Annotated in this window: 105 protein-coding genes and 1 pseudogene (2 of these 106 cut by a window edge); 43 read left to right on the top strand and 63 right to left on the bottom strand. The window is 59.3% G+C overall.

Annotation, left to right across the window (positions count from 1 at the left end):
- Positions 1-638, top strand: partial view of a cation:proton antiporter gene (locus M5B44_RS19520; protein ID WP_248740212.1) — the end only. Its footprint begins 1075 nt before the window's first position; the window shows 638 of its 1713 coding nt (coding positions 1076-1713); its start codon lies beyond the left edge, outside the window; its stop codon occupies positions 636-638.
- On the opposite strand, the gene M5B44_RS19515 is transcribed toward M5B44_RS19520, so the two are convergent.
- Entirely contained in the window at positions 635-1843 is a 1209-nt protein-coding gene (locus tag M5B44_RS19515; protein WP_248740211.1) for an ammonium transporter, read from the bottom strand. The two genes, M5B44_RS19520 and M5B44_RS19515, sit on opposite strands and share 4 nt — an antisense overlap.
- 316 nt (positions 1844-2159) lie before the next feature.
- Between M5B44_RS19515 and M5B44_RS19510 the strand changes: the two genes are divergently transcribed.
- From M5B44_RS19510 to M5B44_RS19475, 8 genes are all read left to right on the top strand, one after another.
- Entirely contained in the window at positions 2160-2474 is a 315-nt protein-coding gene (locus M5B44_RS19510; protein WP_085710739.1) for a DUF883 family protein, read from the top strand.
- A gap of 2 nt (positions 2475-2476) precedes the next feature.
- A complete protein-coding gene (locus tag M5B44_RS19505; RefSeq protein WP_065257074.1) occupies positions 2477-2863 on the top strand; it encodes a phage holin family protein in 387 nt (128 codons plus the stop codon).
- Positions 2860-3198: a hypothetical protein gene (locus tag M5B44_RS19500; protein WP_248740210.1), complete on the top strand. Its 339-nt coding sequence runs from the start codon at positions 2860-2862 to the stop codon at positions 3196-3198. Before M5B44_RS19505 ends, M5B44_RS19500 begins: the two co-directional genes overlap by 4 nt.
- Before the next feature lie 124 nt (positions 3199-3322).
- On the top strand, positions 3323-4486 hold the full coding sequence (locus tag M5B44_RS19495) for an EAL domain-containing protein (RefSeq protein WP_248740209.1): 1164 nt from the start codon (positions 3323-3325) through the stop codon (positions 4484-4486).
- A 68-nt stretch (positions 4487-4554) separates the two neighbouring features.
- Entirely contained in the window at positions 4555-5883 is a 1329-nt protein-coding gene (locus M5B44_RS19490; RefSeq protein ID WP_248740208.1) for a deoxyguanosinetriphosphate triphosphohydrolase, read from the top strand.
- Positions 5884-6241: 358 nt separating this feature from the next.
- Entirely contained in the window at positions 6242-6868 is a 627-nt protein-coding gene (locus M5B44_RS19485) for a response regulator transcription factor (RefSeq protein WP_119429618.1), read from the top strand.
- A gap of 8 nt (positions 6869-6876) precedes the next feature.
- Positions 6877-10536, top strand: coding sequence for a transporter substrate-binding domain-containing protein (locus tag M5B44_RS19480; RefSeq protein ID WP_248740207.1), 3660 nt, complete (start codon positions 6877-6879; stop codon positions 10534-10536).
- Between the two features lie 48 nt (positions 10537-10584).
- A complete protein-coding gene (locus tag M5B44_RS19475) occupies positions 10585-13530 on the top strand; it encodes an HD domain-containing phosphohydrolase (RefSeq protein ID WP_248740206.1) in 2946 nt (981 codons plus the stop codon).
- Here the strand turns inward: M5B44_RS19475 and M5B44_RS19470 are convergent, their stop codons facing one another.
- Positions 13531-14013, bottom strand: a complete 483-nt coding sequence (locus M5B44_RS19470; protein WP_248740205.1) for a GAF domain-containing protein — start codon at positions 14011-14013, stop codon at positions 13531-13533.
- Positions 14010-14900, bottom strand: coding sequence for an ATP-binding protein (locus M5B44_RS19465; protein WP_248740204.1), 891 nt, complete (start codon positions 14898-14900; stop codon positions 14010-14012). The genes M5B44_RS19470 and M5B44_RS19465 overlap by 4 nt, the downstream gene beginning before the upstream one ends.
- Before the next feature lie 166 nt (positions 14901-15066).
- Here M5B44_RS19465 and M5B44_RS19460 point away from each other — a divergent pair, with 166 nt between their 5' ends.
- Positions 15067-17388, top strand: coding sequence for a response regulator (locus M5B44_RS19460; RefSeq protein WP_248740203.1), 2322 nt, complete (start codon positions 15067-15069; stop codon positions 17386-17388).
- On the opposite strand, the gene M5B44_RS19455 is transcribed toward M5B44_RS19460, so the two are convergent.
- The 3 genes from M5B44_RS19455 to msrB all read right to left on the bottom strand — a co-directional run bounded on the left by M5B44_RS19455 (position 17372) and on the right by msrB (position 18812).
- Positions 17372-17833: a MarR family winged helix-turn-helix transcriptional regulator gene (locus M5B44_RS19455; RefSeq protein ID WP_248740202.1), complete on the bottom strand. Its 462-nt coding sequence runs from the start codon at positions 17831-17833 to the stop codon at positions 17372-17374. The two genes, M5B44_RS19460 and M5B44_RS19455, sit on opposite strands and share 17 nt — an antisense overlap.
- Positions 17830-18315 carry a glutathione peroxidase gene (locus M5B44_RS19450; RefSeq protein ID WP_085730592.1) on the bottom strand — a complete coding sequence of 162 codons (486 nt, stop codon included), beginning with the start codon at positions 18313-18315 and terminating at the stop codon, positions 17830-17832. The genes M5B44_RS19455 and M5B44_RS19450 overlap by 4 nt, the downstream gene beginning before the upstream one ends.
- A gap of 101 nt (positions 18316-18416) precedes the next feature.
- Complete coding sequence (msrB, locus tag M5B44_RS19445; protein WP_248740201.1) at positions 18417-18812, bottom strand: peptide-methionine (R)-S-oxide reductase MsrB; 396 nt, start codon at positions 18810-18812, stop codon at positions 18417-18419.
- Between the two features lie 225 nt (positions 18813-19037).
- On the opposite strand from msrB, the gene M5B44_RS19440 reads away from it, so the two are divergent.
- Together M5B44_RS19440 and htpX are read left to right on the top strand one after the other, a co-directional pair.
- Positions 19038-20249, top strand: a complete 1212-nt coding sequence (locus M5B44_RS19440; RefSeq protein ID WP_085710751.1) for a pyridoxal phosphate-dependent aminotransferase — start codon at positions 19038-19040, stop codon at positions 20247-20249.
- A 303-nt stretch (positions 20250-20552) separates the two neighbouring features.
- Positions 20553-21440: a protease HtpX gene (gene htpX, locus M5B44_RS19435; RefSeq protein ID WP_085710752.1), complete on the top strand. Its 888-nt coding sequence runs from the start codon at positions 20553-20555 to the stop codon at positions 21438-21440.
- Between the two features lie 54 nt (positions 21441-21494).
- On the opposite strand, the gene M5B44_RS19430 is transcribed toward htpX, so the two are convergent.
- Positions 21495-22151 (bottom strand): thiopurine S-methyltransferase, encoded by a 657-nt coding sequence (locus M5B44_RS19430; protein ID WP_248740200.1) that lies wholly within the window; start codon positions 22149-22151, stop codon positions 21495-21497.
- A 102-nt stretch (positions 22152-22253) separates the two neighbouring features.
- Between M5B44_RS19430 and M5B44_RS19425 the strand changes: the two genes are divergently transcribed.
- A complete protein-coding gene (locus tag M5B44_RS19425; protein ID WP_248740199.1) occupies positions 22254-23030 on the top strand; it encodes a DODA-type extradiol aromatic ring-opening family dioxygenase in 777 nt (258 codons plus the stop codon).
- Positions 23031-23120: 90 nt separating this feature from the next.
- On the opposite strand, the gene M5B44_RS19420 is transcribed toward M5B44_RS19425, so the two are convergent.
- Positions 23121-24794 carry a DEAD/DEAH box helicase gene (locus tag M5B44_RS19420; RefSeq protein WP_007955707.1) on the bottom strand — a complete coding sequence of 558 codons (1674 nt, stop codon included), beginning with the start codon at positions 24792-24794 and terminating at the stop codon, positions 23121-23123.
- Between the two features lie 422 nt (positions 24795-25216).
- On the opposite strand from M5B44_RS19420, the gene M5B44_RS19415 reads away from it, so the two are divergent.
- A complete protein-coding gene (locus M5B44_RS19415) occupies positions 25217-26008 on the top strand; it encodes a crotonase/enoyl-CoA hydratase family protein (RefSeq protein ID WP_248740198.1) in 792 nt (263 codons plus the stop codon).
- A gap of 3 nt (positions 26009-26011) precedes the next feature.
- Here M5B44_RS19415 and M5B44_RS19410 read toward each other — a convergent pair whose 3' ends face one another.
- Positions 26012-26767 (bottom strand): spermidine synthase, encoded by a 756-nt coding sequence (locus M5B44_RS19410; RefSeq protein ID WP_248740197.1) that lies wholly within the window; start codon positions 26765-26767, stop codon positions 26012-26014.
- 150 nt (positions 26768-26917) lie between these two features.
- Here M5B44_RS19410 and M5B44_RS19405 point away from each other — a divergent pair, with 150 nt between their 5' ends.
- Complete coding sequence (locus M5B44_RS19405; protein WP_085710757.1) at positions 26918-28264, top strand: class II 3-deoxy-7-phosphoheptulonate synthase; 1347 nt, start codon at positions 26918-26920, stop codon at positions 28262-28264.
- Here M5B44_RS19405 and M5B44_RS19400 read toward each other — a convergent pair.
- Both M5B44_RS19400 and M5B44_RS19395 read right to left on the bottom strand, forming a co-directional pair.
- Positions 28261-29508, bottom strand: coding sequence for a winged helix-turn-helix domain-containing protein (locus M5B44_RS19400; protein WP_248740196.1), 1248 nt, complete (start codon positions 29506-29508; stop codon positions 28261-28263). The genes M5B44_RS19405 and M5B44_RS19400 overlap by 4 nt on opposite strands.
- Positions 29509-29572: 64 nt before the next feature.
- Positions 29573-29788 (bottom strand): DUF1127 domain-containing protein, encoded by a 216-nt coding sequence (locus tag M5B44_RS19395; RefSeq protein WP_114884556.1) that lies wholly within the window; start codon positions 29786-29788, stop codon positions 29573-29575.
- A 97-nt stretch (positions 29789-29885) separates the two neighbouring features.
- Here M5B44_RS19395 and M5B44_RS19390 point away from each other — a divergent pair, with 97 nt between their 5' ends.
- Complete coding sequence (locus M5B44_RS19390; RefSeq protein WP_248740262.1) at positions 29886-30740, top strand: LysR substrate-binding domain-containing protein; 855 nt, start codon at positions 29886-29888, stop codon at positions 30738-30740.
- Here M5B44_RS19390 and M5B44_RS19385 read toward each other — a convergent pair.
- Positions 30730-31479: a sulfite exporter TauE/SafE family protein gene (locus M5B44_RS19385; protein ID WP_167443783.1), complete on the bottom strand. Its 750-nt coding sequence runs from the start codon at positions 31477-31479 to the stop codon at positions 30730-30732. The two genes, M5B44_RS19390 and M5B44_RS19385, sit on opposite strands and share 11 nt — an antisense overlap.
- 112 nt (positions 31480-31591) lie before the next feature.
- Between M5B44_RS19385 and M5B44_RS19380 the strand changes: the two genes are divergently transcribed.
- The 3 genes from M5B44_RS19380 to M5B44_RS19370 all read left to right on the top strand — a co-directional run bounded on the left by M5B44_RS19380 (position 31592) and on the right by M5B44_RS19370 (position 33794).
- On the top strand, positions 31592-32548 hold the full coding sequence (locus tag M5B44_RS19380) for a LysR family transcriptional regulator (RefSeq protein ID WP_248740195.1): 957 nt from the start codon (positions 31592-31594) through the stop codon (positions 32546-32548).
- An 83-nt stretch (positions 32549-32631) separates the two neighbouring features.
- Positions 32632-33096, top strand: coding sequence for a MarR family winged helix-turn-helix transcriptional regulator (locus M5B44_RS19375; RefSeq protein WP_248740194.1), 465 nt, complete (start codon positions 32632-32634; stop codon positions 33094-33096).
- 278 nt (positions 33097-33374) lie between these two features.
- The gene (locus M5B44_RS19370) at positions 33375-33794 is read left to right on the top strand and encodes an organic hydroperoxide resistance protein (RefSeq protein WP_085710763.1); all 420 of its coding nucleotides are present in this window, start codon (positions 33375-33377) and stop codon (positions 33792-33794) included.
- 78 nt (positions 33795-33872) lie between these two features.
- Here M5B44_RS19370 and M5B44_RS19365 read toward each other — a convergent pair whose 3' ends face one another.
- Positions 33873-34442, bottom strand: coding sequence for an elongation factor P (locus M5B44_RS19365; RefSeq protein ID WP_003226785.1), 570 nt, complete (start codon positions 34440-34442; stop codon positions 33873-33875).
- A 48-nt stretch (positions 34443-34490) separates the two neighbouring features.
- Complete coding sequence (gene earP, locus M5B44_RS19360; protein WP_248740193.1) at positions 34491-35633, bottom strand: elongation factor P maturation arginine rhamnosyltransferase EarP; 1143 nt, start codon at positions 35631-35633, stop codon at positions 34491-34493.
- Between the two features lie 124 nt (positions 35634-35757).
- Here earP and M5B44_RS19355 point away from each other — a divergent pair, with 124 nt between their 5' ends.
- Together M5B44_RS19355 and M5B44_RS19350 are read left to right on the top strand one after the other, a co-directional pair.
- Entirely contained in the window at positions 35758-36165 is a 408-nt protein-coding gene (locus M5B44_RS19355) for a hypothetical protein (protein ID WP_248740192.1), read from the top strand.
- A 2-nt stretch (positions 36166-36167) separates the two neighbouring features.
- A pseudogene (locus M5B44_RS19350) lies at positions 36168-36649 on the top strand (transcription elongation factor GreAB).
- A gap of 8 nt (positions 36650-36657) precedes the next feature.
- Here the strand turns inward: M5B44_RS19350 and cysB are convergent.
- From cysB to M5B44_RS19325, 5 genes are all read right to left on the bottom strand, one after another.
- Positions 36658-37632 (bottom strand): HTH-type transcriptional regulator CysB, encoded by a 975-nt coding sequence (cysB, locus tag M5B44_RS19345; RefSeq protein ID WP_007955684.1) that lies wholly within the window; start codon positions 37630-37632, stop codon positions 36658-36660.
- 113 nt (positions 37633-37745) lie between these two features.
- The gene (locus tag M5B44_RS19340) at positions 37746-38249 is read right to left on the bottom strand and encodes a universal stress protein (protein WP_085710767.1); all 504 of its coding nucleotides are present in this window, start codon (positions 38247-38249) and stop codon (positions 37746-37748) included.
- Between the two features lie 98 nt (positions 38250-38347).
- On the bottom strand, positions 38348-39253 hold the full coding sequence (locus tag M5B44_RS19335; protein WP_085730576.1) for a 5'-nucleotidase: 906 nt from the start codon (positions 39251-39253) through the stop codon (positions 38348-38350).
- Positions 39254-39284: 31 nt separating this feature from the next.
- A complete protein-coding gene (locus M5B44_RS19330; RefSeq protein WP_248740191.1) occupies positions 39285-40241 on the bottom strand; it encodes a putative 2-dehydropantoate 2-reductase in 957 nt (318 codons plus the stop codon).
- Positions 40241-40627, bottom strand: coding sequence for a thioredoxin family protein (locus M5B44_RS19325; RefSeq protein ID WP_134827669.1), 387 nt, complete (start codon positions 40625-40627; stop codon positions 40241-40243). Before M5B44_RS19325 ends, M5B44_RS19330 begins: the two co-directional genes overlap by 1 nt.
- Here M5B44_RS19325 and M5B44_RS19320 point away from each other — a divergent pair.
- Positions 40626-41069 carry a PilZ domain-containing protein gene (locus tag M5B44_RS19320; RefSeq protein ID WP_085710771.1) on the top strand — a complete coding sequence of 148 codons (444 nt, stop codon included), beginning with the start codon at positions 40626-40628 and terminating at the stop codon, positions 41067-41069. The two genes, M5B44_RS19325 and M5B44_RS19320, sit on opposite strands and share 2 nt — an antisense overlap.
- Before the next feature lie 129 nt (positions 41070-41198).
- Entirely contained in the window at positions 41199-42275 is a 1077-nt protein-coding gene (locus tag M5B44_RS19315; protein ID WP_248740190.1) for a 3-deoxy-7-phosphoheptulonate synthase, read from the top strand.
- Positions 42276-42345: 70 nt separating this feature from the next.
- On the opposite strand, the gene M5B44_RS19310 is transcribed toward M5B44_RS19315, so the two are convergent.
- Positions 42346-42627, bottom strand: a complete 282-nt coding sequence (locus M5B44_RS19310; protein WP_007955658.1) for a GNAT family N-acetyltransferase — start codon at positions 42625-42627, stop codon at positions 42346-42348.
- A gap of 637 nt (positions 42628-43264) precedes the next feature.
- On the opposite strand from M5B44_RS19310, the gene oprI reads away from it, so the two are divergent.
- The gene (gene oprI / locus M5B44_RS19305) at positions 43265-43516 is read left to right on the top strand and encodes an outer membrane lipoprotei OprI (RefSeq protein ID WP_003183784.1); all 252 of its coding nucleotides are present in this window, start codon (positions 43265-43267) and stop codon (positions 43514-43516) included.
- A gap of 123 nt (positions 43517-43639) precedes the next feature.
- Here the strand turns inward: oprI and M5B44_RS19300 are convergent, their stop codons facing one another.
- From M5B44_RS19300 to M5B44_RS19290, 3 genes are all read right to left on the bottom strand, one after another.
- Positions 43640-44611 carry a L,D-transpeptidase family protein gene (locus tag M5B44_RS19300; RefSeq protein WP_085710772.1) on the bottom strand — a complete coding sequence of 324 codons (972 nt, stop codon included), beginning with the start codon at positions 44609-44611 and terminating at the stop codon, positions 43640-43642.
- A gap of 150 nt (positions 44612-44761) precedes the next feature.
- Positions 44762-45055 (bottom strand): hypothetical protein, encoded by a 294-nt coding sequence (locus M5B44_RS19295; protein ID WP_007908575.1) that lies wholly within the window; start codon positions 45053-45055, stop codon positions 44762-44764.
- Between the two features lie 57 nt (positions 45056-45112).
- On the bottom strand, positions 45113-45718 hold the full coding sequence (locus tag M5B44_RS19290) for an arylesterase (protein WP_085710773.1): 606 nt from the start codon (positions 45716-45718) through the stop codon (positions 45113-45115).
- Between the two features lie 10 nt (positions 45719-45728).
- Between M5B44_RS19290 and M5B44_RS19285 the strand changes: the two genes are divergently transcribed.
- From M5B44_RS19285 to greB, 3 genes are read left to right on the top strand one after another with little or no spacing between them, the layout of a single operon-like run.
- Positions 45729-46412, top strand: coding sequence for an ABC transporter ATP-binding protein (locus tag M5B44_RS19285; protein ID WP_085710774.1), 684 nt, complete (start codon positions 45729-45731; stop codon positions 46410-46412).
- Complete coding sequence (locus M5B44_RS19280) at positions 46412-48916, top strand: ABC transporter permease (RefSeq protein WP_248740189.1); 2505 nt, start codon at positions 46412-46414, stop codon at positions 48914-48916. The genes M5B44_RS19285 and M5B44_RS19280 overlap by 1 nt, the downstream gene beginning before the upstream one ends.
- A 34-nt stretch (positions 48917-48950) precedes the next feature.
- Positions 48951-49448 (top strand): transcription elongation factor GreB, encoded by a 498-nt coding sequence (greB, locus tag M5B44_RS19275; protein WP_003226818.1) that lies wholly within the window; start codon positions 48951-48953, stop codon positions 49446-49448.
- 3 nt (positions 49449-49451) lie between these two features.
- On the opposite strand, the gene M5B44_RS19270 is transcribed toward greB, so the two are convergent.
- The 3 genes from M5B44_RS19270 to M5B44_RS19260 all read right to left on the bottom strand — a co-directional run bounded on the left by M5B44_RS19270 (position 49452) and on the right by M5B44_RS19260 (position 51973).
- A complete protein-coding gene (locus M5B44_RS19270) occupies positions 49452-49760 on the bottom strand; it encodes a class I SAM-dependent methyltransferase (protein WP_114884582.1) in 309 nt (102 codons plus the stop codon).
- Between the two features lie 250 nt (positions 49761-50010).
- Entirely contained in the window at positions 50011-50445 is a 435-nt protein-coding gene (locus tag M5B44_RS19265) for a DoxX family protein (protein WP_085710777.1), read from the bottom strand.
- Positions 50446-50551: 106 nt separating this feature from the next.
- Positions 50552-51973 carry a transglycosylase SLT domain-containing protein gene (locus M5B44_RS19260; RefSeq protein ID WP_119429643.1) on the bottom strand — a complete coding sequence of 474 codons (1422 nt, stop codon included), beginning with the start codon at positions 51971-51973 and terminating at the stop codon, positions 50552-50554.
- A 237-nt stretch (positions 51974-52210) separates the two neighbouring features.
- Between M5B44_RS19260 and M5B44_RS19255 the strand changes: the two genes are divergently transcribed.
- The 3 genes from M5B44_RS19255 to M5B44_RS19245 all read left to right on the top strand — a co-directional run bounded on the left by M5B44_RS19255 (position 52211) and on the right by M5B44_RS19245 (position 55117).
- Positions 52211-53017: a TatD family hydrolase gene (locus M5B44_RS19255; protein ID WP_248740188.1), complete on the top strand. Its 807-nt coding sequence runs from the start codon at positions 52211-52213 to the stop codon at positions 53015-53017.
- Between the two features lie 108 nt (positions 53018-53125).
- A complete protein-coding gene (locus M5B44_RS19250; protein WP_248740187.1) occupies positions 53126-54607 on the top strand; it encodes a methyl-accepting chemotaxis protein in 1482 nt (493 codons plus the stop codon).
- 144 nt (positions 54608-54751) lie between these two features.
- Positions 54752-55117 (top strand): Mpo1-like protein, encoded by a 366-nt coding sequence (locus tag M5B44_RS19245; RefSeq protein WP_119429646.1) that lies wholly within the window; start codon positions 54752-54754, stop codon positions 55115-55117.
- A 1-nt stretch (position 55118) separates the two neighbouring features.
- Here the strand turns inward: M5B44_RS19245 and M5B44_RS19240 are convergent, their stop codons facing one another.
- The 3 genes from M5B44_RS19240 to M5B44_RS19230 form a co-directional block, all read right to left on the bottom strand.
- A complete protein-coding gene (locus M5B44_RS19240; protein ID WP_248740186.1) occupies positions 55119-55913 on the bottom strand; it encodes an acyl-CoA thioesterase in 795 nt (264 codons plus the stop codon).
- Positions 55914-56034: 121 nt separating this feature from the next.
- Positions 56035-56802 carry a CHAD domain-containing protein gene (locus M5B44_RS19235; protein WP_248740185.1) on the bottom strand — a complete coding sequence of 256 codons (768 nt, stop codon included), beginning with the start codon at positions 56800-56802 and terminating at the stop codon, positions 56035-56037.
- Between the two features lie 77 nt (positions 56803-56879).
- Positions 56880-57158: a hypothetical protein gene (locus M5B44_RS19230; protein WP_007963692.1), complete on the bottom strand. Its 279-nt coding sequence runs from the start codon at positions 57156-57158 to the stop codon at positions 56880-56882.
- A gap of 218 nt (positions 57159-57376) precedes the next feature.
- Between M5B44_RS19230 and M5B44_RS19225 the strand changes: the two genes are divergently transcribed.
- Positions 57377-58414, top strand: a complete 1038-nt coding sequence (locus M5B44_RS19225) for a patatin-like phospholipase family protein (protein ID WP_085710784.1) — start codon at positions 57377-57379, stop codon at positions 58412-58414.
- On the opposite strand, the gene M5B44_RS19220 is transcribed toward M5B44_RS19225, so the two are convergent.
- The 6 genes from M5B44_RS19220 to kdpF are packed head-to-tail and all read right to left on the bottom strand — an operon-like array spanning position 58411 to position 66310.
- Positions 58411-59109, bottom strand: coding sequence for a response regulator (locus M5B44_RS19220; RefSeq protein WP_192552147.1), 699 nt, complete (start codon positions 59107-59109; stop codon positions 58411-58413). The genes M5B44_RS19225 and M5B44_RS19220 overlap by 4 nt on opposite strands.
- Positions 59110-59157: 48 nt before the next feature.
- Positions 59158-61809 (bottom strand): sensor histidine kinase, encoded by a 2652-nt coding sequence (locus M5B44_RS19215; protein WP_248740184.1) that lies wholly within the window; start codon positions 61807-61809, stop codon positions 59158-59160.
- A 28-nt stretch (positions 61810-61837) separates the two neighbouring features.
- The gene (kdpC, locus tag M5B44_RS19210; RefSeq protein WP_114884604.1) at positions 61838-62383 is read right to left on the bottom strand and encodes a potassium-transporting ATPase subunit KdpC; all 546 of its coding nucleotides are present in this window, start codon (positions 62381-62383) and stop codon (positions 61838-61840) included.
- A 57-nt stretch (positions 62384-62440) separates the two neighbouring features.
- The gene (gene kdpB / locus M5B44_RS19205) at positions 62441-64507 is read right to left on the bottom strand and encodes a potassium-transporting ATPase subunit KdpB (RefSeq protein ID WP_248740183.1); all 2067 of its coding nucleotides are present in this window, start codon (positions 64505-64507) and stop codon (positions 62441-62443) included.
- Positions 64508-64517: 10 nt separating this feature from the next.
- Entirely contained in the window at positions 64518-66212 is a 1695-nt protein-coding gene (gene kdpA / locus M5B44_RS19200) for a potassium-transporting ATPase subunit KdpA (RefSeq protein WP_192552151.1), read from the bottom strand.
- A gap of 8 nt (positions 66213-66220) precedes the next feature.
- The gene (kdpF, locus tag M5B44_RS19195; protein ID WP_248740182.1) at positions 66221-66310 is read right to left on the bottom strand and encodes a K(+)-transporting ATPase subunit F; all 90 of its coding nucleotides are present in this window, start codon (positions 66308-66310) and stop codon (positions 66221-66223) included.
- Between the two features lie 302 nt (positions 66311-66612).
- Between kdpF and eat the strand changes: the two genes are divergently transcribed.
- The 3 genes from eat to M5B44_RS19180 all read left to right on the top strand — a co-directional run bounded on the left by eat (position 66613) and on the right by M5B44_RS19180 (position 68957).
- The gene (eat, locus tag M5B44_RS19190; protein WP_248740181.1) at positions 66613-67977 is read left to right on the top strand and encodes an ethanolamine permease; all 1365 of its coding nucleotides are present in this window, start codon (positions 66613-66615) and stop codon (positions 67975-67977) included.
- A 118-nt stretch (positions 67978-68095) separates the two neighbouring features.
- Positions 68096-68263 carry a DUF2897 family protein gene (locus M5B44_RS19185; RefSeq protein ID WP_065257130.1) on the top strand — a complete coding sequence of 56 codons (168 nt, stop codon included), beginning with the start codon at positions 68096-68098 and terminating at the stop codon, positions 68261-68263.
- 136 nt (positions 68264-68399) lie between these two features.
- On the top strand, positions 68400-68957 hold the full coding sequence (locus M5B44_RS19180) for a TetR/AcrR family transcriptional regulator (RefSeq protein WP_248740180.1): 558 nt from the start codon (positions 68400-68402) through the stop codon (positions 68955-68957).
- On the opposite strand, the gene fabF is transcribed toward M5B44_RS19180, so the two are convergent.
- The 5 genes from fabF to M5B44_RS19155 all read right to left on the bottom strand — a co-directional run bounded on the left by fabF (position 68954) and on the right by M5B44_RS19155 (position 76577).
- Positions 68954-70228 (bottom strand): beta-ketoacyl-ACP synthase II, encoded by a 1275-nt coding sequence (gene fabF / locus M5B44_RS19175; protein ID WP_248740179.1) that lies wholly within the window; start codon positions 70226-70228, stop codon positions 68954-68956. The genes M5B44_RS19180 and fabF overlap by 4 nt on opposite strands.
- Positions 70229-70253: 25 nt before the next feature.
- Positions 70254-71048 (bottom strand): SDR family NAD(P)-dependent oxidoreductase, encoded by a 795-nt coding sequence (locus tag M5B44_RS19170; protein WP_248740178.1) that lies wholly within the window; start codon positions 71046-71048, stop codon positions 70254-70256.
- 213 nt (positions 71049-71261) lie between these two features.
- Positions 71262-71597, bottom strand: a complete 336-nt coding sequence (locus M5B44_RS19165; protein ID WP_248740177.1) for a ComEA family DNA-binding protein — start codon at positions 71595-71597, stop codon at positions 71262-71264.
- A gap of 111 nt (positions 71598-71708) precedes the next feature.
- Positions 71709-73703: a polysaccharide biosynthesis protein gene (locus M5B44_RS19160; protein WP_248740176.1), complete on the bottom strand. Its 1995-nt coding sequence runs from the start codon at positions 73701-73703 to the stop codon at positions 71709-71711.
- 294 nt (positions 73704-73997) lie between these two features.
- The gene (locus M5B44_RS19155; protein ID WP_248740175.1) at positions 73998-76577 is read right to left on the bottom strand and encodes a hypothetical protein; all 2580 of its coding nucleotides are present in this window, start codon (positions 76575-76577) and stop codon (positions 73998-74000) included.
- Between the two features lie 298 nt (positions 76578-76875).
- Here M5B44_RS19155 and M5B44_RS19150 point away from each other — a divergent pair, with 298 nt between their 5' ends.
- Genes M5B44_RS19150 through M5B44_RS19135 form a run of 4 tightly spaced genes read left to right on the top strand, consistent with a single transcriptional unit; the run spans position 76876 to position 80266 of the window.
- Positions 76876-77985 carry a DegT/DnrJ/EryC1/StrS family aminotransferase gene (locus M5B44_RS19150; protein WP_248740174.1) on the top strand — a complete coding sequence of 370 codons (1110 nt, stop codon included), beginning with the start codon at positions 76876-76878 and terminating at the stop codon, positions 77983-77985.
- Between the two features lies 1 nt (position 77986).
- On the top strand, positions 77987-78922 hold the full coding sequence (locus M5B44_RS19145; RefSeq protein WP_134827691.1) for a glycosyltransferase family 2 protein: 936 nt from the start codon (positions 77987-77989) through the stop codon (positions 78920-78922).
- Positions 78919-79869 carry a WxcM-like domain-containing protein gene (locus M5B44_RS19140; protein WP_248740173.1) on the top strand — a complete coding sequence of 317 codons (951 nt, stop codon included), beginning with the start codon at positions 78919-78921 and terminating at the stop codon, positions 79867-79869. Before M5B44_RS19145 ends, M5B44_RS19140 begins: the two co-directional genes overlap by 4 nt.
- A 1-nt stretch (position 79870) precedes the next feature.
- Positions 79871-80266, top strand: coding sequence for a GtrA family protein (locus M5B44_RS19135; RefSeq protein WP_225739916.1), 396 nt, complete (start codon positions 79871-79873; stop codon positions 80264-80266).
- Between the two features lie 206 nt (positions 80267-80472).
- Here the strand turns inward: M5B44_RS19135 and M5B44_RS19130 are convergent, their stop codons facing one another.
- From M5B44_RS19130 to mtnA, 21 genes are all read right to left on the bottom strand, one after another.
- Positions 80473-83991, bottom strand: coding sequence for a glycosyltransferase (locus tag M5B44_RS19130; RefSeq protein ID WP_248740172.1), 3519 nt, complete (start codon positions 83989-83991; stop codon positions 80473-80475).
- Positions 83984-85336 (bottom strand): ABC transporter ATP-binding protein, encoded by a 1353-nt coding sequence (locus M5B44_RS19125; RefSeq protein WP_134827695.1) that lies wholly within the window; start codon positions 85334-85336, stop codon positions 83984-83986. Before M5B44_RS19125 ends, M5B44_RS19130 begins: the two co-directional genes overlap by 8 nt.
- Positions 85326-86144, bottom strand: a complete 819-nt coding sequence (locus tag M5B44_RS19120; RefSeq protein ID WP_134827696.1) for an ABC transporter permease — start codon at positions 86142-86144, stop codon at positions 85326-85328. Before M5B44_RS19120 ends, M5B44_RS19125 begins: the two co-directional genes overlap by 11 nt.
- A gap of 75 nt (positions 86145-86219) precedes the next feature.
- Complete coding sequence (locus tag M5B44_RS19115) at positions 86220-87317, bottom strand: acyltransferase family protein (RefSeq protein WP_248740171.1); 1098 nt, start codon at positions 87315-87317, stop codon at positions 86220-86222.
- 283 nt (positions 87318-87600) lie between these two features.
- A complete protein-coding gene (locus M5B44_RS19110) occupies positions 87601-88623 on the bottom strand; it encodes an MraY family glycosyltransferase (protein ID WP_248740170.1) in 1023 nt (340 codons plus the stop codon).
- A complete protein-coding gene (locus M5B44_RS19105; RefSeq protein ID WP_248740169.1) occupies positions 88620-89582 on the bottom strand; it encodes a UDP-glucose 4-epimerase family protein in 963 nt (320 codons plus the stop codon). The genes M5B44_RS19110 and M5B44_RS19105 overlap by 4 nt, the downstream gene beginning before the upstream one ends.
- Positions 89579-90502, bottom strand: coding sequence for a glycosyltransferase (locus M5B44_RS19100; protein WP_248740168.1), 924 nt, complete (start codon positions 90500-90502; stop codon positions 89579-89581). Before M5B44_RS19100 ends, M5B44_RS19105 begins: the two co-directional genes overlap by 4 nt.
- Before the next feature lie 52 nt (positions 90503-90554).
- Positions 90555-91445, bottom strand: coding sequence for a glucose-1-phosphate thymidylyltransferase RfbA (rfbA, locus tag M5B44_RS19095; protein ID WP_248740167.1), 891 nt, complete (start codon positions 91443-91445; stop codon positions 90555-90557).
- Positions 91442-92335, bottom strand: a complete 894-nt coding sequence (gene rfbD / locus M5B44_RS19090; protein WP_248740166.1) for a dTDP-4-dehydrorhamnose reductase — start codon at positions 92333-92335, stop codon at positions 91442-91444. Before rfbD ends, rfbA begins: the two co-directional genes overlap by 4 nt.
- Complete coding sequence (rfbB, locus tag M5B44_RS19085; RefSeq protein WP_248740165.1) at positions 92332-93408, bottom strand: dTDP-glucose 4,6-dehydratase; 1077 nt, start codon at positions 93406-93408, stop codon at positions 92332-92334. Before rfbB ends, rfbD begins: the two co-directional genes overlap by 4 nt.
- Before the next feature lie 221 nt (positions 93409-93629).
- Positions 93630-93869 (bottom strand): lipopolysaccharide assembly protein LapA domain-containing protein, encoded by a 240-nt coding sequence (locus M5B44_RS19080; RefSeq protein WP_248740164.1) that lies wholly within the window; start codon positions 93867-93869, stop codon positions 93630-93632.
- Positions 93870-93899: 30 nt separating this feature from the next.
- A complete protein-coding gene (gene ihfB / locus M5B44_RS19075; protein WP_003189779.1) occupies positions 93900-94196 on the bottom strand; it encodes an integration host factor subunit beta in 297 nt (98 codons plus the stop codon).
- Positions 94197-94348: 152 nt separating this feature from the next.
- Positions 94349-94627, bottom strand: coding sequence for a hypothetical protein (locus M5B44_RS19070; protein WP_134827705.1), 279 nt, complete (start codon positions 94625-94627; stop codon positions 94349-94351).
- A 206-nt stretch (positions 94628-94833) separates the two neighbouring features.
- Positions 94834-96519, bottom strand: a complete 1686-nt coding sequence (gene rpsA / locus M5B44_RS19065; RefSeq protein ID WP_007950918.1) for a 30S ribosomal protein S1 — start codon at positions 96517-96519, stop codon at positions 94834-94836.
- Between the two features lie 120 nt (positions 96520-96639).
- On the bottom strand, positions 96640-97329 hold the full coding sequence (gene cmk / locus M5B44_RS19060) for a (d)CMP kinase (RefSeq protein WP_007950916.1): 690 nt from the start codon (positions 97327-97329) through the stop codon (positions 96640-96642).
- Entirely contained in the window at positions 97326-99533 is a 2208-nt protein-coding gene (locus M5B44_RS19055) for a bifunctional prephenate dehydrogenase/3-phosphoshikimate 1-carboxyvinyltransferase (RefSeq protein ID WP_248740261.1), read from the bottom strand. The genes cmk and M5B44_RS19055 overlap by 4 nt, the downstream gene beginning before the upstream one ends.
- Before the next feature lie 28 nt (positions 99534-99561).
- On the bottom strand, positions 99562-100674 hold the full coding sequence (gene hisC / locus M5B44_RS19050; protein WP_248740163.1) for a histidinol-phosphate transaminase: 1113 nt from the start codon (positions 100672-100674) through the stop codon (positions 99562-99564).
- A 13-nt stretch (positions 100675-100687) separates the two neighbouring features.
- Positions 100688-101782: a prephenate dehydratase gene (gene pheA / locus M5B44_RS19045; RefSeq protein ID WP_007950913.1), complete on the bottom strand. Its 1095-nt coding sequence runs from the start codon at positions 101780-101782 to the stop codon at positions 100688-100690.
- Positions 101782-102867 (bottom strand): 3-phosphoserine/phosphohydroxythreonine transaminase, encoded by a 1086-nt coding sequence (gene serC, locus M5B44_RS19040; RefSeq protein WP_248740162.1) that lies wholly within the window; start codon positions 102865-102867, stop codon positions 101782-101784. The genes pheA and serC overlap by 1 nt, the downstream gene beginning before the upstream one ends.
- A 64-nt stretch (positions 102868-102931) precedes the next feature.
- Entirely contained in the window at positions 102932-105715 is a 2784-nt protein-coding gene (gene gyrA, locus M5B44_RS19035) for a DNA gyrase subunit A (RefSeq protein ID WP_248740161.1), read from the bottom strand.
- Between the two features lie 412 nt (positions 105716-106127).
- Positions 106128-107204 carry an S-methyl-5-thioribose-1-phosphate isomerase gene (gene mtnA / locus M5B44_RS19030; protein WP_114884665.1) on the bottom strand — a complete coding sequence of 359 codons (1077 nt, stop codon included), beginning with the start codon at positions 107202-107204 and terminating at the stop codon, positions 106128-106130.
- 108 nt (positions 107205-107312) lie between these two features.
- Here mtnA and M5B44_RS19025 point away from each other — a divergent pair, with 108 nt between their 5' ends.
- From M5B44_RS19025 to M5B44_RS19005, 5 genes are all read left to right on the top strand, one after another.
- Positions 107313-108647 carry a TRZ/ATZ family hydrolase gene (locus tag M5B44_RS19025; RefSeq protein ID WP_248740160.1) on the top strand — a complete coding sequence of 445 codons (1335 nt, stop codon included), beginning with the start codon at positions 107313-107315 and terminating at the stop codon, positions 108645-108647.
- A 57-nt stretch (positions 108648-108704) separates the two neighbouring features.
- Positions 108705-109403, top strand: a complete 699-nt coding sequence (gene ubiG, locus M5B44_RS19020) for a bifunctional 2-polyprenyl-6-hydroxyphenol methylase/3-demethylubiquinol 3-O-methyltransferase UbiG (protein ID WP_007950906.1) — start codon at positions 108705-108707, stop codon at positions 109401-109403.
- Positions 109404-109407: 4 nt separating this feature from the next.
- Positions 109408-110079 carry an N-acetylmuramic acid 6-phosphate phosphatase MupP gene (mupP, locus tag M5B44_RS19015; protein ID WP_248740159.1) on the top strand — a complete coding sequence of 224 codons (672 nt, stop codon included), beginning with the start codon at positions 109408-109410 and terminating at the stop codon, positions 110077-110079.
- Between the two features lie 67 nt (positions 110080-110146).
- Positions 110147-110887 (top strand): YciK family oxidoreductase, encoded by a 741-nt coding sequence (locus M5B44_RS19010; protein WP_085710824.1) that lies wholly within the window; start codon positions 110147-110149, stop codon positions 110885-110887.
- Positions 110888-111250: 363 nt separating this feature from the next.
- Positions 111251-112177 carry a GGDEF domain-containing protein gene (locus M5B44_RS19005; protein WP_085710825.1) on the top strand — a complete coding sequence of 309 codons (927 nt, stop codon included), beginning with the start codon at positions 111251-111253 and terminating at the stop codon, positions 112175-112177.
- 62 nt (positions 112178-112239) lie between these two features.
- Here M5B44_RS19005 and M5B44_RS19000 read toward each other — a convergent pair whose 3' ends face one another.
- Entirely contained in the window at positions 112240-113001 is a 762-nt protein-coding gene (locus M5B44_RS19000) for an iron-containing redox enzyme family protein (protein WP_263860234.1), read from the bottom strand.
- A 79-nt stretch (positions 113002-113080) separates the two neighbouring features.
- Positions 113081-115343, bottom strand: partial view of an EAL domain-containing protein gene (locus tag M5B44_RS18995; protein WP_248740158.1) — the 3' portion only. The gene runs 200 nt beyond the window's last position; the window shows 2263 of its 2463 coding nt (coding positions 201-2463); its start codon lies off the right edge, out of view — the gene reads right to left on this strand; it ends in the stop codon at positions 113081-113083.

Here is a 115343-nt window from a genome sequence, read left to right as displayed (position 1 = left end):
CGACGTTCTGCTCGATGCTGCTGACGCCGCTGATGTTGCGCGCAGCCCCCCGCATCGCCGCCACCCTGCACCGCAAACCCAATCAGGAAGCGCAGATCGAGGAAATCAGCGCCCTCAATGCCGGCCTCGATCAGCATGTGGTGATCTGCGGCTACGGGCGTGTCGGTCAGTCGATCGGACGTTTCATGCGCAACGCCGGGCAACCTTACATTGCCCTGGACAACGACCCCGTACGTATTCAGGAAGCAGCCACCGTCGAACGCGACGTGCATTACGGCGACTCTGCGCGTGGCGACCTGCTGACTGCGGTCGGTTTGCTGCGCGCAAGGCTGCTGGTGATTGCCGTGGATAAAAGCGATGTGGCGTTGCGGGTGCTCAAGGAGGCCCGGCGACTCAACCCGAAAGTGCCGATTCTGGTGCGCACCCGCGACGACAGCCAGTGGGCCGAACTGAAAGCCGCCGGCGCCAGCGAAGTGGTGCCGGAGCTGTTGGAATCAAGCCTGATGCTCGCGTCCCATGCCTTGATTCTGCTCGGTCTGCCGGCACACCAGGTGCAGGAAAAAGTCGATCGGGTGCGTATCGACCGCTATCGCCTGCTGCATGGCTTCTACCCGGGTGCCGAAGATGAAGAGACTTAGTCCTGGCTCACCGCGCCGATCTTGTGCAACGACAGGTCCGCACCGTAATACTCCTGTTCCTGACTCAGGCGCAGACCATGCAGGGCCTTGATCAAGCCGTAGACGGCAAATCCGCCGGCCAGGGCCACCCCAACGCCCAACACCGTACCGATCAACTGGCTGATCAGGCTGACACCACCCAGCCCGCCCAACGCGGTCGAGCCGAAGATCCCGCAGGCGATGCCGCCCCATACGCCACACAAGCCGTGCAGCGGCCAGACACCCAGCACGTCGTCGATCCGCCATTTGACCTGCGCCGCCGTGAAGCACCAGACAAACAGGGCGCCCGCAATCGCACCAGTCGCCAGCGCGCCCACCGGATGCATCAGGTCGGAGCCGGCACACACCGCCACCAGACCGGCCAAGGGACCGTTGTGCAGAAAGCCCGGGTCATTGCGCCCGACGATCAACGCCGCCACCGTACCGCCCACCATCGCCATCAACGAATTGACCGCCACAAGGCCACTGACGCCCTGCAGGGTTTGCGCACTCATCACGTTGAAGCCGAACCAGCCGACGATCAGGATCCACGAGCCCAGCGCCAGAAACGGAATGCTCGACGGTGCGAATGCCACCAGCCGGCCATCGCGGTAGCGGCCGTTGCGCGGGCCCAGCAACAGCACCGCTGCCAGCGCCAGCCAGCCGCCCATGGCGTGAACCACCACGGAGCCGGCGAAATCATGGAAGGAGGCGCCGAATTGCGCGGCCAGCCAGGCTTGCAGACCATAGTTGCCGTTCCAGATCATCCCCTCGAAAAACGGATAGATGAACGCCACGATCAGCGCCGTCGCGCACAGCTGCGGAACGAACCGCGCCCGCTCGGCAATGCCGCCGGAAATGATCGCCGGGATCGCCGCCGCAAAGGTCAGCAGGAAGAAAAACTTCACCAGCCCGTAACCATGATCGGCACTGAGCACCGCCGCCGGTTGCAGAAACGTCACCCCGTAGGAAATCCAATAGCCTATAAAGAAATAGGCCAGCGTCGACACCGCGAAGTCGCTGAGAATCTTCGACAGAGCGTTGACCTGATTCTTCTGGCGAACCGTTCCGACCTCCAGAAAGGCGAAACCGGCGTGCATGGCCAGCACCATGACCGCACCGATCAGAATGAACAACGTGTTGGAACTATGAACGAGCGTATCCACAGCGCTTTGCAGATTTTCCATGAAGAGGCAGACCCAAGGCTGAAAAAGGCACCAAAGCGGTTCATGCAGACATTTCATGCACCAAGTTGCGACCATACAGTCACAAGCCCGAGGGGGCGGCGAACCGCTTTGGCGCACGAGGTCGATGTCCTGAGCTGAACCCGTGTCATCCGGGCTATGATTTCCCGGCTTCGCGCCCGGCAACAGAGCACTGCTGCCGGAGGACGCACCACGACACAGCAAAAGATGTACCAGTCATTTGTACTGAACCTTCACGCAAGGCTCATACTCGAAAGTTTCAGAAGCCGCTTCAGACCGCCACTTACGGAGATTCCCAATGGCCAGCACCAAGGCAAAGACTGCTCAAGAAATCCTGATGAACGACTTCCAGACCCTGGTCAGCGATACCGAACGGTTGCTGGAACACACCGCCACGCTGGCCGGTGACCAGGCTGATGAATTGCGCGAACAGATCCACGAAAGTCTGCTGCGCGCGCGGGAAACCCTGAAGCTGACCGAAGACACTCTGCGCGAGCGCGGCCAGGCTGCGGTCACCGCCACCGAAGATTATGTGTCGGCCAACCCGTGGCAATCGGTGGGTATCGCGGCGGGCGTGGGCTTTCTGATCGGCCTGCTGGCCACGCGGCGCTGATCATGTCGATCGGTGAATCCGGCCCGACTGCGGGCACTGCCTCTTCCACGCGGCGCCTGGGTGCAGCCGTCCTCGGTCTTTTGCACAGTCACGTCGAGTTGTTCGGCATCGAGTTGCAGGAGCAGAAAGCACGCACCGTCAGCCTGTTGCTGTTCGCCGGCCTGGCGCTGGTGTTTGCACTGCTGTTGCTGGTCGGCCTGTCGACCCTCGTCCTGATCGTGTTCTGGGACACCTATCGGCTCGCCGCCATCATCGGCCTGTGCGTGTTCTACACCCTGGCCGCGATCTTCTGCGGGCTGCGCCTGAAGGCGGCAATCTTCGATGAATCCTCGCCCTTCCACGGCACCCTGGAAGAACTGGCCAACGACCGGGAGCGCCTGCTGCCATGAGCCTGCCTGAACTTCCGCGCAACAGCTCGCGCCAGGAAATGCGCAAGGCCCTGATCCGCCTGCGCATGGAAATGCATCGTCAGGAAATCCGCCACGAAACCGGCCAGGTGCTGCAGCCCTTGCAACGCATGCGCGGCATGACGCAAAACCTGCAGGAAGGTTTCGGCATCAAACATGCGCCGTTGTGGGGCGTGGCCGCCGTGACGCTGCTGGGGTTCCTGACCGGCAAAGGAGCGAAAAGCGGTGGCATCGGCGGCCTGAGCCGGTTGATCCGCCTCGGTACCAGCCTCGCGCCGCTGATCAAACTGGTCATGCAGAACTCGGGCAAACGCTGAGTTCCACATCTGGCTGCATTCTTGCACTGCTGGCGGGATTGAATCTCTTCATCCGGAGATTCAATCCCGCTCGCCTATCCGGCCGGCAGGATCCCACCAGAACAACAATGACCAAGGAGGCCCCGTGATCGACGGGCAACCGCTCGCCTGCTTTCAGCCTTTCATCGATACCGCTACCGGACGCATTGCAGGCGTCGAGGCTCTGGGTCGATTGCGCCAGGCGCAAGGGCAACTGACATCGGTCGGGCCGCTGTTCGCCGACCCACGAACGCCCGCTACCGCCTTGCGCCGCCTCGACCGGCAGATTCGTGACAATGCGCTGAGCCGATTTCACGAAGCGCCGCCGGACTGGTTTCTCAGCCTGAACATGTCACCGCGCTGGATCAGCCGTCTGCGCGCCGACCAGGCGCTACCCAGCCTGAAACAACTCGCCCGGCGTGGCGTCGACCCGCAGCGGATTGTCTTCGAGATCACCGAACTGGGCGGCAACAGTCAGCGTCTGTCCGAAGTCGTCGCACGCTATCGTGATGCCGGCGCACGGATCGCCATCGACGATTTCGGCGCCGGCTATTCACAGCTGGATCGCGTGCTGGCCTTGCAGCCGGACATCCTCAAGCTTGACATGCGCCTGTTTCAGGCCGCCGCGCTCGGCGGGCCCAGCAGCGATGTGGTCAAGGCACTGGCGCAGATGGCCGAAAGGACTGGTTGCTGGATTATCGCCGAAGGCGTGGAGACCGAAGCACAACTGAATTTTGCACTGGAATGCGGCTCACGCTATGTACAGGGTTTTCTGTTCGCCCGGGCGCAGGAGGCTTTCTTTGCGACGGATGCTTTCGTCCAGCGCTTCGCTGAACTTCGCCAGGCCTATGTGAAGCAGAAACTCGCCGAGCGCGGCAAGTTGATGTCCATGCGCCAACAGCTCGGCGAATTGATGTCGATTCTGCAGAGCTGGGCTCAAACCCGCGCGCCGCTCAGTGCCTTGCCGCAACTGGACGCCTTTCCGTGGTTGCTGCGGTTTTATCAGTGCGACCGTCAGGGCACGCAACTGACGCCGAACCTGGAATGGCGGCAAAGCGGCTGGGTCGCCGACAACCGCTACCTGGGCCATAACTGGTCGTGGCGCCCCTACTTCTACCATCTGCTGGCCGAAGGCTGGGAAGAACGCCGGTTGACGCTTTCCAACACCTACCGCGATGCCACCAGCAACCAGTACTGCCTGACCGCCGGGCAGTTCTTCGACAATGGCGAGCGCCTGCTGTTGATCGACATTGACGCCGCCGGGCTGTAGTTGCGCTTGCAGACACTCGCCCGAACCGGGAAGCTAGGGCACCAGTCACCCGACGGAGAGAATCAGCCTTGGATTGGCAAACCCTGCTCAACCGCGAACGTCTCGGCAAGCCGCTGCACAGCCCGCAGGAACTCGGCCGCAGCCCGTTCCACAAAGACCATGACCGCATCATTTTCTCTGGCGCCTTCCGCCGCCTGGGCCGCAAGACCCAGGTGCATCCCGTGTCGAGCAACGACCACATCCACACGCGCCTGACCCACTCGCTGGAAGTCAGTTGCGTCGGCCGGTCGCTGGGCATGCGAGTGGGCGAAACGCTGCGTCGCGCCCTGCCCGAGTGGTGCGAGCCAAGCGATCTGGGCATGGTCGTGCAGTCCGCCTGCCTGGCCCATGACATCGGCAATCCGCCCTTCGGCCATTCCGGCGAAGACGCCATCCGCCATTGGTTCCAGCAGGCCGCCGGACGCGGCTGGCTGGATGCGATGAGTGACGCCGAACGCGGTGACTTCCTGAACTTCGAGGGCAATGCCCAGGGTTTCCGGGTTCTCACGCAGCTGGAATATCACCAGTTCGACGGCGGCACCCGGTTGACCTACGCGACCCTCGGCACCTACCTCAAGTACCCGTGGACCGCGCGCCACGCCGACTCTCTGGGTTACAAGAAACACAAGTTCGGCTGCTATCAGAGCGAGTTGCCATTGCTGGAGCAGATCGCCCACAAACTCGGCCTGCCGCAACTCGAAGAACAGCGCTGGGCGCGTCATCCGCTGGTTTACCTGATGGAGGCTGCGGATGACATCTGCTACGCGCTGATCGATCTGGAAGATGGCCTGGAGATGGACCTGCTGGACTATCCCGAGGTCGAGTCGCTGCTGCTGGGTCTGGTCGGCGACGATCTGCCAGAAACCTACCGACAGCTGGGCCCTCAGGATTCGCGCCGGCGCAAACTGGCGATCCTTCGGGGCAAGGCCATCGAACACCTGACCAACGCCGCCGCCCGGGCCTTTGTCGAACAACAGGATGCGCTCTTGGCGGGAACGCTGCACGGGGACCTTGTGGAGCACATGCACGGCCCGGCCAAACGTTGTGTGCTGAATGCCAAGGACATTGCCCGCAAGAAAATCTTTCAGGACAAGCGCAAGACCCTGCATGAGATCGGCGCCTACACGACGCTGGAGATTCTGCTCAACGCGTTCTGCGGTGCGGCCCTCGAACAACACAACGGGCGTACACCGTCGTTCAAGAGCCGCAGAATCCTCGACTTGCTGGGCAACAATGCGCCGGACCCTCAAGGCCCGTTGCACGCATCGTTCCTGCGCATGATCGACTTCATCGCAGGCATGACCGACAGCTATGCCAGCGACATGGCCCTGGAAATGACAGGGCGCTCCAGCCATTGATACTTCGTCGCCCGCCCGGTCAGGCATTGACCGGGCGGGCGACTGGTGGATATTCCAATCCTTTCCTTATATCCCTGTTCGACGCTCGCGACGTATCGCCAACAAAAAACTGAAACTCATTGATGACTGACAAACATTAAACAAACAGGTTTTTCAGTCACGCCCGCCCCCTCCATCGAACAAGTTCAACTCGCGAAGCCAGCCGCTACCTACGTCAAAACTAGTTCACACGTAGTCCCATTCCTCTTTATTTGTAGGACTGATCCTAGATTGCCACCGAGGTCCTGTCGGCTCATGCGACCGCTCTTTCATCTGAGCTAAGGTGCGCCCTTTATTAGTGTTCGCATGGGACTTTGTTATGAACTCCGTTTTTATTGTCGACGATCACCCGGTTATTCGTCTTGCCGTTCGAATGCTATTGGAACATGAAGGTTACAAGGTCGTCGGTGAAACCGATAACGGGGTCGATGCCATGCAAATGGTTCGTGAATGCGCCCCCGACCTGATCATTCTCGACATCAGTATTCCAAAGCTGGACGGCCTGGAAGTCCTTGCCCGTTTCAACGCCATGAGTTCCCCGTTCAAGACGCTGGTCCTGACCGCACAGTGCCCGACGCTGTTCGGCATTCGCTGCATGCAGTCCGGCGCATCGGGTTATGTCTGCAAACAGGAAGACCTCAGCGAACTGGTCAGTGCCATCAAGGCGGTCCTTTCCGGATACAACTATTTCCCCAGCCAGGCCCTGAACCCTGTTCGCAATGACGATGTGCGCTACGCAGAACTGGAACTTTTCAAATCCGTCAACGACCGGGAATTGATGGTATTGCAACTATTCGCCCAAGGCCGAACAAACAAGGAAATTGCCAAAGGCATGTTCCTCAGCAACAAGACCGTCAGTACTTATAAAAAACGTCTGATGCAGAAACTCAAAGCCAGATCCCTTGTAGAACTTATTGAAATGGCCAAACGCAACGCACTCGTGTGAGAGACGACATGCCCAGTCGCTTGAAAAACTGCCTGATTGTATTGAGTGCATGCCTTGGGTTGAGTGCTCATGTAACAGCCGCCCCCGTCATCTCGCAAGACCTGGCCCTGCTCAGTCGTTCGACCGACAAGTTGCTGCCAGTCTCGCTTGAACATTCACAACGGGACTGGTTGCACAATCGCAATGAGTTGGTTCTGGGCACATCGGCTCCCGACTATCCACCCTTTGACATGACGGCCAGCGGCCGCGATTACGAAGGGTTCACGGCCGATTACGCCGGACTGATCGGTCAGGCAACCCGCCTGCCGGTCAGGGTCAAGCGCTTTGCCACACGAGACGCGGCGATCCGGGCATTGGTCGACGGCAGCATCGACATGCTTGGCACGTCCAACGGTCTGGAGGCGGAAAACGTCAACATCGTACTGTCCAGCCCTTACGCCATCGATCAACCGGTACTGGTCACCCGTACGGGTGAAACCCGGTCTCTGAGCGAAGGTCTGGCCGGATTGCGGCTGAGCATGCTGTATCACTATCTGCCGCTGGACGAAGTCAAGGCGCTGTATCCCAAAGCCCTCATCACCTCCTATCCGTCTTACCAGAATGCCATCAACGCCGTTGCCTTCGATCAGGCGGACGTATTTCTCGGCGACACCATTTCCACCCACTACATGATCAGCAAGGGGTATCTGAACAACATCCGCATGGCCAATTTCGGCAAGCACGAAGCCCACGGTTTCAGCTTTGCCGTGCGTCGCGACAATCCTCAACTGCTGGGTATCATCGATAACGTGCTCAAGGCTGTCCCCGGCAGCGAGCGGGAAACCATCGCCAAACGCTGGAGTGCCGGCAGCGATACCTTGCTGACCGACCAGAAACTGCAACTGACCCACCGCGAAGAACAGTGGCTGAAGAAACACCCGGTGGTGAGCGTGGTCGTCAACGAGGCCTTTGCCCCCCTGAGCTTCTTTGACACCGATGGTAACTTTCGCGGCATCAGCGCCGACCTGCTGGAACTCATTCGGTTGCGAACCGGCCTGCGCTTCGAAATCCGCCGCAGCCGCAGCGACGTCGAGATGATCAAGCAGATCGAGAACCATCAGGCCGACCTGATCGCCGCCCTGCTGCCGACCGCCCAACGCGAGGAAACCCTGAAGTTCAGCCGCCCCTACCTTGAAAACTCCTATGTCCTGCTGACCCGCAAGGCTGCCGACAGTCCGACCCACCTGGGTCAGCTCAAGCGCAAGCGCCTGGCCATCGCCCAGGGCAATCCGATGATCGAGTACCTGCGCAACGAGTTTCCACTCATCCAGTTGATCGAGACCCCGGACACTTTCAGTGCCGTGGCATTGCTCGACGAGGGTCTGGTCGAAGGCGCCGTGAACTCGCTGGTGATCGCCAACTACTTCATCGCTTCGCACATCTTCGAACACCCCTTGCAGATCACGACCACCATCGGCACCCGGCAAGCCGCCTTTTCCCTGGCAACCGCCAGAGACAACACCGAACTGGGCTCGATCATCGACAAGACCCTGATGAGCATATCGCCCGAAGAACTGGGCATCATCAATGGTCGATGGAGGGGCTATTCAAGCCTTTCGCAAGGCACCTGGCACCAATACCGGCGTCTGTTCTATCAGGTGATCGGGGCGGCCGGTCTGCTGTTGCTGCTGTCGATGCTCTGGAATGCCTATATGCGTCGCCAGATCAAACAGCGCCAGGCCGCCGAACGCGCCTTGAACGATCAACTGGAGTTCATGCGCTCGCTGGTCAACGGCACGCCTCATCCGATCTATGTGCGTGATCGACAAGGGTTGCTGCAAAGCTGCAACGACAGTTACCTCGAAGCCTTCAAGGCCAGACGCGAAGACGTCATCGGCAAGAATGTGATGGAAGGTGCTCTGAGCAACGCCTTCGAAGCCAGGGCCTTTCAGGCCGACTACCAGCGGGTCGTGAACGAGGGCAGACCGCTGGTGCTCGACCGGCCGTTGCATATCGGCAACCGGCGCATGACGATCTATCACTGGATCCTGCCATACCGCGACTCCAGCGGTGATGTTCAGGGAATCATCGGCGGCTGGATCGATATCAGTGAACGTCATGAGCTGCTCGACGAGCTTCGTGCCGCCAAGGAGCAGGCCGATGATGCCAACCGTGCCAAGAGTACTTTCCTGGCGACCATGAGCCACGAAATCCGTACGCCGATGAACGCGGTCATCGGCATGCTCGAACTGACACTCAAGCGCATGGACAAAGTGCATCCGGACCGATCCAGCATCGAAACCGCCTACAGCTCGGCCAAGGATCTGCTGGGTCTGATCGGTGACATTCTGGATATTGCCCGGATCGAATCCGGGCGCCTGAGCCTGAGCCCCGAACGGGTCAATCTCATCGATACCATCGCCTCGGTGGTCCGGATCTTCGACGGCCTGGCCCGGCAAAAACGGCTGGCACTGGTGGTGAACGTCTCCCCGCCCGAACTGAACATCGACGTACATCTGGATCCCTTGCGTTTCAAACAGGTGCTGTCGAACCTGATCAGCAATGCCATCAAATTCACCGAAAAAGGCCAGATCAGGATCTCGCTGGAACTGCTGGACAGCGATGTTCCCGCTTGCTCGAAGGTTCAACTGACGGTTCAGGACAGCGGCATCGGTATTACTGCCGAAGATCAGCAGCGGCTGTTCGAACCTTTCACCCAGGCCAGCCATGGCAGGAACCGGGCAATCAGCGGTACAGGACTGGGGCTGGTCATCAGCCGCAGCCTGTGCGAAATGATGGGAGGGCAACTGCAATTGAGCAGCCAGCCCGGAGTCGGCACACAAGTGAGGGTGTCGCTACCACTGGCGATCATGCCCGCTGAGGTGAAAAGCCGGAAACACGAACCACAGATCCAGACCGCCCTCACGCCCCTCAACGTTCTGGTGGTCGACGATCACCCGGCCAATCGCCTGCTGATGTGCCAGCAACTCGAGTTCCTGGGACACCGTTTCAGCATTGCCGAAGAAGGCCAGAGCGCACTGGAACAATGGAAAAACGGCGCATTCGATCTGGTCATCGCCGATTGCAACATGCCCGTCATGAACGGCTATGAACTGACCCGCGCGATCCGGCGCCACGAAGAACTTACGCAACGCCCGACCTGCACCGTGCTGGGGTTTACCGCCAATGCCCAACCGGAAGAGGTGCTTCGCTGCAAGCAGGCCGGCATGAACGAGTGCCTGTTCAAACCACTGAGCCTGAGTGCCTTGAGCCAATGGGTCGACAGTGTCCGGCCAATCCTCGATGCACCTGTGTTCCATACCTCTGCGTTCAACCTGCAGGGGCTTTATGCGCTGACCGGAGGGAACCCCGCTCAGACCAGGCGACTGTTGACCGAACTTCTGAAAAGCAGCCGGAATGACCGCCGGGATCTACAAGCCTTGTCCCCCGACCGGGATCACCTGGCGCTGGCCGAGATGGCGCACAAGATCAAAGGCGCTGCACGCATTGCCCAGGCATCACGCCTGATCAACAGTTGCGACGCACTCGAACAGGCTTGCCTGCAAGCTTTGCCGGTGGAGGAGATCGAACGCCGGTGCAAGGCGAGCAACTTCGCCATTCTCGAACTGGAGAAGGCGTTGGAGCAGCAACTGACGTTGACCGACCACAGCAGAATGACCGGGCCTTAACTATGCTTGGACGCTGAGCAGTGTGTTTATCAACTCGGAGAGTCCGCAATGCCCAGCCCACTGCGCCCGGATCAACGCCGGTTCCCCCTGCACGTGCACATCAGCGTCATGTTCACCTTTCTGTTGTTGCTCACCGGGGTCGTGCTGGGACTGTTCAACTACCGGCAGACCACACAGATCATTCTATCGAGCAGCGAAAAACTGTTCGAGCGCATCGAGCAGGATGTGCGCGTCGATCTGCAATCAACCTATGCGCCGATCCGGCACTTGCTGAGCCTGCTCGCGGACAACCCCGGGACTCAGGCCTCCGCCCTTGAACAACGCCTGACCCTGCTCAAACCGTTCAGCCAGTCACTGGCAGACAATCCTGATCTGGCCTCGTTGTATCTGGGTTACGACAACGGTGATTTCTTCATGGTGCGGCCGTTGCGCACCGCCTCACTGAAAACCTTGCTAAAGGCGCCGGATGCAGCGGCCTATCAGGTCTGGAGCATCGAGCATGACGCCAATGGCGGCGTCAGATCACAGTCGCTGTTCTTCGATCGGGCGTTGTCGGCGGTCGGTCGTCAGGACAATCCGGACGATGCCTACGACCCGCGCAGCCGGGGCTGGTACATCGGCGCACAAAAACAGAACGAGCAGATCACCACCGAACCCTACGTGTTCTTTTCCACCCACAATGTCGGCACCACCCTCGCCCGACGCAGCGGTGAGCATGCAGTGATCGCTGCCGACCTGACCCTCGACGCGCTGTCGGCGACCCTGACCAAACACGTGGTGACGCCAGCGACAGAAATCGTCCTCTTCGACGCCGAAGGCAACGCCGTAGCGTACCCCGACAGCAGCCGGCTGATCGTCGATGACCGTACCGCGCGTCTGGCCAAGGCAGCCGACCTGAGCCCGAGCCTGCATGCCCTGCTGTCTGCCGATCATCAGGGCAAACGCCTGAATGCTGACGGGCGCCGCTGGATCGTCGCCCGCAGCAGCCTGCAGGAAGGTGGTCCGAAAGGTTTGCAGATGGCCTTGCTGGTGCCGGAAGACGAGTTGCTGGTCGATGCCTATCGCATGCGCTGGCAAGGTGCATTGATCACCCTCGCCACCCTGCTGTTATGCCTGCCGCTGGGCTGGTTGATCTCGCGGATTCTGGTCAAGCCGCTGCATGCACTGGTCAAGGAAGCCGACGCCATCCGCAGCTTCGATTTCAACTTTCCCCTGACCCGTCGCTCGCCGGTGCTGGAGGTCGATCAGTTGAGCCTGTCGATGGCGCGTATGAAGGACACTCTGGCCAGCTTCTTTCGCATCACCGACAGTCTGACCGCCGAAACCCGCTTCGCCCCGCTGCTGCAACGGGTGTTGTTCGAAACGGTGCAGATTGCCCAGGCTCAGGCGGGGCTGATCTACCTGCGGGAAAGTGATGGCAACCGCATGGAACCTTACGGGCTGGTAGTCGACGGCACTTCCCGGCCGCTGGCAGCGTTCGATATTCAAGGCCACGACCTTGATACCGCACAGGGTCCGGCCTGGTTCGAGCAACTGGCGCAGGCCGACAACGTGGTCAGCAACCTCGGTTTCGAAGAGGCCGCGGACCTGCAAAAGGTCCTGCTGGCCATGGACACGCCGCGCGTCCACCTGATCGGGATCCGCCTGCACAACCAACACAACGAAACAATCGGCCTGCTGGTGTTGCTGATCAATGACAGCGGCACCCCGGCCGACCTTGAAAAGCTGCGACCCGACCGCATCGCGTTCCTGCAAGCGGTGTCCGGCGCGGCGGCGGTGAGCATCGAAAGCCAGCGCCTGCAAGCCCGGCAGAAACAGCTGCTCGACGCGTTCATTCAACTGCTCGCAGGCGCCATCGATGCCAAGAGCCCTTACACCGGCGGGCATTGCCAACGTGTGCCGGAACTGACCCTGATGCTCGCTCACGCAGCGGCGGCGAGCGAAGCCCCGGCCTTCAGCGACTACCAGCCCAGTGAGGATGAATGGGAAGCCTTGCACATCGCTGCGTGGCTGCACGACTGCGGCAAGGTCACGACGCCGGAATACGTCGTCGACAAAGCCACCAAACTGGAAACCCTGAACGATCGCATTCACGAAATCCGTACCCGCTTCGAAGTGCTCAAGCGCGATGCCTGGATCAGCTACTGGCAAGCTCTGGCATCGGGTGGGGACGAACGACAACTGGCCAGCCTGCGCGACACGACGCTGGCGTCTCTGGATGATGATTTCAGTTTCGTCGCCCGCTGCAACCTGGGTAGTGAGGCCATGGCCGACACCGACCTTCAGCGTCTTGAAGGCATTGCGCAGCGCACCTGGACACGCACGCTGGATGATCGGCTGGGCGTGTCCTGGGAAGAAAACCGACGCCAGGCACGAACGCCGGCGCCGACCCTGCCCGTCAGGGAAAAGTTACTGTCCGACAAGCCCGAACACCTGCTCGAACGCGCCGACAGCGAGCTGATTCCGGAGGACAACCCATGGGGGTTCAAACTCGATGTCCCGCGCTACAAGTACAACCGCGGCGAGCTGTACAACCTGAGTATTCCTCGCGGCACGCTGACCCGAGAAGAGCGCTACATCATCAATCACCACATGGTGCAGACGATCCTGATGCTCAGCCATCTGCCCTTCCCCGGGCATCTGAACAACGTGGCGGAAATCGCCGGCGGCCATCACGAAAAAATGGACGGCACCGGTTACCCGAAACGCTTGAAACGCGAGGAAATGAGTCTGCCGGCACGAATGATGGCGATTGCCGACATCTTTGAAGCGTTGACCGCCGCCGACCGCCCGTACAAAAAGGCCAAGACCCTCAGCGAGGCGCTGGGAATCATGGCCACCATGTGTCGCGAGGCACATATCGATGCCGAGCTGTTCGGCCTGTTCATCCGCGAAGGCCTTTACCTGCAATACGCCAGTCGGTTCCTCGAACCGCAACAGATCGATGCGGTCGATCCCGCCAGCGTGCTGCGCAAGGCGGGCCTGGCAGCGTGATCAGCAGTCGGTCAGGCGCAGGAAAATCGCTGCCAGTCGTTCGATACCAACCTGGTCGTCTGCGCCGAAACGCGAAAGCTTCGGGCTGTCGAGGTCGAGCACACCGATCAGGCGACCGTCCTTGACCAACGGCACCACCAGTTCGCTGTTCGACGCGCTGTCACAGGCGATGTGGCCGGGGAACGCGTGAACGTCTTCGACGCGTTGTGTCTGCAGACTGGCCGCCGCCGCGCCACACACACCGCGACCGAACGGAATGCGCACGCAGGCGATCTGGCCCTGGAAAGGGCCGAGCACCAGCTCTTCATTTCGATTGAGGTAAAAACCGGCCCAGTTCAGGTCATCGAGCTGGTTGAACAGGAACGCCGAAAACTGTGCGGCGTTGGCGATGAAATCGCGCTCGTCCGCCAGCAGCGACTCCAGTTGTGCAGCCAACATGCCATAGCCTTCGAGGCCCTGGCCGCTCTGTTGCAAATCAATCATGCCTTGTGCTCCAGCAATTTCAGTCCCACCCAGTAACGGGCGAATTGGTACGCGCAACGTCCGTTGCGGTTGCCACGGCCGGTCGCCCAGCGCACGGCGAGAATGTCCAGTTGTTCGTCGCGCTGCCAGCTCAGTCCGGCCTTGGCGGCCAGTTGCCCGATCCAGTGTTCGACGACATTGAGGAAATGTTCCTGTGTAAACGGATAGAACGACAGCCAAAGGCCGAAGCGATCCGACAGGGCGATCTTGTCTTCCACCGCTTCGCTTGGATGCAGCTCGCCGTCGACGCGCTTCCAGTTTTCGTTGTCGCTTTCCTTTTCCGGCACCAGATGGCGACGGTTGGAGGTGGCGTACAGCAACACGTTGTCCGGTGCCTGCTCCAGCGAGCCGTCCAGCACGCTCTTCAACACGCGGTAATCGCCTTCGCCGGATTCGAACGACAGGTCATCGCAGAACAGCACGAAACGCTGCGACAGCTTGGCGATCTGCTCCACCACCCGTGGCAGGTCGGCCAGGTGATCGCGCTCGATCTCGATCAGGCGCAGGCCGGCCTTGGCGTGCTCGGCCAGCAACGCCCGCACCAGCGAGGATTTACCGGTACCGCGTGAACCCCAGAGCAGCGCATGGTTGGCCGGCATGCCGTCGAGGAACTGTTGGGTATTTCGGCCCAGTTGCTCCAGTTGCCGATCGACACCGATCAGGTCCGACAGACGCATGTCGAGGCTGACTTCCAGCGGCAGCAGATAGCCGCTGCGACCATCGCGCTGCCAGCGTGCAGCCAGGCAAGTGCCCCAGTCGATGACCGGGCGTGGCGCCGGCAGCAGCGGTTCGATCCGCGCCAGAACCGACTCGGCGCGCTCAAGAAAAGCATTCAATCGGGAATCCACGTCTTCTCCTCGGGCTGGTTCACAGTAATGATGGCGATACAGCGACGACCGATAGCGTTCGACACCCGGCCCGGCCCTTGTTACAAGGCGATTCGGGAACCACGGTATCCGTACATGATCGACTATGCTTGAGCAGCGAAGGGAAACGTAAGTGGTTCAACACCCCATGGATATCAAATTCACCCACCGGCTGTCTTACAAACAAGCCAGGCTTACCGTGCTGGTCGGGTTCATTCTGGGCACGCTGCTCAGTCTGCTGCAAATCGGCATCGATTATGCCAGTGAAGACGCCTCCATCAACCGTGAAATCCTGTCTTTGCTGGAAATCAGCCATAACCCGGCCTCGCGCATCGCCTACAACATCGATGCCGAGCTGGCCCAGGAACTCACGCTGGGCCTGCTGCGCTCACCGGCCATCGTTTCCGCGCAACTGACCGACAACAATCAGACGGTGCTGGCCAGCGTCAAACGCCCGGAACTGCAAAGCGGCTATCGGTTGATCAGCGACTTTCTGTTCGGCGCCAAACGCGAGTTCGAAGACCGGCTCTATCTCGACCACTTGCCCAACGAATCCCTCGGTACGTTAAGCCTGGAAGTGGACACCTATGCCTTCGGCAGCCGCTTCCTGCGCCGGGCCGAAATCACGCTGCTCAACGGGTTCGCCCGTAGCCTGATCCTGACCGGCATTCTGCTGGCGCTGTTCTACGTGATGCTGACCAAACCACTGGTGCGGGTGATCCGTGAACTCAGCGGACGCGATCCGCGCAGCGCCGAACCGACCACCCTGGAATGCCCGGGCGGACACGCCAACGACGAGATCGGCGTGCTGGTGAAGGTCGCCAACCAGCAGTTCGAAAACATCGCCACGGAAATCCAGCAACGGCGCACCGCGGAAAACCGCCTTACTGACTACCTCGCTCAACTCGAAGATATCGTGTCGGCACGCACCGCCGAACTGAAGGCCATCAACGCCCGCCTCAGCCAGTCCAACGAGGAGCTGGAGGTCGCCCGCAGCACCGCACTGGACATGGCCGAGGCGCGCTCGGCGTTCCTTGCCAACATGAGCCACGAGATACGTACTCCGCTCAACGGCCTGCTGGGCATGATCGCGCTGTCCCTCGACGGCCCGCTCAATGGCGAACAACAGCAGCAACTGTCGATTGCCCACGACTCGGGCAAGGTGCTGGTGGAGTTGCTCAACGATATTCTTGATCTGTCGAAATTCGATGCCGGGCAACTGGAGCTTGAGCACATCCCCTTCGACCTCGGTTCGCTCGTCGAAGACACCGCCAACCTGCTGTCACAGAATGCGGCGCCAAGCGTCGAACTGACGTGTCTGATCGATCCGCACTTCCCGGCGCTGGTACTCGGCGACCCGACCCGCGTCAGGCAGATTGTCAGCAACCTGTTGTCCAACGCCTTGAAGTTCACCCGCTTCGGCCGGGTCGATGTGCGCTTGTCGACCTGGAAGGACGGCGTGCGCATCGAAGTCTGCGATACCGGCATCGGCATTGCCCAGGAAGCCCAGGTGAAGATTTTCCAGCCATTCACCCAGGCCGGGGCCGGTATCACTCGCCAGTACGGCGGCACCGGACTGGGCCTGGCGCTGACCTACAACCTGTGCGAAGCCATGGAGGGACGCCTGACGATCAGTTCCGAAGTCGGTTTCGGCAGCCAGTTCTGTGCCGAACTGCCGCTGCCCTGCCACACCCGTGCGGTCATTCCGGCACAACTGCATGGCAGTGTGCTTGCCATCACTACGGCGGCCAGCGGCCTGTCAGAGCTGCTGAGCAGTCTGTTGCCGGTCTGGGGCCTGTCGTACGAGCAGCGCACGATTGAAGCGTCACTGCTCGGCCCGTCACCGGACATCATCATCACGGATTGCCCTGAATGCCTGTTCGGCCTGCGGCCGACCATGACCGCACCGATTCTGCTGGTAACAGCCTACGGCAGTTTCCTGCCGGGCGAAGAGGCCGCCGCCCTCGCCCCGCTGCAACAGCAGGCTCGCCCCCTGGCACGCAACGCGCTGTATCAGAATCTGCGCAGAACCCTGCAACCGGATATCACCACCATCGACCGCGGGCGGCTTGAAAGCTTGCCTTCACAGCGTCGCGGTCGGGTGTTGCTGGTGGAAGACAACCCGGTCAACCAACTGGTGGCCAAGGGCATGCTCAGTAAACTTGGTTGCGAAGTGGTAGTGGCGGCCCATGGCGCAGAAGCACTGGATCAACTGGAACACCATGAATTCGATCTGGTGCTGATGGACTGCAACATGCCGGTGATGGACGGTTACGAAGCGAGCCGGCAGATCCGGCAGAGCGGTCGCTGGCCGCATTTGCCGATCGTGGCGTTGACGGCCAACGCCATGTCCGAGGAGCGTGAGCGCTGCCGGGCGGCGGGCATGAGCGATTACCTGGCCAAGCCCTTCCGCCGCGAAGAACTGGCCGCGCTGCTGGATCAGTGGATACCGACTACGACAGCGCTTTGATTTGCCCCAGCAGATGATCAAGGCCGGTGCGCAGCTCGTTGAGCCGATCCAGGTCCACGCCGCTGTCACACAACAGGCGATCCTTCAACGGCCCGACCTGCTCGCGCAGCGCCTGCCCCTGAGACGTGAGGCTCAGGTGAACCTCACGCTCGTCCCGCGCCGAACGTTGGCGCTGCACCAGTTGCAGTTGCTCCAGACGCTTGAGCAGCGGCGTCAGCGTCCCTGAATCCAGTGCCAGACGCTCGCCCAGTGCCTTGACCGTCGGTTGTTCCGGCGCCGCTTCCTGCCATTCCCACAACACCAGCATCGCCAGATATTGCGGGTAGGTCAGGCCGAGCTGATCGAGCATCGGCTTGTAGGCACGGATCACCGCCCGGGACGCGGCGTACAGCTTGAAGCACAACTGACTGTCGAGCTTCAGCGCATCGGTTGACAGCTCGTTCATTTGAGCAGGGCTTCGATCTCGCGGCTCAGATCCTGCGGCTTGGTGGCCGGGGCGAAGCGCTTGACCAACTGGCCGTCCTTGCCGATCAGGAATTTGGTGAAGTTCCACTTGATGCCCTGGGAGCCCAGAACACCCGGTGCGCGTTTCTTCAATTGCACGAACAGCGGATGGGCGCCGTTACCGTTGACTTCGATCTTCTTGAACAGCGGGAAGCTGACGCCGTAATTGAGCTCGCAGAATTCGCTGATCGCCCCCTCGTTGCCGGGTTCCTGCTTGCCGAACTGGTTGCACGGGAAGCCCAACACCACCAGACCCTGATCCTTGTAAGTCTGCCAAAGCTCCTCAAGGCCCTTGTATTGCGGGGTGAAACCGCACTTGCTGGCAGTGTTGACCACCAGCACCGCCTTGCCGGCGAAATCGGCCAGGGTCTTTTGCTCACCCTTGATGGTGGTGCACGGGATGGTCAGCAGGTTATCGCTCATGGTGCGCACTCCGGGAAGTTGAGAAGCTGCAAAAATAGCGAGCAATTGAATTGTGTGCAATTTAATTATCCGAAAGGCGATCCGAAGATCGCCCGCATCGGTTATTCGCGCGGCACCAGGTCCAGGCACACCGAGTTGATGCAGTAACGCAGACCGGTCGGCAGCGGGCCGTCGGGAAATACGTGGCCGAGGTGCGCGTCGCAACGGGCGCATTTCACTTCGGTGCGGATCATGCCGTGGCTGGTGTCGCGGATTTCGGTCATCGCGCTCTCGCCGATCGGCGCGTAGAAGCTTGGCCAGCCGCAACCGGAGTCGAATTTGGTCTTGGAATCGAACAGCGGCTCATTGCAGCAGACGCAGTGATAGACACCGTCGGTCTTGGTGGCGTTGTACTTGCCGGAGAACGGTCGCTCGGTAGCACTGAGACGACACACGTTGTATTGCTCCGGGTCGAGCATCGCGCGCCATTCTTCCAGGGTCTTTTCTATCTTTTCCATCATCACACCTCAGCGGCTGAAAAAGCCCGATCTGTACCTTTTCCACGGATCGGGCGGCACGTATGATTGCGCCTCGTCACACGCCAGTCTGGCAGCGGGATCCTGCGCATTCAAACGGATTGTTGGAAACCGCCGCTCAAGACGTTTGCCTGTGTGAAGACGCAGGATTCCCAGCACGGTTGTCCATTCGCCGCCTGGATCGTTCATTTTCGGGATCACATCGCCATGCAGTTCAGCAAATCGAACAAGCTCGCCAACGTCTGCTACGACATTCGCGGCCCGGTGCTCAAGCACGCCAAACGCCTGGAAGAGGAAGGCCATCGCATCCTCAAGCTGAACATCGGCAACCCGGCGCCCTTTGGTTTCGAAGCGCCGGACGAAATTCTCCAGGATGTGATCCGCAACCTGCCGACCGCCCAGGGCTACAGTGACTCCAAAGGCCTGTTCAGCGCGCGCAAGGCCGTGATGCAGTACTACCAGCAGAAGCAGGTCGAAGGTGTCGGCATCGAAGACATCTACCTGGGCAACGGTGTGTCCGAGCTGATCGTGATGTCGTTGCAGGCTCTGCTCAACAACGGCGACGAAGTGCTGGTCCCGGCACCTGACTATCCGCTGTGGACCGCCGCCGTGAGCCTGGCCGGCGGTAACGCGGTGCACTACCTGTGCGACGAAGGCGCCGACTGGTTCCCGGATCTGGCCGACATGAAGGCCAAAATCACCCCGAACACCAAGGCCATGGTGATCATCAACCCGAACAACCCGACCGGCGCGGTGTATTCGAAGGAAGTGTTGCTGGGCATGCTGGAACTGGCCCGTCAGCACAACCTGGTGGTGTTCTCCGACGAGATCTACGACAAGATTCTTTACGACGACGCCGTGCACATCTGCACCGCTTCGCTGGCTCCGGACCTGCTGTGCCTGACCTTCAACGGTCTGTCGAAGTCGTATCGCGTGGCGGGTTTCCGTTCCGGCTGGATCGCCATTTCCGGGCCGAAACACAACGCCCACAGCTACATCGAAGGCATCGACATGCTGGCCAACATGCGCCTGTGTGCCAACGTGCCGAGCCAGCACGCGATCCAGACCGCCCTCGGCGGCTATCAGAGCATCAACGACCTGGTGCTGCCGCAAGGTCGCCTGCTGGAGCAGCGCAACCGCACCTGGGAATTGCTCAACGACATTCCTGGCGTAAGCTGCGTGAAGCCGATGGGCGCGCTGTATGCGTTCCCGAAGATCGACCCGAAAATCTGCCCGATCCACAACGACGAGAAATTCGTCCTCGACCTGCTGTTGTCCGAAAAGCTGCTGGTGGTTCAGGGCACGGCCTTCAACTGGCCATGGCCGGATCACTTCCGCGTCGTGACCCTGCCCCGTGTCGATGACCTGGACATGGCCATCGGGCGCATCGGCAACTTCCTCAAGTCCTACCGCCAGTAACCGGCGATCTGTGCGCAACGAGCCTTTCGTTGCGCACTGTCTGATTCAGCAACACTTCTGCTCTGCCCCTCCTCCAGCACCTTCTACACTTGCGACTCATACAAATCATGCGCGCCCGACGCAATGAGACCGGGTGGCCCGTGCCTGTCATCCATACCGGGTTCGGCAGTGGGAAATCTCCCATGCCCGGCGAATCCGATGTAGGACACAGTTTGAAATAGTCACTCGGTTGAATCACCCGGTGCCGCGCCTTATATACCCCGCAGTACGCTACATCTTTAGCTTGAGGAGATTTCTACAACCATGATGCGCATCCTGCTGTTTTTGGCCACTAACCTGGCGGTCGTGCTGATAGCCAGCATCACCCTGAGCCTGTTTGGCTTCAACGGGTTCATGGCGGCCAACGGGGTTGACCTCAACCTCAGTCAGCTGCTGGTCTTCTGTGCCGTCTTTGGTTTCGCCGGTTCGCTGTTCTCGCTGTTCATCTCCAAGTGGATGGCGAAGATGAGCACGAGCACCCAGATCATTACCCAGCCGCGCACCCGTCACGAACAATGGCTGATGCAAACCGTCGAGCAACTGTCCCGCGAAGCCGGGATCAAGATGCCCGAAGTCGGGATTTTCCCGGCCTACGAAGCGAACGCGTTCGCCACCGGCTGGAACAAGAACGACGCACTGGTCGCGGTGAGCCAGGGCTTGCTCGAGCGCTTCAAGGAAGACGAAGTGAGGGCCGTTCTGGCCCACGAGATCGGCCACGTGGCCAACGGTGACATGGTCACCCTGGCGCTGATCCAGGGCGTGGTGAACACCTTCGTGATGTTCTTCGCGCGGATCATCGGCAACTTCGTCGACAAGGTGATCTTCAAGAATGAAGAAGGCCAGGGTACGGCCTACTACATCGCAACCATTTTCGCCGAGCTGGTGCTGGGCATTCTGGCCAGCGCGATCGTGATGTGGTTCTCGCGCAAACGCGAGTTCCGAGCCGACGATGCCGGTGCCCGCCTGGCCGGTACGGGCGCGATGATCAACGCATTGCAACGCCTGCGTGCCGAACAGGGTCTGCCGGTGCACATGCCTGATACCCTGAACGCCTTCGGCATCAACGGTGGCATCAAACAGGGACTGGCCCGTATGTTCATGAGCCACCCGCCGCTGGAAGAGCGTATCGACGCCCTGCGTCGTCGCGGCTGATCAGCCCGGCTACAAACAAAAGGCCCGCAGTGATGCGGGCCTTTTTTGTGCCTGTTACTGAGCGCTCAGGCGGTACACCCGCTCTTCCAGCCGCGTCACTCCTGCCTGCAGGAACTTCCCGCTTTCGCTCAAGATATCCTGCTCTTGCAGCGACTGCACCGCCCAGTCGCCACCGAACAGCTGCTGCACCTCGGCATCTGTCACCGCAAACGGCGGCCCGGGCATCTGAGCCTGATCATAATCCAGCGTGATCAGCAAACCACGCAGACCCGTCGGCAGGATGCTCAACAAATGCGCCGAATAGCGCTCTCGCATCGGCGCCGGCAAGGCGATCAGCGCGGCCCGGTCATACAGCGCCGTGCAATCAGCCACATCGCTCGCGGACAAGGCAAAGAAATCCCCGCACCACAACTCGATTGCCCCGGCCCGATAAACCTTGAAGCCGCCCTCTTCGCTGATTTGCGGCTGTAGTTGCTGATCGCGGAAGAACTCCTCGACAGCCTTCTCGGACAGTTCGACACCGAGAACCCGAAGCCCCTGACCGGCCAACCACAGCAAATCCAGGCTTTTCCCGCACAACGGCACCAGCACCCGCGACTGCGCCGGGATGGCCAGATCGGGCCAATGCCGCTGCAAATAAGGATTCACCGCAGGCTGATGAAAGCCAATCTGGTTCGATTCCCACTTCTTGTGCCAAAACTCCGGCTGCATGCTTCCTCCTAAGAATTCGATCAAAAAGCGTTAAAACTTATATTGGAATTAGATCAATGAACTGACTGAAGATGAACCATCTTAACGCTCAGGAACCCTTCCATGTTTCCCAGCCTGTTTATCTCTCACGGCTCGCCCATGCTGGCGCTGGAGCCCGGTGCCAGCGGCCCGGCCCTGGCGCGTCTGGCTGCCGAACTGCCACGCCCGAAAGCCATTGTCATCGTTTCCGCCCATTGGGAGAGCCATGAGCTGCTGGTCAGCAGCCATCCGCAACCGGAAACCTGGCATGATTTCGGCGGATTCCCCCGTGCGCTGTTTGAAGTGCAGTACCCGGCACCGGGCAATCCGCAACTGGCCCGCGAGGTCGCCGACTTGCTGACCGCCAACAACCTGCCTGCACGCCTCGACCCGCAACGCCCCTTCGACCATGGCGTATGGGTGCCACTGTCGCTGATGTATCCGCAGGCCGACATCCCGGTGGTTCAGGTGTCCCTGCCCAGCCGTGGCGGCCCGACGTTGCAGACCCGCGTTGGCCAGGCGCTGGCCAGCTTGCGCGAACAGGGCATTCTGCTGATCGGCTCCGGCAGCATCACCCATAACCTGCGGGAACTGGACTGGCACGCCGGCCCGGAAAGCGTCGAGCCGTGGGCCCGGGATTTCCGCGACTGGATAATCGACAAACTGGCGGCCAATGATGAAGCCGCCTTGCACGATTATCGCCAGCAAGCGCCGAACGCCGTTCGTAGCCATCCAAGTGACGAACACCTGCTTCCGCTGTACTTCGCCCGCGGCGCCGGCGGCGCCGGCGGCGAGTTCAGCATTGCGCACCAAGGATTCACCATGGGGGCGCTGGGCATGGACATCTACCGCTTCGGCTGACCAATTCGTTCCCATCTCAAATCGCAGACATAAAAAATCCCCGAACCAGTCGGGGATTTTTTATGTTCGATCAATCAGCCCGGGGGCGGATCAATCTTCGCGGTAGCGACGCAGTTTCAGCTGCTTGCCGGCAACGCGAGTGTCCTTCAGTTTGGTCAGGAGTTTGTCCAGACCATCTTCCGGCAGCTCGACGAGGCTGAAGCTGTCACGCACCTGGATGCGACCGATGGCTTCACGTGCCAGGCCACCTTCGTTGAGGATGGCGCCCAGCAGGTTTTTCGCCGCAATACCGTCACGCGCGCCCAGCGCGGTACGGCAACGGGCACGGCCTTCGCCCAGCGGCATCGGCGCACGACGCTCGCGATCACCACGGTCCGGACGATCACCGGAACGCTCAGGACGGTCGCCACGTGGAGCGCTGTTCGGCACCAGTGGACGTTCCTTCTCGATCGCTGCCAGGTTCAGCGCCTGACCATTGGTGGCCTTGCGCAGCAGAGCGGCAGCCAGAGCACGCGGGGTGCAACCGATATCGGCGGTCAGGCGATCCAGCAGATCACCGTGAGTCGATTCGGCGTCAGCCACCAGCGGCGACAGGCTGTTGGTCAGTTTCTTGATGCGGGCATCGAGAACGGCCTGGGCGTCCGGCAGACGCACTTCGGCAACTTTCTGACCGGTCACACGCTCGATCACCTGCAGCATGCGGCGCTCACGTGGAGTCACCAGCAGCAGCGCGCGGCCTTCGCGACCGGCACGGCCGGTACGGCCGATACGGTGCACGTAGGATTCCGGATCGTACGGCATGTCCACGTTGAATACGTGGGTGATGCGCGGTACGTCCAGACCACGGGCGGCAACGTCGGTCGCCACAACGATGTCCAGACGGCCATCTTTCAGCGAGTCGATCACGCGCTCACGCTGGTTCTGGGCGATGTCGCCATTCAACGCTGCGGCTTTGTAGCCTTTGGCGTCGAGGGCGCTGGCCAGATCCAGGGTCGCTTGCTTGGTGCGCACGAACATGATCAGAGCGTCGAAGTCTTCCACTTCCAGCAAGCTGAGAACGGCAGAAGTCTTCTGGTCAGCGTGAACCAACAGGTGAGCCTGTTCGATCGCGGTAACGGTCTGGGTCTTGCTCTGGATCTTCACGTGCTTTGGATCGCGCAGGTGACGCTCGGCGATGGCACGGATCGATTGCGGCAGGGTCGCCGAGAACAATACGGTCTGACGGGTTTCCGGCATGGCCTTGAAGATGACTTCGAGGTCGTCCATGAAGCCCAGTTTGAGCATTTCGTCTGCTTCGTCGAGAACCAGGTGGTTCACGGTCTGCAGCACTTTTTCGTCGCGACGCAGGTGGTCGCACAGACGGCCCGGAGTGGCGACAACGATCTGTGCGCCATTACGGATTGCTTTCAATTGTGGGCCCATCGGCGCGCCGCCGTAGACAGCCACAACAGTTACGCCCGGCATTTGCTTGGCGTAGGTTTCGAAAGCGGTTGCAACTTGTAGCGCCAACTCACGAGTTGGGGCCAGGATCAGAGCTTGCGGCTCGCGCTTGGACGGATCAATGCGGTGCAGGATAGGCAGGGCAAAGGCAGCGGTTTTACCGGTACCGGTTTGCGCCTGACCAATCATATCGTGACCGGCGAGGATGATCGGGATCGACTGCTGCTGAATGGCCGAAGGCTCTTCATAGCCGGTAGCGACTACTGCAGCGACAATATTGGGATGAAGTTCAAGAGCGGCGAAGCCGCCGATTTCCTGGGTCATGGGTCTGCCTCTAAGTGCATCCGCAAAGACCCATGCTCCAAAGCTGCACATGCCGTGTTGAGACTCAAGAGTCGCCCTGGCAGCTTTGTCGGCGGGGATTTGCGAAAACGAATGAATGAAAAAGAATCGTCAAGGAAGAGCCCGCAGTGCGGACGTGCAGCCGAAGCTGACTTCGGGGAATTGCGCTACCTAAACGCGGCCCGGTTAAAGGCCGGCGCGCACTATACCGGAATTTGCCCAAAAAGGGAGCTTTTTTTATCGGTGAAATACAGTTGTCACCGCTGTGTAACGGGGTTTTGCGGATAATCGGGCAAAGGTCTATTTTTCAAAGACCCCGGCCCTGCGGGGGATGGCGCTTAAACGATTCACCGACGTGCGGCATCTGGTCGCTGCACCCTTTCTTCCCGTCCGAGGAAACACCCATGAATCAGCCCTGCCCCGGCCGCGTCAGCCGTGCGCGCCACGGTCACGTCCATTTGATTGGTCTGGACCGTGCAGCCAAGCGCAATGCCTTCGACCTCGACCTGCTCAACGACCTGGCCCTGGCCTACGGCGAATTCGAGGCCGACAGCGACGCGCGGGTGGCCGTGGTGTTCGGGCATGGCGAGCATTTCACCGCCGGACTTGATCTGGTCAACGCCAGTTCCGCCCTCGCCCAAGGCTGGAAGGTGCCGACCGGCGGCTGCGACCCTTGGGGCGTCTTCGTCGGACCGCGAGTCAGTAAACCGGTGATCGTCGCCGCGCAGGGTTATTGCCTGACCATCGGCATCGAGCTGATGCTCGCCGCCGACATCAACCTGTGCGCCAGCAACACCCGGTTCGCCCAGATGGAAGTGCAGCGCGGGATCTTTCCGTTCGGCGGTGCAACGTTGCGCTTTCATCAAATCGCCGGCTGGGGCAATGCCATGCGCTGGCTGCTGACCGGCGACGAGTTCGATGCCCATGAGGCATTACGTCTGGGGCTGGTGCAGGAAGTCATGGCCAGTGAAGATTTGCTGCCGCGCGCCATCGAGCTGGCGGAACGGATTGCCCGACAGGCGCCATTGGGTGTGCAGGCGACGTTGATGTCGGCGCGCCAGGCGCGATATGAAGGTGAGACTGCAGCGGCGCAGAGTTTGCCGCCGCTGGTGAAAAAGTTGCTGGCAACCGAGGATGCCAGGGAAGGTGTGCGTTCACTGGTAGAACGCAGACCTGGCGACTTCAAAGGCGTTTAAGACTCAAGTCGCCGGACGGATGGAGTTGATCAACGACTGCAACGAGTACCCCAGCTTCGGCGCCAGCGCTTCAGCTCGCGCGGTAAGCGCCTGCATGTCCAGCACCTGATCGAGATCCGCCGGCACGATCAGAATCACGTTGCCCTCCTTCACCGGCAGCTCCCAGTAATGCCGGTGATAGAGCCCGCGCAACAACGCCGCCCCGAGAGGTTTGCCGTCATCGGTGGCCCACTGGTTGATCACCAGCCAGCCACCGGGATTCAGACGTTTCTGACAGTCACCGAGGAAATTCCACGCAAGGTGCGCGGCGCCCGGGCCGACATCGGTGTAGAGGTCGACGAAGATCAGGTCCGCCTGTTCGGCCGTCGGCAGCAGTTCAATTGCATCGCCAACGCGGATGTACAGACGCGGATCGTCATCCAGCCCGAGGTATTCGATAGCCAGACGCGGCACGTCCGGGCGCAGCTCGATGGCTTCGACATCTTCCAGCGGCAGGAACTTGAGGCAGGCCTGGGTCAGCGTGCCGGCGCCAAGGCCGAGAAACAATGCGCTCTCCGGTTGCTCATGGCACAGCGCGCCGATCAGCATCGCCCGGGTGTAGTCGTACTCCAGCCAGCTCGGGTCGGCGGTAAACACGCAGCTTTGCTCGATGGCATCGCCGAACTCCAGAAAGCGGTAGTCGGCCACTTCCAGCACGCGAATCACGCCGAACTCATCCTGTACCTCGGCGAGCAACAGCTCGACGCGCTCCTCAGTCATTTCGTCTCCTGGTGGTCACCGGGCGCGGTGACGCGATGGCACCGCTATGGTTCCGTGGCAAAGCGGCGATTGTCGGCGATGCGGCGGGAGCAGGTCACGCACTAATTGCTGCTAACATGGCCGTCCGTGCGTAGAACCTTAGAGACCGTGATGAGCCAACCCTGGAGCCCTGACAGCTGGCGCGCCTTGCCGATCCAGCAACAACCCCGATACCCCGACGCCGCGCACCTGCGCCAGGTCGAGCAGACACTGGCCAGTTATCCGCCGCTGGTGTTTGCCGGCGAAGCGCGGGAGCTGCGTCGTCAGTTTGCCGAAGTCACCCAGGGCCGGGCGTTTCTGCTGCAAGGCGGCGACTGCGCGGAAAGCTTCGCCGAGTTCTCCGCCGCGAAGATCCGCGACACCTTTAAAGTGTTGCTGCAAATGGCGATCGTCATGACCTTCGCCGCCGGCTGCCCAGTGGTCAAAGTCGGGCGCATGGCCGGCCAGTTCGCCAAGCCGCGTTCGGCAAACGACGAGACCATCGACGGCGTGACCCTGCCGGCCTACCGGGGCGACATCGTCAACGGCATCGGTTTCGACTCGGCCAGCCGCGTACCGGATCCGGAGCGTCTGCTGCAGTCCTATCACCAGTCCACCGCGACCCTCAACCTGCTGCGCGCCTTCGCTCAGGGCGGTTTTGCCGACCTGCATCAGGTGCACAAGTGGAACCTCGATTTCATCGCCAACTCGGCGCTGGCGGAGAAGTACAGCCACCTCGCCGACCGCATCGATGAAACCCTGGCGTTCATGCGCGCCTGCGGCATGGACAGCTCGCCGCAACTGCGCGAGACCAGTTTCTTCACGGCCCACGAAGCGCTGCTGCTGAACTACGAAGAAGCCTTCGTGCGCCGCGACAGCCTGACCAACGATTACTACGATTGCTCGGCGCACATGCTGTGGATCGGCGACCGTACCCGTCAGCTCGACGGCGCCCACGTCGAGTTCCTCCGCGGGGTGAACAACCCGATCGGGGTGAAAGTCGGCCCGAGCATGAACCCCGACGACCTGATCCGCCTGATCGACGTGCTCAACCCGGACAACGATCCGGGCCGCCTCAACCTGATCGCGCGGATGGGCGCGAACAAGGTCGGCGATCACCTGCCGGCGCTGATCCGCGCGGTGCAGCGCGAAGGCAAGCAGGTGCTGTGGAGTTCCGACCCGATGCACGGCAACACCATCAAGGCCAGCAGCGGCTACAAGACCCGCGACTTCGCGCAGATCCTTGGCGAGGTGAAACAGTTCTTCCAGGTTCACGAAGCGGAAGGCAGCTACGCCGGCGGCATCCACATCGAGATGACCGGGCAGAACGTCACCGAATGCATCGGTGGCGCGCGGCCGATTACTGAAGATGGTTTGTCGGATCGCTATCACACCCATTGCGACCCACGGATGAACGCCGATCAGTCGCTGGAACTGGCGTTTCTGATTGCCGAGACGCTGAAACAGGTCAAACGCTAAATCGCGATGACGTTGGCTCGGTCGTTTTCGACTTGAGCCAACGTCACCCGCAACCGGTCGGCACTTTCCCGCTGACAATTGAGTTGCACCTGTTCAAGCCCCAGCCAATCCGCCATCCGCCGCAGGTTCAGCGCCAAGGCCAGCATCCCCGCCTCGTCCAGACCCGTTTCCTCCTCGTGCACCGCATGCACTGCCAGGCGCCCCGCCGCCCGCTCGGCGCGCAGATCGACCCGCGCAGCAATCCGTTCGTTGTGCAGGAACGGCAGCACGTAATAGCCGTAAACGCGTTTGTCCTGCGGCGTGTAAATCTCCAGCCGATAGCGGAAATCGAACAGCCGCTCGGTGCGACTGCGCTCCCAGATCAGTGAGTCAAACGGAGACAGCAGCGCACTGGCTTCGACTTTTCGCGGGATTTTCGACTCGGGCAGGCAGTAAGCGATCTGGCGCCAACCGGCGACTTCACAGGTCAGCAGTTGCCCGTCCTCGACCAGTTCGGCCAGACGCGGGCGGGCATCGGAAGGGTTCAGCCGGAAGTAATCGCGCAGGTCTTTTTCCGTGCCCACGCCCAGAGCTTCGGCCGCGTGCCGCAGCAAACCGCGCTGCGCCTCGGCCTCATCGGGCAATGGTTGTTGCAGCACGGAGGTTGGAATCACTCGTTCCGGCAGGTCATACAGCCTTTCGAAGCCCCGCCGCCCGGCCACGGTCACTTCACCAGCCGCAAACAACCATTCCAGCGCGTGTTTTTCCGCGCTCCAGTCCCACCACGGCCCGGCCTTTTCCTCGCGGGTCGACAGACTGCCGGCACCGAGTGCGCCCTGCTCTTCGACCGACGCCAGCACCCGGCGAATGGTGTCCTGTTGCTCACGGCCGAAACGCGCCAGTTGCTGATAGATATCTTCACCGCGCTTGGCTCGCTGCATGCGCCAGCCCATCAGCGGATACATCGACAGCGGCAGCAGCGACGCTTCATGCCCCCAGTATTCGAACAGCGAACGACGTCGCCCCGAACTCCAGGCAGCCTGGTCGAGCAAGTCAGCAGAATAGGAACCGAGACGGGAAAACAGCGGCAGGTAGTGCGAGCGCACCACGGCATTGACGGAGTCGATCTGCAACAGGCCGAGGCGTTCGATCAGCCGGTTGACGTGCAGGGCTTTGACAGCCGGCGGCTGGCGCCCGTGAAACCCTTGGGCAGCCAGTGCCAGACGTCGAGCCTGTTTAAGGGAAAAGGACAATGTCGCGGGCATGTGTACCTCCATCTCTGCTCGCAACCTACCTCACCTGAAAGTGTTTTGTGTAGCGATGGCCTCATCATTTATGCATCGGATCGTCCCAGAACGGCCGAATCGCTTCATGTTCGACATCGGCACGGCTGACCCCGATGTCCTTCAACGCCTCGTCGCTCAGACTGGCGAGCAGCTCGCGTTCACGGTGAAGTTCGTACCAGCGGCTAAACTTGTGCAACAGATCGGAAACGATATGGCCGGAAAATTTTTCTTCGCCTGCATACTCTCTTTGACCTTTCATCGTGTTGCCTCCTTTTTGGGATGGCTCAAGTCTCGCGCCGGGGCTACGATCAATCCAACGAATGTTTCTGATGGCAAGCATCACGGAGATTCATCAATTGTCGGCGTACCCCAGTATCGATACCGATGTACTGCGCACCTTTGTCGCGATTGCCGATCAGGGCGGTTTCACCCGCGCCGGCGAAATGGTCAACCGCACCCAATCAGCGGTGAGCATGCAGATGAAGCGTCTGGAAGAGGATGTGTTGCAGCGCCAGTTGTTCGAGCGCGATGGGCGTCAGGTGCGCCTCACCGCTGAAGGTCAGGTGTTGCTCGGTTATGCGCGGCGCATCCTGAAATTGCACAGCGAAGTGTTCAACACTCTGCGCGAACCGCACATGGTCGGCACGGTACGGATCGGCACGCCGGACGATTACGTGATGCGCTTTCTGCCGGGGATCCTGTCGCGCTTCGCGCAGTTCTATCCGCTGATCCAGATCGAAGTACATTGCGAATCGACCAAACAGTTGCTGCAGCGCACGGATCTGGATCTGTCGATCGTCACCCGCGAGCCGGGCAATGAGATTGGCCAATTGCTGCGCAAGGAGCGTTTTGTCTGGGCCGAGGCGCAGAATTTCAGCGCCCACGAGCAGACGCCGTTGCCGCTGGCGATGTTCAACAGTGATTGCTTCTGTCGCATGTGGGCCTGCAATGCGCTGGACGCCATGGGCCGTGAATACCGGATCGCCTACAACAGCACCAGTCTTTCAGCCTTGATGGCGGTGGTGAGCGCGGGTCTGGCGATCACCGCGCAACTGGAAAGCCTGATCACCCCGGACCTGCGGATTCTCGGAGCCGCCGAGGATCTGCCGCTGTTGCCGGAGGCCAGCATCATGCTGATCCGCAACCTGAACAATCCGTCGCCGATCACCGAGTGTCTGGCCGAGCACATCGTCGAAGGCTTCAAACTTTAAAGGCGAGCATCACCGCACACAGCACCAGGAACCCGCAGAACAGCCCACGCAGGAGTTTTTCCGGCATCGCGTGGGCAACCTTCACGCCCCAACTGATGCTGGCCAGACCGCCGAGGGCCAGCGGCAGGCCGATCATCCAGTCCACTTCGTGATGCACCGCGTACGTCACCAGTGTGACACCGGTGCTCGGCAATGCCAGCGCCAGCGACAGGCCTTGAGCGACCACCTGGGTCGTGCCGAACAGGCTCGTGAGCACCGGCGTCGCCACCACTGCCCCACCGACACCGAACAGACCGCCCATGGTGCCGGACGCCGCGCCCAGCACGCCCAGCCACGGCCATGAATAACGCATCTCGGACGTCGCCGCCGGACGCGCGCCGAACATGCGCACCAGGTTGTAGGCCGACAACGCCACGAGGAACGCGACAAAACCGATGCGCATGGTTTGCGCGTCGATGCCCACGGCCCAGATCGAGCCGATCCACGCGAAACAGAACCCCATGACCGCCAGCGGCAACGCATGCCTGAGTTCGATGCGGTTGCGCTGGTGATAACGCCACAGCGCCAGCATCACGTTCGGCACCACCATCACCAGCGCCGTGCCCTGAGCAATCTGCTGATCGAGGCCGAACCACACACCCAGCAGCGGAATGGCAATCAAGCCGCCACCGATGCCGAATATCCCACCCAGGGTGCCAAGGGCGGCGCCAAACAACAGGTACAGCAAAAACTCGATCACAGCAGAATTCCTCATACGTCAGGCGACCCATCCTACGCAGTCGACGCTGGCACGGAAACGCACAGCAACGCACAATGGCTGTGCCAAATTCGCATAGGCTGCCAGCCGAATCATGAATCCCAATCAATTGACCGAACAACTCGGGCTGTTTCTTGATGTGCTGGAGAGTGGCAGTTTTTCCGCCGCCTCACGCCGACATCCGCTGACGCCTTCGGCCGTCGCCCGGCGCATCGACAGTCTGGAAAGCGCTGTCGGCAGCCAGTTGTTCATCCGCAGCACGCATGCGGTGCGCGCCACGCCGGCCGGCCTGGCGTTTGCCGAACGGGCGCGGCGAATCGTTGCCGAGCTGCAGCTGGCCCGCGCCGAAGCGGTTTCACTGAGCAGCGCGCCGGAAGGCTTGATTCGTGTGGATGCGCCGGCGGCGTTCGGACGGCGGCATCTGGCACCGGTGATTGCCGATTTTCTGGTGCTGTATCCGGGGCTGGACGTGCAACTGCATCTGATCGACAGCTTTGTCGACATGGATGGCTCGAACCTGGGCAAAGTCGATCTGGTGTTGCGCGCCGGGCAAATGGCAGACACCCGAATGGTCGCCACGCCGCTGGCGAGCATGGTGCGCATCGCCTGCGCCAGTCCCGACTACCTCAAGCGTCGGGGCGTGCCGAGCGAGCCCGCTCAATTGGGCGAACACGACGGCCTCGATTGGGACGGCCTCGCCCCGCCCTTCGCCTGGCGATTCGAACAGGACGGGCAGATGCAATTGCACCGCCCGGCACGAATCCGCATGAGCGCCAACAACGCCGAGGCCTTGGTCTGCGGTGCGCTCGCGGGACTCGGGATCGCGCATCTGCCGACCTGGCTGGCCAGCGAATATCTGTTGCGTGGCGAGTTGCTTCCGCTGTTCTGTGAAAACGGCCTGCCGAAACCCGAGAGCACCGGCATCTACGCGCTGCGGCTGGAACAACAGGCCAGCTCCCGCAGCCGCCTGCTGCTGGAATACCTCAAGACTCGTTTCAGCCCCGTGCCACCGTGGGATCTGGCGCTGCAACGAGAACTTGGCCGGCACTGACCGATTCACCACCGGGCACAATTGTCTGGCGCATTAAAGATTCGAGCGCTAGATTCATCTGCATCACCGCTCAAGGCACCGACATGACCACCGACCGCAACACCACCGACCACTGCGAAGAACTGCTGCTCGACAATCAGGCCTGCTTCGCCCTGCATTCCACTTCGCTGATGATGACCAAGGTCTACAAGCCTTTGCTGCAAGCGCTCGGCCTGACCTATCCGCAGTATCTGGCGATGATGGTGCTGTGGGAGAAGGATGGTCTGACCGTCGGAGAAATCAGCACACGCCTGCTGACCGACCCGGGTTCGCTGACCCCGCTGCTCAAGCGTCTGGAAGTTGAAGGACTCTTGAGCCGGACCCGCAGCCGCGAGGATGAACGGGTGGTGATCGTTGAACTGACTGCACAGGGACACGCGCTGAAAGACAAGGCTCGAACCGTTCCGCCATGCATCCTGGGCGCCAGTGGCTTCACGCTGGAACGCCTGCAAAACCTGCAATCCGAGTTGCAGGCGTTGCGTGGTCATCTGCAGGACAGCCTGATTTAAGCGTCCCTTCCCTGCAGGAGCAGCCTCGCACCTGCAGGGAAATCGCATTTTTCTCTGACTTAGCCCTCCCCCGAAAATTTTTTTCTCTCGTTCTTCTATAAAAAAACCTTTCATATCAAAAGCTTGAGATCTCATCCCGAGCTGCTCCACGTCTCGCTTCTGTGCTTTCGCAAAAATTTATCTTGCGCACCAAATATTAGCGAAGTACATTTACTTCGCACCTAGTTAGCGCGCAAACAATTAGCGCAACAAAAAACACATTCGACGAGGCTCACACCATGCAAACTCTCTACACCGCAATCGCAACTTCCACCGGCGGCCGTGACGGTCGTGCGATCTCCAGCGACAACATCCTCGACGTCAAACTGGCCACTCCGAAAGAGCTTGGCGGTGCCGGCGGCGCGGCCACCAACCCTGAGCAACTGTTCGCTGCCGGCTACTCGGCCTGCTTCATCGGCGCCCTGAAATTCGTCGCCAGCCAGACCAAACGCAAAATCCCGGACGACGCGTCGATCACCGCTCACGTCGGCATCGGTCAGATTCCCGGTGGTTTCGGTCTGGACATCGACCTGCACATCGCCCTGCCGGGCCTGGAACAAGCTGACGCACAAAGCCTGGTCGACGCCGCCCACCAGGTCTGCCCGTACTCCAATGCCACCCGCGGCAATGTCGATGTACGCCTGCACGTGACCGTGTAACTGCCCGGCAGCAAAAATCGCAGGCACAAAAAAGCCCGACTCAATGGTCGGGCTTTTTCTTTCCGCAAAAAGCAGTGCTTATTTGGCACGGCCTTTGTAGGAACCGCCTTCGCGGGTATCGATCTCGATCATATCGCCGATTTCGATGAAGTCAGCAACCGACAGCTCGGTACCGTTCTTCAGTTTGGCAGGCTTCATCACCTTGCCGGAAGTGTCACCGCGAGCGGAACCTTCGGTGTAGTCAACCTGACGCACGATGGTGGTCGGCAGCTCTACGGAAACCAGACGCTCTTCGAAGAACACGGCTTCGCAAACGTCGGTCATGCCTTCTTCAACGAAAGGCAGAACGCTTTCGATGTCTTCGGCGTTCAGTTCGTACATGGTGTAGTCGGTGGTGTCCATGAACGTGTAGGTGTCGCCGCTGATGAAGGACAGGGTCGCTTCTTTGCGGTCGAGGATCACGTCGTCCAGCTTGTCGTCCGCACCGTAAACGGTTTCGGTCTTGTAACCGGTCAGCAGGTTCTTCAGCTTGGTCTTCATGATCGCGCTGTTACGGCCCGATTTGGTGAATTCAGCTTTCTGAACCAGCCAAGGATCGTTGTCGATACGGATCACGGTACCGGGTTTGAGTTCTTTACCAGTTTTCATTGCGAATATCCGAATTTGGATGGGATTTACAAAAATCTAGGCCGCGTATCATATCCAATTTCGGTAAAACTGTACCAGCGCCGTCGCAAGATCGGCCTGCAAGGCCTGTTCCAGACACCATGCTTCAGCATTTTCCTGCAGTTCGGGCCAGTATTTACGGGCCTCAAGCCAGTGCTGACCGATAGGCTGCCCGGCACTCCAGGCCCGCCACAGACCGTTCATCGCCTCGGCAGCGGCGGGCGAAAGGCCTTTTCCGTAGAGCGCGAGGAAGGCATCGAGCTTGTCCAGATGGATATCTTCATCCTGCTGATAGATGTGCCATAGCATCGGACGACCGGCCCACTGCGCACGGACAAACGAGTCCTCGCCGCGCACCGCGTTGAAATCGCAACACCACAGCAGTTGATCGTATTGATCCTGCCGGACGAACGGCAGCACCTGTACGGTGAGCGCCTGACGCACATTGAAGTCGCCCACCGCCAGCGACTCGACTCCGAGCCAGCGCGCGACATCACCGAGAATCCGCCCTTCCGGCACCAGCAGATGAGTCGGTATCGAATCAGCGGCGAGCACATCCAGCCAACTGGCAAGCCCGGCATTCTCGTAGGCAAACAGCGAAATCAGCTGCGCACCGGGTGCAGGAACGACCCCCAGGGCTTGCAGGAATTGTCGCTGCGACTCGGGATCCTGCTGAAACCGCCGACGCCGATCCAGCAGTCCGCTTTCACGCAACAGTCCGCCAGTGCCGGCCTGGAACCCCGGGAAGAAAAAGATCTTCTGCACGGACTTGTACTTCACCGAAGGCAGACCGTGGCAGCCAACCACCCAGTCTTCAGCGCTGAGATAGTCGAGGTTCATCCACAGTGGCGGTTTTTCTCGCTCGGCCATGGCGTCCATGTAGGTGCTAGGCAACTGACAGGCGAACGCGGCGATCACCACGTCGGCGGCGTCCGTTTCCGGCCATTCTGTCGGCCAGTGCCGGACTTCAACGCCCTGCTGCCATTGCGCATCGAGATGGATATCGAGTTCCGGGCAAATACGCTCGAACGCACGCAGATCATCGACCCACAGCCGCACCGCCAGCGCATGCTCGGCCGCCAGTTGCCGGGCCAGACGCCAGGTCACGCCGATGTCGCCATAGTTGTCGACCACGGTGCAAAAGATGTCCCAGCGGGTTTTCGGTTGCGGCATTCAAGACTCCCGTTGGCAAAAGCGCCGATTGTCCGCATAAATGTCCGCGTGCAGAAGAGCCGACGACAATTAATCTTCGTGCGACAATCGCCACTTGCCCGCAATCATCCGCCAGGAGGCAGCCATGCCCTACCGCCCCAACACGCGTCGTCCCTTGCCTGTCCAGCTTAGCGTGCTGCAATTGACCGGCAGCATTGCCCTGGGTCTGTGGCTGGGTTTCCTGGCCATTGCGCTGACATGCTGGCTCGCTTCGATGCTGTTCAGCCGTCAATTGCAACCGGTGGCGGATGCCGTGCAACAACTGAGCAAGCCTGCGGCAGTCGCCCAGCCACAATCAGAACCCGAGCCGCAAAACCGCCTGTTCGAGCAGTACGAAGAAAACCTGCGCAAGAACGAACAGCAGGATCGCCTGGATCAGGCCCGCAGCAGCACGCGCAACCAGTCGAACCCGAAATGCCAGTTCTGGCTCCAGCAGGATCAGACCGCTCCGAGCGAAAAGAGCCGCGCCAACGTCCTGCAATTCTGCGATTGATCATGAACAAGCACGCCGTCCACCAACTGATTCTCGACAAACTGCGCGTCGACCTCGATATCGCCGAACGCGCGGCACAAACCGCTTACGAAACCGCGACTCACGAAGAGAACATTGCCGAAAAAAGTACGATACCCTGGGGCTCGAGGCGTCGTACCTGGCGGCCGGGCAAGCGAAACGGGTCGAGGAGATCCGCCAGTCACTGGCGGTCTGCCAGAACCTGACGCTGCGGGCCTATGACGATCGACGCGGGATTGAAATCGGCGCCCTGCTCGGTCTGGAAGACGAAAAGGGTCGCGAGCAATGGCTGTTTCTGGCGCCGGATGCGGCGGGTCTGAAAGTCGACGTGGTCGGTCAGCCGGTCACCGTCATCACCCCACGCTCGCCGCTGGGCAAAGGCCTGCTGGGCAAGTTCGAGGGTGACGAGGTGGAGATTCTGGTGGCGGGCACCCGGCAACAGTTCGCTGTCACCGAGGTGCTGTAGACAGGGGCTTAGTGAACCGGCAGTTCGACGCCTTCGAACAGTTCTTCCAGTTCCTGCTTGTTGTGGCACTGAATGGCCTTGGCCATGACTTCGCGGGTCAGGTGCGGCGCGAATTTCTCGATGAAGTCGCACATGAAGCCACGCAGGAAAGTCCCGCGACGGAAACCGATCTTGGTCACGCTGGACTCGAACAGCTCGCTGGCATCGAGCACCACCAGGTCGTTGTCGAGTTTGGTATCGACGGCCATTTTGGCCACGATGCCGACACCCAGCCCCAGGCGAACGTAGGTTTTGATCACGTCGGCGTCGGCGGCGGTGAACACCACTTTCGGCGTCAGGCCGCGATGGCTGAAAGCTTCGTCGAGTTTCGAACGGCCGGTGAAACCGAATACGTAAGTCACGATCGGGTATTCGGCCAGTGCTTCGAGAGTCAGCTTCGGCAACTTGGTCAGCGGGTGGCCCTGAGGCACAACCACGCAGCGGTTCCAGCGGTAGCACGGCATCATCACCAGATCGCCGAACAGTTCCAGCGCCTCGGTGGCAATGGCGAAATCCACGGTGCCGTCAGCGGCCATTTCGGCGATCTGCATAGGCGAGCCCTGATGCATGTGCAGCGCCACGTCCGGGTATTGCTTGATGAAATTGCTGATCACCGGCGGCAGCGCATAACGTGCCTGGGTGTGCGTGGTGGCGATCGACAGGGTGCCTTTTTTCTCGTTGGAGAATTCCTGGGCGATCTGCTTGATGCTTTCGACCTTGCGCAGAATCTCACCGGCGGTGGTGATGATGCGCTCGCCGGCCGGCGTGACGCGGGTCAGGTGCTTGCCACTGCGGGCGAACACTTCGACGCCCAGTTCGTCTTCCAGCAGACGGATTTGCTTACTGATGCCCGGTTGCGAGGTGTAGAGACTTTGGGCTGTAGCGGAAACGTTGAGGTCGTGGTGCGCCACTTCCCAGATGTAGCGCAATTGTTGAAGCTTCATATGAATCCCTCAAAGCAGGTAGACGCCACGGGCATCAGCGACGGTATATAACTATATTAATGGTTTGAAGAATAAATCTAGAACTTTTTTATCAAAACGCCATTATTCCCGTCTCAGCGATCCTCCCGACGCCGACGCTCCACCAGCGGCACCATGTAAACCGGCACCTTGGACAATTGCAGCAATCGCGTCGCCGTGCGCCCCAACGGTGTTTCCGCCCCGACCCCGTGGCTGTGACTTCCTACGATCAGCAAATCGACGGAGAGTTTCTGTACCTGGTCGAGAATCACCTGCGACGGATCGCCCTGCAGCACCCGCACCGCACGGATCCGCAGCAGATCCTGCTCGCCCTCGTCCCCCAGCTCTTCGCGAAAACTGTCGAGCACCCGTTGCTCGATATTGGCGATGACGGTTTTCAGACCCTGACTGTGAAATTCGTTCAACGCCTGTTCGTCGAGATAGCTCTGCAACACCGACTCGGCAAACAACCCCATGGGCTCCACCGCGTGCACCACATACAAGTCGGCATTGAATGTTCGCGCCATCGCCAGGGCATGCTGCATCACTAACGGTGCGTACAGACCGAGGTCAGTGGCATACAGCATCGAACGAATCATATGACCTCCTCGCAAGCCAACATGGCGGAGATTTGATTCAGCTTAGCAGTGCCTTGGCGAGTACGACGTGCGACGCAACGTCTTGAACCACGAGGGCTTTAGACCGCCGGTTCGTTGCTGATGCCGTGGGGGACATGGCCGGTGGCAACCACCTCCCGGGCCAGCTCGCAGTGACCGGCCTGATCGTCGAAAAACACGTCCGCAGCGAACGCTTCGAGGAATGCCGACTTGGTCAGGCCGCCCAAAAACAGCGACTCGTCCAGACGGATGTCCCACTCGCGCAAGGTACGGATCACCCGTTCGTGAGCCGGCGCCGAACGCGCGGTGACCAGTGCCGTGCGGATCGGGCAGTTATCGTCCGGGAACTCACGCTGCAACAGATTGAGCGCTGCGAGAAAGCCCTTGAACGGCCCGCCGCGCAACGGCTCGCGAGCGGATTCACGCTCCTTGGCCTGAAAGGCTTCGAGGCCTCCGGACTGATAGACCCGCTCCGACTCGTCGGAAAACAGCACCGCGTCACCGTCGAAGGCGATGCGCAATTCATCGCTGGCCGCACGACTGGCGCCACCGGAAAGAATGGTGGCCGCCGCAAAGCCGTTGTCCAGCGCCGAGCGCACGTCTTCAGCGTGAGTGGAAAGAAACAGGTCGCAACCGAACGCCTTGAGATAAGGATAAGGACTGCGCCCGCCGACAAACGCTGCGCGGGAAATCGCCAGGCCGTAATGATCGATCGAGTTGAACACCCGCAGGCCGGTGTCAGCACTGTTGCGCGACACCAGAATCACCTCGACCCGGGCACGGCCAAGGCGACTGTTGAGGTTGAGCAGTTTTTCCACCAGCGGAAAGGCATCGCCCGGCGCGAGGATTTCGTCTTCGTGCTCGATCTGATATTGCCGATAGGCTTCGACGCCGCTCGACAGGTAGACCTTGTGACTCTCGCTCAGATCGAACAAGGCACGGGACGAAATCGCCAGCACCAGTTTGTCATCGATGTTCTTGGCCATGCCTTCCCCCAGATCCCCTCAAAGAATCGACTCAGGTGTTACGCCGGTCGATGAAACGCAAATGGCGATACAGCGCCTCGATTCGCGGCAGCTCGCAACCTGCCGCTTTTGCCGCCGCCAAAGGTCGAGCATAGATGGCGTCCAGTTCCAGCGGTCGCTTGTGCAGAAAATCGTGGTACATGCTCGGCCAATAGTCGGGCATTTTCTCGGTCATCATGAACAGGTATTCGGCGTAACCGGGCGGCATGTCATGGCCACAGGCCTTGGCGCCCTGCACCACTTCGGCCATCAGCGCCTGGATCTGAGCGCGGCTGTCGGCATCGGCCATCAGCGGCGTGGTACTCGCCCCGAGCAACACCGAAAGACCATTGTAGGGAATGTTCCAGACCAGTTTCTGCCAGCGCGCCTGGTGCAGGTTCGGCATGGCCTGGGAGTCGATGCCGGCGGCGCGGAACAGCCCGACGCCCTCCTCGACAATCGCCATGCGCGCCGCATCATCGGCTGACGGACCGCTGTGATAACCGACGTTCACCGCCCCGAGCGCCTGATGGGTGATGTGGCCCGGACCTTCCCGGTGAACGCAGATCAGGCACAGGCCGCCCAGCAAGTGCAGGGAATCGGGCAACAACGCCCGCAGGCTGTCTTCGACGTCGAGGCCGTTCTGCAGCACCAGCACTTTCGCGTCGGGTTTCGCCGCCTGAATAATCGACGGCGCCAGGCCAGCGTTGCTGGTGGTCTTGGCGCCGACCAGCAACCAGTCACAGGGCGGCATGTCTTCAGCCGATGAGTAAGCCTGCACCGGGTTCAGCATCAACGCGCCGTGAACCGCACTGTCGACCTGCAAGCCACGTTCGGCGACGGCGGAAAACTCGCTGCGCAGTAAAAAGTGCACATCGAATCCGGCCCGGGCCAGCATCAAGCCGTAGAAACCTCCGATTGCGCCGGTGCCGATAATCCCTACCACCGGCTTCTTGACGACTGCCCCCATCACGGCAACTCCTCTGCAATTCGACCCAGCGCCTGCGCCACGGCTGCGTTGAGCTCAGCGGCATTCAGGCGCGTGTGTACTGCCCCAAAGAACTCGCCGTCGCGCACCACGAACAGCGCCGGCAAATGAAAGACCTGATAACGCTCGACCAGACCACCATTGTCGCCGGCGTCGATCCAGCACAGGCGATCGACTGCCAGATCCAGCCCCGGCAACACCTCGCGGGCATAACGGCAACTGGCGCAGCCGACACTGGTGAAGATCACCAGCGAAACGCCGCTCATCGCCAGCAGCCGTTGGTCGGCGTCGAAATCGGTCAGTTCGGATTCGAACACTATACTGGGGGAAACAATGTCAGATGGCCGACACAGGGAGTCTGTGCTCATGGGACGGTTTATTCCTCATCCGGATGATGTGCCCGTCGAATTAACGTTGCTCAAACCTGAGTGCATTTCGCGGCAACAGCTGCACACTATCAGCCTCGGCGGCATCGCTTGCAATTACCACCGCGCCTGGCGCCATGGCACCGCGCTGCAGGTGCGCATGCCGACGCTCAATGCCGACATCTGTTATCCGGGCTATGTGGCCTGGTGCCTGCGACGCAAGAAAGGTTATCTGGTGGGCATCGCCTTCACCGACGAGCAGACCCTGTTCAGCGCCCGAATGGGTGAGCAGGTGTGTCAGATCGAACGCTATTGCCGACTCAACGACGCCCACGACGACCTCCAGGATATTCAGGCCCTGGCCCTGCAATGGGTCGAACAACACGCCGACGAGTTCTCCCACGACACCGTTCGCAAGGCTTTTGCGCAGCCAGTACTGGACTGAACAGTGACTTGCCCATTGTCGACAGGCGCCTGACGCGCTAAGGTTCGGCTCCCCGACGCGCTTAAATCTGCTGTGCTCCGCCGCGCGGGGATCGCTGGCGGCCGGCACCCGTGACCTGACGAGTAAACGATGGCTGATTTACCGATCAACGACCTGAACGTCGCTTCCAACGAGACCCTGATCACTCCCGATCAGCTCAAGCGTGATATCCCTCTGAGCGACGCTGCCCTGCGCACCGTCACCAAGGGTCGCGAAGTCATCCGCAATATTCTCGATGGCACCGACCACCGTCTGTTCGTGGTCATCGGGCCTTGCTCGATCCACGACATCAAGGCTGCCCACGAGTACGCCGAGCGCCTGAAGGTGCTGGCGGCGGAAGTGTCGGACACCTTGTATCTGGTCATGCGCGTGTACTTCGAAAAACCGCGGACCACCGTCGGCTGGAAAGGCCTGATCAACGACCCGTACCTGGATGACTCGTTCAAGATCCAGGACGGTCTGCACATCGGTCGCCAGTTGCTGCTGGACCTGGCCGAGAAAGGCCTGCCGACCGCGACCGAAGCCCTCGACCCGATCTCCCCGCAGTACCTGCAGGATCTGATCAGCTGGTCGGCCATCGGCGCCCGCACCACCGAATCCCAGACCCACCGCGAAATGGCTTCCGGCCTGTCCTCGGCGGTCGGTTTCAAGAACGGCACCGACGGCGGCCTGACCGTGGCGATCAACGCCTTGCAGTCGGTTTCCAGCCCGCACCGTTTCCTGGGCATCAACCAGGAAGGTGGCGTGTCGATCGTCACCACCAAGGGCAACGCCTACGGTCACGTGGTACTGCGCGGCGGCAACGGCAAGCCGAACTATGATTCGGTCAGCGTCGCCCTGTGCGAACAAGCGCTGAACAAGGCGAAGATCAAGCCGAACATCATGGTCGATTGCAGCCACGCCAACTCCAACAAGGATCCGGCCCTGCAACCGCTGGTGATGGAGAACGTCGCCAACCAGATCCTCGAAGGCAACCAGTCGATCATCGGCCTGATGGTCGAGAGTCACCTGAACTGGGGCTGCCAGGCGATTCCGAAAGATCTCGCCGATCTGCAATACGGCGTCTCGATCACCGATGCCTGCATCGACTGGTCGACCACCGAAAACACCTTGCGCAGCATGCACGCCAAGCTCAAGGATGTGCTGCCGAAACGTCAGCGCGGCTGACAGCCGTTTCGCAGGCATAAAAAAACGCCGGGCATTGCCCGGCGTTTTTGTGTGTGCGGTGTGAGGTCAGTCAGATCTTGGCGGTGCGCCGCTGATGACGCTCCATGTAGCGCTCCACGTAGGAGCACGACGGGATGACCGTATAGCCCATTTCATCGGCGTACTGCAGTGCCCGCTCGGTCAGGGCTGCCGCGATGCCTCGGCCACGCAATGCGTTGGGCACGAAGGTGCGGTAGATATCCAGGGTCTGTTTCCCCAGATCCATATAGGTCAGGTAGGCACGATGACCGTCCACATTGGTCTCGAACTGATGACCAGCCTGGTCATGGTGGATGGACAACGCCTCGCTCATCACTACTCCTCGCGGGTCTCGAATGCTGACCCCTACCTTACCGATGTTTTCCCGGCGAAGGAACATCTACGCCACCCCGTGCCTGATGGACACCGAGAAGAACCGCACCGATCTCGCGCAACCCGAGCACGTATCAAATAGTAGGCACCAATGACGAAAATGCTCAAGGCGCACTCGTCATCAGGCTGATTGACGGGGCAGTTCCGGTGGACTCAGGACCGGTTCGGGAGAACCTTGTCCCGAACCGAAAGGCTGAACATCGCCGGATGTTGAGACTTAAGACGTGCCTGATTTTTTAAAGTCACCTGAACATGGACAAAGATAGGTGAGACGCTGCACAAAAACGCAACAAAAGTGTGGACGAATCCATATAGACAGACTCTAGCCACTACCTGCAAAACAGCACCCGACAACGGGAACTTTTTCTCAATAACTCACTCACGACGGGCCTTACAGCTGAATATTTTTTATACAGCCCGGTTAAAAGTTGCTCGAAAAAGAATCAACGCCTACAATTTTTTTTGCTTCTTGCCTTACGTCAGTTTACTTACTACAAGTAATGGGTAGTATGTACGCCGGCTATTTCCTCAATCGGAGGAGACAGCCACTTAATTGAAAGTCCTTGAAGGGGAACACGATGAACAACGTTCTGAAATTCTCTGCTCTGGCTCTGGCCGCAGTTCTGGCTACCGGTTGCAGCAGCGCATCGAAAGAAACCGAAGCACGTCTGACCGCTACTGAAGACGCAGCTGCTCGCTCCCAGGCTCGTGCAGACGAAGCTTACCGTAAAGCTGATGAAGCTCTGGCTGCTGCTCAAAAAGCACAACAGACTGCTGACGAAGCTAACGAGCGTGCTCTGCGCATGCTGGAAAAAGCTAGCCGCAAGTAATAGTCCTTCGGGATTGTTATCAAGCCGACCCGTTTTTCGGGTCGGCTTTTTTTTGCCTGAAATTTTCTTCATGCAATAAAAAACCCGCCGGTGCTCACGCATCGGCGGGTTCTGTTTTCCGGCTTACTGTTGCAGGTCGATCGGTGCGCTGGAAACGATCGGCGCCGAGGTGTTCGGTGTGCCGATTTCAGTTGGCAGGCCATCTTCCGCCGCCACCACATCACGCACCACATCCCAGTTCATGCGCAGGTTGTTGGTGATGTCTTCACGCTTGAGCATCGCGTTGATCACGGCAGTGTGCTTGTCGACCACCGACGGGTTGCCCTTGTCGTCGATCGGCGTGTGCGCTTCCAGGTAGATCTTGCCGCCACTGCGACCGAACTTGTACGCGTCGTTGAGGATTCGTACCGAAGTCCCCACCGGCACCATGCTGGCCATTTCCAGCACGTTGTTGTTGAACATGCGGAAGCAGCCGTGGCTGGTGCGCATGCCGATACCGAATTTCTTGTTCGAACCGTGGATCAGGTAACCCGGCGTGCCCAGAGTGAACTTGAACGGCCCCAGCGGGTTGTCCGGGCCGGCCGGCACTACGTTCGGCAGCGGATCGCCATCGGCGGCGTGTTCGGCCTTGATCGAGGCTGGCGGTGTCCAGGTCGGATTCGGCGTCTTGGCGGTGATCGTGGTGTGGGCGATTGGCGAGCCCCAGCCTTCGCGACCGATACCCAGCGGGAAGGTGTACACCACGTTCCGGCCTTTCGGGTAGTAGTAGAGGCGGTACTCGGCAAGGTTGATCACGATGCCTTCACGCGGACCCGGCGGCAGGATGAAACGGGTCGGCAGGACCACTTCGGTGCCGGCGCCCGGCAGCCAGGCATCGACGCCCGGGTTGGCCGCGACCATTTCCGAATAACCCAGATCGTAGGTGGTGCCCAGATCGGCAAAGGTGTCTTCGTATTTGGCCTTGATCACCTGCACCTGGCCGATGATGTCTTCACCAGGTGGTGGCAGGGGAAACTCCAGGGCGGCAACGGGGCCGGCCACACACAGGGCGGCAAGAGACAGGCAGCGGGTGACGGCAGGGAAACGCGGCAACATCCGGAGAATCCTTCGCAAGATCGACAAGGGTATAAGAACGCGATTGTACACCGCGCCCAGGGAATTCGGGGAGATGCGCCGATGGGCTGGCAGCAGTCTTCATAATTGAAGCTGCCGCCAGCCCGGGGCGCGTTCTGCAGATGCGTGTGCTTATAGCTCGAAACGCAGCTCGGGCCAGATCGGCGAGGTACCGCGCTTCTGCGATTCGAGAATCGCCCGGCACAGCGAGCACAGGCGCTGATCCTGGAACACCCGACGATCCACGCTGGACCAGCGCGGTTGCGCCGGCAGCAGACTGCCGCAAAGGGTCCGGTCAGCCGAGCCACCGAGCTCCAGTTGACGGGTCACCAGATGCACCCGCACTTCCTGGCAGGCGAACAGATCCAGCTGTTCGTCAGGCTCGATCAGTTGGTAGGCAAACAGGGACCAGGCAGAACGCGACATCGGGGGCTCCATTTAGGGGGGCGCCACATTAGCCGAAAGCCTGCCGCTAGAAAAGCCTCATAACAGCGGTTTTAGCGTCGGCCAGACATTTTCCAACAACTTGCCCTGAGCCCCGGCAGCCGGGTGCAGACCATCGGCCTGCATCAAGTCCGGGTGCCCGCCCACGCCCTCGAGGAAAAACGGCACCAGCGGGATCTTTTTCTCCTCGGCCAGCTTGCCGTAGACCTCGGCAAAGGCATCGGTGTAGCGCTTGCCGTAATTGGGCGGCAGTTGCATGCCGAGCAGCAGCACCCTGGCACCGCTTTGACGGGAGCTGTCGATCATCGAAGCAAGATTTTGTTGCAATTGCGTCGGCGGCATTCCGCGCAGGCCGTCGTTGCCGCCCAACTCGAGGATCACCAGCTCCGGCTTGTGCTCTGCAAGCAGCGCGGGCAGCCGCGCCTGGCCTCCGGCACTGGTGTCGCCGCTGATGGAGGCATTGACCACTTTATCGTCAAAACCTTCGGACTTGAGCCGCTGCTCGAGCAACGACACCCACCCCAACCGGGTATCCAGTCCGAAACCGGCGCTGATACTATCGCCAACGATCAGGACTGTACCCGCCGCTGCGTTCTGGGCCATGCACATCAAGGCCAGGCCAGCACTCAAAAACCACACACGCATCGGATTCTCCATGGGCGCAAGCATTCTCACCGCGAAGAACCTTAGCAAAGTGGTTCCCAGCGCGGAAGGTGAACTGACCATCCTGCACGAACTCAGCCTGGAACTGAACAAGGGCGACAGCCTGGCCATCGTTGGCGCATCCGGCTCCGGCAAATCCACCCTGCTCGGCCTGCTCGCCGGCCTCGATCTGCCGAGCAGCGGCGAAGTCGTTCTCGCCGGCCAGTCCCTGAGCAATCTCGACGAAGACCAGCGCGCGCGCATCCGTGCCGAACATGTGGGTTTCGTGTTTCAGTCGTTCCAGCTGCTCGACAGTCTCAACGCCCTGGAAAACGTGATGCTGCCGCTGGAACTCGACGGCCGCAAAGACGCCCGCGGGCGCGCCACGGAATTGCTGCAACGGGTTGGCCTCGGCCAGCGCCTGACGCACTCACCGCGCCAGCTCTCCGGTGGTGAGCAACAGCGGGTGGCGATTGCCCGTGCCTTTGCCGCCGAGCCGGATGTGCTGTTCGCCGACGAACCCACCGGCAACCTCGACAGCCACACCGGCGAGCGCATCAGCGACCTGCTATTCGAACTGAACAAGGAACGCGGCACCACCCTGGTGCTGGTGACCCACGACGAACGCCTGGCCCATCGCTGCCGGCGCCTGATCCGACTTGAAGCCGGCCTGCTGGTCGCCCCCCTGGAGCCTTGATGGCACGTCTGCCGCTGTTGCGCCTGTTCAGCCTTGCCCTGCGCCAGCTCCTGCGCGATGCCCGCGCCGGGGAGTTGCGGGTGCTGTTCTTCGCCTTGCTGGTGGCCGTGGCGGCAAGTACCGCCATTGGCTACTTCGGCGCCCGCCTGAATGGCGCAATGACGTTGCGCGCCACCGAGTTTCTCGGCGCGGATCTGGTGCTCGAAGGCAGCTCCCCCGCACGACCGGAACAAATCAGGAGCGGCACCGAGCTGCGCCTCGACCATGCGCAGATCGTTGAGTTTTCCAGCGTCATCGCCACCGACAACGGCATTCAGCTGTCGAGCATCAAGGCCGTCGACCGTGCCTATCCGCTGCGTGGTGAGCTGAAAAGTGCCCCGGCACCGTTTGCTGCCGAAGCGTCGGGCGGCGAACCGCAGCCGGGCGAAGCCTGGGTCGAATCGCGCCTGCTCACGGCGCTGGACCTGAAGATCGGCGACAGCATCGACGTCGGCATGAAGACACTGAAACTGACAAGGGTGCTGACGTACGAGCCTGATCGCGCCGGCAACTTCTACAGCCTGACGCCACGGGTGCTGATCAATCTCGACGACCTCGCCGCGACCGGCGTGGTCCAGCCCGGCAGCCGGGTGAGCTATCGCGAACTGTGGCGCGGCGAACCCAACGCACTGGAAACCTATCGCCAGCTGATCAAACCGGGGCTTGCCGCCAACCAGCGGATTCAGGATGCCCGCGACGGCAACCGGCAGATTGGCGGCGCACTGGGCAAGGCCGAGCGCTATCTGAACATGGCCAGTCTGGTCGCCGTGCTGTTGGCCGGCGTGGCCGTGGCGCTGTCGGCGAATCGCTTCGCCAGCCGCCGCTTCGATGCCAGCGCGCTGTTGCGCTGCCTGGGTTTGTCGCGCCGGGAAACCATGGTCCTGTTCAGCCTGCAACTGGCAGTGCTCGGACTGTTCGCCAGCCTCAGCGGCGCCCTGCTTGGCTGGCTGGCTCAATTGGGATTGTTTGCGCTGCTGCACGACCTGCTACCGACCGATGTACCGCCGGGAGGCTTGTTGCCGGCGTTGGCGGGGATCGGTACCGGGCTGGTGGCGCTGGCCGGTTTTGCCTTGCCGCCGCTCGCCGCCCTCGGCCGTGTACCGCCGCTACGGGTTTTGCGCCGCGACATGCTGCCGATTCCGTCGAGCACCTGGATGGTCTACGGCGCAGCACTCGGCGCGCTCGGCCTGATCATGTGGCGCCTGAGCCTGGATCTGCTGCTGACGTTTGCCTTGCTCGGCGGTGGCGTGGTCGCCGCGCTGGTGCTCGGTGGTTTGCTGTTGCTGCTGCTCAACAGCCTGCGTCGCCTGCTAGCTCGCGCCTCCCTGCCGTGGCGCCTCGGCCTGGGCCAGTTGCTGCGTCACCCGCTGGCGGCGGCCGGACAGTCCCTGGCATTCGGCCTGATCCTGCTGTCCATGGCGCTGATTGCACTGTTGCGCGGTGAATTGCTCGACACCTGGCAAAACCAGCTGCCGAAAAATGCTCCCAACTATTTCGCCCTGAACATCCTGCCGGCGGACAAACAGGCCTTCACCGATCACCTGATCAATGTCTCGGCCCAGGCTGCGCCGTTGTACCCGGTGGTGCCGGGACGGCTGATCAGCATCAACGGCGAAGCGGTGCAACAGATCGTCAGCAAAGACTCGGCCGGCGACCGGGCGATCCAGCGCGATTTGAGCCTGACCTGGGCTGCCGACTTGCCGGCGGGCAACAAGATCACCGCAGGTTCGTGGTGGAGTGGACAACCCTCGGACGAGGTTCCCGGCGTCTCTGTGGAAGGCAAGGTCGCCGAAAGCCTCAAGCTCAAACTCGGCGATCACCTGGTGTTTACCGTTGGCGGAGTGAACCGCGAAGCGAAAGTCACCAGCCTGCGGGAGATCAACTGGGACAACTTCCAGCCGAACTTCTTCATGATCTTCCAGCCCGGAACGTTGAAAGATCTGCCGGCGACCTACCTCACCAGCTTCTATCTGGCGCCCGGTCACGACCAGCAGATCGTCGAGCTGTCGCGGACATTCCCGGCGGTGACCATCCTGCAGGTCGAAGCCTTGCTCGAACAACTGCGCAGCATCCTCGCCCAGGTCACCCTGGCGGTAGAGTACGTGTTGTTGTTTGTGTTGGCGGCCGGGATGGCGGTGCTGTTTTCCGGGTTGCAGGCGACGCTGGATGAACGTATTCGCCAAGGCGCACTGTTGCGTGCGCTGGGGGCGGAACGGCAGTTGCTGGTCAAGGCGCGGCGAATCGAGTTCGGCTTGCTCGGCGCGGTCAGCGGGTTGCTGGCGGCCATCGGTTCGGAAGTGGTGAGCCTGGTGTTGTATCGCTTCGCGTTCGACCTGCCCTGGCACCCGCATCCATGGTTGCTGGTGCTGCCGTTGATCGGTGCGGCCCTGATCGGTGGCGCCGGCGTGTTCGGCACCCGTCGGGCCCTGAATGCGAGCCCGCTGACAGTGCTGCGCGAGGGTTGATAGACTCCAGCCCTCAACACCACAAGAAGTTGCCATGAGCCGTTATCGCCCTCCCCGCACCGCTGGCACCGCGCTGATCACCCCCGAAGGTGAAGCGCGGATGCGCGCCGAATTCCATGAGTTGTGGCACGTACGCCGTCCGCAGGTGACGCAGTCAGTCAGCGAAGCGGCGGCTCAGGGCGATCGATCGGAGAATGCCGAGTACACCTACGGCAAGAAGATGCTGCGCGAGATCGACAGCCGCGTGCGCTTTCTTACCAAACGCCTCGAGGCGCTGAAAGTGGTCAGCGAAAAACCGAGCGATCCGAACAAGGTCTACTTCGGCGCCTGGGTGACCATCGAGGATGAGGACGGCAAACAGTCGCGCTACCGCATCGTCGGCCCGGACGAGCTGGATCTGAAACTGGGCCTGATCAGCATCGACTCGCCGCTGGCACGGGCCTTGATCGGCAAGGCGCTGGACGCCGAAGTGAGGGTCCAGACGCCAACCGGCGAGCAATTCGTTTACATCGTGGCGATCGACTATCCCTGACACTCAGCGCCGGGCAATCAGCCCTTGGCGGGCAACGCGGGTCAGTTGACGGATCATTTCCGGAGCGTCTTCAGCGCTGGGCGACTGGATCACCGCCAGGTCGAAACTGTCATCGGCAAAACGCGCCAGCGACTCGCCATCTTCAACGAACTGGATCAGGAATGCGGCAGGACCGCCGCTGCGACGTGGCCAGCCATCGAGATAACGCAACAGCGTCGGCTGGTGTTTGCCGCCAAGCAGGATTTTTGGGTTGCGCTGGGTGATATGCGCCGTGATCGGCGCGGGACGTGCTGGAGGGCGAAGTGCATTCATCGTGTCGTGTCTCTGCCTCAAAAGTCTGCATGGCAGGTGAGAGGCAACACCGAACCAGCGCTTTAGCGGTATTTCGAAGCCCTGTTCCGGCTTCTGACGGCAACTGAAGAATAGTCACCTGGCGCCCCGCAAGTAGCTGTTTAAATCGGCGCATGAGCGGCATCCTAGAGAACGTGACCAGCGAGTGTCAAGAATCAGCCGCAACAAAAAAGGCCCGCACAATGCGGGCCTTTTGCTTGAGCCAGAGCGGTCAACCGGCAATGGCGCGGTCTACCGAAAGTTTGCCGGCGCCTTCGATCATTACCGCGAGGCTGCCACCGAGCAGAGCCAGGGCGAACTCGTAACCGTTGTTGGCCATGAACAGACCGTTGCTGATGTGCACGGTGAAGATCGCCACCAGCGACAGGAAGGTCAGCCCCAGTGCCGCCGGGCGAACCAGCAGACCGATGATCAATGCCAGACCGGCGAAGAATTCAGTACCGCCCGCCAGGGTCGCCATCAGGTAACCAGGCGTCAGGCCGATGCTTTCCATGTATTGCGCGGTGCCGGCCAGGCCGTAGCCACCAAACAGGCCGAAGAGTTTTTGCGAGCCGTGGGCGGCGAAGATCACGCCGACAGCAATGCGCAGAATGGTCAGACCGTAGCCAGCGCGGGTGAACAGGACCTTGTTGATCAGAGAGCTCATGTTTGTATTCCTTGTTGGAGAAGTGCTTGTTGGTTGGCCGCCATATTAATCAGTTAAATTTATGTTAAAAGCGCAAATATTCCGCCATAACAATCAATTTATTTGATCATTTGCGTGAGACAACTTTCTGTCCCCGGGGCTCCAACGACTCACGCTCCCGGTCGAACGCCAAGTAATACTTGTTCACACTATTAACATAGCTGACGGCGCCCATCCCCACCTGCTCCATGGCAATGCGTTCGACCTGGAAGAACCACTGGTTCGGGTTAAGCCCGCGGCGCCGGGCTTCGGCACGCATGCCCTGCACACGTTCCGGGCCGATGTTGTAGGCGGCCAGGGTGAACGCCATGCGCTCGCGCTCGTTGAGCTTGGGGCTATTGAAGAACTTGCGACGGATCATCGCCAGGTACTTGGCCCCGGCCTGCACATTCGCATCGAGATTCTGGATGTTGTTGACACCGACCCGCTGCGCGGCGGACGGCGTGATCTGCATCAGCCCGGTCGGGCCACCGCCACCGCGCGCACTGGGTTGCAGCGCCGATTCCTTGAACGCCAGCGCGGCCAGGTTAAGCCAGTCCATGTTCTGCGCTTCGGCATGCTTTTGCAGGGTCGGACGCAGTTTTTCCAGGCGCTGGCGGTCAGCCTTGGCCAATGGATAGTGGACTTGATAGAGACGACGGTAGATCCGCAGAAACGCGGCGTCTTCGTTCGACGGCGTCTTGTAGCCGGTCAGGAAGCGGTCGATGCTCGCCCGCAGCATCGCGGCATCGCGCCGCACGAACCAGTATTCCTCGCCCGGTTCGCTGATCATCAGCTGCCGGTCGAAACGCAGCTTGGGCAAGATCTTGCCCCAGCGCTCGGCAATCGGTTGCTCGACGATGGTCAGGTGGAAGATGCCGCCCTGGACCATTTCCAGCACATCCTCGACGGCCAACGTGGGATCGACCCATTCGATCTTGATCGGCGCCAGTTTGTGCAGCGCCAGTTTCTGGTTGAGCTGACTGACCGCCTCCCCCGCCGCACTGCCGGTGGGCAACGCCAGGGTTTTGCCGGCCAGTTGCTCGACCTTGGTGTAGCGCTTCTCGCCCTTGATGCCGACCAGCACCAGCGGCACATTGCTGGCGATCGGCTCGCTGCTGGCGACCGCATGACCCGGTTGCAGGTCGAGCAATTCGCCCGGGGCCACCAGATCGCCTTCGCCACGCTGTAGCGCGCCGAGCAATTGATCCTTGGCTTTGGGAATGATCTTGAGGGTGATTTCCTGGCCGTCGCGGGCGTGGCCATTGAGGTACTGCTCGAAGGCGCGCAAACGGTGATATTCGACGCCGATGGTCTGCCCCTGGACTTCGCCGGAGCTGTTGCGGCTCTGGTTGACCAATACGCGCAGCACGCGACTGTTGCGAATCTCGGTCAGGTCGCGGACCTTGGCGGCCGGCACGGCTTGCAGCGGCCCGGGCAGGCGCGCAACCGCCGTCATCGGCAGCAGCAACGAACCACACAGCAGGAGCAAAACCGAGGGACGAACCATCCACTCTCCGGAAAGAATACGGGGCGTTTTTTGCCGCTGAACGGTCGCAAAACACCGACGAAAACAGAGCGCCTGAAGCGCTGATAAAGTGCGAGAGACTGGCACAGTGATGGCAATTCTGCCAACCCGTGTTGCCTCGCGGCCTCAACAGACAGCCATAAGCCGTTGTAGTTCTTGGCTTTTCTTTTAAATCTACCGCTCTGATATGCTTTCCGGCCTTCGGCCCGAGGTAGCACCATGCAACTCATCGATATCGGCGTCAACCTGACCAACCCCAGTTTCGCCGACAAACACCAGGCCGTGCTCGACCGCGCCTACGCTGCCGGGGTCTGCCAACTGGTGCTGACCGGCACCAGCGTCGAGGGCAGCGAACAGGCGCTGGAACTGTGCCGGCAACTGGATCCGGACGGCCAGCGACTGTTCGCCACTGCCGGTATCCATCCACATTCGGCCAGTGACTGGAACGCTGACAGCGCACGGCGTCTGCGCAGTCTGCTGAAAGAATCGAACGTGGTAGCGGTGGGTGAATGCGGGCTGGATTTCAACCGCGATTTCTCCCCGCGCCCGCAGCAGGAAAAAGTCCTCGAAGAACACTTGGCCCTGGCCGTGGAACTGCAACTGCCGGTGTTCCTGCACGAACGTGACGCGAGCCAGCGCCTGCTGGAAATCCTCCGTGACTTCCGCGATCAATTGCCTGCCGCCGTGGTGCATTGCTTCACCGGCGAGCAGAAAGCGCTGTTCAGCTACCTCGATCTGGACCTGCACATCGGCATCACCGGCTGGATCTGCGATGAGCGTCGCGGCACCCATTTGCATCCGCTGGTGAAGGAGATCAAACGCGGTCGCCTGATGCTGGAAAGCGATGCGCCGTATCTGCTGCCGCGCACACTGCGACCGAAGCCGAAGAATGGGCGCAACGAGCCGGCGTATCTGACCGAAGTGCTGCGTGAAGTAGCGTTGCATCGGGGCGAAACCGATGAAGATCTGGCGGCCCACACAACTGCGTGCGCCCGAGCTTTCTACGGTTTACCCACCCTGCCCTGACCGAGGCAGATGCATCACTTGTTGACGCATATCAAGATCCGGACACCTGCGTAGCGGCACAATGCTGGCACCTTGCCAAAACTGTTTCCGCTATCAGAGAAGACCTCCATGGGTGCCTGGCTTAGCAATATCTCGCTGAAATACAAATTCTGGGCGGTCAACGCGGTCGCCTTTGTCACCACCCTGTTGTTGGTGCTGTACGCGGTACAGCTCGAACAACAGGCCCGCAGCCATGCCGCGCAATCCTCCGCACAGGCCCAGACGCAGTTGCTCAAGGCCTGGCCGGCCGGACAGGCGCTACCCAAATCCGATCAAGTGCTGACGTTCAAACGCGGTGAAGCGCCGCGCCTCAACGATCAGCCGCTGCTGGAGATCACCGACAGCAACGGCTGGATCGAGATCAGTCATCTGCCGTTGTTCGGAGAAAACCCGCTGCTCGGCGCCGAAGTATTCAGCCGTGCCGATGGCCAGCAGGTCGCCGTGATCGCCTACGCCCCCAGCCTCAGCCAGGTGTTCAGCGAACGCTTCGCCAACTACGCGGTGGCGGTGTTTATCCTGATGCTGGCAATGCTCGGTGCCTCGCAGCTGCTGATCCGCTTCCTGCTCAGCCAGCTCAACACGCTCAAGGATGTAATGCTGCACGTGGAGAAAACCGGCGACCTTTCGGCGCGGGTGCCGCTGGCCTGCAAGGACGAAGTCGGTCAGATGGCCAATGCCTTCAACGCGATGCAGGCCGGCTACCAGCGCGTGGTCACCACCGTGGCCAACACCGCACGACAACTGGACGTCGGTGCTGCGCGGCTGGCATCGAGCATGAACGAGGTGCGCCACGGCATGCTCGGCCAGCAGAGCGAAACCGATCAGGCGGCCACGGCGATCAACGAGATGACCGCTACCGTCTACCACATCGCCCAGCACGCCGGCGCCACTCGTGATCTGTCACAGACCGCCGATGGCCTGGCTGGCAGCGGTCAGCAAGTCGTCACCCGCGTTCAGCATTCGATCGCCGGCCTGTCCAGCGGCGTGCAACAGACCGCCGAAATGATCCAGCGCCTGGCCGAGGACAGCCAGAAGATCAACGGCGTGGTCAGCGTGATTCACAGCATCGCCGAGCAGACCAATCTGCTGGCCCTCAATGCTGCCATCGAAGCGGCCCGCGCCGGGGAAATGGGTCGCGGGTTCGCGGTGGTCGCCGACGAAGTGCGCAACCTCGCCAAACGCGTGCAGACTTCCACCGATGAAATCACCACCATGGTCTCGGCGTTGCAGGCTGGAACCCGCGATGCGGTGGATTTCATGCAGGAGAGTTCGTACAAGGCCGACGACTGCGTGCAGCAGGCGCAAGAGGCCGGCGAAGCGCTGGCGGAAATCACCGGCGCGGTGGCGCAGATGCGCGAAAGCAACACGCAGATTGCGGTAGCGGCGGAACAGCAGAGCCAGGTGGCCGAAGAGATGAACCGCGCGGTGGTGAGCATTCGTGATGTGACCGAGAACACCGTGCAGCAGACCGTGGAATCGGCGACCACCAGCAATGAGCTGGCGACGCTGGCCGGTGAGCTCAACAAGGCAATTGGTCAGTTGAAACTTTGAAGGACTGCTGGTGATGGCGTCAGACCGGGAACATCGAATCCGGCGATGACGCCTATCGCGGCAATAGCCAACCTTGATTCGCCGCCCTCCCTGCTCGGGCCTATTCTTCAACCATGAACCAAACATGGAATGAGGAGCAGCAACATGGGCAAACGTCACCCCAACCTTCCCGCCTGGCAATGGCGCGCGTACCCGGCCAATCACCAGCACCCGACCAATCTGGTGCTGCACCTGATCGCCGTGCCGCTGTTCATCGTCGCGTTTCTGTTGATCGTCTCGGGCGTGTTCAGTCTGAGTCTGGCCAGCGTAGCCATCGGTGTGATCGGGATCGTCGCGGCGCTGGGTCTGCAGCGCCACGGCCACAGCCTGGAGGCGCAAGCCTCCGAGCCGTTCAGTGATCGCAAAGACGCGGTATCGCGCCTGCTGGTCGAGCAGTTTCTGACCTTCCCGCGCTTTCTGCTCAGTGGCGGCTGGTATCGCGCCTGGCGTGAACGCCACCGCCGGCATTGAGTCAGGCGAAGATCGTCACCGTCTGCCGGCTCATGGCGATCAGCTCGCCTTGCGCACTCCACAGCTTGGCGGCGACATGACCATAACCGTCGGCGGCGTACTCGATGTCCGCCAGATACTGGCACCAGTCCAGCGTGCTCAAATCGTGTAAAGGCTGAACGAATTCGATGGTCCAGGTCAGCGTGCTGCCCGGTGCCGGCTTCTTCAGATACGGCAACAATGCAGGCGGCCAGGCATCAACCAGCGCCAACAGGTGCGCCTCATTGACCGGCTCTTCCTTCACATCCCCACGCAAGCGCACCCAGCCGCCCATCAGCCGCGATTGAATGCCGGTAAACGGCATGCCGCCAACACTCCAGCGCATGGCCAGATGACGCATGAACTCCGGGGTCACGCCTTTGATGTACGGCAGCTCCTGGCAGTCGTCCCAGTGTTTCATCTCAGGTGCCGGATAGGCTGCAACCGCCACTTCCGAAGGACGCGAAGCACCGAAGCTGCCTTGCACCATCGTCACCACCTGGCCGTTCTGCACGGCGCGTCCCAGCACCTGAATGACCGCTTTGCCTTCGCGCAACACCTCGACCTCGAAGCTCACCGGCACTTCAGGCTCGACCGGCCCGACGAAGGTAATCGCCAGCGAACGCACCGGCCGCTCGGCTGGCACCCGCGTGCGCATCACTTCAAATTGCAGCGCGGCAACCAACCCGCCAAAACTGGCCCGACCCTGGCCCCACTCGGCCGGAATGATGACCTCCGGTTGACGGCGGACAGCATCGATCAGATCGCAGAAGCGCATGGAAACCTCGGACACAAAAAAGGGAATGACCGGATCTTAACCAGCGCGGCAGAGCGGCGCAGCGTCCATTCCGGTCAAAGAGACTGACAGATAAGACAGCCGCGCCGTGCCGTAGAGGGATTCAGGATTTGAAGCAGGCGGCACTTAGTTTTTCCAGCACCCGGTCAGCCTTGCTTTCAGCCTTGATCATGGTGGCCTGCCAGGTGGCGACGCAGGGTTGCAGATCCGCTTCCTGTTCGGCCTTTGCCAGCCATTGCCAGCAATCGTGCCAGTCACCCAGTGCGCCCTGTGCGGACTTCAGGCGAGCCAGCGCCGCTTTCGGCAGGCGATCAAGTTCGGGATAAGCCTCGATACCGTAGCGCACACGCTTGATCAGCAGGCGCAGACGATGGCGGTCGTGGGCCGGATCGTGCAGTGCCACGTCGAGGTTCTTCCATTGTTTGCCCAGGCGTTTTTCGATGCGTTTGTCCAGATCATCGAGCAGTCCCTGGCGCTGGGACGCCCGCAGGAAACGCGGAAACGCATCGAGGATCATCAGCAGCGAAGCCACTTCCGCACTGGCCGCCAATGCCGGATAAGCCTCGGCCATCTGCGCCATGCGCCGCTGCGCGGCTTCAGGCTGACCATGTTCGAGCAGGTACGCCGCCAGCACCTCGCGGTCGCGCCATGGCGTGGTCACTTGCCCGACACCGGCCGCCGCGACTTCCAGTTGCTCGACACCGGGCAAACCTCGCAATGGCCGCAACAGACTGCGCAAGCGGCGCACGGTGGTTCGCAGATCATGCAGCGCCTCAGGGTCGGTCCGGGCGGTCAAACGTGCCTGACAGGCCAGCAGCCTGACTTCCAGGCTCAGGACATGAGCCACCAACCGGTCGACCAACGCAGACATTATTTGCTCCTGAATTCAATGGCGCTGCATGAGTGTGTACCTGCGCAAGGCACTTGCACTTGCGCTACGTCAGCAGCTTAGCGCCCGGCGCGGGATTCGCGAATGTAGAAACGCGCCTTCTCGGCTTTGTTGCTGCAACCTTCGAAACCTTCGAATTGCTGTTGGGTCTTGGCCGCCGTCAGCAACGACAGGGCTTTGGAGTAGCTGACCGTGCCGGCAAAACCCTCGGCCTTGGCCAGATCCAGCTCATGCCATGCCGCATCGAGCTGGCTGCCGCAGCTGTCGCGGTAGGCCGTCTTGCCGGCGCAACCGGCCAATGCCAGGGCAATCAAGGGCACACAGATCCAGGCTTTCATCACTTACACCTCAAAGATAGGTCAACAGTCGTGCAATTAAGACGTTGGGGCGGTGAAAAAGTGCCTTGTGCCCCGTGAATCCACCGCACGGCAAAAGATAACGCCAGCGGGTCATGAAGTATCGAAATAACGACGCCAGCGCCACCCCGAACGACCCTGACGATTGTAGCCCGGCCCTCGATGGGTGCATTGTGGAAACCTGTCGGGGAGGAAGTCTGATGAAAAAGCGTGTCGCACTGGTGCTGGGCTCCGGTGGCGCCCGGGGCTATGCCCATATCGGGGTCATCGAGGAGATCGAACGGCGTGGTTACGACATCGCCTGCATTGCCGGTTGTTCGATGGGGGCTGTGGTCGGCGGAATCTACGCGGCCGGCAAACTCGACGAGTACCGACGCTGGATCGAAGGCCTGGATTACCTCGATGTGCTGCGGCTGGTGGACGTGAGTTTCCGCCTCGGCGCGATCCGTGGCGAAAAGGTCTTCGGCCAGATCCGCAAGATCGTCGGCGAGATCAACATCGAAGAGCTGCGCATCCCCTACACGGCGGTCGCCGCCGATCTCACCAACCAGCAGGAAATCTGGTTTCAGGAAGGCTGCCTGCATCAGGCGATGCGCGCCTCGGCGGCGATTCCCAGCCTGTTCACCCCCGTGATGCAGGGCAACCGGATGCTGGTGGACGGCGGCATTCTCAATCCATTGCCGATCGTGCCGGTGGTGTCGAGCCACTGCGATCTGATCATCGCGGTCAATCTCAACTCGACCAACCAGCGCCATTACAAATTGCCGGTGATCCAACGCCCTGCCGCGTTTCGTAGCCGCTTCGACAATCTGATCAGTTCACTCGGTTCGAAGATGCCGTTCCGCCGCACACAAGCCGAGCAACTGCTGCGACTGGAACAGGAAGCGCTGCGTGCCGAGGCCGCCGAGATCAATCCATGGGTCGAAGGTGCGGAGCCCGAAACCCAGCAACCGGCTGCCGCCCCCGAACGCGACGGTGCGCCGAAATCCGCCACCGGTTCGTTCATCGTCGACAACGTCGGGCCGGCGTCGTTGCTGGATCTGATCAACCAGAGTTTCGAGGTGATGCAGACCTCGCTGGCGCAGTACAAGATCGCCGGGTATCCGCCGGACATCCTGATCAACGTGCCGAAGCGGGTCTGCCGGTTTTTCGAGTTCTACAAGGCGCCGGAGCTGATCGCACTGGGCCGGGAGATCGCCCGGGACACTCTCGACCGTTATGAGAGCGAACAGAGCTAAACGCTGTTCTCGTTCAACAATCGATAGCCGACACCGGCCTCGGTCACGATGAATCGTGGCCGGGTCGGATCGTCCGCCAGTTTCTGCCGCAGATGACCGACGACGATCCGCAGGTAATGACTGTCCTCGGTGTGGGTCGGTCCCCAGATGTCCTTGAGCAGTTGCTGCTGGGTAATCACCCGCCCCGGATGCCGCGCCAGTTGCGCCAGCACCGCGTATTCCTTGCGGGTCAGGGCGACTTCGACGCCGTCGAGCAGCACCCGGCGATAGGCCAGATCCACCGTCAGCGGGCCAAACGCCAACGCCGCTTGCTGCGCTTCACCGGTCGGCGCCTGACGCAACAATGCTCGCACCCGGGCGAGAAACTCCTGAATGCCGAACGGCTTGGTCACGTAGTCGTTGGCACCGCCATCCAGCGCCTGGACTTTCTGTCCTTCGCTGGCCCGCACCGACAGCACCAGCACTGGCGCCGTGGCCCACTCGCGAAACTCGCGCAGCACTTGCTGGCCGTCCATGTCCGGCAGGCCGAGGTCGAGCACCAGCAGGTCGGGCTTGTTCAGCGCCGCCTGGGCCAGGCCTTCGGCGCCGGTGCCGGCCTCCAGCACTTTGTAGCCTTGCGAGGCGAGGCTGATGCGCAGGAACTTGCGGATCTGCGGTTCATCGTCGATGACCAAAATGGTCGCGGTCTGAGTCATGAGTTCACATCAACACAAAAGATTGGCAAGAGAGTAGCGCAGGCGGATTCAGGCTTCACCGTCCATCCCCGGTTGCGTCTGCAAAGGCAGGTGCAGGGTGATGCAGGTGCCGTGTCCGTCGATGCCGTCGCCGACGCTGATCCGCCCGCCATGGGCGCCGACCATGCCCTGACAGATCGCCAGCCCCAGGCCGGTGCCCTGCCCGCCACGATCACCCCGGGCGGCGGTGTAGAACATGTCGAAAATCTTCGCTCGCTCATCGACCGGAATCCCCGGCCCTTCATCGCTGACCGAGAAAAACACCTCACTGTCATCCACCCCGGCGCGCAGTTGCAGACGGCCGTGGGACGGCGAGAATCGTGCGGCGTTTTCCAGCACATTCACCAGCGCCTGTTCGATCAACGCGGCATGGACGAACAGCAGCGGCAACTCGGCCGGCACATCGGTGCTCACCTGTAACGACGACAACACCGCGCGCAGACGATTGAGCGCACTGCCGACGATATCTGCCGGCGACACCCAGTCCCGCGCCAGTTTCAACGCACCATGCCCGAGACGGGTCATGTCCAGCAGGTTCTGGATATAACGGTCGAGACGCTCGGCTTCATCGCGGGTACCTTCGAGCAATTCGCGGCGATCTTCCAGCGGGATCGCTTCGCCGAGGGCCAGCAGGCTGTCGATGCTGCCGCGCATCGAGGTCAGCGGCGTGCGCAAGTCGTGCGACACCGACGCCAGCAAGGCACTGCGCAGTTGTTCGGTTTCACCGTGCAGGCGCGCGGCTTCCAGATCATCGGCCAGTTGCGCCCGGGCCAGCGCCTGAGCCAGCGGCTGGCTCAGGGCGGTCAGCAAGCGGCGGCGTTGGCCACTCAATGTCTGACCTTCTTTGGCACACACACCGAGCAGTGCGAGCGGCCCGTCTTCCACCGACAGCGGCCACCACCACCAACGCCCGAACGGCAAGGTGCCGGTGCCCATGCCCGCCGGTTGATCGTGTTGCCAGGCCCAGTCGGCGGCGGCGCGTTCGGACTCAGTAAACTGCAACGGCCCGCCGGTCTCGACTTTCCAGCCGCCCTGCCCGTCGCGGTTGAGCAGGCACAATTGCAGATCGCTCCAGCCATTGAGGTGCTGTGCGGCGGCGCTGACCACAGCCTGACGATCGGTGGCGGCGGTGAGTTTGCGCGACAGGTCGAGCAGCTCGGTGGTCTCTTCCTGGGTATCGCGCAACGCCTGCAATTGCCGCCGCTGACGCGCCGCCAGATTGCCGGTGAGCGCCGCCATCAGCAGGAAGAACAGCAAGGTCAGCACGTCTTCTTCGCGCTGGATGGCGAAGGAAAAATTCGGCGGAATGAACAGAAAGTCGTAGGTCAGGAACGACAGCGCCGCACAGGCCAGCGACGGCCCCAGGCTACTGCGCACCGCTACCAGCAACACTGCCGCGAGGAACACCAGCGAGATGTTCGGCAACGGCAATACGCTGGACACCGCCCACGCCAGCGCGCTGGCCAGAATGGTCGCCACCAGCGCCAACGCATAGTCGAACCAGACCAGCGTCGGCGCCGTCCGCAGGCGTGGCGCGTGCTGCTCGTGATCGCTGTCCAGCACGTTGATTTCCAGGCCGTGGGACTGACGCAACAGACGCGCCGCCAGTCCACCGCCGAACAGCCGTCGACGCAGGCTCGGCCTTGACTGGCCGACCAGCACCAGACTGGCCCGGCGCTCGGTTGCATGCTGAATCAGGGTCTTCGCCACTTCGCCGGCCCGCAACAGCACCACTTCACCGCCGAGGCGTTCGGCCAGTTGCTGCGCGCCTTGCAGGCGCAGGCGCGATTGCTCATCGCGCACGCTGCCGTTGTCGACGTGCACCAGGCTCCACGGCAAATGCCGGCGTTGGGCCACACGACTGGCATGGCGCACCAATCGTTCGGCATCGGCATTGCCATCGACGCCGACCAGCAGGCGACCGCGAACTGCCGGTGCGGCCTGACCGAGCTTGCGATAGCCCTGCGCCAGATCGTTGTCGACCTGCGCAGCAGCGGTCTGCATCGCCAGTTCACGCAACGCGGTGAGGTTGGTCTGGGTGAAAAACGCATCGATCGCGGCCCGGGCCTGCTCCGGCACATAGACCTTGCCTTCGCGCAGGCGCTCGAGCAGTTCCCGGGGTGGCAGGTCGATCAGCAGCAGTTCGTAGGCTTCCTGCAGCACCCAGTCCGGCAGGGTTTCGCGCACCTGCACGCCGGTGATGCCGCGCACCTGATCGTTGAGGCTTTCCAGATGCTGGACGTTGACCGTGGTGTACACGTCGATGCCGGCGGCGAGCAGTTCCTGAATGTCCTGCCAGCGTTTGGCGTGGCGACTGCCGGGGGCGTTGCTGTGGGCGAGTTCGTCGACCAGCACCAGTTTCGGTTTTGCTGCGAGCAGGCCGTCGAGGTCCATTTCCTCCAGCGTCACGCCACGGTATTCAGAACGCACCAGCGGCAATTGCGGCAGGCCGCCGAGCAGCGCTTCGGTTTCGGCGCGGCCGTGGGTTTCGACCACACCGGCGATGACTTTCACGCCCTGACGCAGCTGGCTGTGGGCGGCCTGCAACATAGCGAAGGTCTTGCCCACGCCCGGCGCGGCGCCGAGAAAAACCTTGAGCCGGCCGCGTCCGTCGCGGGGCAGTTCTGCTAACAGCGCGTCGGCGCGGCCGGAGTCACTCATGCTTGAAGCTCTCTTCCTGAAGGATTCATTACAGCTTTTCCAGCGCCATGTTCAACGCCAGCACATTCACCACCGGCGGGCCCACCAGCGGCTGTTCGATGTGCGCGTCGAGCAACTGCTGCAAAGTCGCCACCGGCAAGTTGCGTGCATGGGCGACACGCGCCAGTTGATAGGCAATCGCGGCCGGTGGCAAGTGCGGATCGAGACCGCTGCCGGACGTAGTCAGCAGCGCCAGCGGCACCGGGCCCTGACCGGGCACCAGCAGCTTGTTGGCATCATCGATCACCCGAGTGGCCAGCGCCGGATTGCTCGGCGCCAGGTTGCTTGCGCTGCTCGACACCGTGGCAAAGGCACCGGCCGACGGACGTGGATGAAACCACGCATCGCCAACAAAATCCTGAGCAATCAGGGACGAGCCGCGCACCTTGCCTTCGGCATCGCGTACCAGGCTGCCATTGGCCTGCTCAGGGAAGGCGACCTGGGCAACGCCGGTGACGACCAGCGGATAGGCAACGCCGGTGACCAGGGTCATCAGCACCAGCAGGCTCAGGGCCGGACGTAATATTGTGGACATTTCAAAATCCTCGAATTCGTGCTTGAAGCGGTGTGCCCGGCACACCGCTGTTCAGGTTCAAACCAGATGCAACGCCGTCAACAGCATGTCGATCGCCTTGATCCCCACGAACGGCACCAGAATCCCGCCCAGGCCATAGATCAGCAGATTGCGTCGCAGCAGCGCCGCCGCACTCGCCGCCTGCACCCGCACGCCGCGCAGGGCCAGCGGGATCAGCACGACGATGATCAGGGCGTTGAAGACGATGGCCGACAGGATCGCGCTCTGCGGGCTGCTCAAATGCATGATGTTCAGCACGCCCAGTTGCGGGTAGATCGCAGCGAACAGTGCCGGCAGGATCGCGAAGTACTTGGCCACGTCGTTGGCAATGGAAAAGGTCGTCAATGCGCCGCGAGTCACCAGCAATTCCTTGCCGATCTGCACCACGTCCAGCAGCTTGGTCGGGTCGCTGTCGAGGTCGACCATGTTGGCCGCTTCGCGCGCGGCTTGCGTGCCGTCGTTCATCGCCATGCCGACGTCAGCCTGGGCCAGCGCCGGCGCGTCGTTGGCGCCGTCGCCGCACATCGCGACCAGACGACCGTCGTTCTGCTCGTGACGGATGCGGGCGAGTTTTTTCTCCGGTGTGGCTTCGGCCAGCACATCGTCGACGCCTGCTTCAGCGGCAATCGCGGCGGCGGTCAGCGGGTTGTCGCCGGTGACCATCACCGTGCGAATCCCCAGTTTGCGCAGCTCGGCGAAACGCTCGCGGATGCCCGGTTTGACCACGTCTTTCAGATGGATCGCACCGAGCAGTTTGCCGTCGGCGCAGACCAGCAATGGCGTGCCGCCGCTCTGGGCAATCTTGTCGATTTCCCGGGACAGCGCCGGCGCCAGGTCCTTGCGTTGTTGACCCAGGAAGGCCAGCAGCGAATCCACCGCGCCCTTGCGGAATACACGGCCCTGATAGTCGACGCCGGACAAGCGGGTTTCCGCGCTGAACGGTACGGCAGTCAGGGTTTCAGGGGCTGGTTCCGGCTGCGGACTGGAGCCGCGCAGGTACTCGACGATGGACTTGCCTTCGGCGGTTTCATCAGCCAGCGAAGCGAACAGCGTGCCTTCGGCCAGTTCACGGGCATTCACACCCGGCGCGGCATACACCGCACTGCAGCGACGGTTGCCGAAGGTGATGGTGCCGGTCTTGTCCAGCAGCAACACGTGCACATCACCCGCCGCTTCCACTGCGCGACCGGACTTGGCGATCACGTTCAGACGCACCAGACGATCCATCCCGGCGATACCGATGGCCGACAGCAGGCCGCCGATGGTGGTCGGAATCAGCGTGACCAACAGCGCCACCAGGAACACCAGCGGCAGGCTGCCGTTGGCGAAGTGGGCGAACGGTTGCAGGGTCACGACCACCAGCAGGAAGATCAGGGTCAGGCCGATCAGCAGGATGTCCAGCGCCACTTCGTTCGGGGTCTTCTGGCGTTTGGCGCCTTCGACCAGCGCGATCATACGGTCCAGAGTCGACTCGCCCGGGTTGGCGGTGATCTTCACCAGCAGCCAGTCGGACACCAGTCGCGTGTTGCCGGTGACCGCAGAACGGTCGCCGCCGGACTCGCGAATCACGGGAGCCGATTCACCGGTGATCGCCGCTTCATTGACCGCCGCGATGCCTTCGATGACTTCGCCGTCACCGGGGATCATTTCCCCGGCTTCGACGCGCACCACATCGCCCTTGCGCAGGCTGGCGGCCGGCACCACCTGGAAGCTGCCGTTGGCCAGTTTGCGCCGGGCGCTGAGGCCTTCGCTGCCGGCCTTGAGGCTGTCGGCGCGGGCCTTGCCGCGACCTTCGGCCAGCGCTTCGGCGAAGTTGGCGAACAGCACGGTGAACCACAGCCACAGGGCGATTTGCGCCGCAACGAAGGTCGGCACGACGTTGTCCGGAATGAAGCACAGCACGGTGGTGAAAATCGCGGTCAGTTCGACCACCAGCATCACAGGCGAGCGCACCAGTTGACGCGGGTCGAGCTTGACGAACGCTTGCACCAGCGCCGGGCGCCACAGGGCGCTGATCGCGGTTTTGGGCGCTTCTGCCGACTTGGCAGCTACCGCAGGTTTTGAAGCTGGAACATGCATATTCATGATGGATTCCTTAGAAGCCCATGCTCAGGTGTTCGGCAATCGGGCCGAGCGCCAGGGTCGGCAAGAAGGTCAGGCCGCCCACCAGCAAAATGGTCACGGTCAACAGGGTCACGAACAGCGGGCCGTGGGTCGGGAAGCTGTTCTGGCCGATCGGCGCGGTTTTCTTCATCGCCAGGCTGCCGGCCAGGGCCAGTACCGGGAGGATGTAACCGAAGCGACCGATCAACATGCCCAGGCCCAGCATCAGGTTGTGGAACGGGGTGTTGGCACTCAGGCCACCGAACGCCGAACCGTTGTTGGCACTGGCCGAGGTGTAGGCGTACAGAAGCTGGCTGAAACCGTGGGGGCCGGGGTTGCTGATGGTCGCCGCCGGGCCAGGCAGGGCAGCGGCAATCGCGCCCAATACCAGCACGCCGACCGGCATCACCAGCAAGGTCACGACCAGCAGTTGCACTTCGCGGGCCTGGAGTTTCTTGCCGAGGTATTCCGGGGTGCGGCCGATCATCAGGCCGGCGAGGAACACCGCGATCAGCACGTTCAGCAACATGCCGTAGAGCCCGGCACCGACGCCGCCGAAGATCACTTCGCCGACCATCATATTGACCAGCGCCACCATGCCGCTGAGCGGATTGAGGCTGTCATGCATGCCGTTGACCGAACCGTTCGAGGCTGCGGTGGTGGTCACCGACCAGAGCACGGTGGCGGTGGTGCCGAAGCGCGATTCCTTGCCTTCCAGCGGCGCGGTCTGTTCGACGGCCACGTTGTTCAGGGCAGGGTTCGGCTGATACTCGGCCCACATCGAAGTAGCGCCGCCGATCAGGAACAGCGCGAGCATGCAGCCGATGATGGCGCGGCTCTGGCGCAGATCCTTGACGTAGTGACCGAAGGTGAACACCAGCGCCACCGGGATCAGGATGATCGAGGTGACTTCAAACAGGTTGCTCCACGCAGTCGGGTTCTCGAACGGATGCGCCGAGTTGACGCCGAAGAAACCACCGCCGTTGGTACCTAGTTGCTTGATCGCAATCTGGCTGGCCGCCGGGCCCAGCGGGATCACCTGATCGACACCTTGCAGCGTCACCGCATTCACGTATTGCGCGAAGGTCTGCGGCACGCCCTGCCACACCAGATACAGCGCCAGCAGCAGGCACAGCGGCAGCAGGCCGTAGAGGGTGGCGCGGGTCATGTCGGCCCAGAAGTTGCCGAGGGTCTTGGTGGATTTGCGCCCGATGCCACGGCACAACGCAACGAGCACGGCGAGGCCGGTGGCGGCGCTGACAAAGTTCTGCACGGTCAGGCCGACCATCTGGCTCAGGTAGCTGAGGGTCGCTTCACCGCTGTAGGACTGCCAGTTGGTGTTGGTCATGAAACTGACGGCGGTGTTGAACGCTTGCGTCCACTCCTGGCCCGGCAGGTTTTGCGGGTTGAGCGGCAGGTGATCCTGGAACAACAGGATCGCGAACAACAACAGGAAACCCGCGAGGTTGAACGCCAGCAGCGCCAGCGTGTACTTCTGCCAGCTCTGTTCAGCCTGCGGATCGACCCCGGCAATGCGGTAACAGCCGCGCTCGACCGGGCCGAGAATCGGCGTCAGCCAGGTGCGCTGACCTTCCATCACCTTGTAGTAGAAGCGCCCGAGGAACGGCGCCGGCAGCAACACCAACGCGAAAAACGCGAGGATCTGCCAATAGTCATAACTGTGCATAGCCGCTCCTAGTCCCGGTCCGCGCGCAACAGCGCAACCAACAGATAAATGAACAGCCCCACTGCCAGCAGCAGGGACACCCCGTCCAGAACGCTCATGGAAGATCTCCGTGTTACGGCTTATTGCCGCGTGTGGAGGCATTGTCGGAAAGGAGGCTGTAAAGGAACGAGACCGAGGGTGCGGGCGGGGCATAAAGAATGCGTAAAGAGTGGGTTTATGCCTTCTTTACGACTGCTCCCGATGGCCGACGCACCTGACTGGCGCACAGAAATGTGGCTATCGAGTCGCGAACATCCCCGATACGACAGCTTTCAGCCCATTGCGACCCGCCAATACAAAATGGCACGCCCACTGCACACGCCCTCCCCCGAGCTTTCCAAACCGTTCAGGGAGCAAACGCATGAACACACAACTCAAACCCACGCTGGGCACGTTGCACCTGTGGGGCATTGCCGTGGGGCTGGTGATTTCCGGGGAGTATTTCGGCTGGAGTTACGGCTGGGGCGTCGCCGGAACACTGGGCTTTCTGGTGACTTCGTTCATGGTCGCGACCATGTACACCTGCTTCATTTTCAGCTTCACCGAACTGACCACGGCGATCCCGCATGCGGGCGGGCCGTTTGCCTACAGTCGCCGGGCGTTCGGTGAAAAAGGCGGATTGATCGCAGGCCTGGCGACGCTGATCGAATTTGTCTTCGCCCCACCTGCCATTGCCTTAGCAATTGGCGCCTACCTCAACGTGCAGTTTCCCGCCCTGGATCCGAAACACGCAGCGGTCGGCGCGTATATCGTGTTCATGGGGTTGAACATCCTCGGTGTGAAACTGGCGGCGACTTTCGAGTTGATCGTCTGCGTGCTGGCCGTCGCCGAGTTGCTGGTGTTCATGGGCGTGGTCGCACCCGCCTTCAGTTTCAGCAACTTCGCGCTCAATGGCTGGGCCGGCGCGGACATGTTCGGCGCACCGGCGATCGCCGGGATGTTCGCGGCGATCCCGTTTGCGATCTGGTTCTTCCTCGCGATTGAAGGCGCGGCCATGGCGGCAGAAGAAGCCAAGAATCCGAAACGCACGATTCCCAAGGCCTACATCAGCGGCATCCTGACCCTGGTGCTGCTGGCGATGGGCGTGATGTTCTTTGCCGGCGGCGTCGGCGACTGGCGCACCCTGTCGAACATCAACGACCCGCTGCCACAGGCGATGAAAGCGGTGGTCGGCGACAACTCCGGCTGGCTGCATATGCTGGTGTGGATCGGGCTGTTCGGTCTGGTGGCGAGTTTTCACGGGATCATTCTCGGCTACTCGCGGCAGTTCTTCGCCCTCGCCCGTGCCGGTTACCTGCCCGCCTCGCTGGCAAAGCTGTCGCGCTTCCAGACCCCGCACCGGGCGATCATCGCCGGCGGAATCATCGGCATTGCCGCCATTTACAGCGACGGCCTGATCAACCTCGGCGGCATGACCCTCACCGCAGCAATGATCACCATGGCCGTGTTCGGCGCCATCGTGATGTACATCATGAGCATGCTCAGTCTTTTCAAGCTGCGCAAAAGCGAACCGAATCTGGAGCGGACTTTCCGCGCGCCGTGCTACCCATTGATCCCGTTCATTGCGCTGGTGCTGGCGATCGTCTGCCTGGTGGCAATGGCCTGGTTCAACGCACTGATCGGCCTGATTTTCCTGGGGTTCATGGCCGTCGGCTTCGGCTACTTTTTGCTCACCGGGCAATTGCGCGCGAACGCTCCGGCGGACGCCATGTTGACCGGGCTTTAACCGCATCAGGCATAACCGGCCTAGAATGGAACCACTGCGATTTCCCATCGCTCAAACGTGGTAAGCAGCATCGCCGGCGAAATCCTCGCCCGGCGACCTGCCATTAAGGAGAGCCGCTATGCCCTGGTATGCCTGGTTGATTCTGGTCGTTGCAATCGGCTCGATCGTTGGTGGTCTGATGATGCTGCGTGACACCGCCAACAAGGTCGAACTGACCGAAGAACAACGTCAACGCGTTGCCGAGCGCAATGCCGAAGCGGACATCAAGGACGCGCAAGACCGCTGAACGAAAAACCCCGCTCGACAGGCGGGGTTTGTTCTTCTGATCTATTGGTCTTACCCGCAAGTTTTTTAGAAGTAGAAGTACAATCACCATTTAACTATCCGTGGTTAAGATAGCGGTCTTGTCGCGGAGAGAAGAAATGCGTTACTCGCAGGATCACAAAGCCCAGACCCACCAGCGCATCATCAAAGAAGCCTCTGCACGATTCCGCAAGGACGGTATCGGGGCCACCGGTTTGCAGCCTTTGATGAAAGCGCTTGGCTTGACCCATGGCGGTTTCTATTCGCACTTCAAGTCCAAGGACGAACTGGTGGAAAAGGCGCTGCAAGAGGCCGGAAATCAGGTTGATGGCCTGTGCGCCGAGCTCTTTGCGCAAGAGCAGCCTCTGGAAGCATTCATAGACACCTACCTTTCCGAATGGCATCAAACCTCCCCTCATGAGGGTTGCCCATTGCTGACCATTTCTTCGGAGCTGGGCCTGCGCGGACAACCCAGCCCCACAAGTGATACGGTGCTCAATGCGCGACTGGCGCAAATTGAAAATACGCTTGAAGGCGAGAACAGTGCCGACCAGGCTATCGTCATCATGTCGACACTGGTCGGAGCACTCCTGCTATCACGCAGTGTCGCTGACAGCGAGTTTGCGCAACGCATTCTCGATGTCGCCCGCGATCACCTCAAGCACTCAAAAGGCTAAGCCTGCCATCGCTTGAACAGAACACTGGCATTTACTCCGCCAAAGCCGAATCCGTTGGACAACGCGTACTCGATCGACATTGACCTTGCTTCGCCATGGACGATGTCCACACCATCGCTTGCAGGATCGGGATGATCGAAGTTGAGCGTCGGCGGCACCCTCTGGTCGCGAATTGCCAACAAAGTGAAAATGGCCTCAACGCCGCCAGCAGCACCGAGCAAATGTCCGATGGAGGACTTGGTCGACGTTACGGCAATCCGGTTTTCCTCGCCGAACACGCTCTTGATGGCCGCCAGCTCGCCAAGGTCGCCAACCGGCGTAGAGGTGGCATGGGCGTTGAGATGCTGCACCTGACCGGGCTCTACTCCTGCCTGCTTCAAGGCCAGGGACATCGCTCTTCGCGCACCATTTCCATCCTCCGGCCCGGCAGTCAGGTGATAGGCATCAGCGCTGGTGCCATACCCGACCAGCTCTGCCAAAGGCTGAGCACCACGCGCCAAGACATGCTCCAGTGATTCGATCACCAGAAGGCCGGCACCCTCACCCATGACAAAACCGTCGCGACCGCTGTCGAAAGGGCGCGAGGCACGCTCGGGAGTATCGTTATAGCCACTGGACAGTGCCCGTGCTGCAGCGAACCCGGCCAGGCTGACCCGATCGATCGCCGCTTCCGCCCCCCCGCACACTGCCACGTCCGCTTCACCTGCTCGAATCAGCCGCGCCGCATCGCCGATCGCCTGAACGCCAGCTGCACAGGCTGTTACCGGAGCGCCAAGCGGCCCTTTGAGGCCATGTTTGATCGACACATGCCCCGCCGCCAGATTGACCAGGAACGAGGGAATGGTGAATGGCGACAGACGTCGCGGGCCACGGGTGTCCGTGGTACGCACTGCATCGGCAATCGCACCGAAGCCGCCGACACCGGAACCGATGATCGTCGCTGTGCGTTCCTGATCCCGGGCTTCGAAGGGTTGCCAGCCAGCCTGCTCCAGCGCTTGCCGAGCCGCTTCCATGGCGAACAGAATGAAGCGGTCCATCTTCTTCTGCTCTTTGGGCGGCGTAGCGCGATCCGGATCAAATCCGGCCTCGGCATCCTCCTCCAGCGTCGGCACCCTGCCACCGACACTTGTTGGTAAATCAGCGCTGACTGCGTCCGGCAGCTTGCTCAAACCCGAGCGCCCGGCGAGCAAACGCTGCCAGACGACTTCGACGCCGCTGCCCAAGGGTGAAACCAGGCCCATGCCCGTCACGACTATTCGACGTTGATCCATATCGCATTACCTCGCTTCGAAAGTCTTACTTGTAGCGGCTGGCAGCCGAACGATGGGACAGGTTCGGCGCCAGGACATGCCGCGCAGCGACGAAGGCCTGCCAGTCAGCTGCATCCGGCAGGGACGGGATCGTGATGAGTTCGCCCTGATCCAGACCGGCCAGCGCTGCATCCACCATCTCGCCGGCTTCCATGACCATTTCAGCAGGAATCCCGCTGGCGTCGATTCCCGAGCGCTCCCAGATTTCCGTGCGGGTGACGCCCGGCAAAACGGCCTGCACCTTGACACCGGTGCCCTGAAGTTCGGCATTGAGCGATTGGGTCAGACTCAGCACGTAGGCCTTACTGGCACTGTAGGTGGCGTTGAAACGCTCAGGAAACAATGCCACTACTGAGGCGATATTGATGATCGTGCCACGACCGGCCCTGGCGAAACTGGCGGCGGCGGCAGAGGAAAGACGCGTGACAGCAGTAATGTTCAGCTGGATCAGCCGTTCCATTTGATCGAGATCTGCATTGGCCAACAGACCGTTGGCGGCCACCCCGGCATTGTTCACCAGCAGGCTGATGCTCGAATCGTCGCGCAGGCGCTGTTCAAGTTTTGACACATCTTCCTTCTGTGTCAGATCCGCTTTGAGGACCTCCACCTGAATGCCATGCGCATCGTGCAACTGAGCCGCTGCGATTTCCAGACGTTCCTGATCACGGGCCACCAACAGCAAATCAAAACCGCGCGCAGCCAGGCGCTCGGCGTAGATTGCACCGATGCCGGATGAAGCGCCGGTGACAAGAGCCGTACCTTGGGATTCAGCGGATTTCATGCCAGTACTCCTGAAAATGCTCGAAATGAAAAAGGCCACTGAGTGGACAAGCGATCAGAGGCGACAATTTATTATAGGCATAATCCTAACGAGATATGATAGCCGTAATTTTTCTCCACCGATGAACGTCCTCCTTACGTTGCTGACCGTTCGCGCACCAACGAAACAAAAAAGGCCGGTCAATGACCGGCCTCATGCTTTCGAAAATCCAGCTTAGTTCACTTCCAGCTTTTCACGATTGCGATCCAGAATTGCCTTGCCAATACCCTTCACTTCAAGCAACTCATCCACTGATGCGAACGGCCCGCTTGTCTCACGATATGCAACAATCGCTTTAGCCTTGGCTTCACCGACCCCGGCCAGTTCCTTCTGCAAGGTTGTCGCGTCTGCTGAGTTGAGATCGATTTTTTCCTTCGAGGAAGGAGCTGCCACCTCCATTACAACGGGGGCCTTTGGTAGTTCAGGAGTGACGACAGGCGCGGCAATCGCGCCAATCGAGGCGCTGGTGAGCAGGGCAAAGATCAGAGAGTAGAAGTATCCGGTACGCATAAAGTGACGCTCCATCATGATTTGAGAAAGCAGCTTTTCCGTAGCTGCTCCCCAAACTTAGGTCACGATGGGCATAAGTCAAAAATGTGTACGTTACAGCATGTGAAACAATCAGGGCTCAAGCCGGCGTTGCTGGAAGATCCAGTCAACGATCTCGCCGTCGGGGGTATAGCCGCTGACGGTTTCACGCAAAAGTTGACGGACACGCGAATAATCGTCTTTTTCGACTGCAACAAGCAGCTCGCTCAATCTGGCCTTCAGCACATCCCATGGGAGGTGATCTTCGTTGGCCGTCATGATCATCGGGTGCGGAGTCGCCGCGACGTTGTCGCCAATCAGCAGTTCTTCGTACAGCTTTTCACCAGGGCGCAAACCGGTGAACTCAATGGAGATATCACCATGTGGATTGCGATCCGAGCGAATACTCAAACCGGAGAGATGAATCATTTTCTCCGCCAGCTCGACGATTCTGACCGGCTCGCCCATATCCAGGACGAAGACATCCCCGCCCTGCCCCATCGAACCGGCCTGGATTACCAGCTGTGCGGCTTCCGGAATGGTCATGAAGTAGCGGGTGATCTTCGGATGAGTGACCGTCAACGGTCCGCCCGACTTGATCTGGCTGTGAAACAACGGAATCACCGAGCCGGACGAACCCAGTACGTTTCCGAAACGCACCATGGTGAAGCGTGTCTTGTTCACTCGGGAGACATTGGAGTTGTCGCCAAACAATACGGGGGCAATCTCACGACTCAAAGCCTGAAGCGTCAGTTCGGCCAGGCGCTTGGTGCTGCCCATGACATTAGTCGGGCGTACGGCCTTGTCGGTCGAAATCAATACGAAGTTCGCTACGCCGGATTTCAGCGCCGCCTGAGCCGTATTGAGGGTGCCGATAACATTATTCAGAACGCCCTCAGCGATATTGTGCTCAACCATCGGCACATGTTTATAAGCTGCCGCGTGGTAAACCGTATCGACCTTCCACGTCTTCATCACGTCGAGCAGCTTGTCCTGATGACGGATCGAGCCGAGGATCGGCAAAAGCCTGACCGGAACGGACTCACGACAGCCACGCTGCTCCAGCTCCGAGAGAATGCTGTAGAGATTGAACTCGCTGTGTTCAAACAACAGCAGCGTGGTCGGCTGCAGGGAAAAGATCTGCCGGCACAGTTCAGAACCGATGGACCCGCCCGCCCCGGTCACCATCACGATCTTGCCTTTGATACAGCGCTCCAGCAGATCAGCCTGAGCAGGCACCGCGTCGCGACCGAGCAAGTCGGCAATATCGACTTCCTGAATGTCTTCGACCTTCACACGACCGCTGGCAAGATCGGTGAAGTTCGGCACGCTGCGCACATGCAGGGGAAAACCTTCAAGCAGGTGCAGAATTTCCCGGCGCCGGGCACGCGTAGATGATGGAAGGGCCAGGAGGATTTCCTGCGCCCCGGTGACATCAATCATCTGTTGGATATGTTTGGGTTTGTAGACCTGCAACCCGGAGATTGCCCGATCGGCGATGCTTGAATCATCATCGATGAATGCAACAGGCCGCATGACCCGCCCCATGCGCAATGCAGCCACCAGCTGGTTACCCGCCACACCAGCACCGTAGATGGCCACCTTCGTCAGACCATCATCGCGATTGGTGAACGGTACGTGTTGGGCAGCATTGAACCAGTCACCCATGAAGTACTGGCGCATCAGCAGGCGCAGCCCACCGATAATGACCAGACTCAACCACCAGTAATTGAAAATGATCGACCGAGGCACAACGGTTTCATGGTTGCTGTACCAATAGACCACCAACGCAAGAATCAACGAAGACAAACTGACCGCTTTGATGATCGCAACAAGCGCATCATTGCCAAAATAACGCATGACGGCACGGTACATGCCGAAGCGAATGAACAAGGGAATAGCCACGACCGGGGCGCAAACGAAGAGCCACAGATGCACCTTTATCGGGTTGACCATCTCATCAACGCCAAGACGCACGATAAACGCCATCCACAGTGCGGCCCAAACAAGGACAATATCCGTCAGCACTTGAATCAACCGTTTTTGCCTGCGGGGCAGCGCCAGCAAAAATACGCGTAGTTTTCCCATATTCCCTCGTACCAATCTGACCTACTCCGTTGGTTGAACCGGCTGACGCATTGTACGGAGTAAAAGATCCGGGTTACAGAAAAAACACTAGCAAAACCCGACCGACAAATCGACACGTGGCCCGTTGCCGTTCGACTGTGCGCGGCTTACAGCTCTGCGTGGGGGCAATCCGGCTTGACAGCAAGTCTTCTGAGGGACGGCATTTTTTGATGCCGTTGATCGGAGAAAAACGCCTGCGGGGAGTTTGCCACCCCGCAGGCGTAGAAATCTTACACATGGAATTGAACAGCCGGGCTATCTTTTCCGAAAAATGAGTAAGCCGCCGACACCCATCAAGTACGCCAGCAATCCGAGAACAGCCAGAAAAACAGCCGAGCGGAAATAAGGCATATTGAACTTTGCCACCGCTTTGTATGTCCCGGCCGGCATCTCCCAGTATCGGAAACCATGAACATCTTTCGCGGTTACCTGTACCCCGTCATTAACCGTCATGGTCCAACCGGGAAAGTAAGTCTCGTTTTCCAGGAAACCAAACCCGGAAGCGGATTTGACGTCATATTCAATCTGATTGGGTTTGTACAACGTGAGCTGCACCCGATCGCTTGTTGCATCTGCACCGCTATTGATAGCTGCAATCGCTTCCTGTGCATCGGGCTGCCCCTTGAAGTAAACCGGCGCCCAGGCCTTTTTGGCAAAATTCAACAAATCAGGATTGCCGACTATGTATCTCTGCCGGAGAAACTGCATTGGACCTGAATAGTCACCAACCATATAAATGCCGGTCAAATAGCCCTGATAGCCAAAGTCCTGACCTGTGAACTCATCGCTGCGCTCTGCGCGCGAATCGACACCCTGAATTCTCTGCGCGAGCAATGGCGCGGGGGTTTGCAATGCGCCGAATTTTTCCGCATGCACACCGGAAATGGAAGGGTTATCCCAATAGGCTTGCCCGTCTTCGACACGTATGAAATCAATCACCTGGATCGAGAAAAACAAGATGAAAACAACGGCCGGATTCAACCTGAATCGATGAACGCACAGCGCCACGATCACCAGAAGCATTGTAACGAGGGAAAAGACAAACGCGTCCTGATTCACCAACAACGGGTCAACGGCGAAGTAGCCCAACACGCCAAAAAGTGCAAACCTGACCAGTCGGTCTTTGACGACACCGACAGGGCTTGCCTTGTACTCCCGATAACCGAGCATGGCGAAATATATGAGCGCCAGGGCGATGAACCCACGATAGTCCGCGCTTGGAAAACGGCTATATCCCAGCGGTGGGAACAACTTGGTAACCGCGTCGAAAAACCACCCTCCCATGCCCATAAACAAAGCGCACACGGCAACGGCCGTCATTCCCACATTGCGCTTGAACACTTTCACGCTCATGAAAAAAATGAACACAAAAGGAATGATCAAGACGTGCAACGAGCGCATCGATACGTCACCCGGCAACCCGGGAAAATCAATTCGCTGAATCAGGCTGAGCAGATTCACCGGGGCGATAAACGTCTTGGCCAGACTACCCGCTTCGGCCGATCGGGCTATCTCCCCCTTCAACATCAGAACCGGAAAGAAGGCCGGCGATGCCATCAGCACCCCACTCATCATGAGCCCTGCGCCAATGATGAAATGTTTCCATGAGCATTCTTTGGCGATAGCCGATGCAAAAATGAACACAAAAGAAATGAAGACGATGCTGATCGAAGATCCCGGGTAACCACCCGTCCACTGAAACAGCAACACAACGGGCAGGATAATCAACGGGAAGGGTTTCACCCCGTTTCGCATAAGGTCGACCAGGCCTGCAAAAATCCACGGCAGGAATGCGAAACTGCGCACGATATCCAGATGTTCAGAATTGCAAAAGAAACCGCCGAACAGGTTGTAGGCAACACTTCCGATTACCGAGGCAAGGACATCCTGGCCCGACTTGCGCAACAGAACGTAAGCGCCAAGCCCGGCAAAAAACACATGCACGACTTGAAAAACAACTGCCGCGTGCAATGTGTAGGGAATATTAAAGATATAGAAAACGTAGTTCGGCGGATAAAACAGGCCGGACTGCATGTTCATCAACAGCGGATAACCCATCCCCTGGAATGGAACCCACGAAGGGAATTGCCCCGCCTGCAAGGAAGTCAGCCAGTAATTCGGTATCGCATGATAAGTCAGGGAGAAGTCCCAAGGAAAAACGCTCTGCCCCAACAGATGATCATAAAAAACATACATATTCAGAAGCGCTAACAAACCAACCACATAAAACCACGTTGGAAGCTTGCCAAGCAGCGCTTTGACATCTCTGGCAAAATGAAACAGAAGCAAGAAAACAGCCGAAACGACAAACCCACACAGCACACTGAGCATTATTCTGATCCGACTCACCTGCTCGGCTGCAAAAGTCATTTCAAGCTCAGGATCATCAGCATTTTCCTGTATACGAATTACAGTTTTCCCAGAAAGATTGTCTATGTTTTCAATCTGGTTAAGGGCCTTGAAGGTCATCGCCCCTGACAAAAAACTCATCCCCAACACCGAGATATCGGTATCGAGCACCTCGATAGTGCCCGGAGAATTCAGCGGATCCCAACGAACTGGAGATGCCTGAATCGAGAGCGGATACGCCAGCCTGTTCTTGCCGGCATTCACAACTCCTTTCACGGAGTTATCTTCGCTGTAGCCATTCCCATCATTAAAAAACAGCTGAGACATTCCAGAAACACTGGAGATCATCTCTATATTTACAACAGGCTTACTGACCGGAGTAAAAAAAACAATAAAACTAAAAAAGACCGTCAGGATCAGGAGACTGCGAAAATATTCTGCAAATGTTTTTTTCTGGAATAGGTCAGAACGGAAAAAAGCATTCATAAACAAAGACAAACTCTTGATTTTTAGGAATCTGGAAAAAAGCGCTTGCAAAATACAGTAGCAGTGTAAAAAAAGCGAGATGCACTGTTCCCTCTGGAGCCTTGCCCATCTACAGCCCTGCACATACTTACCCCTCGTCAAGCCGAGAAAAAAGCAGGCACCCAGAGGCGCAAAGCAGCCGGAAATTCACTTTTTTCGATCCCTGTTTATCGGGCAGGGAACCCGCCGGGCCCATAGCCAATTGTGTAATAAACCTTTGCCCTTTATCATGCGCGCAGCCAAAAATTCTGGATAAACCATGGACGCCAAACAACAAATTCCTCTCTTCTCAGCCGTCGCCGCCAACGCAGGCATCGACTTTTCCGAACCACTCATGCGTGTTGTCAACCGTCACTGGTACATCATGGGTGAGGAGGTTAAAGCGTTCGAGCGCGCATTCGCCCATTACGTTGGCGTAGAGCACTGCATTTCGGTTGCCAATGGTTCCGAGGCACTGGAAATCGCGTTGCTCGGCATGGGAGTGGGTCCTGGCGATCACGTCGTTACCGTCGCTAACGCAGGCTTCTATAGCAGCACCGCAATCAGAGCGGTTGGCGCCATACCTGTTTACGTCGACGTCGACGAGCATTCCCTTACCATGTGCCCCGAGTCGCTGAAGCGAGCATTGGCACAACCGGCGAAGGTTGTCATCGTCACCCATCTTTATGGGCAACTGGCGGCAATCCAGGAACTCGCATCGATCGCCCGGGAATCTGGCGCTGCGGTACTGGAGGATTGCGCCCAGTCGCATGGTGCTCGCTCGGAACAAGGCCAATGCGGCTCCTTCGGAGACCTGGCCTGCTTCAGCTTCTACCCGACCAAAAACCTCGGAGCCCTGGGTGACGGCGGCGCGATTGTTACCTCATCGCCAGAGATTGCCGAACGCTTGCTGAAGCTACGGCAATATGGCTGGGCGACCAAATATCATGTCACCGTACCGTTGGGACGCAACAGCCGCCTGGATGAAATGCAGGCTGCAATATTGCGCGTAAAGCTACCTCTGCTCGACCAATGGAACGCGGAACGTCGGGACATCGCCAAAAAATATTGCGAAGCTTTTAAAGCGCTGCCGGTAAAACTGCCTGCCAGCCTGGATCGTGACTTTGTCGCACACCTGTTCGTGTTGCGTGTTGAAAACAGAGATGCCTTTACCCAGTACTTGAAAGAGCAAGGCGTCAGCACCGACATTCACTACCCTGTTCCCGATCACTGGCAAACAGCCTACAAGTTGAATGACACTTTTGATCTACCAGTTACTGAAACCGCAAGTTCAAAACTCGTTTCACTCCCGTGCTTCCCGGGTTTGACGACTGAACAGGTAAACCGTGTTATCGAAGTTGTCTGCAACTTCTTCAAACAGGGGGTTTAGGGTGTTATCGCTTGTAATTCCAGTTTACCGCAACGAAGAATCGATCCCTTCGTTGCTACAGGCCATAGATGATCTTAATGTTCAACTACAGGGTGAACTGGAAGTAGTATTTGTTGTAGACGGCAGCCCTGACAAGTCATTCGAACTGCTGCGAGAGAGCCTGCCAATGCGCCAGTTCTCTTCGCAGCTGGTCCTTTTGTCGAAGAACTTCGGGTCGTTCATGGCGATTCGTACCGGGCTTCAGCATGCGAAAGGTCGCACATTTGCGGTAATGGCTGCAGACCTGCAGGAGCCACCGAGCCTCGTACTGACAATGAATAAGGTTCTGAACAATGAACCTGTCGATGTCGTTGTGGGTGTACGTGAAAGCCGGGAGGACCCATTTCTCTCCAAGCTTGCTTCGAAGACGTTCTGGGGCTTGTATAAGCGCTATGTCATTCCGGAAATGCCAGCTGGCGGTGTAGACATGTTTGGCTGCAACCTGGCGTTTCGCGACAACCTCCTGAAACTCGAAGAACGGCACAGCTCGCTGATTGCACAAATTTTCTGGCTGGGATTCCGTCGAGAAGTCGTCCTCTACTCTCGCGTGGCCAGGGAGCATGGAAAATCGGCATGGACACTCAGGAAGAAAATCAACTACCTGATGGACAGCGTGTTTTCCTTCACTGATCTGCCAATCCGCTTGTTGATCAGGGTCGGCGCCGCGGGTTCGATTTTTTCGTCGCTATATGGCATCAGTGTCATTTTTTCGAAACTGGCGGGCCTTATTGAAGTACCGGGCTACGCGATGACGCTATTCATGATCACGCTTCTTGGCAGCCTCAATTTATTAGGCCTCGGCGTTGTAGGTTCGTATGCCTGGCGAACCTATGAAAATACAAAAGGACGCCCATTGGCGATTCCGATGAAAGTCCTTGAGTTTGGAGTCAACAAATGACCGATTCACGTAATTTTTTTGTTCACGAGCAGGCTATCTGCGAGTCCCGGAACATCGGCGCAGGTTCGCGAATCTGGGCATTTGCACATGTACTTCCCAATGCAAGAATCGGTAAAGACTGCAACATTTGCGATCACGTTTTTGTTGAGAACGATGTCGAAATCGGGGACCAAGTGACGCTTAAATGCGGCGTGCAGGTGTGGGACGGAATTACCATCGAGGATAAAGTGTTTGTCGGGCCGAACGTTACGTTCACCAATGACAAATTCCCTCGCAGCAAGGTTTACCCGACCGAATTTACCAGGACTATCATCAGGAAAGGTGCCTCGCTCGGTGCAAACTCCACTATTTTGCCAGGCATAACAATCGGCTCGGCAGCAATGGTTGGCGCGGGCTCGGTCGTTACCAAATCAGTTCCGCCCAACGCGATCGTTGTAGGAAACCCCGCGAAGATCATTGGCTATGTTGACGCGAAAGCAACCAGCACGACGACCGTCGAAAGCCCGAGCAACGTTGGCAAATCCGAGGTTTATCCTTGCGGCGTAACGCTGCATCGCATGCGTGAAGCCGTTGATATTCGGGGCAGCCTCAGTGTCGGCGAGTTCGAACGGGACATTCCCTTCTCGGTGAAACGTTACTTCCTCGTTTCCAACGTCCCGACAGCTGAAACTCGCGGCGAACACGCCCATCGCGAATGCCATCAGTTTCTGATCGCCGTCAAAGGGACCGTTCACGTTGTCGCTGACAACGGCACGAACAGACAAGAATTCGTTCTTGACTCACATACTCTCGGTTTGTTTCTGCCTGCAATGACCTGGGGCATCCAGTACAAATACTCGGCTGACGCAGTATTGCTGGTATTCACCTCCGATTATTATGACCCCGAAGATTATATCCGCGATTACGACCAGTTCCTGCTGGAAAAAAACCGCACCGGGCAAGCTTGAAGTGAACCTGAAAAAACTGAGCGAGATAAAGTTTTTCCGTTTTCTGCTGACCGGCGGCTTCAACACCGCCGTCACCTACGGGCTTTATCTGATCCTGTTAAACTTTTTTGCCTACACAACCAGTTACTCGATCAGCTACCTATGCGGGATCTTGTTGGCGTTTCTTCTAAGTCGATACGTCGTCTTCAAAGAGCACCAAGGCATAAAGTCGGTGGTTTTTTTCCCGCTGATCTACGTCGCGCAGTACCTGTTCGGCTTATTGGTAGTCTGGTTTTGGGTTCGGATTCTATCGCTACCGGAATTTCTGGCACCACTGGCTGCGATCGTCCTGTCACTGCCCCTTACCTACACATTAAGCAAGCTCGTTTTTACAAAACCAAAACGATCCGAATCCTGAGGCCCGATCACGTGCAAGACTGATCGCTCATCCTCACCAACAAAAAAAGGAGCAGCCCCATAAGGGCCTGCTCCTTTTTTACGTCTTCAGATCGACGGTGAGGGCTCCAGCAGCTCTATCGCAATCAATGCTGCCGATGCATCCCGCAAGAAAACGCTCTCCGACAACGCGCTCAACGGTGAGTCAAGCGCGATTCGCCCTGGATATCAGACGGGCTGCAGCGGCTTACCCGCAACAGCTTCAATCCGCCCTTTTGCACTGGCAACAGCGATATCGTAGGCGCCATGCAGCAATGCATGACGCTCGGCACGTACGTTTTGATCAGCAGGTGTACGGAACAATGACGTCGTTTTTGCTACGTAACGGAAGTTTCCTTCAAAGCCGTAGCACAACCATAGACTCCAGTCTTCCAGCTGATCCAGTTCAAGATCAAAACCGCCCCAGCGCGAGTACAGCTCTTTCTTGAACAGAATGGATTGAATCGGGATGAAGTTATGGCGCCGCATCACTTCATAATCCCACTCCTGATGAAAGACAGCCGGGGTATGGAACAACTCTTCCACGTAAGACGTTTTGTCTTCATTGACGTGTGTCGTTACCTCGAACGCCAGACTGTAGGCGGCATCGATTGAAGTATCGGCATTGAGACATTGCATCAACGTTTCAACATGGTCGCAGAACAATAGGTCATCGTCATCCAGGAACATGAAATAAGCGCCGCTGGCATTTGCCATTGCAGCGTTACCGACACCCGAGCGGCCTATCTTTTCATTTGCCAGGAATCGCACGGAAACGTGTGCAGGAGCAACTTCTGCCAGCGATTCCACGAGGGCGCGTTGAGTATCTCCACCGTCTTCCGCGACCAAAAGCTCGATGTTCGGATACGTTTGATTGAACACACTCTGCATGGCTTGCTTCAAGAACATGCCACGACCTCTATAGGTTCGCGTGATGACCGTTACTTTGGGGATTGCCGCTGCCTCAGAAACAGCTTCGGCTGACCAGAACGCCCCCTCTCTTATCAGCTCATAGTCATATCCCCGGAACGGGAATTTCACGGAAGCAGGCCCTTTACCCTTCAAGAAATGGGGAATGTTCCTTAGAAGCTTGGGAACATTCTGCCGCAGCATTTTCTTTGAACCAGGAAATTGCGACGGGTATATAAACAGGGCGGCATACAGAACGAAGGCAATGACGCGATCGGAAAAAGAACCGTAGCGCAGTCGAATGTATGTGTTGCCCAGCACACTGCCGGCAAACTGCAGCGGCTTGACCTCTCCTGCCTCTTCATAGGTATGGTGAAGCACGGTCGCACCAGGAAGATACTTCAACGAGTAACCAAAGGAGCGTAACCGATAAGAAAGCTCTACGTCTTCGCCATACATGAAAATCGCATGATCATAACCACCGCTGCGCAGATAAGCTTCACGCTTGAGCAAAACACAGGCATGGGACGACCAGTTCGTTTCAAGCGTAACCGGGTCATAATACTTTGGATGCTCATACGGGATTTGACGAAATTCCCAACTTGCCGCCGACGTACTCTGATCATTAACCGCCGCAGTAACAGCCTTGACGATGGAATCAGGAAGAAACTCAAGATCGAGATTGACGATCAGGCAATAGTCCGCAGTGCCTTTTCGAATGGCGCGATCGTGGCCTGCACCAAAACCAAGGTTTTGCTGACGAATCACTTCCGCACTGGCAAATCTGCTTGCCTCTTTGCTCAAATACTCTTCGAACAATGCAACCGTGTTATCGGAAGAACCGTTATCAACCACTCTCAGGTGGATCTTTGAAAGCGGATAGTTTTGCGCCTCGATCGAGGCTACAAAGTTGGCAACCCACCGGGCACTATTATAAGCAACGACCGAGATATCAATCTCTGGAAAATCCTCGATCTTTTTGAATACGTCAGCCCGGCCATTTTCAACAAAGCGATTATTGGACAGCGCATTCAAGGCCAGAAGATTATCAGCCGAGAATGTCTTGTCCTGAATAATCTGCGCGAGTCTCATTTTTCTGTAGAGATAAAAAGACCAGACGAACTTCAGGCCCGGAATTCTCAGATAAATGGCACGCGCCACACCTCTCAGCGTCAGTCTGGGTCTGCGCACAAATGCACGGGCCAGATCTTTCGCTCTTGAAACCTTACGCCGAAAACCGCGCAGCGGTCGGGTCAACGTCCAGGACTTGCTGGTGACAATCTCCTGAAACTGTTGATCGAGATCACTCAGCTGCAGTTGCAGGTCGGCATTGGCACGCTCGAGCGTTTGATTATCAAACTGAACCACACTGTTTCGCGCCGAGAGTTGCTGCAACTCCGCATGGAGCTCACCTGCCCACACGTCGGAACGGAAGATATAGGCGCTTGCCACCGGGTCAGCGAGGACAAGGGAGAACGCAGCTGCTCGCTCCATCGGTAGCGGCGGGACTGGCTGAATCGTGGAGAATTCAACGGCTACGCGGCTGATTCCGCAGGCAAGGGCCGCCCGCCTTGCAAAACCCTGCCAACCCTCATCGCCGTGCGAAAATTCCAAATCCTGAAACCGCCCCACATAATCAGCCGGAATCATGAGGTGCCATGAGGCATCGGTGCTCAACGAGGCAAACATCTGGAACTGACTGGCATCTGTCATTTCCCGCACCTCTACCAATTCCAGGAGAGGGGTTCCACGGGCATCATCGAAGTTTTCGATCAACGCGCTCAGTGCACGGACACATACTTCTTGCGGATTTTTGACAAAGGACCAGTAACGGGTTTTCAACGAGGTCGCAACGAAACTTTCCAGCCCGTTTTCTTTGTAAAAGGAAACGGCCAACGCGCCAGCAAATTTCCCGAACAACTTTTCAGGCAACACCCACTCGATTGCCGCACTACTTGCCAGCCCTGAAAGAGCGGCATGCAGCGCCGAGACTTCCGACTCAACGACGTTTTCCGGAAAAACCAGCGAAACGGAAACGCTCATCGAGCTGACGTCATCCTGAGTTTCGACGGTTAGGCTATCGTCTGGCACATAAGCGCGCACAAACTGATATACGTCACTGGCCGGATCAAGAATGGCCTTTAACTTTCTCAGGTCGCGACCGATGCCGACATCCCTGTTCAAGAGAACTGAAGGCTGTTTTGAGAATTGCTCACTGAATTCGAGATGATAGTCACGAGCAGCCACTTCTCTCCAGCCGTTCTTTCGAGTGACTTCAGACAGGTTTTTCTCTGTGTACACAACTGTGTGCGTCTTATCCAACAACCCCGTATCCAGATAATCGTAGTCGCCTGCCAACAGATTGATAGCGACGTCGATATGGGAAGAGTTCGGAACGGAGATTACCAGCGACACTTTCTGTTCGGGAGAAAATGCTTCTTTGATACGACTCAACAGTGCACAGTCATAATCGAGATGTTCAATAACATCCAGAATGGAAATTGTGACAGTCGAATACTTTTCGCAGAGCGATGCCAGCTGAGCGACGACCGCATCGTGATCTCTCAGGTCCAACTCATAAGCTTCGACACCATGGCTTTGCAGGGTACTTACGCTTTCCTGGTTGGCATCAAAACCTATGTATCTGACACCTCCATTTTCGATCTGACGAGCAATCGCCGCGTAGCCACACCCCAAGTCGATATGTATGGCACCGGCACTGGAGCATTTCCGTACAAGATCAACTGCACAGGCATAAACGCTGACAGGCTCATACGAAAAATTGTACTTTTTATCCATTTTTCTGCAACTCGATATCAATCATGGGAATCCCGACCAATCCTGTAGACACACTAGTGCTGTGGGACTTGAAGGCGATTGCGTCGTGAACCCAACTATGAATAACGTGATTGTCCTGAGTACCGTTTGCGATCGCCACACCGATTGTGTAGTCGCCAGCGGGCATCATCGGCATTCTGAATTTGAACGTGGCCGCAAAGTCACTGCCACTGCTGACGCTTACAGCGTCATCGACATAGGTAAGGTAGGTGTTGTCACCGAACAGATGCTGACCATTTTTATCCTTGACCAGGAAACCCACAATCGGTTGATCCAACTCAATTTCCGCGTGAATTTTAACCACAAGTGCAACCAGTTCTCCGCCAACAAACCACGAGATCGGTGCACCGGATTCACTGCCAAGATAGACGTCAACAACATGGGCCTTGCTCAGGCCGAATTTTTCCCCGGTGTCGGAGAACCTGAAAACTTCCAGGTCATTTCTGATCACCGATGCATTGATAAAATCCTGACGAACATCCCGGTAATCCTCGACTGCACGGACTGCATGGACCTTGGTTTCCGCTACCGCCTGGGTCGAACCGGACGAAGCGTAATATTCCGCGAGATAGGACTGACAAACAGTCTTGGAGTCGCTGTAGGCTTTGCGATCTCCGGCCTGCAGCCAGACTGCACGCTCACAGAGACTCATGACGCTATTCGTGTCGTGAGTTACGAACAGGATTGTTCCGCGTTTTTTGAATTCCGCGAGAAAACGCATGCATTTTTGCGTGAAGAATATGTCTCCGACGGCCAGTGCTTCATCGATGACCAAGATATCGGCATCAACGTTGGCGATGACTGCGAATGCAAGGCGCACATACATGCCGCTCGAGTAAGTCTTGACGGGCTGTTCGATGAATTCGCCGATCTCTGCAAACTCCAGAATCGCGTCATATCGTGCGTCAATCTCACTTTTACTCAGGCCAAGAATGCCGGCGTTCATATAGACGTTTTCGCGGCCACTGAACTCCGGATTGAAACCGGAGCCGAGTTCCAGCAACGCCGCGATACGCCCGGACGTCGTCACACTGCCACTGGTCGGCTGGAGCGTGCCACAGATCATTTGCAGAAGGGTCGATTTGCCGCTGCCATTACGGCCGATAATCCCGACGGTCTCACCCTTTCGCACTTCGAACGAAACATCTTTAAGTGCCCAGAACTCCCGGAAGTACTGTTTCGCAGCTTGCCCCATGGCGCGCTGCAAAGGGGGCATCACAAACTGCTTGAGACGATCACGAGGCTGTTCATAAATTTGATAGCACTTACTCAAGTTTTCGACTTTTATAGAAATTTCAGAGGACATCAGCAAACCCCTTACGCGTCTTCTGGAACCAGGCAAAGCCTAACCATGCAACGAATACAGTGACGATCAAATAAAGCCCAAGCATGGCGAAGTCCGGAGCCTTGCCCCAATAGAGAGCGTCCCGAGTCTGCTCGATCACGGGCGTCATCGGATTCAGATAAAGCAATCCGCGATAACGCTCAGGCAATGCAGTGACCGGATAGAAGATTGGCGAAAGGAACATCAGCGTACTGGTGACAATACCGACGAACTGCGCGGCATCACGCAGGTAAACGCCCAACGATGCCAAAGCCCAGCTCAATCCCATGATGAAGAAAATCAAGGGGAGCAGGATCAGTGGCAAGAACAGTGCCGTCGCGTGCGGGATGCCAAAAAAGATGACATAAGCCAGCATCCAGACAGCAAGGCTGATAGCACCATGAAAAAGTGCAGAGCCCAAATTGACCCATGGAAGAATTTCCAGAGGAAAAACGACCTTTTTCACATAGTTCGGGTTGCCGAGGATTAATCCGGGAGCACGGTTCACGCATTCGGCAAACAGGCTGAAAACCATCAGTCCGGCGAAGAGAATCAGGGCGAACTCGGTTTTGGAGTCACTGCCGGTTCCCCAGCGGGCCTTGAAAATAACGCTGAACACAAATGTATACACAACCAGCATAAACAACGGGTTCAGAAAGGACCAAAGAATCCCCATGAACGAGCCACGATAGCGACCGAGAACATCCCGCTGTACAAACGACTTGATCAGGTTTCTATGCCGCCAGAGGCTTGCGATCATTTCCCTGGGACTTGCTGAAAAATTTTGCATCAAGCAAACACCTTACAAATAAAAATTCCTGAACGACTCATAACATCTTCCCTACGTGATGACCTTTCTGATGTATCAATTTCTAGAGCCCGCAGCGCCCTGGCTTTCAGCATCGACGGACTGTGCGCCCGGTCGAGCCACGAGCGTTTGATCGGTTGAGGGTGCCAGCTCTTTCGGTTTGAATTTCAACGCTCTTTTTTCAATCAAATGCCAAGAGCAATATCCCAGGGCCAACGAAATCAAAATCGTGACCGAAAGATAAGTACCGAAAGAGATATCCGGATATTTAAGCAAGACAGCCTGCTGTACCGGGAAAGCATAGATGTAGACTCCGTAGGAGCAGTCACCCACTTTATTGACAAAACTGCCCAGCCAACTACTGGACAATCCATACGCCAACACGATGTAGGGCACGGTAATCCATGGCAGGACATTGGTGAATTCGGGATAAGGCGCAAGCAAAATGGTCGCCATCAGCATTACAAAAACACCTGACAGGCTAAGCCAGCGCTCCAGGCGAAATTTTGCAAAACAGGCACCGATCATGAAATAGACACCGGTCAGGAATACTTGCCGGATATCGGTTCCGTAGATCACCACCATGGGGGCATCCCGCCAGCACCAGAACACCACCACCGCCGCGAACAGCGCCGTGACCGCGGCATAGACCAGGCGTCCCCCCTTGAACAGCATGCCCAGCCCCATGACCACCAGATACATGAAGAACTCGACAGGCAGGCTCCACAACGAGCCATTCACGGCGCCAGGGACCTTTGACTGTTCAAATACACCTGGTAAAGAAAACACCGGCTTCAGAATGATGTTCTTCAGATAACCGGTAAAGTACGGGTGCAAAAAGTATTCTTTCAAACTGAGCGTCGAGAAAATCGGTCCGAGCAAAAGCATGCTGACCAACACGACAACGATCAGGGCTGGAAATATTCTTAAAGCCCGCTTCATCAGAAAATCGCGAGGCACCGGATTGGAACCCCAGCTTTTCGTAATCAAATAACCGCTGATTACAAAAAATATATCGATCCCAAGGCCGCCATAGGAACTAAGCCCCAAAAAGCCGACGGCCGGCTTTCCGTAGAACATGAAAGAGTGCGCATAAAGAACCATCAGCGCGGCGATAAGCCGTAACAAATTTAAATTATTGTCTTTATGCAGCATTTCCTGCTCCCGAGCCAATCAACTTCGCATGTATCGAAGAGCATGCGTATACAAACTATAAATGAAACCTGGCGGACGCCTTTCAAGCTCAAGCGCTGGCGCCCCGCTCCCCCGCTGACGGCTGCGAATCATATCATCATCTGCAACCTTTCATTGCCGAACCCGCTCACCGCCCTCCGCTATCTCCTGGCTCGTGGACCACACGACAAAGGCGCTGATCATTGGCTGCCTGGATCATCGGGATTTAGCCAGCAAACGCGAGAGGGAGTCATGAAGGAGGCGACTATTTTGATACCTCTTCCCGCTTGCCCGCATGGTACAGACAGGCCAGCACAACCAGAGGACAGTAGGCGATCGCCACGCCGACCAATGCGGGGACGAGGCCCATTCCCACTGCTATCGACAGAGGAAGCAGCCACACAACGTTGATGCCGATAACGGCGAACACCACAGCCTTATGGCTTTGGTGTTGCCGGGATGCGTATTGATAGGCGTGACTACGGTGAGCCTGATAGACCTTGTCACCGTTGATCAAACGTCGGCACAGCGTCCACGTCGCATCGACGATGAATACGCCCAGTAGAATCACCCAGCTCCAGAGCAACTCGGGCGCCGACCAAGCGGCATGCAGACTGAGCACCCCCAGCACGAACCCCAGGAACCCGCTTCCCGCATCCCCCATGAAAATACGGGCAGGTGGAAAATTCCAGCATAAGAACCCACCGACCGCGGCGGCCAGCGCGAGCGCGACCCACGTGAAATCGAGGTGCCCCGTCAAACCATATACCAGGCAGACGCCGACGCAGGCGCAGATGGCCTCGACACTGGCAATTCCATCGATACCATCCATGAAATTGTAAAGATTGAGCATCCAGACCAGATAAATCAACGCCAGTACCGTACCCGCGATACCGAGATCAATCGCTGCCCCAAAAAATGCTACGGGAGCCATACCTCCAAGCCAGAACAGCGCCCATGCGGCCGCAGCGAAATGCCCCAGCAGCCTCCACCGCGCTGCGATATGTCCGTGATCATCGGCGAAGCCCAATACCGCAACCAAAATGCCGGCACCTGACAGTGCATACATCAACGCCGGACTCATCAGGCCCGAGAGAGTCATGAACGGTAAAGCGGCGAGGAAGGTGACAACAATTGCCACCCCTCCTCCGCGAGGCGTTGGGACAGTATGAGAACTGCGCTCATTCGGCACATCCATCAGGCTTTTTGCCAATGCATATCGACGCAAAATCAATGTCAACATCCAGGAAGCCAGGAATACCGCGAGCAGCTGCCAGCAAAAAATCATTTCGATTGCTCTTTAAAATAGTGGCACGCAGTCTTGAGCATGGCTTCATCGACGTTAACGGGCGGCCTCCAGTCCAATAGTTCGCGAGTCTTTTGAGTATCAACTTGCAGCGACCCGCAAATTCGTTGAGCGAGCGCACGCCTGCCCAATACCGAGGCCACGGTCACCAGCAACCACTGCGGAAACTTTAACAATCGCGGCTTTTTCCCGAGCGCACGGGCCAGGCGCTGCAAGAGCCCCGTTGTGGACAAGTCCTCGCCATCGCTGACCAGAAAAGTTTCGCCCGCAGCTTTCGAGTGGCTGATACAAGTAATGATCAAATCCACCAGATTGCCAATGGCGACAAGGCTTCGTTGATTGGAGATCGCCCCCAATGGCAGCGGTACGCCCCTGTCCAGCCAACGCATCATGCTGAGAAAGTTGGCTTTGACGCCCGGCCCGTAGACCAGCGGTGGACGAATGATGACAACTTCCATACCGGTTTCCCGACTGAGCTGCTTCAATCGTTCTTCAGCTTCGTATTTGGATACACCATAAGCATCGGACGGCGCCGGCGTGTCATCTGCCTTGAACGGTTTGCCCTCGGCAGTACTTTCGCCATTGACCTTGATTGAGCTTATGAAGATGAAGCGCTTTACACCCGAGTCGGCAGCGTGCCGTGCCAACCTGAGAGTGCCTTCAACGTTGATCTTGCGAAACTCCGCCAATGCGTCTGTTGCTGTTTCTTTCATGACGTGCACACGGGCCGCGGCATGAATAACAACGTCGACGGCAACAAGCGAAGGCAAGTTTGCCGAGTCGGCAAGATCGAAAGAGACAGCCGGACATAATCCGTTCAGCCGGGTTGAACCCCGCGCTGCCGCAATCGGGGAATAGCGCTTGCTCAGCAATAAACTGAAAACCACGGCTTCCCCGACAAATCCATTGGCGCCCGTCACCAGTACTCGAAGAGCGCTCATGAATGCTTATTCCCCAACAAGGCAGTTGCCCAGCAGATACAAAAGAAAAAGATTTTATCCCGGACACGGCGCCGACACTTCCACGCACTGAATGACAACTTCATCAATTGCCGACGTCGCAGCTGCAGCCAGCCTTTCACAAACGGGTCATCGCCCTGCCCGACCAACAAGGTGATCATGCGCACCTGTGCGAACCACCACCCGTCATGAATGGTTTTGTAGCGTGAAACCAACGAGCTCAACCCTGTGTTGGCGCCAACCTGATTGCTTTCATGTTGACGGTACTCCATGGTGGGTTGCGGATCGATATGCCAACGAAAACCATGGCTCCGGGCATACGCATAGAAGTACCAATCGTGCAGGCTGACTTTCTGCAATTCCTGCCAATGATTGAGCATCGATTTTTTCAGGGTTTGAGAAAATCGCTTATTGAATACATAAGTGCAACCCGGCCCGGCAGCCTCGAACAGGAAGTCCCATGCGACCTGGGGTTGTGCCTTGTCCAGAAGGGAAGTTTTACCGTCCGGCCAAAAAGCCGTTACGTTGCTTGAGTACGCTTCAATCTGACGAGATTGAATCGCAGTGATTGCTCGCTGCAGTTTTTCAATGTGCCAGACATCGTCCTGATCGGAAAACGCTACGAAATCATAAGGCTCGAAATCCACATCACGCATCAATCGAAAGAAATTGCGTGATGCTCCGCCGAACTTCCCTGCGTCAGGAAGCAGCGTGACACAGGGATGATCGACCGCGTAAGCCGCACACCAGGCCTGCGTACCATCAGTAGAGCGATCGACGCTGATATAAACAGCTACGTCGACGCCCGACTGGTTAAGAATCGAATCAAGTTGCTCTTCGATCCACTGCATTCCATTGTAGGCAGCCAGCAAAACTGCAACCTTGGGAGATCTGACTGGCATGCCTTTCCTGTTTGCATGATGGTTACGCTAATGGCAACAGACAACACTCTGATCAGCGAGCGCTCATGTCCAAAAGCTTTCTCAAATACTGTCCATAACCGGTTTTTTTCAGGGCGTCTGCCTGAGCTTCCAGTTCGGCGGAGGTGATCCAGCCGTTGTGATAGGCAATTTCTTCCAGGCAGGCGACTTTCAAGCCTTGACGCTGCTCGATGGTATGAACGAAGTGACTGGCCTCCAGCAACGAGTCGTGAGTGCCGGTATCCAGCCAGGCAAAACCACGGCCCAGCATTTCGACGTTGAGTGTCTTGCGTTCGAGGTACGCACGATTCACGTCGGTAATTTCCAGCTCACCACGCTCCGAAGGCTTGATGTTTTTAGCGATCTCGACAACATCGTTATCGTAGAAATACAGGCCTGTTACCGCATAGTTGGATTTTGGCTTCAGTGGTTTTTCTTCGATGCTCAGCGCGCGCCCGTTCTGGTCAAACTCGACGACCCCAAAGCGCTCCGGGTCGGAGACGTGGTAGCCGAAAACGGTAGCCCCCTGCTGCTGGGAGCTGGCAGAACGCAAGTTGTCCGAGAAGTGCTGACCGTAGAAGATGTTGTCGCCCAGAATCAGGCAGCATGGGTCCTGACCGATGAACTCTTCACCGATGATGAACGCTTGCGCCAGGCCATCCGGGCTCGGTTGTTCGGCATAAGTGAGCTTGATGCCGTACAGACTGCCATCGCCCAGCAGCTTGCGGAAACACGGCAGATCATCCGGAGTGGAAATAATCAGGATTTCGCGCATTCCCGCCAGCATCAGCACCGAAAGCGGATAGAAAATCATCGGCTTGTCGTAAATCGGCAACATTTGCTTGGAGACACCCAGAGTCAACGGGTGCAGGCGCGTACCCGAACCACCAGCGAGGATGATGCCTTTACGATTTGTCGTGGTCATTTGTTCAAAACTTCCCTAAGCATTCGGGTTACACCACTTTGCCAATCCGGCAAGTGTAGAGAAAAATTATCGCGCAGCTTCTGAGTATTCAAACGTGAATTCAGCGGCCGACGCGCGGGGGTCGGATAAGCAGTGGTATCGATCGGATTCACAGCCTGTACGGCAAGCTGTTCGCCATTGGCCTTGGCAAATGCAATCACGTGACTGGCATAGCCATGCCAGGACACTTCACCGCTGGCTGCCAGGTGATACACCCCCGATAGTTCCGGGCGCTGAAAGGCCTGGCGAATGGCCAACGCGGTGACGTCCGCAATCAGGTCCGCACCGGTTGGCGCGCCGATCTGATCGGCGATCACGTTCAGGCTTTCGCGATCAGCAGCAAGACGCAACATGGTCTTGGCAAAGTTGTTGCCGCGCGCACCATATACCCAGCTCGTGCGGAAAATCAGATGCTTGCAACCCGACGCGGTGATGAGCTGTTCGCCGGCCAGTTTGCTCGCACCATATGCGTTGACCGGCGCTACGCTGTCCGACTCCTGCCAAGGCGTGGCACCTTCCCCACTGAAGACATAGTCGGTCGAGTAGTGAACCAGCCAGGCGCCAAGGAGTGCAGCCTCTTCAGCCAGAACACCGCTCGCCTGAGCATTGACGCGCGCTGCCAGCTCGACTTCAGACTCGGCCTTGTCAACGGCGGTGTAAGCCGCTGCGTTGACAATGACATCAGGCTTTATCTGGCGGATCGTCGAACGCAAACCCTCAAGATTCGATAAATCACCACTCAATCCATCGATCGAATGGCGATCCAGCGCAATCAGCTCGCCAAGTGGTGCCAGAGAGCGCTGCAACTCCCAGCCGACCTGGCCGTTCTTACCCAGCAGGAGGATTTTCATGCCTTGTTTGAACGATCCGCATAATTTTGATCAATCCACTGCTGGTAACTGCCGCTCTTCACGTGAGCGACCCAGTCAGCATTGTTCAAGTACCATTCAACAGTCTTGCGAATGCCGGTTTCGAATGTTTCTTCCGGAGTCCAGCCCAGCTCGCGCTGAATCTTGCTTGCATCGATCGCATAGCGCTGGTCGTGACCAGGACGGTCCTGAACGTAAGTGATCAGGCTTGCATGAGGGCGATGCGCCGAGTCTGGACGCAGTTCATCGAGCAATGCGCACAGAGTGTTCACTACTTCAATGTTCTGTTTTTCGTTATGGCCGCCAATGTTGTATGTCTCGCCAACGACGCCTTCGGTCACGACTTTGTACAACGCACGGGCGTGGTCTTCGACATACAGCCAGTCGCGAACCTGATTGCCTTTGCCGTAAACCGGCAGAGGTTTGCCTTCCAGCGCATTGAGAATGATCAGCGGAATCAATTTCTCAGGGAAGTGGCAAGGGCCGTAGTTGTTCGAGCAGTTGGTCACCAATGTCGGCAGGCCATAAGTGCGAGCCCAGGCGCGAACGAGGTGATCGGAGCTGGCCTTGCTGGCCGAGTAAGGCGAGCTTGGCTGATAAGGCGTCGTTTCGGTGAAAAGGTCTTCCGGGCCTTCAAGATCACCGTAAACTTCGTCGGTCGAAATATGATGGAAACGGAAGTTGGCTTTACGCACATCATCCAATGCCGCCCAATAGTGGCGTGCAGCTTCCAGCAGAGTGTAAGTACCGATGATGTTGGTCTGAATGAACTCGGACGGGCCACTGATCGAGCGATCGACATGAGATTCCGCAGCCAGGTGCATGATGGCATCTGGTTGATGCTCACGCAAAACACGGTCGATCTGTTCACGATCGCAGATATCGACGCGTTCGAATGCATAGCGCGAATTACCGCTGACTTCAGCCAGCGACTCGAGGTTACCGGCATACGTCAGCTTGTCGACGTTGATCACTGCGTCGTTGGTATTGGAAATGATGTGACGGATGACTGCCGAGCCGATGAAGCCTGCGCCGCCGGTTACTAGAATTTTCACGCGAAACCATACCCTTGAGCTGCGGACAGTGACACTACAAGCACTGTCAATCCATGAACGCAGAAGCTTAAGAATGAAGCTTCTGTCAAAGTCAGTCTAAATCGATGTGGGAATAGGCCACTATCAAACAAGGGACGCATTTTACAGCTTAATGAAGCTTTTACTAATGGATATAGTCAGGCAGAGGCGCAATTTCGACAGACGCCATGCGCCTGCCGGTTTCAGACAAGACGCTTGCGTGCTGCTCTGGACGAGCGTCTCAGAAACAGGCCGAATATAGGACCGACAAACATACCGAACAACAATGCCAGCACCACGACCAGAGACACTGGAAGCTCCGGACCTGCCCAACCTAAAAACAACAACGAAACCGATTGCTGGTTCTCAAGTACAAACGCAAGAACTGCCAACACCAGCAACAGAATAAAAACGCCAAGAAGTACGCGCCTGAGATTACGCACGAGCATCTCCCTGATAATCAGCAACGAGGATCAAACGCCCTCCTCCTCTTCTTCATTCACGCGATCGCGCAGCTCTTTGCCTGGCTTGAAATGCGGAACAAACTTGCCGTCAAGACTGACAGACTGGCCGGTCTTTGGGTTGCGACCGACTCGCGGCGCGCGATAATGCAAGGAAAAGCTGCCAAAACCACGGATCTCGATACGATCTCCAGTAGCCAGGCATTGGGACATTTGTTCAAGCATAGTCTTGATGGCCAACTCCACATCCTTCGATGAGAGCAGCCCTTGATGGGTGACAATTCGTTCGATCAACTCCGACTTCGTCATATTTTTCCCTTCTTTTTCAAGCAGCTAGATCAGCGCTTGAAAGGTTTTAGCACGCCCGGAAGATTTTGAACAGCCCAGGGGTTGACATATCTTTCTCCACATCGAAACGCCCATTTTCAGGGCACCCAGCCACCTGCCCACGCAATGCGCTCTCACCGACAGATCACCAGCATGGTACGAGTGACATAGCCTGCAGGATTGAAGCCGAAGGGAAACAAATCCTCATCCTTGGCATCATCCGATCGGGTGACCACCTTATAACCCGCTCCCTTGCATTCTTTCGCCGCACGTTTTTGACACTTTTCCCAACCCGACCCCAAACCTGAGCAATCAACCTCAATGCCACTGACGCCGCGCACCGCATGAGTCTTGGCACTGGTAGTACAGCCCGCCAAAGCCAACATGCCCATCAAGACAATAAACTTGTTCATTCACTTCCTTATGCCAGGCACTACGCCCGACTACTGCGATCTTCAGACTAAGCCTAGACGCGAATAGACGATTGATCCGATTAAAGAAACAGACCGCCGCACAAAGGGAATGGTTTCACCGGGACAACACACAGCATGACGCCACACCAAATCGCAGGCACAAAAAAGGGCGACCGAAGTCGCCCTTTTTAATGATCAGACAGAACTCAGTTCTGTTTGGCCATTGCTTGACGCAGCAGTGCCGCCATGGTGGTGTCAGCTGCTTCGCCTTCCGGAGCTGCTTTCAGGCTCTGGATGGCTTCTTTCTCTTCAGCATCGTCTTTCGATTTGATCGACAGCTGGATTACACGGCTCTTACGATCAACGCTGATGATCTTGGCTTCTACTTGCTGGCCTTCTTTCAGGACGTTGCGCGCGTCTTCAACGCGGTCACGGCTGATTTCGGAGGCTTTCAGAGTCGCTTCGATATCGTCGGCCAGAACGATGATGGCGCCTTTGGCGTCAACTTCTTTCACGGTGCCAGTAACGATTGCGCCTTTGTCGTTAACCGAGACGTACTCGGAGAACGGATCGCTTTCCAGTTGCTTGATACCCAGGGAGATACGCTCACGCTCCGGGTCAACCGACAGGATAACGGTGTCCAGCTCGTCGCCCTTCTTGAAACGACGTACGGCTTCTTCGCCCACTTCGTTCCAGGAGATGTCGGACAGGTGAACCAGACCGTCGATGCCGCCGTCCAGACCAATGAAGATACCGAAATCGGTGATCGACTTGATGGTGCCGGAGATCTTGTCGCCCTTGTTGAACTGGCCAGAGAAGTCTTCCCATGGGTTCGACTTGCACTGCTTGATGCCCAGGGAGATACGACGACGCTCTTCGTCGATGTCCAGAACCATGACTTCCACTTCGTCGCCGACTTGTACGACTTTCGAAGGGTGGATGTTCTTGTTGGTCCAGTCCATTTCCGAAACGTGTACCAGACCTTCAACGCCTTCTTCCAGCTCAGCGAAGCAGCCGTAGTCGGTCAGGTTGGTTACACGAGCGGTAACGCGAGTGCTTTCTGGGTAACGGGCTTTGATAGCAACCCATGGATCTTCGCCCAGTTGCTTCAGGCCCAGGGAAACACGATTGCGCTCGCGATCGTATTTCAGAACCTTGACGTCGATCTCGTCGCCAACATTGACGATTTCGGAAGGGTGCTTGATACGCTTCCACGCCATGTCGGTGATGTGCAGCAGGCCGTCCACGCCGCCCAGGTCGACGAATGCGCCGTAGTCGGTGAGGTTTTTGACGATACCTTTGACTTGCTGGCCTTCTTGCAGGGATTCCAGCAGAGCTTCACGCTCGGCGGAGTTCTCGGCTTCCAGGACGCTGCGACGGGAAACGACAACGTTGTTGCGCTTCTGGTCCAGTTTGATGACCTTGAATTCCAGCTCTTTGCCTTCCAGGTGCGTGGTGTCGCGCACTGGACGGACGTCAACCAGGGAACCTGGCAGGAACGCACGGATGCCGTTAACGTCGACAGTGAAGCCGCCTTTAACCTTACCGTTGATAACGCCCTTGACCACTTCCTCAGCTGCGAAGGCTGCTTCCAGAACGATCCAGCATTCAGCGCGCTTGGCTTTTTCACGGGACAGCTTGGTTTCACCGAAACCGTCTTCAACCGAGTCCAGAGCAACGTGAACTTCGTCACCGACGTTGATGTTCAGTTCGCCAGCGTCGTTGTAGAACTGCTCCAGAGGGATCAGTGCTTCGGACTTCAGGCCAGCGTGAACGGTTACCCAGCGAGCTTGGTAATCGATATCAACGATAACACCGGTGATGATGGAGCCTGCCTGAAGGTTCAGGGTCTTTAGGCTTTCTTCAAAGAGTTCCGCAAAGCTTTCGCTCATTTTAATTCCTGTTGATTAGGGCGAAAAAGTACGCCCATCTCCACATCCCAGACGATGTGGGTTAGTTTCATTAAAAAGAAGCACCACAGGACTATGACTGGTCCCCTGCGGCCTTCTTGGTCACCCGGCGATATCGCGAATGGCGATCTCGCTCATGATGCGTTCAAGCACCTGATCGATGGACAACTCCGTGGAATCCAGCTGTATCGCGTCGGCCGCCGGCTTGAGCGGGGCCACCGCTCGCTGGGTATCACGCTCGTCGCGCGCACGGATCTCATCTAGCAGACTCGACAGACTAACACCCTCGACTTTGCCCTTCAACTGCAAATATCGCCGGCGCGCCCGCTCCTCGGCACTGGCGGTCAGGAAAATCTTCAGCGGCGCATTCGGAAATACCACCGTTCCCATGTCACGACCATCGGCCACCAGGCCCGGCGTTTCCTGGAACGCGCGCTGGCGCTGCAGCAGCGCCTCGCGCACAGCCGGCAACGCAGCCACCTGGGAAGCGCCGGAACCGACGCTCTCGGTGCGGATGACATCGCTGACTTCGTCACCTTCCAGAATGATGCGCTGCAACTGACCATCGGTCGCCGCGATAAACTGTACATCCAGATGAGCGGCCAGTTTCTTCAGCAGCTCTTCATTGGTCAGATCGACACCATGATTGTGCGCAGCAAACGCCAGCAGGCGATACAGCGCGCCGGAGTCCAGCAGATTCCAGCCCAGACGCTTGGCCAGAATCCCGGCCACGGTACCTTTGCCCGAGCCGCTTGGCCCATCGATGGTGATGACCGGAGCAATGTTGTTCACGACTGAGCCTCTTGCGCCACACGAATGCCGACCTGCGCGCACAGCGCCAGGAAGTTCGGGAACGATGTCGCGACGTTGGCACAATCATGGATGCGGATCGGTGCAGTGGCGCGCAACGAGGCCACGCTGAAAGCCATCGCGATGCGGTGATCGCCATGACCATGCACTTCGCCGCCGCCGATCTGGCCGCCGTCGATGATGATGCCGTCCGGGGTCGGTTCGCACTTGACGCCCAGCGCCAGCAAACCGTCCGCCATGACCTGGATACGATCCGATTCCTTGACCCGCAGCTCTTCGGCGCCGGTCAGTACGGTGCGCCCTTCGGCGCAGGCTGCCGCCACGAACAGTACCGGGAACTCGTCGATGGCCAGAGGGACCAGCGCTTCCGGAATCTCGATACCTTTGAGTTTAGCTGCTCGCACGCGCAGGTCGGCAACCGGCTCGCCACCCACTTCACGCTGGTTTTCCAGGGTGATGTCGGCACCCATCAGGCGCAGGATGTCGATCACGCCGGTGCGGGTCGGGTTGATGCCGACGTGTTCGAGCACCAGCTCCGAACCTTCTGCGATCGACGCTGCCACCAGAAAGAACGCCGACGACGAGATGTCGCCCGGCACTTCGATGTGGGTCGCGGTCAGCTTGCCGCCGGACTCAACCGATGCCGTGGCACCGTTGACGCTCACCGAATAACCGAAGCCGCGCAACATACGCTCGGTGTGGTCGCGAGTCGGAGCCGGCTCAGTCACAGTGGTCTTGCCTTCGGCGTACAGACCCGCCAGCAGCAGGCAGGATTTAACCTGGGCACTGGCCATCGGCATGGTGTAGGTCAGGCCCTTGAGCTTGTGACCGCCACGAATGGTCATCGGCGGACGACCTTCGGCAGCGGTTTCAATCACGGCGCCCATTTCCCGCAGCGGGTTGGCGACGCGATTCATCGGACGCTTGGACAGCGAAGCGTCACCGGTCAGGGTGCTGTCGAAGTCCTGCGCGGCCAGCAGGCCGGACAGCAGGCGCATCGAAGTGCCGGAGTTGCCCAGATAGATAGGGCCCGGTGCAGGTTTCAGGCCGTGCAGGCCGACACCATGGATGGTCACGCGGCCATGATGCGGGCCTTCGATGACCACGCCCATGTCGCGGAACGCCTGCAAGGTCGCCAGAGCGTCTTCGCCCTCGAGGAAGCCTTCGACTTCGGTGACGCCTTCAGCCAGGGAGCCGAGCATGATCGAACGGTGGGAAATCGATTTGTCACCCGGTACGCGAATCCGACCGGACAGGCGGCCACCAGGTTGAGCCAGGAAGATCAGATCGTTGGAATTCATAGCGTCCACATAGGCCCTGCGGGCCAGGATTTTACTGAAATGCTCGCGGGCAACCCGGGCGCGCGTGAAGACGCCCAACAATTGGTGCCCATCCCCTGCATCGACCGCGTCGCGCAAGGCGTCGAGGTCGCTGCGAAATGTATCGAGTGTGCGCAGGACAGCCTCGCGATTGGCGAGAAAGATGTCATGCCACATGACCGGGTCGCTTCCGGCGATTCTTGTGAAATCGCGAAAACCGCCCGCAGCGTAACGGAAGATCTCAAGATTTTCATTGCGCTTGGCCAGCGAATCGACCAGACCAAAGGCCAGCAGGTGCGGCAGATGACTGGTCGCCGCCAGTACTTCATCGTGACGCTCGACCTGCATGTGCTCGACATCGGCACCGAGTTCGCGCCACAGGCGATCGACCACCGCCAGTGCAGCCGGATCGGTCTGCTCCAGCGGGGTCAGTATCACCTTGTGACGACGAAACAGCTCTGAGTTGGAGGCTTCCACCCCGCTCTGCTCGGAGCCGGCAATCGGATGACCCGGCACGAAGCGCGCCGGCATGCCGCCGAACGCTTCGCTCGCCGCACGCACCACATTGCCCTTGGCACTGCCGACGTCCGTCAGGATCGCTTGCCCCAGATCCATGCCGGCCAGACGGGCCAGCACTTTTTCCATGGCCAGGATCGGCACCGCCAACTGGATCACGTCCGCGCCCTGGCAGGCAGCCACCAGATCCTCTTCGCAGCGATCCACCACACCCAACTCGACCGCCAGCTTGCGTGATTGCGGATCGAGATCGACCCCGACCACTTCGCGGCACACGCCGCTTTCACGCAAGCCTTTGGCAAACGAACCACCGATCAACCCCAGACCGACCACCACCAGGCGCCCGATCATAGGTGCAGCAGATTGCAGCGCAGTGACATCACCCACGAGCCAGAACCTTGCGCAGCGCTTCGAGGAAGCGGCTGTTTTCCGCCGGCAGACCGATAGTCACCCGCAGATGGTTCGGCATGCCGTAGTTGGCCACCGGACGCACGATCACGCCTTCACGCAGCAGGCCCTGGAACACCGGAGCCGCCACTTGGCCGAGGTCGACACAGATAAAGTTGCCCTTGGACGGAATCCAGCTCAGGCCCAACTCGAGGAAACCCGCTTCCAGCTGTTGCATGCCGGACTCGTTGAGCTGACGGCTCTGCGCCAGGTATTCCTCGTCCTTCAGCGCCGCACACGCCGCAGCCAAGGCCAGGCTGTTGACGTTGAACGGTTGCCGTACGCGGTTCAGCACGTCCGCCACTACCGGAGTGGAGAGGCCATAACCAACGCGCAGCGCCGCCAGACCGTAGGCCTTGGAGAAGGTGCGCGAGACCAGCAGATTCGGGTAAGCCGCGAGGAAATCCAGACCATCCGGCAGATCGCTGCCTTCGGCGTATTCGATGTAAGCCTCGTCCAGCACCACCAGCACGTGCTCCGGTACGTCCTGCAGGAACTCGTCCAGCGCTTCGGCGCCGAACCAGGTACCGGTCGGGTTGTTCGGGTTGGCGATGAACACGACGCGGGTGTTGGCGTCGATGGCGGCCAGCATCGCTGGCAAGTCATGCCCCCAATCCTTGGCCGGAACCACTTTGGCCTGAGCGCCGACCGCCTGGGTCGCGATCGGGTAGACCGCGAACGCGTGCTCACTGAACACCGCGTTCAGGCCCGGCGCCAGGTAGGCGCGCGCCACCAGCTCGAGAATGTCGTTGGAGCCGTTGCCCAGGGTCACCTGATTCAGCTCGACACGACACTGCTCGGCCAGCAGGGATTTCAGGGCAAAACCGTTACCGTCCGGATAACGGGTCAGCTCGTCCAGCGCCTCGCGGATCGCGGTCAGCGCTTTCGGGCTCGCACCCAGCGGGTTTTCGTTGCTCGCCAGTTTGACGATGCTCGCCGGATCCAGATCCAGCTCGCGCGCCAGTTCGTCCACGGGCTTGCCCGGAACGTATGGCGAAAGTTGTTGCACGCCCGGCTGTGCCAGAGCGAGGAAGTTGCCACTCATTTGCTACCACCCCTTAGAGAACTGCTTTCGGGTAGGAACCCAGCACCTTGAGTGCTACTGCTTCCTGACTGATCTTTTCCAGTACACCTTTGATCAGCGGATCACGATGATGGCCGACGAAGTCGATGAAGAACACGTAGGTCCATTTGCCGCTGCGCGACGGCCGGGTTTCGATCCGGGTCAGGTCGATCCCGTTGTCATGGAACGGCACCAGCAGCTCATGGAGCGCGCCGGGCTTGTTGCTCATGGACACGATGATCGACGTCTTGTCGTCGCCGGTCGGCGGCACTTCCTGGTTACCGATCATCAGGAAGCGCGTGGAGTTGTCCGGACGATCCTCGATCTTCTCGGCCAGACGGGTCAGGCCGTACAGCCCGGCCGCCATGTCACCGGCGATCGCCGCCGAATTCCACTCACCCTTGACCCGCTTGGCCGCCTCGGCGTTGCTGGACACCGCCACGCGCTCGACATTCGGATAATGAGCATCCAGCCATTTGCGGCACTGGGCCAGCGACTGGGCGTGGGAATAGATCCGGCTGATGCTGTCGGTCTTGGTGTTTTCACCGACCAGCAGATGATGGTGAATCCGCAACTCGACTTCGCCACAAATCACCATGTCGTGCTCGAGGAAGCTGTCGAGGGTGTGGTTGACCGCGCCTTCGGTGGAGTTCTCCACCGGCACCACGCCAAAATTCACCGCACCGGCCGCCACTTCGCGGAACACTTCATCGATCGCCGCCATTGGCTTGCTGATCACCGCGTGACCGAAGTGTTTCATGGCCGCCGCTTGCGTGAAGGTGCCCTCAGGCCCCAGATAAGCCACTTTCAGCGGGTTCTCGAGGGCGAGGCACGAAGACATGATTTCGCGGAACAGCCGCGCCATCTCTTCGTTGCCCAGCGGCCCCTTGTTGCGCTCCATCACGCGCTTGAGGACCTGCGCCTCACGCTCGGGACGATAGAACACCGGCTGCTCGCCCTCGGCCAGACTGGCCATCTTGACCCGGGCAACCTCTTCGGCGCAGCGCGCGCGATCGCTGATCAGTTGGAGGATCTTCTCATCAAGGTTATCGATGCGAACGCGCAGCGCCTTGAGTTCCTGCTCGGACATCAGGAATGCTCCTTCTCGAACTCAGCCATGTAGCCAACCAGCGCTTCAACCGCCTCCAGGCCCAGAGCGTTGTAGATCGAGGCACGCATGCCGCCGACCGAACGATGACCCTTGAGGTTGAGCAGGCCACGAGCATCGGCGCCGGCCAGGAATGCCTTGTCCAGACGCTCGTCAGCCAGGCGGAACGGCACGTTCATCCAGGAGCGGGCATTGACGCTGATCGGGTTGGTGTAGAAGTCGCTGTTGTCGATGAAGCCGTACAGGCGATCTTTCTTCGCCTTGTTGCGCTGCTCCATCGCGGCGACACCGCCCTGCTCCTTGAGCCACTCGAAAACGAGGCCCGAGAGGTACCAGGAATATGTGGCCGGGGTGTTGTACATCGAACCGTTGTCGGCCGAGATCTTGTAGTCGAGCATGGTCGGGCACGAACTGCGGGCGCGACCCAACAGGTCTTCACGGACGATCACTACAACCAGACCGCTCGGGCCGATGTTCTTCTGCGCACCGGCGTAGATCAGGCCGTACTGCGACACATCGATCGGACGCGAGAGGATATCGGAGGACATGTCGACCACCAGCGGAACGTCACCGGCCTCGGGAACCCAGTCAAACTGCAGGCCGCCGATGGTTTCGTTGGACGCATAGTGCAGATAGGACGCACCCGGGGTCAGCTTCCATTCGTTCTGGCCAGGAATGGCCAGGTAGTCATAAGGCTTGGCGCTGGCGGCAACGTTGATGTTGCCGAAGCGACGCGCTTCCTCGATGGCTTTTTTCGACCAGATGCCGGTCTCGACATAGTCGGCAGTGCCGTTCTCGGGTAGCAGGTTCAGCGGAATCTCGGCGAACTGCTGGCTTGCGCCGCCCTGCAGGAACAGCACTTTGTAGTTGGAGGGGATGGACAGCAGATCGCGCAGGTCCTGTTCGGCTTTTTCGGCGATGGCCACGTAGTCGTCGCTACGATGGCTCATTTCCATGACCGACAGGCCCTTGCCGTGCCAGTCGAGCATCTCGGACTGGGCACGCAACAGGACAGCTTCAGGCAGCGCAGCGGGACCTGCGCAGAAGTTAAAGGCTCGTTTGCTCACATCCACTCTCGCTATGCAATCACGGTAGCGGACAGAGCAAACACTCTGCCCTGCTACGATTTGGTTAGTCTTGCGACTCTTCTTCGTCTGCGGCGTCCGCCTGCAGGTTGTCGACCGCATCGTCCGGTTCGGCGCCGATCACGCCTTCTTCCAGTTCGACACCATCTTCACCTTCAAACTCTTCACCCTCGACTTCCGACGGCTCCTGGACCCGTTCCAGACCGACCAGGGTTTCATCCTTGGCCAGCTTGATCAGGGTCACGCCCTGGGTGTTACGACCCAGGCTGGAGACTTCGTCGACACGGGTACGCACCAGCGTGCCCTGGTCGGAAATCAGCATGATCTCTTCACCGTCCTGCACCTGAACCGCACCGACCAGACGGCCGTTACGCTCGTTGCTGACCATGGCGATAACGCCCTGACCGCCACGCTTGTATTCAGGGAACTCGGTGATCGCCGTGCGCTTGCCGTAGCCACGCTCGGAAGCCGTCAGGATCTGGCTGCCCTCTTCCGGGATCAGCATGGAAATCAGTTTCTGCCCTTCCGGCAGACGCATGCCACGCACACCGCGAGCGGTACGACCCATGGCGCGGACTTCGGATTCCTTGAAGCGAGTCACCTTGCCGCCGTCGGAGAACAGCATGATTTCCTGCTCGCCATCGGTGATGGCAGCGGAGATCAGGATGTCGCCCTCGTCCAGCTCCAGCGCGATCAGACCGACGCTGCGCTGACGGCTGAAGGCCACCAGCGGGGTCTTCTTGACGGTACCGTTGGCGGTCGACATGAAGATGAACGGTGCCTTCTTGCGGTCGGCAGCCTTGATGCGCGCGCGGCGCTCTTCTTCGGTTTCGTTGCTGTTTTCGATGTCTTCTACATCTGCCTCGGCGCCTTCGACTTCTTCTTCATCAGCCTGACGCTTCATGGCTTCGAGATCGACCGGCAGCATGGTGGTGATGTATTCACCGTCATCCAGCGGCAGCAGGTTGACCAGCGGACGACCACGGGCGGCGCGGGACGCTTCCGGAATCTCGTAGGTCTTGAGCCAGTACACCTTGCCCTTGCTGGAGAACAGCAGCAGCGTGGTGTGGCTGTTGGCGACCAGCAGGTGAGCGATGTAGTCCTCATCCTTCACGCCGGTTGCCGACTTGCCTTTACCGCCACGACGCTGAGCCTGGTACGCAGCCAGTGGCTGGGTCTTGGCATAACCACCGTGGGAGATGGTCACGACGCGCTCTTCTTCCGGGATCATGTCGCCCAGGGTCAGGTCGAGGCGTGCATCGAGAATCTCGGTGCGGCGCACGTCGCCGTATTCGGCACGGATCACTTCCAGCTCTTCGCGGATCACTTCCATCAGGCGCGTGGCGCTGTTGAGGATGCGGATCAGCTCGCCGATCTGGTTGAGGATCTCTTGATACTCGGCCAGCAGCTTTTCGTGTTCCAGGCCGGTCAGACGGTGCAGACGCAGCTCCAGAATGGCTTGCGCCTGTTCCGGCGACAGGAAGTACTTGCCGTCGCGCAGACCGTATTGCGGATCGAGGTTTTCCGGACGGCACGAATCGGCACCGGCGCGCTCGACCATGGTCATCACCGCGCTGGATTCCCACGGCGTGCTGACCAGTGCTTCCTTGGCTTCCGACGGAGTCGGCGAAGCCTTGATCAGCGCGATCACCGGGTCGATGTTCGACAGGGCGACAGCCTGGCCTTCGAGGATGTGACCACGCTCGCGGGCCTTGCGCAGTTCGAATACGGTACGGCGGGTAACCACTTCACGACGGTGACGGACGAAGGCTTCCAGCAGATCCTTGAGGTTCAGGATCCGCGGACGACCGTCGATCAGCGCAACGATGTTGATGCCGAATACCGACTGCAGCTGGGTCTGGGCGTAGAGGTTGTTGAGGATCACCTCAGGCACTTCGCCGCGACGCAGTTCGATCACGACGCGCATACCGTCCTTGTCGGACTCGTCGCGCAGTTCGGTGATGCCTTCGAGTTTCTTCTCTTTTACCAGCTCGGCGATCTTCTCGATCAGACGCGCCTTGTTCAGCTGGTAAGGGAGTTCGGTGATGACGATCTGCTGACGGCCACCGACCTTGTCGATGTCTTCGATGATCGAACGGGCACGCATGTAAATGCGGCCACGGCCGGTGCGGTAGGCTTCGATGATGCCGGCGCGACCGTTGATGATCGCGGCGGTCGGGAAGTCCGGACCGGGGATGTATTGCATCAGCTCATCGACAGTCAGCTCGGGGTTGTCGATGAGGGCCAGGCAACCGTCGATGACTTCACCGAGGTTGTGCGGCGGAATGTTGGTCGCCATGCCCACGGCGATACCGCTGGAACCGTTGACCAGCAGGTTCGGCACGCGGGTCGGCATGACCGCCGGGATCAGTTCGGTGCCGTCGTAGTTCGGCACCCAGTCCACGGTTTCCTTGTGCAGGTCGGCCAGCAGCTCGTGCGCCAGCTTGGTCATGCGCACTTCGGTGTATCGCATGGCCGCGGCGTTGTCGCCGTCCACCGAACCGAAGTTGCCCTGACCGTCCACCAGCAGATAACGCAGCGAGAATGGCTGGGCCATACGGACGATGGTGTCGTACACCGCGGTATCACCGTGCGGGTGATACTTACCGATCACGTCACCGACGACACGGGCAGATTTCTTGTACGGCTTGTTGAAGTCGTTGCCCAGCTCGCTCATCGCGAACAGCACGCGACGGTGCACGGGCTTCAAGCCATCGCGCGCATCCGGCAGTGCACGGCCGACGATCACGCTCATCGCGTAATCGAGATAGGACTGTTTCAGCTCGTCTTCGATATTGACCGGGAGGATTTCTTTGGCCAGTTCGCCCATGAGAAGCCTGATTCCTTTTTCTGGTGAAACTTCGCCATATCCATAGGGGACGCACGAAGCTCGTCGATGCAGGCCGAGTGCCATGCGCCGACTTACGACAAATCGACAAGTTGACCCTGGATTTGCGCAGTGAAGACAACCCCGTGGGACTGCCTCGGAAAACGCCGGATGTTATCACAAGAGCCGCCACGCACCTATCCCCCAGATGCGCATGGAGCATAGTTAGATGACCGATGACAGGCTTAACGGGGACGAGAGAGGCTCAGAGCTTCTCCGAATGCAAATTTCGAGACGAAATTGCGGATGTTTATTGACTTTCAGGGCCTCATCGCTGGCAAGCCAGCTCCCACCGAGGCCATGTCTGGCACAAAACCTGTGGGAGCGATGGCAGCTTACCGGGCGATGAACACCCTTAATGCAGGCGCTTGCGGCACATCAACTGCGCCATTTTCGCGGTATCCGGGCGTTCGACGATGCCTTTTTCGGTGACGATCGCATCGATCAGGTCCGCCGGCGTCACGTCAAACACCGGGTTGAACGCCTCCACGTCTGCCCCGACACGCTTGCCGCCGACCTCCAGCAGTTCGGCACCGTCGCGCTCTTCGATCGGGATGTCATCACCACTGGCCAGGTTCATGTCGATGGTCGAACTCGGCGCCACCACCATGAAACGCACGCCGTGGTGCATGGCGTTGACCGCCAGTTGATAGGTGCCGATCTTGTTCGCCACGTCGCCGTTGGCGGTGATGCGGTCGGCGCCGACGATCACCCAGGTCACGCCCTTGGTTTTCATGATGTGCGCGGCGGCGGAGTCGGCGTTGAGGGTCACCGGAATGCCTTCGTTGGCCAGTTCCCACGCGGTCAGGCGCGAACCCTGCAGCCACGGACGGGTTTCGTCGGCGTAGACGCGCTCGACCATTCCCTCGATAAAGGCGGCGCGGATCACCCCAAGCGCCGTGCCGAAACCGCCGGTGGCCAGGGCACCGGTATTGCAGTGGGTCAGAATCGCCTGGGCGTTGCCCTGATGTTTGCGGATCAGGTCGACGCCGAGCTGGGCCATGGTCAGGTTGGCTTCGCGATCGCTTTCATGAATGGCGATGGCCTCGGCTTCGAGCGCTTCCAGCGGATCGGCGTTGTCCTTCAGGCGATCCAGCCGGTCGTGCATGCGGTTCAACGCCCAGAACAGATTGACCGCCGTCGGGCGGGAATCGGCCAGCAGCATGAAATCCTCTTCCAGCGCCGCATACCAGTCGCCACCTTCGGCGATCCGGGCACGGGCCGCCAGCACGATGCCGTAGGCGGCACTGATGCCGATGGCCGGCGCACCGCGCACCACCATCGAGCGAATCGCTTCGGCCACGCCGGCGGCGCTGGTGTAGGCGATCCAGTTTTCCTCGAACGGCAAAACGCGCTGATCCAGCAGGTGGAGCGCGCCATCACGCCAATCGATGGCCTTCACTTTCTCCGCAGCCAACAGTCGATCGCGCATCCCTCACCCCGCACTCATGAACAAAAGCCGCCGATTATAGCGATCCCCCCGCGAAGACGCTCGGGTATACTTCGCCATCCTTTACAAAAGCACTGGAACCGACCCTCGATGCCGAAACCTGCCATTGCGCTCGACTTATTATTGCTGCCGACCTGGCTGGTACCCGTCGAACCCGCAGGCGTTGTGCTCAAGGAGCATGGCCTGGGCATCCGCGACGGTCGCATCGTGTTCATCGGCCCGCGCGCCGAAGCCTTGAAGTGTAACGCCGCCGAAGTCCGCGAATTGCCGGACGTGCTGCTCAGCCCCGGCCTGATCAACGCTCACGGCCATGCCGCCATGACCCTGTTCCGCGGCCTCGCCGACGATCTGCCGTTGATGACCTGGCTGGAAAACCACATCTGGCCGGCCGAGGGCAAATGGGTCGATGAAGATTTCGTGCGTGACGGCACCGACCTGGCCATCGCCGAGCAGATAAAAGGTGGCATCACCTGTTTTTCGGACATGTATTTCTTCCCGAAGGTTGCCAGCGAGCGCGTGCACAACAGCGGAATCCGTGCGCAGATCGCCATTCCGATCCTCGATTTCCCGATTCCGGGCGCCGCCAGCGCCGATGAAGCCATTCGTCAGGGCGTCGAACTGTTCGGCGACCTGAAGCACCACGAACGCATCAAGATCACTTTCGGCCCTCATGCACCCTACACCGTTGGTGATGAGAACCTGGAAAAAATCCGCGTGATCGCCGAGGAGCTGGACGCTTCGATCCACATGCACGTCCACGAGACCGCCTTCGAAGTGCAGCAAGCGGTCGAACAGCACGGCGAACGTCCGCTGGCCCGCCTCGGCCGACTGGGCCTGCTCGGCCCGCGCTTCCAGGCCGTGCACATGACCCAGATCAGCGATGACGACCTGGCGTTGCTGGTAGAAAGCAACACCAGCGTGATCCACTGCCCGGAGTCGAACCTGAAACTGGCCAGCGGCTTCTGCCCGGTAGAACGCCTGTGGCAGGCCGGGGTCAACGTGGCGGTCGGCACCGATGGCGCGGCGAGCAACAATGATCTGGACCTGCTGGGCGAAACCCGCACCGCTGCGCTGCTGGCCAAAGCTGTCGCCGGTTCCGCCACTGCGCTGGACGCCCATCGGGCGCTGCGCATGGCCACGCTGAACGGCGCCCGGGCCTTGGGGATCGAAGCCGAGACAGGCTCCCTGGAACTCGGCAAGGCCGCGGACATTGTCGCCTTCGACCTGTCCGGTCTGGCCCAGCAACCGGTCTATGACCCGGTCTCGCAACTTATTTACGCCACCGGCCGGGACTGCGTGAAACACCTGTGGGTCGCCGGCAAGCAGTTGCTCGACGACCGGCGCCTGACGCGCCTCGACGAACAACAGCTCGGCGAAACCGCCCGGGCCTGGGGCAGACGCATCAGCGGCCACACCGAATCGTAAACACCCCGGGGCAAACTCCGGGGCTACAGCCTTTTTCAAGTTTTAGAGGATTGAATCATGAGCAACGTCGACCACGCCGAAATCGCCAAATTCGAAGCACTGGCCCATCGCTGGTGGGACCGCGAAAGCGAGTTCAAACCGCTGCACGACATCAACCCGCTGCGGGTCAACTGGATTGACGAGCGCGTCAACCTGGCCGGCAAGAAAGTCCTCGACGTCGGCTGCGGCGGCGGCATTCTCAGCGAAGCCATGGCCCAGCGCGGCGCGACCGTGACCGGCATCGACATGGGCGAAGCGCCGCTGGCGGTCGCACAACTGCATCAGCTGGAATCCGGCGTGAACGTCGAGTACCGGCAGATCACTGCCGAAGCTCTGGCCGAAGAAATGCCCGAGCAGTTCGACGTCGTCACCTGCCTGGAAATGCTCGAACACGTACCGGATCCATCGTCGGTGATTCGCGCCTGCTTCCGCATGGTCAAGCCTGGCGGCCAGGTGTTCTTCTCCACCATCAACCGCAACCCGAAGGCGTACCTGTTCGCCATCGTCGGCGCCGAATACATCATGAAGCTGCTGCCGCGCGGCACCCACGACTTCAAGAAATTCATCCGCCCGTCCGAGCTCGGCGCCTGGAGCCGCATGGCCGGCCTCACCGTCAAGGACATCATCGGCCTGACCTACAACCCGCTGACCAAGCACTACAAGCTGGCGGCGGACGTTGACGTCAACTACATGATCCAGACCCTGCGCGAGGAATAAGCCGATGGCCATCAGAGCAGTCCTTTTCGACATGGACGGCACCCTGCTCGACACCGCGCCGGATTTCATCGCGATTTGCCAGGCGATGCGCGCGGATCGCGGTTTGCCGCCGATGAACGACAAGCATATCCGCGACGAGATCTCCGGCGGCGCCAAGGCCATGGTCGCGGTGACGTTCTCGATGGATCCGGAGTCGCCGGGCTTCGAGGAGTTGCGCCTTGAGTTCCTCGAGCGCTACCTCGCCGGCTGCGCCGTGCACAGCAAGCTGTTCGACGGCATGGGCGAGCTGCTGGCCGATATCGAGAAAGCCAACCTCATCTGGGGCGTGGTCACCAACAAGCCGCTGCGCTTCGCCGAACCGATCATGCAGCAACTGGGGCTGGCCGAGCGCTCGGCCTTGCTGATCTGCCCGGATCACGTGAAGAACAGCAAACCGGATCCCGAGATGCTGAACCTTGCCTGCAAGATGCTTGATCTGGATCCGTCGACCGTTCTGTTTGTGGGCGATGATCTGCGCGATATCGAATCCGGCCGTGACGCGGGCACCAAGACTGCCGCCGTGACCTATGGCTACATTCACCCGGACGACAATCCGCGGCACTGGGGCGCGGACGTAGTGGTGGATCATCCGCAGGAGCTGCGCAAGGTGATCGATAACGCTCTGTGCAGTTGCTGATTCGTGCCCGCTCCATTCCCATGCCGGTCGTGGGAACGATCAGAAGTTAATGGATTAGAGGTTTTTTATGTTTGATTATTCCGCTCGCCCCGAATTGCTCAAGGATCGGGTCATTCTGGTCACCGGTGCCGGGCGCGGCATCGGCGCCGCCGCCGCGAAAACCTACGCGGCCCACGGCGCGACCGTGCTGTTGCTGGGCAAGACCGAAGCCAACCTGACCCAGGTCTACGACGAGATTGAAGCGGCCGGGCATCCGCAGCCGGCGGTTATTCCCTTCAACCTCGAAACCGCCCTGCCCCATCAATACGATGAGCTGGCAGCGATGATCGAATCCGAGTTCGGCCACCTCGACGGCCTGCTGCACAACGCCTCGATCATTGGTCCGCGCACGCCGATCGAGCAGTTGTCCGGTGAAAACTTCATGCGCGTCATGCAGGTCAACGTCAATGCGATGTTCATGCTGACCAGCACCCTGCTGCCGCTGCTCAAACTGTCGCAGGACGCCTCGGTGGTGTTCACCTCCAGCAGCGTTGGCCGCAAGGGACGCGCCTACTGGGGCGCCTATGGCGTCTCCAAGTTTGCCACCGAAGGTTTGATGCAGACCCTGGCTGATGAAGTCGACGGCGTGGCGCCGGTACGCTCCAACAGCATCAACCCGGGCGGCACCCGCACCAGCATGCGCGCCCAGGCGTACCCGGGGGAAAACCCGCTGAACAACCCGACGCCGGAAGAGATCATGCCGGTCTATCTGTACCTGATGGGTCCGGACAGCACGGGCATCAACGGCCAGGCATTCAACGCCCAGTAATGCCATACGTCGCTTTTGTTGCCGCGGCGGATTCCCGTCGCGGCATACATTTGCCGCTTTGCGCAGGCCCGTTTCAGTCAAATTACCACCACTCGATTTCAAGCTATAAATTCAACTCTTTGATTCACAACGGTTTTAATAAAACCTGAACTGAGTGGCACGACTTTCGCTCTACATTCCCTCAAAGCACGCCGAGTGAAGGCAGTCGGGCAAGGCCTGATTTCGATAGCTGACTAATCGTCATCGGGCAGACTAAACTTGTGCCAAATGTCCTACGGGACTGATGGATCAGTATGACGCGCAGCCCATAGCCGCTCTCACCCAGCCTGTAAGACAGACTTACTGCTTAGGGGCTCACGCCATATGAAATCACCCTCCCAGACCACTGCAATTGACTTCGACAGTGCCAAATTGCAACGCCTGGGCTTTGGTCAGCTGCCTCCGCTGCTGCAGCGACCTGTCAGCCTGGCGCAATTGCGCCAGCAAATGAGCCTGCAACTGCAAACCAGCCTTGAGCCTCAACGCATCCTGGGTCTGTTTTTCCGCGAAGTTCAGCGCCTGGTACCGCTCGATGCCTTGAGCTACGTGCACAGCGGCAGTGACTTGCGCCTGGAGTTCGGTGCCCGCGGTCATCACTCGGCCAGCTACAGCCTCAGCCACGACGGCGAGCACATGGGCGAGCTGGTGTTCCGCCGCAACCAGCGCTTCAGCGAGCAGGAACTGGGCAATCTGGAATCGCTTCTGTCGTCCCTGCTTTACCCGATGCGCAATGCGCTGCTCTACCGCGTTGCGACGCAGACTGCCCTGCGCGATCCATTGACCGGCGCCGGCAACCGCATCGCCATGGAGCAGACCCTGCAGCGGGAAATCGAGATGTCCCGTCGACACCTGCAACCGCTGTCACTGCTGATGCTGGACATCGACCATTTCAAGCAGGTCAACGACAGCCATGGTCACACGGCCGGCGATGAAGTGCTCAAAGCCGTCGCAGCGTCGATCAAGGACCAGTTGCGCAACGTCGACATGGTGTTCCGCTACGGCGGGGAAGAGTTTTTGATTCTGCTGTCCAACACCAGCCGCGAAGCCGCCGCGATGGTCGGCGAACGCCTGCGGTATGCAGCACAGGCCCAGGACTATTACGCCGATGGCCAGTTGATCGAACTGACCGTGAGCCTTGGTTGCTCGACCCTGCTGCCGGGCGAGTCCGCCGACAGCCTGCTGCGCCGGGCCGACAGCGCGTTGTACGTGGCCAAACGCGAAGGGCGCAATCGCCTGACAATGGCCGGCTGAACTGACTCTGCCAGACAAAAACGGGAGCACATGGGCTCCCGTTTTTCATTGAGGTCGTCGGACTAGCTCTCGACCAGCGCCCGCCGCTCGCGCCCGACCAGCACCCGCTCCGTCAACTCCAACTGCATGCAGCGTTCAAGGAACAGGTACATGTAGTCGTAGCTCTTGCACACAGCCTGACGCAACTCGGTTTGCAGGGCTTTGCTCGGGTTCATGCCAGCCAGGGTGCAGATGATTTCCAGCGCCTCCCAGGGGTGGGCGTCATCGTACTGGGCGTGCATCTTCAGCCACTTCATCGCCCGCTTGCGATCCTCTTCAGGGAACGCGGCGGCATACACACCGGTCGAGCAGACCAGCGCCGACCACTCCCCGGTCGCGCCTTCGATCGCATAGTTGGTGGCGGCAATGGCCACGATCAGCGAATCCGCCGAACTGGTGTGCCAGCACCAGTGACTCAGTGCGTGCAACTCCGGCGGCACTTGCTGGGCCTGCAGGTCTTCCAGACTTACGCCATGGGCTCGGCTCCAGTTCAACCAGTAATCGGCGTGATTGAGTTCGACGCGGATGTTGCGCATCAGCCAACGCCGCGCCATGTCTTCACCCGGGTGACGGGCGAATTTGGTTTTGGTGAGATTCTGCGCCATGTACAACGCAAATTGCTCAACGACAGGCCAGCCCCCGATCAGGTACTGGCGCATGGTCCTGGCGCTGAGCTTGTTATCACGCATGCGCAGGTAAAGTTCATGTTCGACAACCCGGCGTTTGCTCTCGCTGCAGTCCTGGATCAACTGTTGTGCCCAGGCAGGATAACTTGCAGCTTCCATGAGTGGTCCGGTTCGGTTGAATGTGTCGATCACTGTTCGGCTCCTTTTGATTTGTGATTGTAAGGATCGGCAAGAGACTTCAACGGAACGTGCCAGGCGCCTTGAACAACAGCGGCTGCGGTCTGGCGGGCCGACTTTGCAAACTGTCGCAGGTAAACAATTGCGGGCGTTCGATGACATAACCCTGAGCGTAATCCACGCCGATTTCAAGCAATGCCTGCTCGATCTGGGCTGTTTCGACAAACTCCGCAATTGTCTGCTTACCCATGACATGCCCGATGTGGTTGATCACTTCGACCATAGCGCGGTTAATCGGGTCGTCCAGCATATCCTTTACGAAACTCCCGTCGATCTTCAGGAAGTCTACAGGCAAATGTTTCAAATAAGCGAATGAAGACATTCCGGCGCAAAAATCATCCAGCGAGAAGTAACAACCCAAGCCTTTGAGTTCATTAATAAATCGGATGGCACTGCCAAGATTTGCAATGGCGCTGGTTTCTGTAATTTCAAAACAAATCATTTCAGGCGGAACGGAATAGTTATCAAACTGTTCCCGCAGAAAGTGCAAGAACGCGTCATCTCCGATAGTAATGCCTGAAAGATTAATCGCACACATTGCCAGAGGCCGTTCGCACTCTTCGTTAATACATTGAGCAATGACCTTAAATACATTCTGCACAACCCAGCGATCCAGCGAAGTCATCAAACCATAACGCTCGGCTGCCGGTATGAAGCTGTCCGGCAGAATCATCCGCCCCGCTTCGTCATGCAGGCGCAGCAGAATTTCGATGTGCCCGCCGGCACCGCCGGCAACCGACCCCAACGGGGCGATTTCCTGGGCATAGAGACAGAAGCGGTTTTCCTCCAGGGCCATGTGCAGGCGCTGCACCCAGGCCATCTCGCCGAAACGCAGGGATAGCTCCGAGTCGTCGGCATGGTAGACCTGCACCCGGTTGCGGCCCTTTTCCTTGGCCATGTAGCAGGCCATGTCCGCCGCCCGCAGCGAGGCTTCGAGGGTGGTCGGGGTTTGCGCGACATGCACCAGCCCAATGCTGACGGTGGTCAGGAACGGCCGCCCCTTCCACACGAAATGCAGATTCTGCACCGTCTGACGCAGCCCTTCGGCGATCTTCTCGGCCGCCTCCGGTGCGCAGTTCTCCAGCAAAATGCCGAATTCGTCGCCCCCCAACCGCGCCAGTGTGTCGCCCTCGCGCAGGCCGGATTGCAGCAACGCACAGATATGCCGCAGCAACTCATCGCCCGCCGCATGCCCGCAGGTGTCGTTGACCAGTTTGAACTGATCGAGATCGAGGAACATCAGCGCATGCCGCCCTGGTTGCCGGGTCAGATTGTGCAAAGCCTGTTCGAGGCGATATTCGAACTCGCGGCGGTTGGCCAGGCCGGTCAACGCGTCGTGGGTGGCCTGCCACGACAGATTGGCGATGTATTGCCGCTCCTGGGTCATGTCATGCAGCACCAGCACCGTCCCGCTGACCTTGCCGGCATTGCGGATCGGTGCCCCGACCAGGGTCACCGATACTGTGCTGCCGTCGAGCCGCTGGATCAGCTTCGAGTGCTCGCTACCACCGCTGAGCTGGCCGCTCAGAATGTGTTCGATCAGGGTCAGCCCTTCGGTCTGGGCGTTGTCATCCAGCAGATTGAACAGCGCCGCCAGCGGCAGGCCGGCAGCCTGCTCAGCCTTCCAGTGGGTCAAGGCCTCGGCGGCCGGGTTCATGTATTCGATTGCACCGCTCACATCCGTGGTAATCACCCCGTCACCAATCGATTGCAGGGTGATATGGGCCCGGTCCTTTTCCAGCTGCAGGGCTTCGGCAAAGGCATGCCGCTGTTTGAGCAGTTTGCGGGTGCGCAACAGCGCCAGGACGATCAGGCCCAACGCCGTGGCGAGGTTGGTGAACAGCAGCAGACGCAGGATTACCCGCGAACCTTCGCCCAGGGCATCGCTGAAGGCCTTGGCGGCGGGTGTCACGCCATCGTTGATTGCAAAGATCCGGTCCTTCCAGCGCCGGATATCCGCATCGGTGGCGGCATTGGCCGTGATACGCCGGTGCATCTCCTGCGCCACGTCATCGAGCTCCACCAGATAAGCGTCGCCCAGCGTCCAGCGGTCGATGGCGGTTTCCAGATAGCTGAAGTGGCGGAAGTTCAGGTACAGCCAGATCAGGCTGGAGACATCATCCGGGTGGTTGCCGCCCTTGAGGATGCCCTCGCGCGCCGCTTGCAGGTCGGGAGGTTGCTTGTCCAGGGCCAGGCGCAACTGATGGCCGCCCTGAGGCACGGCGATCGCGTTCTGGTATTTGAGGTAAATCGCCTCGTCACGG

This window comes from Pseudomonas sp. MWU12-2029, from assembly GCF_023242425.1.
GTDB lineage: Bacteria > Pseudomonadota > Gammaproteobacteria > Pseudomonadales > Pseudomonadaceae > Aquipseudomonas > Aquipseudomonas kribbensis.
The sequence above is the reverse complement of the archived record's forward strand: the minus strand, read 5'-3'. Positions and strand labels throughout refer to the sequence as shown.

Bases quoted from the DNA above. Each gene is read 5' to 3' on its own strand.
- M5B44_RS19215 (WP_248740184.1), bottom strand. From the start codon at position 61,809: ATGAGTGACTCCGGCCGCGCCGACGCGCTGTTAGCAGAACTGCCCCGC.
- M5B44_RS19430 (WP_248740200.1), bottom strand. From the start codon at position 22,151: ATGCAGCCGGAGTTTTGGCACAAGAAGTGGGAATCGAACCAGATTGGC.
- M5B44_RS19505 (WP_065257074.1), top strand. From the start codon at position 2,477: ATGTCGATCGGTGAATCCGGCCCGACTGCGGGCACTGCCTCTTCCACG.
- M5B44_RS19315 (WP_248740190.1), top strand. From the start codon at position 41,199: ATGGCTGATTTACCGATCAACGACCTGAACGTCGCTTCCAACGAGACC.
- M5B44_RS19165 (WP_248740177.1), bottom strand. From the start codon at position 71,597: ATGCGTACCGGATACTTCTACTCTCTGATCTTTGCCCTGCTCACCAGC.
- fabF (WP_248740179.1), bottom strand. From the start codon at position 70,228: ATGGATCAACGTCGAATAGTCGTGACGGGCATGGGCCTGGTTTCACCC.
- M5B44_RS19110 (WP_248740170.1), bottom strand. From the start codon at position 88,623: ATGATTTTTTGCTGGCAGCTGCTCGCGGTATTCCTGGCTTCCTGGATG.
- kdpC (WP_114884604.1), bottom strand. From the start codon at position 62,383: ATGTCCACAATATTACGTCCGGCCCTGAGCCTGCTGGTGCTGATGACC.
- oprI (WP_003183784.1), top strand. From the start codon at position 43,265: ATGAACAACGTTCTGAAATTCTCTGCTCTGGCTCTGGCCGCAGTTCTG.
- eat (WP_248740181.1), top strand. From the start codon at position 66,613: ATGAACACACAACTCAAACCCACGCTGGGCACGTTGCACCTGTGGGGC.
- M5B44_RS19005 (WP_085710825.1), top strand. From the start codon at position 111,251: ATGAAATCACCCTCCCAGACCACTGCAATTGACTTCGACAGTGCCAAA.
- M5B44_RS19515 (WP_248740211.1), bottom strand. From the start codon at position 1,843: ATGGAAAATCTGCAAAGCGCTGTGGATACGCTCGTTCATAGTTCCAAC.
- M5B44_RS19245 (WP_119429646.1), top strand. From the start codon at position 54,752: ATGGGCAAACGTCACCCCAACCTTCCCGCCTGGCAATGGCGCGCGTAC.
- M5B44_RS19415 (WP_248740198.1), top strand. From the start codon at position 25,217: ATGAATCAGCCCTGCCCCGGCCGCGTCAGCCGTGCGCGCCACGGTCAC.
- earP (WP_248740193.1), bottom strand. From the start codon at position 35,633: ATGCCGCAACCGAAAACCCGCTGGGACATCTTTTGCACCGTGGTCGAC.
- rfbA (WP_248740167.1), bottom strand. From the start codon at position 91,445: ATGACCACGACAAATCGTAAAGGCATCATCCTCGCTGGTGGTTCGGGT.
- M5B44_RS19340 (WP_085710767.1), bottom strand. From the start codon at position 38,249: ATGATTCGTTCGATGCTGTATGCCACTGACCTCGGTCTGTACGCACCG.
- M5B44_RS19410 (WP_248740197.1), bottom strand. From the start codon at position 26,767: ATGACTGAGGAGCGCGTCGAGCTGTTGCTCGCCGAGGTACAGGATGAG.
- kdpA (WP_192552151.1), bottom strand. From the start codon at position 66,212: ATGCACAGTTATGACTATTGGCAGATCCTCGCGTTTTTCGCGTTGGTG.
- M5B44_RS19380 (WP_248740195.1), top strand. From the start codon at position 31,592: ATGAATCCCAATCAATTGACCGAACAACTCGGGCTGTTTCTTGATGTG.
- M5B44_RS19265 (WP_085710777.1), bottom strand. From the start codon at position 50,445: ATGAGCTCTCTGATCAACAAGGTCCTGTTCACCCGCGCTGGCTACGGT.
- mupP (WP_248740159.1), top strand. From the start codon at position 109,408: ATGGCCATCAGAGCAGTCCTTTTCGACATGGACGGCACCCTGCTCGAC.
- M5B44_RS19140 (WP_248740173.1), top strand. From the start codon at position 78,919: ATGACCGATTCACGTAATTTTTTTGTTCACGAGCAGGCTATCTGCGAG.
- pheA (WP_007950913.1), bottom strand. From the start codon at position 101,782: ATGTCCGAGCAGGAACTCAAGGCGCTGCGCGTTCGCATCGATAACCTT.
- M5B44_RS19235 (WP_248740185.1), bottom strand. From the start codon at position 56,802: ATGTCTGCGTTGGTCGACCGGTTGGTGGCTCATGTCCTGAGCCTGGAA.
- M5B44_RS19270 (WP_114884582.1), bottom strand. From the start codon at position 49,760: ATGAATGCACTTCGCCCTCCAGCACGTCCCGCGCCGATCACGGCGCAT.
- M5B44_RS19405 (WP_085710757.1), top strand. From the start codon at position 26,918: ATGAGCCAACCCTGGAGCCCTGACAGCTGGCGCGCCTTGCCGATCCAG.
- M5B44_RS19010 (WP_085710824.1), top strand. From the start codon at position 110,147: ATGTTTGATTATTCCGCTCGCCCCGAATTGCTCAAGGATCGGGTCATT.
- M5B44_RS19130 (WP_248740172.1), bottom strand. From the start codon at position 83,991: ATGGATAAAAAGTACAATTTTTCGTATGAGCCTGTCAGCGTTTATGCC.
- M5B44_RS19375 (WP_248740194.1), top strand. From the start codon at position 32,632: ATGACCACCGACCGCAACACCACCGACCACTGCGAAGAACTGCTGCTC.
- M5B44_RS19335 (WP_085730576.1), bottom strand. From the start codon at position 39,253: ATGGCCAAGAACATCGATGACAAACTGGTGCTGGCGATTTCGTCCCGT.
- rpsA (WP_007950918.1), bottom strand. From the start codon at position 96,519: ATGAGCGAAAGCTTTGCGGAACTCTTTGAAGAAAGCCTAAAGACCCTG.
- M5B44_RS19230 (WP_007963692.1), bottom strand. From the start codon at position 57,158: ATGAAAGCCTGGATCTGTGTGCCCTTGATTGCCCTGGCATTGGCCGGT.
- M5B44_RS19120 (WP_134827696.1), bottom strand. From the start codon at position 86,144: ATGCAAAATTTTTCAGCAAGTCCCAGGGAAATGATCGCAAGCCTCTGG.
- M5B44_RS19310 (WP_007955658.1), bottom strand. From the start codon at position 42,627: ATGAGCGAGGCGTTGTCCATCCACCATGACCAGGCTGGTCATCAGTTC.
- M5B44_RS19250 (WP_248740187.1), top strand. From the start codon at position 53,126: ATGGGTGCCTGGCTTAGCAATATCTCGCTGAAATACAAATTCTGGGCG.
- ihfB (WP_003189779.1), bottom strand. From the start codon at position 94,196: ATGACGAAGTCGGAGTTGATCGAACGAATTGTCACCCATCAAGGGCTG.
- M5B44_RS19295 (WP_007908575.1), bottom strand. From the start codon at position 45,055: ATGTCGCGTTCTGCCTGGTCCCTGTTTGCCTACCAACTGATCGAGCCT.
- kdpF (WP_248740182.1), bottom strand. From the start codon at position 66,310: ATGAGCGTTCTGGACGGGGTGTCCCTGCTGCTGGCAGTGGGGCTGTTC.
- M5B44_RS19070 (WP_134827705.1), bottom strand. From the start codon at position 94,627: ATGAACAAGTTTATTGTCTTGATGGGCATGTTGGCTTTGGCGGGCTGT.
- M5B44_RS19260 (WP_119429643.1), bottom strand. From the start codon at position 51,973: ATGGTTCGTCCCTCGGTTTTGCTCCTGCTGTGTGGTTCGTTGCTGCTG.
- M5B44_RS19425 (WP_248740199.1), top strand. From the start codon at position 22,254: ATGTTTCCCAGCCTGTTTATCTCTCACGGCTCGCCCATGCTGGCGCTG.
- M5B44_RS19400 (WP_248740196.1), bottom strand. From the start codon at position 29,508: ATGCCCGCGACATTGTCCTTTTCCCTTAAACAGGCTCGACGTCTGGCA.
- cysB (WP_007955684.1), bottom strand. From the start codon at position 37,632: ATGAAGCTTCAACAATTGCGCTACATCTGGGAAGTGGCGCACCACGAC.
- M5B44_RS19455 (WP_248740202.1), bottom strand. From the start codon at position 17,833: ATGAACGAGCTGTCAACCGATGCGCTGAAGCTCGACAGTCAGTTGTGC.
- M5B44_RS19170 (WP_248740178.1), bottom strand. From the start codon at position 71,048: ATGAAATCCGCTGAATCCCAAGGTACGGCTCTTGTCACCGGCGCTTCA.
- M5B44_RS19485 (WP_119429618.1), top strand. From the start codon at position 6,242: ATGAACTCCGTTTTTATTGTCGACGATCACCCGGTTATTCGTCTTGCC.
- M5B44_RS19115 (WP_248740171.1), bottom strand. From the start codon at position 87,317: ATGCTGCATAAAGACAATAATTTAAATTTGTTACGGCTTATCGCCGCG.
- M5B44_RS19000 (WP_263860234.1), bottom strand. From the start codon at position 113,001: ATGGAAGCTGCAAGTTATCCTGCCTGGGCACAACAGTTGATCCAGGAC.
- M5B44_RS19240 (WP_248740186.1), bottom strand. From the start codon at position 55,913: ATGCGCTTCTGCGATCTGATCGATGCTGTCCGCCGTCAACCGGAGGTC.
- greB (WP_003226818.1), top strand. From the start codon at position 48,951: ATGAGCCGTTATCGCCCTCCCCGCACCGCTGGCACCGCGCTGATCACC.
- M5B44_RS19185 (WP_065257130.1), top strand. From the start codon at position 68,096: ATGCCCTGGTATGCCTGGTTGATTCTGGTCGTTGCAATCGGCTCGATC.
- hisC (WP_248740163.1), bottom strand. From the start codon at position 100,674: ATGAGTGGCAACTTCCTCGCTCTGGCACAGCCGGGCGTGCAACAACTT.
- M5B44_RS19300 (WP_085710772.1), bottom strand. From the start codon at position 44,611: ATGTTGCCGCGTTTCCCTGCCGTCACCCGCTGCCTGTCTCTTGCCGCC.
- M5B44_RS19420 (WP_007955707.1), bottom strand. From the start codon at position 24,794: ATGACCCAGGAAATCGGCGGCTTCGCCGCTCTTGAACTTCATCCCAAT.
- M5B44_RS19155 (WP_248740175.1), bottom strand. From the start codon at position 76,577: ATGAATGCTTTTTTCCGTTCTGACCTATTCCAGAAAAAAACATTTGCA.
- gyrA (WP_248740161.1), bottom strand. From the start codon at position 105,715: ATGGGCGAACTGGCCAAAGAAATCCTCCCGGTCAATATCGAAGACGAG.
- M5B44_RS19480 (WP_248740207.1), top strand. From the start codon at position 6,877: ATGCCCAGTCGCTTGAAAAACTGCCTGATTGTATTGAGTGCATGCCTT.
- rfbD (WP_248740166.1), bottom strand. From the start codon at position 92,335: ATGAAAATCCTCCTGCTGGGTAAGAACGGCCAGGTCGGCTGGGAGTTG.
- M5B44_RS19225 (WP_085710784.1), top strand. From the start codon at position 57,377: ATGAAAAAGCGTGTCGCACTGGTGCTGGGCTCCGGTGGCGCCCGGGGC.
- M5B44_RS19290 (WP_085710773.1), bottom strand. From the start codon at position 45,718: ATGCGTGTGTGGTTTTTGAGTGCTGGCCTGGCCTTGATGTGCATGGCC.
- M5B44_RS19500 (WP_248740210.1), top strand. From the start codon at position 2,860: ATGAGCCTGCCTGAACTTCCGCGCAACAGCTCGCGCCAGGAAATGCGC.
- M5B44_RS19125 (WP_134827695.1), bottom strand. From the start codon at position 85,336: ATGTCCTCTGAAATTTCTATAAAAGTCGAAAACTTGAGTAAGTGCTAT.
- M5B44_RS19325 (WP_134827669.1), bottom strand. From the start codon at position 40,627: ATGAGCACAGACTCCCTGTGTCGGCCATCTGACATTGTTTCCCCCAGT.
- msrB (WP_248740201.1), bottom strand. From the start codon at position 18,812: ATGGAAAAGATAGAAAAGACCCTGGAAGAATGGCGCGCGATGCTCGAC.
- M5B44_RS19470 (WP_248740205.1), bottom strand. From the start codon at position 14,013: ATGATTGATTTGCAACAGAGCGGCCAGGGCCTCGAAGGCTATGGCATG.
- M5B44_RS19365 (WP_003226785.1), bottom strand. From the start codon at position 34,442: ATGAAAACTGGTAAAGAACTCAAACCCGGTACCGTGATCCGTATCGAC.
- ubiG (WP_007950906.1), top strand. From the start codon at position 108,705: ATGAGCAACGTCGACCACGCCGAAATCGCCAAATTCGAAGCACTGGCC.
- M5B44_RS19220 (WP_192552147.1), bottom strand. From the start codon at position 59,109: ATGACTCAGACCGCGACCATTTTGGTCATCGACGATGAACCGCAGATC.
- M5B44_RS19255 (WP_248740188.1), top strand. From the start codon at position 52,211: ATGCAACTCATCGATATCGGCGTCAACCTGACCAACCCCAGTTTCGCC.
- mtnA (WP_114884665.1), bottom strand. From the start codon at position 107,204: ATGCGCGATCGACTGTTGGCTGCGGAGAAAGTGAAGGCCATCGATTGG.
- M5B44_RS19475 (WP_248740206.1), top strand. From the start codon at position 10,585: ATGCCCAGCCCACTGCGCCCGGATCAACGCCGGTTCCCCCTGCACGTG.
- M5B44_RS19150 (WP_248740174.1), top strand. From the start codon at position 76,876: ATGGACGCCAAACAACAAATTCCTCTCTTCTCAGCCGTCGCCGCCAAC.
- M5B44_RS19180 (WP_248740180.1), top strand. From the start codon at position 68,400: ATGCGTTACTCGCAGGATCACAAAGCCCAGACCCACCAGCGCATCATC.
- M5B44_RS19025 (WP_248740160.1), top strand. From the start codon at position 107,313: ATGCCGAAACCTGCCATTGCGCTCGACTTATTATTGCTGCCGACCTGG.
- M5B44_RS19285 (WP_085710774.1), top strand. From the start codon at position 45,729: ATGGGCGCAAGCATTCTCACCGCGAAGAACCTTAGCAAAGTGGTTCCC.
- M5B44_RS19440 (WP_085710751.1), top strand. From the start codon at position 19,038: ATGCAGTTCAGCAAATCGAACAAGCTCGCCAACGTCTGCTACGACATT.
- M5B44_RS19510 (WP_085710739.1), top strand. From the start codon at position 2,160: ATGGCCAGCACCAAGGCAAAGACTGCTCAAGAAATCCTGATGAACGAC.
- M5B44_RS19320 (WP_085710771.1), top strand. From the start codon at position 40,626: ATGGGACGGTTTATTCCTCATCCGGATGATGTGCCCGTCGAATTAACG.
- M5B44_RS19355 (WP_248740192.1), top strand. From the start codon at position 35,758: ATGCCCTACCGCCCCAACACGCGTCGTCCCTTGCCTGTCCAGCTTAGC.
- M5B44_RS19055 (WP_248740261.1), bottom strand. From the start codon at position 99,533: ATGATCGGGCGCCTGGTGGTGGTCGGTCTGGGGTTGATCGGTGGTTCG.
- M5B44_RS19395 (WP_114884556.1), bottom strand. From the start codon at position 29,788: ATGAAAGGTCAAAGAGAGTATGCAGGCGAAGAAAAATTTTCCGGCCAT.
- M5B44_RS19105 (WP_248740169.1), bottom strand. From the start codon at position 89,582: ATGAGCGCTCTTCGAGTACTGGTGACGGGCGCCAATGGATTTGTCGGG.
- M5B44_RS19280 (WP_248740189.1), top strand. From the start codon at position 46,412: ATGGCACGTCTGCCGCTGTTGCGCCTGTTCAGCCTTGCCCTGCGCCAG.
- kdpB (WP_248740183.1), bottom strand. From the start codon at position 64,507: ATGAATATGCATGTTCCAGCTTCAAAACCTGCGGTAGCTGCCAAGTCG.
- M5B44_RS19160 (WP_248740176.1), bottom strand. From the start codon at position 73,703: ATGGGAAAACTACGCGTATTTTTGCTGGCGCTGCCCCGCAGGCAAAAA.
- M5B44_RS19330 (WP_248740191.1), bottom strand. From the start codon at position 40,241: ATGGGGGCAGTCGTCAAGAAGCCGGTGGTAGGGATTATCGGCACCGGC.
- htpX (WP_085710752.1), top strand. From the start codon at position 20,553: ATGATGCGCATCCTGCTGTTTTTGGCCACTAACCTGGCGGTCGTGCTG.
- M5B44_RS19460 (WP_248740203.1), top strand. From the start codon at position 15,067: ATGGATATCAAATTCACCCACCGGCTGTCTTACAAACAAGCCAGGCTT.
- M5B44_RS19100 (WP_248740168.1), bottom strand. From the start codon at position 90,502: ATGCCAGTCAGATCTCCCAAGGTTGCAGTTTTGCTGGCTGCCTACAAT.
- M5B44_RS19370 (WP_085710763.1), top strand. From the start codon at position 33,375: ATGCAAACTCTCTACACCGCAATCGCAACTTCCACCGGCGGCCGTGAC.
- M5B44_RS19450 (WP_085730592.1), bottom strand. From the start codon at position 18,315: ATGAGCGATAACCTGCTGACCATCCCGTGCACCACCATCAAGGGTGAG.